Genomic DNA, 113762 nt, shown 5'->3' with positions numbered 1-113762 from the left:
ACCTACAGCAGCGACTTCGCCTGGCGCCTGCTGCTGCCCTCGGTCTACCCGACGCTCGAGTACTGCGTGCAGTACGACGAGACCGACTTCGACTTCGTCAGCCGCCTGCTCGAAGAGGCCGGCATCTACTACTTCTTCGAGCACACGTCGACGACGCACACCATGGTGCTGACCGACTCCATGGCCAAGCACCGCAGCAAGGCCAGCACCTCGCCCATCCAGTGGTCGCACGGCCTGAAGCAGGACCAGGCCATCATGGAGTGGCGCAAGCAGGAGGAGGTGCGCTCTGTGAAGGCCACCGTGCGCGACTACGACTACCTGGCCAGCGCCACGCAGATCGAGCAGGACCACTCGGCCCTGCCACTGTCGGCCACCGCCAAGCTCGGCGACGCCGAGATCTATGAGTTCCCGGCACGCGCCGTGCTGAACCAGAAGAACCCCGAGTCCGCGCCGGCCACCTCGGCCGCCACGCAGGTGGCCAAGGTGCGCCTGGAAGAGGCCCAGGCCCTGCAGACCGTCTACACCGGCACCACCAACTGCAACGACGTCGCCGTCGGCACGACCTTCCTGCTCTCCAAGGCCGCCTCGCTGCTGGAGAACATCAACTACCTCATCGTCGGCATCAACTTCTCCGCGGAGTTCGCCGACCACGAGGCCATCGAGGACATCAAGTCCATCAAGCGCCGCCGCGACGGCTTCCTCGCGCAGATCTCGTGCATCAGCATGAGCGGCAACCCCTTCCGCCCGGACCGCCGCACGCCGCGCCCCGTCATGCACGGGCCGCAGACGGCCCTCGTCGTCGGCGCCTCGGGCAACGAGGTCGAGGTCGACAAGCATGGCCGCGTGAAGGTGCAGTTCCCCTGGGACCGCGAGGGCGCCAACGACGCTGCCAGCTCCTGCTGGGTGCGCGTGGCCCAGCCCTGGGCCGGCAAGGGCATGGGCATGTGGATGATCCCGCGCATCGGTCACGAGGTCGTCGTCAGCTTCGTCGGCGGCGACCCCGACCGGCCGCTGATCACGGGCTCGGTGCACAACGACGTCAACCTGCCCGCCTACGAGCTGCCCAAGCTTTCGCACGTCAGCGGCTGGCGCACCCATTCCACCAAGGAGGGCGCGGCCGACATGTACAGCGAGCTGCGCTTCGCCGACGAGAAGACCAAGGAATACGTCTGGCTGCAGTCGCAGCGCAACTTCTACCGCCACGTCAAGGAAGACGCCTTCGACTTCGTCGAGAAGAACGAGACCAAGAAGGTCAAGCTCACGCGCAAGGAAGTGGTGGGCGAGAACTGGTACGTCAACGTCGGCAAGGACGTCATGCAGGACCTCGGCAAGGACCTGCACACCAAGGTTGCCGGCGACATCTTCACGACCGGCGCCGCCACCTACCAGCTCAAGCTGGAGAAGGACTTCAACTCCAAGGTCGGCGCCGACTACGGCCTGGACGTCACCGGCAAGACGGCCATCAAGTCTACCGGCGCCGTGGCCGTCAAGACCGATGCCGACATCAGCCTGAAGGCCACCGGCAAGATCGCCAGCGAGGCGACCGGCAAGGTGTCGCTGAAGTCCGTGGCCGACGTGGTCATGGAGGGCATGAACATCAAGGCCAAGGGCCAGACCGAGATCGTGCTCGAGGCCACGGCCGGCATCAAGATCGTCTGCGGCGCCTCCGTCATCACGCTGGGGCCGGCGGGCGTCACCATCGACGGTCCGCTCGTCAAGGTCAATTGCGGCGGCGGTGGCGGCTCGGCCGGCAGCGCCGAGTCGGCCGCCGACGCGGCGCCCACGGCACCGGCCGACGCCAAGGACCAGGCCGACCTCAAGCCCGACCAGGCCACCGACTACGAGAAGCTGTTCGCCGACCCGGCCGCGGAAGGCGGTGGTTCTTGACCGCTGCCCCGGGCTCGCGCATCAAGGCGGCCCTCTGGTCGTTCGAAGGCGCTCGCGTGCATGCGGTCATCGACGGCGCCGTCGTCGGCGGCCTGCCCGAGAAACTGCAGTCGGCGGAATGCGCCGGCTGGGACTGCCTGCAACGCGGCGCCCTGGCGCCCGAGGCCGCGCAGCGCGCCGCCTACATCGTCGAATTGCAGCGCGAAAGCCCCTTCACCGATTGGCTGCTCGGCGAGGTCAGCACCGGCTTCGACGCCTGGGGCGTGCTGACGACCTCGCGCCAGCCGCTGCTGGCCATGCGCGAGCACAGCCGCGACCTCGCCGAGGTGCGCACCCCCGAGGGCAGACGCCGTCCCTGGCGCTGGTGGGACGCCGAGTTGCTCGAGACGCTGCTGCCCAGCCTCGGGCCGTCCCAGCTCGACCGGGTCTTCGCGCACGGCCAGCAGATCGTCTGCCCCGGCAAGACGCGCTGGACCTGGTGGCAGCGCCTGGACGGCGTCATCGACCGCCAGGAACGGGCCCCGGACGCCTGACATGCTGCAACTGACCCCAGAACAGGTCGACAAGATCGCTCGCCTGCAGGCCCGGCGCGACGCCGGCGCCCTCGTGCAATTGCTGGGCGAAGCCTGGCCCGACGTCGCCGGGCAGCTGCAGGCGCGCTGGCCGGCCTTCGTCGAGGCCGCCGTCGAGCGGGCCTTGCAGCAAGGCCTCACGCAGGTGGCCGACCAGGCGCGCTATGCCTCGCTGTGCTGCCTGTGGGGCGCGAGCTTCGAGGACAAGCCGCGCTTCGAATGGGCCGCGGCCATCTGCGCCGAGCCGGGCCTGAGCCCTGCCGTGCGGCTGCACCAGCTCAACCACCGCTCGCGCGAAACGCTGGTGCGCCGTGCGGCCCGCGCCGACCCCACCCAGCAGACCCACGCGACCATCACGCCGGTCGGCTTCGACAAGGCCCTGGCCGCCGTCGAGGCCGGGCTCAGCCGCATCACGATGGGCCGCACCATCTACCTCGACCAGGCGCCGGAGCCCCGCCCCAAGGCTTGCGATCTGGAAGGCATCACCTTCGCCGTTGCCGAGCCTAAGCCCTTGCAGGCCTACCAGCCGCAGGAGTCGGCCTGGCCGCGCGTCGACCTGGCACCGTGGGCGCCAGCGCCCGAGACGCTGGCCGTGCCGCCGCAAGAGCCGCGCCTGCTGCCCGTGCTCAGCCGTGCCGTCGGCGCCGGCGCGAGCGCACGGCTGCAGCTGGCGGTGGCCACCCAGGCCGCCTGCGACGCCCACCATCCCGAGGTGCTGCATGTCAGCGGCAACGGCCGCCTGAGCTGGCGCGGCCCCGACACGGCCAAGCTGAGCCTGACGCTGCACGCCCCGCCCAGCCCGCCGCCGGACGCCCGGCTGGGCCCCGCCGGCATCGGCTTCGGTGAACCGCCAGACCAGCAGACCGTGCGCATTGCCAGTTGCGGCATCCGCGATGCCGGTGCGCCGCTGGGCTCGCTGGAACTCGGTCTGCAGGTGCATGCCGCGACGCAGCGCCTGGTCGAGATCAGGCACGGCGCCCTGCCGGCGCAGGTCTGGCCCGCCGAAGGCGAGTCGCCGGCCCCCTCCACGGCCAGCACCGCCTGCCGCCTGGAGGCCGACGGCCAGGCCGAACCTGCCCCGGCCTGGCTCAAGGCCTGGCAGAACCTGCAACCGTTGACGCGTACCGGGCTGGAAAAGCTGTTCAGCGCCTGGGCCCGCCAGATGGCCGGCACCAGCGGCCGCCTGCAGGCCGAACTGACCCCCCTGGTGGGTCAGGCCGGCATCACCTGGGGCTGGCAGCACGAGGCCGACGGCGCCATTGCGCTGCGGCTGCAGGGCAGCATCGATTTCGCGGCCCTGATGCTGGATCTGCGGCTGAGTGGCGAACTCGATTGGGCCGGCAGCCGCACCCGCATCAGCCTGCAGGCCCAGGGCCGCAGCGAATGGCGCATGACACTGGACCAGCGCGGCAGCACGGCCGCCGAGGGCCAGGGCCTGGCCGACGCCAGGTGCAGCTGGCGTCACCCTTTCGTGACCAGCGTGGAGGCCATCGCCACCGGCGAGCCGGCCCTGCTGTCGGCAGCCCCGGTGCCCGAAGCGCTGCGCGGCGCCGTCGTCGGCGAATGCGGCCTGCGCCCGCGCCCCGATGGACGCGGCCAGCAGTGGTTCTACCGCCTGGCCGTCGAAGCGGTCAGTGTCTGCCTGTTGAAACGGGACCCGGTCGGCGGCACGCAGCGCCAGCAGCGCGAGCTCATCCCCGCTCTGACCCTCATCGACTGGACTGCCGGATGATGGACCGCCTGATGTGCCTCCATCTCCAGACCAGCGGCGAGCCCGTCGAGGCCCACGTCAACGGCGTGCCCGTGCTGGCCCTGCCGGCCGGTGCGGGCAGCCAGTCCGTCGCCGTGCACGAATACCTGCAGAACGGCAGCAACCGCATCACCCTCGTCGTCGCGCCACCGCCCGTCACCCAGGCCGTCGCCACGCCCGACGCGCCGGCCCAGCCGCGCATGGCGGCTCGAGCGGCCCAGGCGCGGGCCCGCCTCGTGCTGCTGCGCCAGGGCAAGAGCCTGGCCGACGAAACCGTGCGCGTGCTCGCCGAGGTCGCCTGGTCTGTCGAGGAGGGCATGGCTTTCGAGGCGCCGACGGAGCAGCACCAGGACCTGGAGCTGCCGCTCGGCTTCCCGCGCTGGCGCTGGCTGGACGCGCCCGTCCTCAACCCCGGTCCCCAGGACCGCCAGACCATGCTGGCCGCCCTGCAGCGCATCGCCTTCGACCTGTCGCGCGGCAATCCCGACAGCTGGCTGGCGGCCTGCCGGCTCAAGCTCGAGGAACTGGACCAGGCCTACCAGCAGCCCCCCGGCCACGGCGCGGCCGCCCTGCGCGAGCAGGTGCAGCAGCTCTGGCAGGCGGGCGTGCTCGAGACCCTGAAGCCGCCCACCGCCGAGACCCTGCTGCTGCGCATGGTGGCGGGTGGCCGACTGCTGGAATGCCTCAACCCCATGGGAGCCCCCCTCCTCTCCAGCCAGAATGACGACGTGATGCCCGGCAACATTGCCTGGCCCCTGCGACTGACGCTGATCGAAGGCAAGGTCTATGTGCTCAGATAGGCCCATGCAGCAACACCCGTCGTGCAGGGGTCGCCGCCAGAGCGAGCCGCACTGAGAATCGCCTCATGATCCGTCTCAATGTCACCACCTTCAACGGCCTGCCCGTGAGCCAGCCGCTGTCCGCCCAGTTCGATGAACTCGGCGGCGACATCGGCCGCGCGGACACCAACCAGCTGGTGCTGCCCGACCCCGAACGCACCATCTCGCGCGTGCACGCCCGCGTGCTGTTCCGCGCCAGCAGCGGCTACGGCATCGTCGACCAGGGCAGCAATGCCATCAGCGTCAACGGCATCCAGCTCGGCAAGGGCCGCGAGGCCGCCATCAAGCCGGGCGACCAGATCCAGATCGGCGGCTATGTCCTCGTCGTCGAGGCCGGCAGCGCCGGCGGCGCGGCGGCCGATCCCTTCGCCGACTTCTTCGGCATGGCGCCGGCCACGGCCCTGACCCAGCCCAGCATCCGCCGCGACCTGGCGGCCGCCGACCCGCTCGGCCTGTTCGGCGGCACCGTGCCACCCCCGCCGCCGGCCGCACGCACGGTGGCGCCGCCGGCCTATGCGCCGCCGCCGCCCGCCCCCGCCATGGGTGGCATCCCCGCCGACTGGGATCCCTTCGCCCCGGCGGCGCCGGCCCGGCAGGCCGCGGCCCCGCAGCCGTCCGCCGGCGCGCGCGCCCTCGGCCTGGACCTGGGCGCCGGCGCGCCGACACCGCTGATTCCCGACCTGCCGGCTGCCGGCAACCGCGGCGGTGCCGCCGGTGATTCGCTGGACGCCCTCTTCGGCCTCGGCGCCCCGACACCGGCCAGCAACAACCCGCTGGCCCAGTCCCTGCTCGGCGAAGCCGTGGCCCAGCCCAATATGGCCGGCCATGCCGACCCCCTGCAGGCCCTGGGCATGCTGCCCGCCGCGGCCGGCCAGGCCCTGCCGGACACCAGTTCGGAGCTGAACCGGCCCTTCATTCCGCCCAATTCGTCGATGGCTGCACCGCCCCCGGTGGCCACGCCGCCGTCGTCCCGTTCGTCGGCCCAGCATCCACGACCCTCGGCCGCCTCCATGGCCGCGCTGAATGCCCTCGATCCGTCGGGCACGCTGTCGGGCGCCGTCGTGTCCTGGAACGACAGTGCCGGCGAGGGCCGCACCATCATCCGCGCGGGCAAGAAGGCCGAAGCGCCGCCCCAGACCACCATCGCGGCGCCGGTCGCTGCTGCGCCGGCCCCCTCGATGCCGCCGCCACCGGCCCCGGTCGCGCCGGTAGCCGCTCCAGTGGCCAGCGCCGCCATGCCGGCCGACCAGGCCGCCCTGCTGGCCGCCTTCCGTGAGGGCCTGGGAATTCCCAACCTGCCGGCCGGTGGCCTGACGCCCGAGTTCATGCGGCTGCTGGGCCAGCTCATCCACGAATCGGCCCGCGGCACGGTGGATCTGCTCGTCGCCCGCGCCGCGCTGAAGCGCGAGGTGCGCGCCGAAGCGACCATGATCGTCGCCAAGGAGAACAACCCGCTGAAATTCTCGCCGACGGCCGAGGTCGCCCTCGGCCATCTGCTGGGACCGTCGGTGCGCGGCTTCGTCGAGCCGCAGCGCGCCATGCGCGACGCCTTCGACGACCTGCGTGCCCACCAGCTGGCCTTCCTGGCCGGCATGCGCGCGGCCCTGGAAGGCCTGCTGCAGCGCTTCGACCCCGCCCAGCTGGAATCGCGGTTGACGCAGAAGTCGGTGCTGTCCAGCCTGCTGCCGGCGGCGCGCAAGGCCCAGCTCTGGTCGGTCTTCCAGCAGGAATACCAGCAGATCGCCGGCGAACTGTCGGATGATTTCCACCAGGTCTTCGGTCGCGAATTCCTGCGTGCCTATGAAGCGCAGCTTGACGCGCTTCAACAACAGCAATGAAGCCCCTCGTCCAAGAAATACTTGGCCGGTCCCCCGCGGGGACGGCGATGCTTGCCGGATTGACCGGCAAGCACATCGCCATGACGGGCCGGCTCGGGAGCGGCCCAGCGCCCGGCCCGCGAAACGCGGCGGCCAATAGACAGATCAGCTGAAGGAGAGTTGTGCAAATCGAGCTCGCATTGATGTCGGAGCAAGGCGGCCGCGACTACAACGAGGACGCCTGCGGCCACTGGCATTCCGAGCGCTATCTCTGCTGCGTGCTGGCCGACGGCGCCGGCGGCCATGGCGGTGGCGACATTGCGTCCAAGCTGGCCGTCAGCCATGTGCTGCAGGGCTATGCCAACCTGCCCGCCCACCATCCCCAGGCACTGGAAGCCCTGCTGGTGGACACCAACCGCGAGCTGCTGGCCCAGCGCGCCGCCAACCCGCAGCTGCGCAATATGCATTCCACGGTGGTGGTGCTGTCCATCGACCTGCAGGAGCGCCATGCGCTGTGGGGCCACTGCGGCGACTCGCGCTTCTACGCCTTCCGCGACGGCGTGCTGGCCCAGCGCACCCGCGACCACAGCCTGGTGCAGTCCCTCATCGACGGCGGCCTGCTCGACGAGGCCGGCGCCCGTGTCCACCCCAAGCGCAGCGAGCTCTATTCGGCCCTCGGCACCCAGGGCGAGGACCTGCACATCAGCGTGTCCCAGCAGCCCTGGCCGCTGACCGGCCGCGAGGCCCTGATGCTGTGCACCGACGGCCTGTGGGAATGGATGACCGACGACGAGATCGCCGCCGCGCTGTCCTTCGCCCCGGACCCTCAGGCCTGGCTGGACGACCTGGGCCAGCGCGTGCGCCTGGCGGCCGCCGACAAGCCCAACCACGACAACTTCACCGCCCTGGCCCTCTGGCTCAAGAATGACTAGCCCCTCGCCCAGCCTCGCCCCGCTGAACGCGGGCGCGCCCGGTCGGTCCCCCGAGGGGACGGCGATGCCCGCGGCTTCGAGCCGCGAGCACATCGCCAGCGCGGGCCGGCTAGGGAGCGGCCCGGCGCTCGCCCCGCAATACAGCGGCCCCGTCATCTAAGGAGAAGCGTCATGCCTCAACATGTCTGCAACGGCGCCCTGCTCGCCTGCACTTTCGGCGCCGCACCGAGCGCGATGGTGGTGCTGCCCAAGAACAAGATGATGAGCAGCAACATGCCCGCGGCCAACATCATGGACAACGTGCCCATGGTCAACATCATGCCGTTCGCGATGTGCAGCAGCCCGGCCAACCCGACCGTGGCCGCCGCCACGGCGGCCGCCCTCGGCGTGCTGACGCCCATGCCCTGCGTGCCCGTCATCCCCGGCCCCTGGGTGCCCGGTGCGCCCACCGTGATGCTGGGCAACATGCCGGTGCTGAACAACACCTCCAAGCTGATGTGTGCCTATGCCGGCGTGATCAGCGTGAACATGCCCGGGCAGATGACCGAGATGACGCCCTGAGCAGGCGCCGGGCGGCGAGGCGCACTGCGCCTCCCGCCAACCGCAGGTCAGATGTGGCTCTCGGCCTTCTTCGCGAGAGCGTCGATCTTGAGCTGATAGGCACGCGACTGCTTCATCTCGTCCTTGAAGGCCTGCACCAGGGCCGCGTAGACCTTGGCGTCGGCCGGTGCCTTCATCACGGGCTCCTGCTTCTCGAGATCGGCGAGGTCGCGGATCAGGTCCTTGAGCCGCTTCTCCAGCAGGTCGGTCATGCCGTTCATGGAATTGATCGACGTCCGCAGCACCGCCTTGGCCTTGGCGAACTCGGCCAGGTCGGTGGTGCCGGTGTCGACGATGTCCTTGAGGGCCTTTTCGGCCGTCGAGTTCTTGTCGAGATCCTTCTTCGCGTTGGTCAGGATGTCCTTGCTGGTCGGCATGTTCCGCTCCTTGGCGAGGTTGACACGGGTCTACTTGCGCCCGATCTCCACCCGGCGGTTTTCGTCGGCGTTGGGCTTGGCGGGGTTCTTCAGGTCCTTGGAGCCCACGCCTTCAACGACCAGCAGGGCCGGATCGGCGCCCTTGGCGACGAGGTAGTTGCGCACCGACTCGGCACGCTTGATGGACAGGGCCTGGTTGGCCGCCGGCGTGCCCGAGGCATCGGCGTGGCCGATGACGCGCACCTGGCGGTCACTGTTCTTCTTGGTCTTGAGCACGTCGGCGAAGACGTCCAGCTGCTTTTTCAGCATCGTGGGCAGCTCGGCCGAGCCGACCTTGAAGGAGGTGGCGGGCAGCGAATACCGGATGGCGGGCTTGAAGCCCATGCACTTGAAGCCCGAAGCCTCCAGTTCCTTGCACTTGTCGTCAGGGAACAGGCCCTCGTTGATGGCATCGGCCGTGGGCACGGTCTTGCCCAGGTCGACGGCCTCGGCCGCGGAGGCGGCGGGCGGCGGAATCTCGGGCGTCTGGGCGGCCACGGAGGCACTCAGGGTGAGACCGCACAAGGAAAGAACCAGGAGGGGGCGAAACTTCTTCATGACGGGTACTCGGTCGGCTGGCGGGATTGAGCCGCAGACTGTGTGACCGTTGACGCCGATTGGTTCCCGCCGGAGCCGGGAACCAAGCGCCGCCGCCAGTCACTCAGTGCCTGATCGCAGGCCGCCGTGGCTGCTTCCTCCTGTTTTCTCTTGCTCCATCAAGGCGATCCCATCCATGACCTGGCGTGACCGAGTGATCTGGACGGAGGGCATGTTCCTCCAGCCGCAGCACTTCCAGCAGCACGACCGCCACTGGGAACACCAGTGGCGCCAACGCCTGCAACAGGCCGTGGCCTATGCCTGGGGCTTCACGGCCCTGAGCCTGGACGACGCCTCCCTGACCCTGGGCAAGGTCGGCCTGGCCTCGGCGCAAGGCCTGATGCCCGACGGCACGGCCTTCTCCGCCCCCGGCGGCGACGCCACGCCGGCGGCCCTGGACATCCCCGCCGACGCCCGCAACGAGATCGTCGTGCTGGCCGTGACCCTGCAGCGCCCCGGCGTCGTCGAGACCGACGCTGAAGCAGCCGCCGGCGCCATGGGCCCGCGCTTCTCGACGGCCGAGGTCAATGTCGGCGACAGCAATTCCCAGCTCGACCGCGACGCCGCCCTGCAGATCGGCCGGCTCAACCTGCGGCTGATGCTGCAGCGCGACGCCGGCGAGGGCTATGCCACCCTGGGCGTGGCCCGCGTCGTCGAGCGCCGCGCCGACAACCGCGTCGTGCTCGACGCGAGCTATGTGCCACCGCTGCTGCACGCCCCGGCCCACCCGGTGCTGGACGGCTATGTGCGCGAACTCTGCGGCCTGCTGAACCAGCGCGGCGAGGCCCTGGCCGCCCGCCTGGCCGCCCCGGGTCGCGGTGGCGTCGGCGAGATCTCCGACTTCCTGCTGCTGGAAGCCGTCAACCGCAACCAGGCCCTGTTCAACCACCTGCGCGTGGTGTCGGTGCTGCACCCGGAGCGGCTCTACAGCGACTGCCTGAGCCTGGCCGGCGACCTCGCCACCTTCCGCGACAGCCGCCGCCCCGGCCAGTACGCCGACTATCTGCACGACGACCTGGCGGCCACCTTCCGCCCCGTCATCGACGACCTGCGCCAGTCCCTGTCCATGGTGATGGAGCAGACGGCCATCCCCATCGAACTGCAGGACCGGGCCTACGGCGTGCGCGTGGCCCTCATCCCGGACGTTGGCCTGCAGCGCACCGCCACTTTCGTGCTGGCGGTGTCGGCCCAGCTGCCCGGCGACGCGCTGCGCGCCCGCTTTCCCACCCAGGTCAAGATCGGCCCGGTCGAGCGCATTCGCGACCTCGTCAACCTGCAGCTGCCCGGCGTCACGCTGCGCCCGCTGCCGGTGGCGCCGCGCCAGATCCCGTATCACGCGGGCCACAACTACTTCGAGCTCGAGACCCGCGGCAACGAGCTGTGGAAGCAGCTCGAGACCTCGGGCGGCCTGGCCATGCACATCGCCGGCGAATTCCCCGGCCTCGAGCTCGAGTTCTGGGCCATCCGCGCCTGACACTTTTCCTGATCGGTCCGCCTCATGAGCGATCCCAACAACGACGATCCCTTTGCCGCCTTCGGGCAGGACCGCACCGTCATCAAGCCCAGCGCGGGCCGGCCGGTCACGGGCCTGCAACAACCGCAGCAGGCGCCGGCCCGGCCGGCTTCGCCTCAGGGTCAGCCGCCCGCCGGCGTGCCCGCCGGACCCATGGGCAAGGAAGCCCCGATGGCGCTGGAGGCGCTGACGACGGCCAGCATGAACCCGCTGGTGGCCGCCGCCATGCCGCTGCTGTCGGCCGCGCCGCGCGTGCGCCACAGCGCCCAGCATCCCAACCCCGCTGGCCTGAAGGAAGCCCTGGCGGAAGGCATCCGCGGCTTCGAGGCCAAGGCGCGTGCCGAGGGCCTGCCCAACGAGCAGGTCATCGCCGGCCGCTACATCCTGTGCACCCTGCTCGACGAGTCCGCCGCCAGCACCCCCTGGGGCGGCTCCGGCGCCTGGGCCGCGCAGAGCCTCTTGGTGCAGTTCCACAACGAGTCCTGGGGCGGCGAGAAGGTCTTCGCGCTGATGGCCAAGCTGGCCGAGAACGTGCCGGCCAACCGCAACCTGCTGGAACTGCTCTACGTCTGCCTGGCCTTCGGCTTCGAGGGCCGCTACCGCGTCATCGACAACGGTCGTGCCCAGCTCGACGGCGTGCGGGCCCGCCTCGCCCAGATGCTGCGTCAGGGCAGCAGCCCCGACCCGGCGCTGTCGCCGCGCTGGCAGGGCGCTGAAGGCCGCGAGGCCGGCCTGCGCCACAAGTTGCCGGTCTGGGCGATCGCCGCCGCCACCGCCCTCGTGCTGCTGCTGGTCTATATCGGCCTGCGCTTCAGCATCAATGGTGCCTCCGACGACGTCTTCGCCACGCTGCGCGGCTATGACGTGAAGACCGCCGCCGTCGCCGCACCGGCGCCGCCACCGGCCGCGCCGCGCCTGGCCGGCCTGCTGGACAACGACATCAAGGCCGGCCTCATCCAGGTCAACGATCTGGCGGACCGCTCCGTCGTCATCATCAAGGGCGATGGCCTGTTCGGCCCCGGCAGCGCCGAGGTGTCGTCGGAGCTGCGGCCGCTGGTGCTGCGCATCGGCGAGGCCCTGCAGCGCATGAAGGGCCAGGTGCAGATCACCGGCCATACCGACAACCAGCCCATCCGCTCCCTGCGCTTCCCGTCCAACTGGCATCTGTCGCAGGCCCGCGCCGAGGCCTTCCGCAACCTGCTGGCCGAACGCGTCGAGATCGCCCGCCTGCGCGCCGAGGGCCGCGCCGATGCCGAAGCCGTGGCCGACAACGCCACCCCCGCCGGCCGCGCGAAGAACCGCCGTGTCGAAGTCACGCTGATGGTGCAGGACGGTCGCTGATCATGAAGAAAGTTCTCTCCTTCCTGTTCCATCCGCTGACCCTCGGGATCTTCTTCCTGGGCGTCCTCTCCGCCCTGGTCTGGTGGGTCGGCCCGCTGATCGCCTTCGGCGAACACCGGCCGCTGGACACCAGCCTGTCGCGCTGGATCGTCCTCGCCATCGTCTGGCTGCTGGGCGGCCTGCGCCTGGTGTGGTCGCAGATGCGCCGCCGCCGCATCAACGCCGCTCTGGTCAAGGGCATGGGCGGTGGCCCGTCGGCCGCCGCCAAGGAAGAAGGCGCGCTGCAGGAGCGCTTCGCCCAGGCCATCGATTTGCTGAAGAAAGCCCCGGGCGCCAAGAAGGGCCTGTTCGGCGGCAGCAATTCGCTCTACGAGCTGCCCTGGTATGTCTTCGTCGGCGCGCCGGGCTCGGGCAAGACGACGGCGCTGCTGAACGCCGGCCTGAACTTCCCGCTGACCGAGAAGCTCGGCCAGGCGAGCGTCCGCGGCGTGGGTGGCACGCGCAACTGCGAATGGTGGTTCAGCGACGAGGCCGTCCTCATCGACACCGCCGGCCGCTACGCCACGCAGGACTCCGACAAGGACACCGACGCGGCGGCCTGGGACACCTTCCTCGGCCTGCTGCGCAAGGCGCGCCCGCGCCGCCCCATCAACGGCGTGCTGCTGACCGTCAGCGTGCAGGACCTGCTGGCCCTGCCGCCCGACCAGCGCAAGGAACAGGCCTCGCGCGTGCGCGGCCGCATGCAGGAGCTGCAGCAGCGCCTGGGCGTCAAGGTGCCGGTCTATGTGATGGTCACCAAGTGCGACCTGCTGGCCGGCTTCAACGAGACCTTCGGCCCCATGGGCAAGGAAGACCGCGACCAGGTCTTCGGCTTCACCTTCCCGCTGGCGACGCAGCCGGGCGAGGAGATCATGACCAACTTCGGCGGCGAATTCGCATCGCTGGAGAAGCGCCTGCGCGAGCGCCTCATCGAGCGCATGGAGGCCGAGAGCGACACCCTCAAGCGCGCCACCATCTTCGCCTTCCCGCAGCAGTTCGGTGGCCTCAAGGGGTTGCTCGGCGGCTACCTTGAAACGGTGTTCGGCGGTGGCGGCGCGCTGGACGAGGCCCCCCGCCTGCGCGGCGTCTACTTCACCAGCGGCACGCAGGAAGGCACGCCCATCGACCGCGTGCTCGGGGCGCTCGCCCGCACCTTCGGCGTCGAGCGCCGCCTCACGCCGCCGGCCGCGGCCAAGGGCAAGAGCTATTTCCTGAACCATCTGCTGCGCAAGGTCATCTTCGTCGAGCAGGGCCTGGTGGGGCAGAACGCGCAGGTCGAGCGCCGCAGCGCGCGTCTGCGCCTGGTGGGCCTGGCAACCGTCGCCCTCCTCACGCTGACCCTGGCCGTCGGATGGGGCTTCAGCTACTTCGGCAACAAGCGCTATATCGCCGATATCGAAGCCAAGCTGCCGGCCCTGAAGGACACCGTCGCGGCCCTGCCGCCCACCAGCGGCAGCGACCCCTCGGCCCTGCCCGAGGCACTCGCCGCCATCCGCGATGCGGCCCAGCCGCCCGGCTTCGCGCTGGACAGCCCACCGCTGTCCCTGGGCTTCGGCCTCTTCCAGGGCGACAAGCTCGACGCCGGCGCCCAGGTCTCCTACCACCGCCTGCTGCAGCGTGCCCTCGCGCCGCGTGTCGCGGCCCGGCTGGAAGAGCGCCTGCGCACCGCCAACCGCGACAACCTCGAGTTCGCCTACGAGTCGCTGAAGGCCTACTTGATGCTCTACACGCCCGAGCATCTGGACGCGCCGGGCCTGCAGGCCTGGGTGGGCCTGGACTGGGACGCCAACCTCGAAGGCAGCCTCGGCGCCGAGAAGGTGGCCCTGCTGAAGAACCACCTCGACGCCCTGCTGTCGCGCGGCGCCTTCGAAGTGGCCCAGCCCATGGACAAGACCCTGGTGGCCAGCGTGCGCGAGATGCTGGGCGCCTACCCGCTCGAGTACCGCATCTTCAGCCGCCTGCGCCGCGCCCAGATCGACGGCGACCTGCCGCCCTTCACGGTGGCGGCCGCGGCCGGCCCGCAGAGTCCCAACGTGTTCGTGCGTGCCAGCGGCGCGTCGCTGACGCAGGGCATCCCGGGCATGTTCACCAAGGACGGCTACAAGAAGGCCTTCCAGACCTCGGTGGACAAGACCGCCAAGCAGCTCGCCGAAGAGGAGGCCTGGGTGCTGGGCACCAATGCCGCCACGGCCAAGCGCCAGGCCGAGGACAAGACCCTCGTCAATCGCGTGCGCCGCCTCTACCTCGAGGAGTACGTCAAGGTCTGGGACAACTACCTCGCCGACGTGCGCCTGGTGAAGCTCAACGGCCTGGACCGCGGCATCGCGGTGTCGCGCCTGCTGTCGGCGGTGGACTCGCCGCTGGCGGCCTTCCTGCGCGCCGCGTCCCGGGAGACGACGCTGATCGATCCGGTCACGAACGACAACAGCGTCGGCAAGGAACTGAACAAGCGCGCCGACGACGCCATCTTCGCCAAGGGGGGCGAGCTGGCCAAGCTCGCGGGCAACCAGGCCAAGGCGCCGGCCGCCATCTCGTCGGACGGCCCGCTGGAGAAGATCGTCGACGACCACTTCGCCGCGCTGCGCCGCCTCGTGACCGGCACGCCGCCGCCGCTGGACGACGTGATGAAGATGTTCAACGAGGTCTATGTGCAGCTCAGTGCCGTGCAGGAAGCCTTGAAGAGCAAGTCGCCGCCGCCCGCGGGCGGTGGCGGCGGCAAGCTCAAGGCCGCTGCCGGTCAGCAGCCCGAGCCGCTGCGCGGTGCGCTGGAGACGCTGGCCGAAGCGGCCGACAACCAGAGCCGCCTCGTCGAGCGCCAGAGCCTGACCGGCGAACTGCAGCCCGTCAGCGAGTTCTGCTCGCGCGCCATCGCCGGCCGCTACCCCGTTGCGCAAGGCTCCAAGGTCGACGTGCTGCCCGAGGACTTCGGCCAGTTCTTCGCCCCCGGCGGCATGATGGACGACTTCTTCACGCGCAAGCTCGCTCCCCTGGTCGACGTCGGCACCAGCCCCTGGAGCTTCCGGCCCACCGGCGACGGCAGCAAGCCGGTGTCGCCGGCCGCCCTGGCCGACTTCCAGCGCGCCGCCCGCGTGCGCGAGGTCTTCTTCCGCGGCGGCGGCAAAGCCCCGGCCTTCCGCGTCGACGTGCGCGTGCTGGAGCTGGCAGACGGCCTGAAGGAACTCAACCTCGACATCGACGGCCAGGTCACCAAGTTCACGGCCGGCAGCAACCAGGCCGTCAGCCTGCAATGGCCGGGCGCCCGCCTGTCCTCGCAGATCAAGCTCAGCGCCCTGCCCGGCGGCGGCGCCCCCGTCACCTTCGACGGTCCCTGGGCGCTGTTCCGCCTCTTCGACCGCTTCGAGGTGCAGGGTTCGCCGCAGCAGCCCGAGCGCTTCATCGTCGTCATGAACCTGGACGGCCACCGCGCCCGCCTGGAAGTGACGGCCAGCAGCGTCTTCAACCCCTTCCGCCTGCGCGAGCTGCAGCAGTTCCGCTGCCCGGGGGCGCTGTGACCGGCGTTCCCGGCTGGTATGGGAAGTTGCCCGCACTGGGCGACTTCGCCTCGCGGCGGCTGACGCCCGAGTGGATCGCGCAATGGGATGGCTGGCTGGCTGCCGGCCTGCACCAGCTGCGCGAGGCCGCGCCCGAGACCTGGCTGAACGACTACCTCGCCAGCCCGGCCTGGCGCTTCGCCCTGCTGCCGGGCTCCCTGCCCGATGGTTCAGGCGAGGGCCTGCGCGTCGGCGTCATGATCCCCTCGGTCGACCGCGTCGGCCGCTACTTCCCCCTCGTCGTCATCAGCCCGCCGCTGCCGCGCCCGCGCGATGGCGCCCAGGTCGCCGCGCTGTGGCAGTGGGCCGGCCAGCTCGAGGAGATCGCCGTCAACGCCCTGCATGAGGACTGGACGGCCGAGGCCCTGGACGCGGCACTGGCCGATGCCCTGCCGCCAACCGCCGCGGCCGACAACGCGCTGCCGCCCGCACTGGCCAACCTGCTCAGCCAGGCCGCCTGGGATGGCTTGCAAGGCTGCAGCTTGTGGCTGCAGACCGGCGCCGGTCCGAGCGTGCACTCCGCCCTGCCCCGAGGCGCTGCTTTCGCCGCCCTCTTCAAACCGAACTGAGAACGCCATGAGCGACTGGACCCCCAACTACGGCGAGCTCGATGCCGCCGCTCCCGCCTGGGCCGCCAAGCGGCCGGTGCGCATCGCCCTGCTCGGCGACTTCGGTGCCGGCGCCGCGTCCGGCCGGCTCGACACCGGCGGCGACCTCGCGCGCCACAAGCCCAAGTCGGTCGAGTTCGATTCGCTGGAAGACTGGCTGGGCCAGCAGGACCTGACGCTGACCCTGCCCATCGGCAGCAAGCGCGGCGGCGTCAAGGTACCGCTGGCCGACCTGGAGTCCTTCCACCCCGACACCCTTTTCCGCGAGCTCGACCTGTTCAGGAAGCTCAACGACCTGCGCAAGCGCCTCAACAACACCGCCACCTTCGAGAAGGCCGCCGGCGAAGTCGCCAAGCTGGCCGGCGTGAAGCGCAAGGCCTCGCGCGCCGGCCGCGGCGTGCGTGCCCGCGGCGCGGCGCCGGCCGCGGGCGCCCGGCTCGACGACTTCGCCCGCCTGACCGGCCGCGCCAGCGTGCAGGCCGAAGGCGGCATCGACGCGCTGCTGCGCGACGTCATCGGCCCCTTCGTCGTGCCGTCGGCCAAGCCCGAGAAGGCCGGCCTGCTGAACACCCTGGACGCGGCGATTGCCGACGGCATGCGCGCCATGCTGCACCAGGCCGATTTCCAGGCCACCGAGTCGCTGTGGCGCGGCGTGGACTTCCTGCTGCGCCGCCTGGAGACCGGGCCCATGCTGCAGGTGCATCTCATCGACTGCAGCGCCGAGGAGTTCGCCGCCGATCTCAGCAGCGGCGACGACCTGACGGACACGGGCCTGTACAAGCTCCTCGTCGAGCAGCCCGGCCAGGCCAAGGACGGCGGCTACACCTATGTCGCCGGCCTCTACGACTTCGAGGCCACGCCGCCGCACACCGAACTGCTGGGCCGCATGGCCAAGATCGCCCACGCCGCCGGCGCCAGTTTCTTCACCGCCATGGCGGTGGACGACCTGAGCAACCCCAAGAAGCCGCCCCACCCGCTGGTGGCCGAGGCCTTCGACGCGCTGAAGGCCCTGCCCGAGGCGAAGCGGCTCAGCCTGCTTGGTCCGCGCTTCCTGCTGCGCCACCCCTATGGCAAGCGCAGCGATCCGATCTCGTCCTTCTCCTTCGAAGAGTTCACGATGGCCGACGGCCTCGCCGGCATGCTCTGGGGCCACCCGGCCCTGCTGGCGCTGACGGCCCTCGCCGGTCAGGGCGGCACGCCGACCATCAGCGACCTGCCCTTCCACTTCTTCGTCGATGCCGATGGCGACAGTACGGCCCTGCCCTGCACCGAACGCTTCATGTCGACCACCGCCGTCTCGGCCCTGAGTGGCTGGGGCATCGCTGCCCTGGTCGCACACAAGGGCGAACCGAGCGTGCGCCTGTCGGGCCTCGGCGGCATCGCCGCTGCGGGCGCCGCCTCCAAGGCAGGCGCGCGGGCCGGCATCGAGATGAGCGTCAAGTCCAAGCTGCCCGAAGCCGCCGCCAAGCCGACGCGCGCGGCGCCTGCGGCGAAGTCCGCCAGCACCGACGACGACCTGCTCTCCACGCTCGACGTCGACAGCGGCGGCGACGACGGCGCGGGGGGCAGTGCGGGCGGCGACGACCTCGACGCGCTGCTGGCCAGCCTGGGCGGCAGCGATGACGACAGCAGCGGCGACACCCCCGCATCCGGGGGCGACGATGTCGCTGCCGACGCCGCGGCGGCGTCTGATGAGGACATGGACTTCGATCTCGATGCGCTGCTGAAGTCGCTCGACTGATCCAGGCCTGCCACCACCATCATCACTTCATCACAAGGAACCAGCGATGACCGACTTCACCAAGGAATGGGGCGACGTGTTCAACAAGGCCGAGGCCATCTTCTCGCGCGACATCGCCGCGACCAAGAAGACCAATCGACCCATCGGGGAACTGCTGAGCGAGGAGCTCGAGCCGATCCGCAAGCCCACGCCATGGTTGAGCGCGCTGATTGCCATCGACAAGATCTCGCTGAATGCCGGCAACGACCGGGAGATCGCGGCACTGCCGGCCAATATCAAGCTCTACAAGGTGGCCCTGGCCAAGGCGAGCGACGAGGCCAAGAAGCTGGACAAGGTGCTGGCCGCCAGCCAGAAGCTGCAGCCGTCGATGAAGGACAAGAACGGCCTGATGGTGCCGACGCCCATCAAGACCTTCCTGCCGGACAGCTACCGCCAGCTCAAGCTGGTGCGGACGGAGATGAACGCCATCGTCGCCCGTGCCGAAAACGGACTCAAGGGCGCCCTCAACCAGGCCGAGATGGCCAAGATCGACGAAGCCAAGGAGAAGGCGAAGGCCAAGGCCGCCGATGACGAGGGGCGCAAGGCCGCCACGGAAGAGGCCAACATGAAGAAGCTGGTGCTGCAGTTGAGCGCCAGCTTCAAGAGCAGCATGGCCAAGGGCGCCGCCGTCATCCAGCGCATCAAGGCCAGCCCCGACGTGGCGACCTACAACACCGAGATGAATGCCGGCGGCCGCGACATCTCGCAGAACCTCGTCAACATCGACAAGCTGAAGAAGAACTCCGCGACCAAGGACAACGCCATGGTCAAGAAGCTGCCCGCTCCGGGCCGCCTGGCCACCGACATCACGCCCTTCGCCAACGGTGCCAAGCGCAGCCTGAGCCCGCCGGCCGGCCCGGTGGAGGTCAAGGAGCACCTGGTGGAGTTCACCAAGCTCTACAAGGACATCGCCAAGGAATACGCCGACCTGCTGTCCGGCAAGCTCGGCTGAACAGGCTCGCCCCGGTCTGCCAGATCACGTACGCCAACTGAAGGATTGCCGACATGGACGCATTGCTCACCGAAGCCAACTGGAAGGCCAAGGGCCTGCCGCTGCGCAGCCTCAAGGAAAAGGTCTCCACCACCAAGACGGGCATTTCCGAGGCTTTGCGCGCGCTGGCCCTGGCCGACAAGGCCCTGCTCGCCGAGGTGCTGAATGCCTCACTCGCCAAGAAGATGGACCTGGCGCTGAAGGCTGCCGAAGCCGCGCTGAAGAAGCTCAAGGCCGAGGACAAGAAGCTGCAGAAGCTGCGCGACGACATGGTCAAGGCCATCGCCGACCACCGCCGCAGCCACAACGACATGCTGGGCAAGATCACCCGCGGCACCATCGGCGGCCTCCCGGGCGGCCTCAAGATGCTGCAGAAGCAGGCCACCAAGGAGTTCTCCACGGAGAACCAGCAGTTCATGGCAAGCGCCATGAAGGTGGCGGGCGACGCCGAGAAGATCATGGCCTACATGAAGACCATCGACGTGGGCTCGCTCAACATCTCCAACGCCAACCGCTGGAAGGCGCTGGAGGCCGAGCATGCCGAGTGGGAAAAGCAGGTCAAGCTCGCCATGAAGACGTCGCTGACCGATATCGCGAAGAACCAGGAAGACACCATCGGCCGCCTGCGCAACGAGTGCCTGCTGTGAGCCCGATGCCGGCGGCGGCGGCCGCCGGCTACTTCCTGACGTTGTCCAGGTCCGGTGGCGGCGTGTAGCCCAGGTCGCGGGCGCGCGCCTCGTACTGCGAGGCCAGCAGGGGCTGGCCGGTGCTGCGGAAATGCACGGCCAGCTCGTAGCTGGCGATGCCGTTGCCCAGCGCGACGGCGAACTGCATCCAGCCCTCGTAGCGCGACTGCGCCGACGAGGCGCCATAGCCCCCGGCGCCACTCTGGCCGCGGAAGCGCCAGCCCATGCGCGCCGCCGCATCCTTGTCGCCGCGACCACAACGCAGCAGGTCCTGGCGCTGGTCGACCGACATGTCGGCATTGAAGGCGAAGGCCGAGCGATACAGGCGCACGTCGTTGCGCTGCAAGGCTTTGATGGCGCTGCGCGCGCCGTCGCGGGCCACCTGCACGCCGGGCGCGAAGGGGCTCTCGGGCCGTGCCTTCAGGAAGGCCTCGGCCACCTGCAGCACCTCGGCCGGCCAGGCCAGTTGCTCCAGCTTCTTCAGCTCGGCCTCCTCGTCGATGTCGGGCACCGTGGGCGCCGCGGCACCGGCACGCTTGGGCTCGACGGTCAGGCGCACCCGGGTGTGGTCGGCAATGAAGGGGTCCTGGGCCAGTTGGCGGATGGCGGCGACCGGATGGTTGAGCATGGTCTCGCGCACATCGCTGCGCACCAGCTGCATCAGTTCGGGAAAGGTGGTCTGGTCCGACACGCTGTTCATCAGCTTGACCAGGGACCCCGTGTAGAAGGTGTTCTGCGTCTCGACGGCAGGCGCGATGGCCGGCTTGCCGGCGCCGGTGGAGAAGGTGATGAGGCAGCCCGGCGGCGCCTCGACCTGGTTGAGCCCGACCACCTCGCCGGCGCGCAGGCCGGTGCGGCAGGCATCGACGACGGCGATGACCATGCCTTCGCGCCGCGGCGGCAGGCGGCGCACGACGTCGCCGAGCAATTGCATGCTGCTGTTCTGCAGCAGCTCGCCCTTGGCCGAAGGATTGAGTCCCGCCGGCAGCAGCAGGTTGGACGCATCCACCTGCACGCCATGGCCGCTGAAGTAGAAGAACACCGTCGCATCGGCCGGGCTGGCAGCCGCCTCGGCGATGAAGGCTTCCAGCGCGCGGCGCGCGGCGGGCAGGTCCAGGTCCAGCGCCGACGTGACCTTGAAGCCGCGCCTCTCCAGCACCGCCTCCAGGTCGCGCAGGTTCTTCGGGATGGGCGGCAGGTCGAAGGGCTGGGGATAGTTGCGGTTGCCCAGCAGCAGGGCCAGACGGATCTCGGTGCTGGGCAGCGGCGAATCGGTGGCGGCGCGCGCCACCGGCCGCACGGTCAGGCCGGCACCCAGCAGCGAACCCCACAGGAAGCGGCGACGGGCGAGATGGGAAGGGGGGACGGACAAGGCGCTCATGGATTCGCAGGCTTGCAACCCAGCACCGGCTGGGCCGCGGGATCGCACAGCTCGGGCGGCTTCGCGCCTTCGCTGCCCTGGGTGGACGGCCGGCCGGGGCCGACCTCGGCGATGACGCCGGAACGCAGGCGCACGGTCACGTTCTCGGTGCGCACGGTCTCCTGGAAGCGGGCACGGCGGGCGTCCTCGGCGTCGCCGTTGATGGAGGACAGGGCTCCGGAGGCCGCCGGCGTCAGCGGCAGGACTCCGTTATAGACCACCGGGATCTCCGTTGCCTGACTGGCCCCATCGTGGAAGAAGCGATAGGTGGGCCCGCCGCTGGCCGGCTGGCTGCCGACCTTGGGGCCGACCAGCACCACGGCCGTCGAGCCCTGCGCGCCGGCCTTGGGCAGCACCGACACATAGCCGGCATTCGGGCCGGTGCTGCGGTTGCCGGTCTCGGTGCTGCCGACCTGGATCTGGATGGGCTGGCCGTTGACGGAGCCGAAGCTGCCGGGCGTGCCGAAGGCGCCGGGCGCCAGCTCCAGCACCATGCCGGGGGCCGACAGCGCCTTGCCCAGCACGATCTCGTCGAAGGGCATGCGCGCGACCAGCTTGGCGTCACCGGCGGTGGCGAGCTGGTCGGCGCGAATGTAGACCAGGTCGGCCTCGATGCCGCTGCCGCCCACCATGACCTGCTGGCCGGACACACGCACTTCGGACTGCACCGCCTGCCCCCCCTTGGCATTCGGCGACCAGGCGGTGTTGAAGGCCGCACCGCTGAGCACGGACAGCTGGCCCTTGAAGCTGTTGGCGTCCTGGGCCAGCCGCACCGAGCCGCCGCCGCTGGCTTGCACGTCGAGCCTGGCGCCTTCGGCCAGCGTGATGGCACCGGCGCTGCCCTGCAGCACGGTGGCCTCGGCGAGGGCCAGGGGCTGGCCCACGACCGGCACCTGGGCCGTGCCCTGCAGCACGGTCTTGGCATCGTCGGGTGTGGCCTTGGCCACCAGGGCCAGGCTGCCGCCCGTGAGCTGCATCTTGCCGTTCAGGGCCAGGCGATCGGCCTCGATGCGCCCGCCGTTGGACAGCGTCACGTCGCCCAGCTGCAGGCCCTCCTTGACCGTCACCAGGGCCTGGCCGCCGGCGAGGCCCAGCGGAGCGGACCCGAACTGGTTGTTGCTGCGACTTGCGTCGATCTGCGTGCCGCTCAGCGTCTGGCCGGCGGCGTTGGTGAGGGTCAGGCTGCCGGTGTAGACCTGCTCGGCGCGCGTCGTCAGGTTGCCGGCCAGCTTGACGCTGCCGGCGGCCTGCAGCGCGGCGATGGTCTCGTTGCCGCCGAGCTGCAGCTGGGCGCCGGCAGCGACCTGCACGGCGCTGGCGTCGGACAGGCGCTCGGCTGCCGTCGTGATCAGGGTTCCGCCCTGCACCTGGGTGGCGCCGCTGTAGCTGCTGGCGCCATTGTTCAGCGTCACCTGGCCCTGGGTGATGACGAGGCCGCCGTGGCCGCTGATGGCCTGGTCCAGCGTCAGCGCATCGCTGCGCGACAGGCGCAGCACGCCCTGGTTCTGGATCTCGCCCGAGCCCAGGGCGCCATTGCCGCTCAACTGAACGGTACCGGCCTCGATGACGGTGGGCCCGCTGTTGGTGTGCGCGACCGTCAGCGTCAGCGTGCCGGCACCCTGCTTGACGAGGCCGCCGCTGCCGCTGACCGTGCCGTCGAAGCGGCTGTCGCTGCCGTCTGCGCCGGCGGCCAGGCTGGCCCCGTTCAGCACCAGGGCGCCGTTGCCGTTCAGCGAGGCGACGGCCTGCCGTGCATTCGCCTGGACCTGGCCGGGCGCCTCGATGACGAGGGCAGTGGCGCCGGCCAGGGCTTGGGCCCCGTCCAGCACCAGCAGGCCGCCGTCGACGCGGGTGCTGCCGGTGTAGACGTTGGCGCCTCCGAGCGTCAACGTGCCGCCGCCGGTCTTGGTGAGGCTGCCGCCGCCGGCCATGACGCCGTCGAAGCGGCCGCTGCGGCCACTGGCACCGACGGTCAGGGTGTTGGCGTTGAGCTGCACCTGGCCGGCACCGGTCAGCGCACCGAGGTCGATGTCGGTCAGCAGCTCCAGCGTCGCGCCGCCGGCCACGTCGACGCCGGCCGACGTCGGCACGACCGGCCCCGTCGCCGCGCCGGCCGCCAACGGGCGCACGCCGCCGCCTTGCAATTGCAGCGTGCCGGCGCCGACCTGGAGGTCGCCGGCCAGCGTGTTGTGGCCCGCCAGCGTGAAGACACCCGCGCCCAGCTTGGCCAGGCCGCCGCTGCCGGTGATGTTGCCGTCCCAGCGCGTGCTGCTGCCATTGCTGCCGACGCTGAGCAGCGGGGCCTGCACGTCCACCGTGCCGGTGCCCGCCAGCGAACCGAGGCGGATGCTCTGCCTCAGCGTCAAGGTCGCGCCGCTGTCCACGGTCACGGCGCTGATGTCGTTCAGCGCGCCGGCGCTGGCGAGGGCAAGTTCGCCGCCCGCCACCCGCGTCGCGCCGGTGTACGTGGCGCTGCCGCTGAGCGTGAGGCGGCCGCTGCCCAGCTTGGTCAGCCCACCGCTGCCGTCGAGGCTGCCGCTGAAGTCGGTGTCCTTGCCGTCCAGGCCCGTGCCCAGCGTGAAGCTGCCCAGGTCGACGTGGCCGGCACCGCTGAGCGAGCCGGCGTTCTGGTCCAGGCCCAGGCTCAGCACGGCACCCGCCGCCAGTTGCACGGTGCTGGTGGATGGCAGGGCGCCGGCGCCGGTCGCACGCAGCGTGCCGGCGCTGATGTCGGTGACGCCGCTGTAGCGGTTGCTGCCCGACAGGGTCAGCGTGCCGCCGCCCGCCAGCGAGAGGCCGAAGCCCGCATCCGCGTCGCTGATGGCGCCGCTGATCGTCAATCCGCCGGCGCCCGGCACGAAGCGGGTGTCGGCCTGCAGGGTCACGGGGCCGGACAGCCCGCCGCGGCCCGAACTGTTCAGCACGCGGCCGCCCTTGGCCACCAGCTCGGCGCTCATGACGGCGCCGTCGCGCAGGTCCAGCTGGCCCGCGGCCTCCAGTTGCACCGCGCCGCTGCCGGCCTGGGCATCCGGCCCCTGCAGCACGACGGTACCGGTTTCGATGCGCGTGCCGCCACTGTAGGTCTGCGCCGTCGTCATCGTCAGGCTGCCGCCGCCCTTCATGACCAGCTCGCCCGAGCCCGACAACGGGCCCACCAGGCTGATGGCCCCCGCGCCGCCCAGTTCCAGCCGCGTCGAGACGCTGCTGGCATTGAGGCTGTAGTCGCCCTGGCTGGACAGGCTGGCGATGCCGGCACTGCCGACCGTGAAGCTGGGCAGGCTGTTGTCGGACCGGGTCAGCGTGACGGTGCCGTTGCCGGCCTTGAGGGTCGTGAGACCGGCGACCGTCAGCGCGCCGCTTTGCGTGATGGCGGCACCGGTCGCGGAGGTGTCGGCCGACAGGTTGCCGTAGCCACCGCCGCCGAGATCCAGGGACCCTGCCGAGATGATCTCGAGCTGGGTTGCATTGCCACTGACCTTGAGGCCATCGTGACGGCTGGCATCGCCGTCGCGCAGCTGCACCCGGCCGAAGCTGCCACCGGCCTGGGTCTGCAGCTCGACGCGGTTGAAGTCGTTGGCCGCGCCCTTGCTGGCCATGTCGACCGGAACGGCCGTGCCGCCATTGGCGACCAGGGTCATCAGGCCGCTGACCTCCAGCGGCCCGGTCAGCAGGATGCCCTTGGCTGCGCCGGCCGTCAGCGTGGTGCTGTGGCCGCCGCCCAGGGTCAGCAAGCCGCCGCTGTTCAGCGTCAGCGTCTTCACGTCGCCGCTGAAGCTGAGGTCCAGGGCGCTGCTGATGTTGGCGCTGTTGAAGCTGCCACCGTTGATGCCGCGCATGGTGATGCCGCCCAGCAGCTGGTTGCCCGACTGGTCCAGCACCAGGGTCGCGGTGCCACCGTCGGCCACGAAGTTGGCCACGCCCTTGACCGTCAGCGGCGCGGATTGACCGATCTTGCTGCCGCGCGTCGTGGCCGTGAGATCGCCATTGACGCTGCCGCCGCCCAGGTCGAGGTCACCGCCGGCGCTGACCTGCAGGGTCTGGGCCGTGAAGCTGCCCAGGTGCAGAGCGCCGCTGCCGTTCAGCGTCACGCCGCCCCCGCTCAGGCTGACCGCGCCGGCAAAGGCGTTGCTGCCTTCCGGCAGATCGATGTTGCCGGCGCCGGCACTCAGCGTGGACAGGCCGGACACCGACAGGCCGCCCGACACCTGGCTGATGCCGGCGCCACTGGCATTGAGGTCGCCACCCACGGCACCCGTGCCCAGGCGCAGCGCGCCGGAGCTGGAGGCCGTCAGCCCGGCCACATGGAGGTTGCCGAGGTTCAGCGCGCCGTTCGCCGTGATGACGGTGCCGCCGCCGCGCAGGTCCACGCTGCCGGTGAACGCATTGCTCGACTGGTTCAACGTGATGCCGGCACTGCCGGCATCCAGGCTGGTGCCGCCCGTCACCGACAGCGCGCCGGACTGGCCGATGGCAGCGCTGCTGGTCGCCGTCAGCACGCCGCCGACATGCCCGCTGCCCAGGTCCAGCGAGCCGGTCACATTCAAGGTCAGGCCGGCGGTGGACAGCGTGCCCAGGCGCAGGCTGGCGGCATTCGTGATCGCGCTGGCACCGCCACTCAGGTTGACGGTGCCGTTGAAATGGTTGGCCTCCGTCATCGTGATGACGGTGCTGGCCTGCAGCGTGGCGTTGCCGGCCACGGTGAGGCCGCCGCTGGTCTGCGTGATGGACCCGCCCAGGGCCCGTGCCGTCAGCGCCCCGCTGAGGCTCCCGTGGCCGAGCTGGATGCTGCCGTTGCTGGTGGCGTCCAGGCTGTTGAAGCTCAGCGTGTCGAAGTGCAGGTCGGGCTGGTTGTAGATGGTCACCGCATTGCCGACCAGGCTCAGCGCGCCATTGAACTGGTTGCCCGAATTCGACAGCGTGATGTTGCCGGTGCCCGAATTGAAGCTGGCCGTGCCGCTCACATGCAGGGCCGCGGTCTGGGTGATGGCGGCATTGCCGCTGTTGGCGACGAGATTGCCGCTCACATGGCCCTGGCCCAGGTTCACCAGGCCGGAACCGGTCACGGTCAGGTTGCCGGTCGTCAGCTGCCCCAGCATCAGGTCCACCGCGGTGTTGAGCTGGGTGGCGCCGCCCTTCAGCGTGACCAGGCCGCTCAGATGATTGTTGCTGTCGGTCAGCGTGATGGCCGCATTGCCCGCATCGACATCGAGGGCGCCGGTCAGGCTCAGCGCCGAACTCTGCGTGACGGCGCCACCGGACTTCAGCACCAGCGAGCGGATGCCGACGCTGCCCAGGGCGATCGCGCTGTTGCCGGAGAGGTGCACGTCGCGACCCGTCAGTCCGACGGCGCCCGTCCAGCTGTTGCCCCCGTCGTCCAGCGTGATGTCGGCCGTGCCGGCATGGATGCTGGCGTTGCCGGCCACGACCAGGCCGCCATTGGCCTGGCCGATGGCGGCGTTGCCGCTGCTGGCATTCAGGTCTCCGGCGATGCTGCCATGGCCCAGGTTGATGACGCCCGCGCTGATGACCGTCAGATTGCCGGTGTCCACGGCACCCAGCGTCAGCGACCCCGAGGTCTTCAGCTGCGTGTCGCCGCCCTTGAGGGTGACCGTGCCGCCCAGCCCATTGCCGTTGTTGGCCAGGGTGATGGCGGCGTTGCCGGCATCCACGTCCAGACCGCTGGCCACGCCCAGCGTCGCCCCCGCGGCCTGGCTGATGACGCCCGTGCTCTTCAGCGTCAACGAGCTGCCGCTGACATTGCCGAGCGTGATCGGGCCCGACCCCTTCAGCACCAGGCTGCTGCCCGTCAGCGAGACGGCGCCACCCCAGCTGTTGTTCACCTGGTCCAGCGCAATGCTGGCGCCGCCGGCGTTGAAGCTCGCCGCATTCGTCACGCTCAACGGCCCGCCGGTTTGCGTGATGGGGCCGGTGCTGCCGGCATTCAGCAGGCCGACGATGCTGCCGGTGCCCAGCTGCAGCGCGCCCTGGTTGCGGATCACCGTGTCGCCGCCCGTCAGGGAGACGGCGCCGTTGAACTGGTTGGCCGTCGAGCTCAGCGTGATGGCCTGGCCGCCGGACGAATTGAAGCTGCTCGTCCCCGCCACGCTGAGGCCGCCGGCCACCTGGTTGATCGTGCCGACGGCATCGACGCTGAGGTTGCCGCTGGCCGCGATGTCATGGCCCAGCGTGGCCGTGGTCCCCTTGAGCTTGACGTCGCCCCCCTTGAGCGTGCCGAAGGTGCTGAACACGTTGCCGCTGGACAGCGTCAGCGCTGCCGTGCCGGTGTCGATGTCGCCCGTCCCGACCGGCAGGATGAGGTTGGCACCCGCGACGAGCTGCAGGCCCATGTTGGCCGCCTGGGTCAGCGCGAAGAGATTGAGATTGCCGGCACTGGCGAGCGAGACGGCACCGCTGGTGACGGTGATGGGGCCCAGCAGGCTGTTGTTGATCAGGTCCAGCGTGACGTCGGCGCTGCCGGCGTTCAGCGTCGCGGCGCCGGTCACGCTCAGGGCGGCGGTCTGGGTGATGGCAGCGTTGTTGCTGAACGCGTTCAGCGCGCCGTTGATGCTGCCCTGGCCGAGGTTGAGGGCGCCGTGCGACGTGATGGTCACGTCGCCCGTGGTGTTCAGCACGCCCAGCGTCAGCGCGCCGCTGTCCGTCACGGTCGTGGCGGCGCCGGTCAGGCTGACGGCGCCGTTGAAATGATTGGTCGGCTGGTTCAGGCTGATGGTCGAGCCGGGCGCGGAGACCGTCGTCGCGCCCGTCACCAACAGGCTGCCGCCGGTCTGGTTGATGTTGCCGCCGGCCGTCGTCAGCGTCAGCGTGCCCGTGGCCGTGATGTTCTGGCTGAGGACGAGACCGGTCTGGGCCTGCAGCGAGATGTTCTTGCCGGCCAGCACCCCGCCCATGCTGAAGCTGCCGCCCAGGCTGGCCAGCGTCAGATTGGCCGAACCGGTGTTGATGCTGGCGGCCGGGCCGAGGATGAGGTTGGCACCGGCGCTCAGCGTCAGGTCGCTGTTGGACGGCTGGGTCAGGGTGAGGATCTGCAGATCGCTGCTGGACTGCACGTTCAGCGACTTGCCCACCAGGTTCAGGCCATGCCAGATGTTGCCGGTGTTGCCCAGCGCGATGTTGGCGCTGGTGGTGGCGTTCAGGTTGGCGACGCCGGCGACCGACAGCGCGCCCGTCTGCTTGATGTCGCCGCCATGCGTGCTCACGTCCAGCACGCCGCCGACGCTGCCACCCCCGAAGCTCAGATCGCCGCCGGCCGTGCTGACCGTCAGATTGCCGGTCGCCAGCGTGCCCAGCGTCAGCGTGGAGGCCGCGCTGAGGGTGCTGGTGAGCCGGGTCGCGCCGCCGGTCAGCGTGACGGTGCCCTGCCAGTCGTTGTCGGTGTCGTTGAGCGTGATGCCCGCCGCGCCGGCATTGAGGCTGGCATTGCCCGTCACGACGAGGCCGCCGTTGACCTGATTGATGAGCCCGCCCCCCGTGGCGGCCGTCAACGTGCCGTTGAGGGTGCCGGTGCCCAGGGTCAGCGTGCCGCCGGAGGTCGTCGCGCTCAAGCCGCCGCTGCTGAAGTTGCCCAGCGCGATGCTGCCGGAGCCCGCATTCAGCGTGCTCAGGCCGCTCACCGACAGGTTGCCGGCGGCCTGCGAGATGTCACCGCCGCTGCTGCCGGCGGACAGCGTGCCCGTGACCGAGCCCCGCCCGAGGGTGATGGCCCCGCCACCGGTGCCGAGGGCGAGGTTGCCGGTCGTCGCCACGCTGTTCAGCGTCAACGCGTTCGCGCCGGTGTTGAGCAGTTGCACGTTGCGGCCGCTCAGGGTGACCGTGCCGTGCAGATCGTTGGCCTGGTCCAGGGTGATGTCACCCGCGCCCGCGCTGAAGCTGGACGTGGAGGTCACTGTCAGGCCGCCGGCCGCCTGGCCGATCGCACCACCGCTGGTCGCGGCCGTCAGCGTGCCGGTGACGGTGCCCGTGCCCAGGGTCAAGGCGCCGCCATTCGTCGTCGCGCTGAAGTTGCCGCTGTTGAAGCTGCCCAGCGTGATGGCACCGTTGCCGGCATCCAGCGTGACACTGCCGTTGACCGACAGCGTGCCGGTCTGGGTGATGGCGCCACCACCGGTGCTGGCGATCAGCGCGCCATTGATGTTGCTCGTGCCCAGCTTGAGCACGCTGGCCGCCGTCAGGTTGCTGGCGATCTGCGTGGCGCGCCCCGTCAAGGTGACCGTGCCCTCCAGATCGTTGGCCTGGAGCAGCGTGATCGTGCCGGCGCCGGCGTTGAAATTGGCGCCGCCGGTCACCGTCAGGCCGCCCACGGCCTGCGTGATCGGCGTGCCGCCACTGTCGACGCCGAGGTTGCCGGTGATGACGCCGTTGCCCAGCGTGACGCCGCCGCCCGTGGCCGTGATGCTCAGGCCGTGGCTGTTGAAGCTGCCGAGCGTGACGCCGCTGTTGCCCGCCGTCAGCGTGGCCAGCCCACCGATGTTCAGGGCCCCGGCCTGGCCGATGGCGCCGGCGCCGCCGGTGCTGGCCGTCAGGCTGCCGTTGATGCTGCCGGATCCCAGCACGATGCCGCCCGTCGTCGCGCTGATATTGACGTTGCCGCCGCCGCTGAAGCTGCCCAGGCTGACGCCGCCGCTGCCCGCCGCCAGCGTGACCGAGCCGTTCGCCGTCAGGTTGCCACCCAGCGTGATGGCGCCGCTGCCGTTGGTGAGGGCGGTCAATGTCGGCAGCGTGGCGTTGCCGAGGACGATGTCCCCGCCGCCGGCGTCCAGCGTCACGCCCGTGGTGGCCGACAGGCTGACGAGCTGGTGGATGTCGCCACCCGTCGTCGACGCGTCGAACAGGCCGGTGACGTCGACGGCTCCCAGCTTCAAGGTGGTGCTGTTGATGCGCGTCGCGCCGCCGGTCAGCGTGACGGTGTCCTGGAAATCGTTGTTCTGGCTCAGCGTGATGGCGCCACCACCGACACCGGCGTGGAAGCTGGCGTTGCCGGTAACGGTCAGCGCTCCCGTCTGGTTGATCGCCGCACCGCTGCTGCTGACGCTCAGATTGCCCGACGTGAGACCGCCGCCCAGGCTGACGGCGCCATTGCTCGTCGTGATGCTGAGGCCGTGGCTGTTCAGCGTGCCCAGCGTGATCGCGGCGCTGCCGGTCGTCAGCGTGGCGTTGCCGCCCACCGTGAGGGCCCCGCCCTGAGCGATGGCGCCGCCGGTCGCGACGCTGAGCGCGCCCGCCACGTTGCCGCTGGGCAGGGTCACGGCACCACTGCCGCCGTTGATGGTCAGCGCACTGCTGGTGAGCGCGCCCAGGCTGATGGCGCCATTGCCCGTCACACTGAGGCTGCCGCCGCCGGTGTTGATGCTGCCGGTGCTGACGCTGCCGGCGGCGTTCAGCACGACGTCGAGAGCGCCGGGACCGGCGGCTATGCTGCCGCCGGTGAAGCTGATATTGCCCTGCGCAATCAGCTGCAGCGTGGCTGAGCCGGTAGGCACGATGGCAGTCTGGACGTCGATGTTGCCGGCGCCATTGTTGGAACCGGACGAGGTGGTCTGGATGGTCACCACCGTGTTGCCGGTCAGCGCGTTCTGCAACGCCCCCACATTGACCACGGCGCTGTCGTTGGTGGTGCTGAAATTGGGCGCCGCGTTCACGTTCGCGCTGTTGCCGGCGCTGATCACCACGTCATTGGGGTCGAGCAGCCACTGGCCCGGCCGGCCCTGCGGTGCGCTGGCGTCGACCTTGCCGAGCAGGTTGAGCCGCTGGCGGCCCGAGGTCTCGACCGTGCCGCCATCGCCGCCCAGCCGCCCGCCGCGCGCATAGATGCTGCCGAACATGTCCGTGCGCCCGTCGGCCCAGACGGAGACGCGGCCGCCATCCCCCTGGTCCGTGGCGTCGGCGCGCAACACGGCGCCGGCGCCTATCCAGGTCTGCTCGGCGTTGTGCACGGTGCCCAGGCCGTGCAGGCCGCCGCCCACCTGCAGGCTGCCGCCGCCCAGACGCCCCGAGGCGTCCAACCGCGCGCCATCCAGCAGCGCCAGCTTCTGACCCAGCACGGTGATGCTGCCACCGGTCTCACCGCTGGCGTCCACGCTGCCGTTGACGCTGGTGATGCCGGCCGTGCCGCCGTCGATGACGACGCGCCCACCCTGCTGGCTGAAGCCCCGGGCCTGCACGATGCCATCCATGTTCAGCACCTGACCGGCCGCACCGGCGCGGGCCTGGGCACGGGCCTCGACGCTGCCGTCGGCCTGCACGCGGCCGCTGAGCTTCAGCGAGACATCACGGTTGTCGTCGTTGCGCAGGTTGAAGAGGACGAGGCCATCACCTTCGACGTCCACCTGCACGGTGGAGGCCGCAGCCAGACCGACCCGTCTTGCCGCGATGCTGCCGCTGGCGTTGAGCTGGGGCGCCACCAGCACCACGGTGCCGCCAGGCGCGTTGATGCTGCCGTCGGCCTGCAGCGCGCCCGCGCCGGGTCCGGCGGAGAAGCGGTAGTTGCCCGCGAGGAAGGAGGTGTCGGACAGGTCCAGCGTGGAGGCCACCAGGCTGCCCGCATTCACCTGCGAGCCGCGGCCGAAGACGATGCCGCGCGGGTTGACGAGGAAGACCCGGCCGTTGGCCTGCATCTGCCCGAGGATCAGCGAAGGGTCGCCACCGACGACGCGGTTCAGCAGCATCGAATTGACGCCGGGCTGCTGGATGCGCAACGTCTCGTTGGCGCCGATCGAGAAGCTCTGCCAGTTGATGATGGCCTTGTCGCTGCTCTGCTGGATCAGGCCCGGGTTGACGCTGACCTGGCCATTCACGACCTGCGCGCCTTGCGGCAGCCCCTGGGCGACGGGGTAGGCGAGCGCCAGGCTCAGGGCCAGGCCCAGGGGCCGCATGCGGGACAGCGAGAAGGCGCGCATGGTTCAGTAGCTCCAGGAGCCCTGCGCATAAAAGCGCAGCTTGTGCGTCTCGGTCTCGCCGACGGCATGACCATGCGTGGGCGTGGCCAGGCTCATGCGCAAGGAGTAGTCGCTGCCCCGTGCCCAGACCAGGGACAGGCCCGCGCCGCCGAGGCGGGTGTGGTTGATGTAGCCGGGCTCGCGCAGCACGAGATTGGGATCGTGGCGGTACTGGATGAGAGCGCCGTCGTAGAAGGCCGCCAGCACCAGCTCGCTGGCCCAGCGGCCGAACAGGTTGGCCGGCGGCAGCCAGCGCAGCTCCAGGCTGCCGACGACGCCGTTGTCGCCCGTACCCTCGCCAGGCCCGAAGGCGCGCACGCCATTCGGGCCGCCGGCGCGGAACTGCTCGGTCGAGTCCAGGTTGGACAGGGCCCATTGCCCACGCATCGTGAAATAGGCCAGCAGCCGGTTGCTGAGCACGTTCTGCAGCCGCGAGGCCGCGAAGCTCAGCTTGCGGAAATTGGCCGCGTCATCGCTGCCGCTGGGCGTGCCGGCCGGGAAGTTCAGGCGGCCCTGAGCCAGGTTGAACTCGAAGGTGTTGACGCTGCCGGTCAGCAAGCTGTCGCGGAAGTCGCCGCTGACCCCGATGCTGGCGTCGTCCACGCGCTTCTTCGTCGACAGGGCTGCGACGTTGTCGACATACCGCTTGGCATCGACGGCACCCAGGGCGAAGAGATTGAGGTTGCGCGAACGCACCCAGGGGTAGAGGGCAAAGAGGTTGAGCGTCGTGCCGGTGCCGTCCAGGCCGAGGGGGAATTCCTTCTTGTCCAGCTGGTAGCGCACTGCCGACAGCGAGGCGCCGGCCTTGAAGCCGTCGGCACCGATGGGGCTGGTGTAGCCCAGCAGCGCGAACAGCAGGCCGCCGCCGGTGGTGGCCAGCACCGAGCCCGACAGGCCGTCGCCGCGGCCCAGCGGGCTGGCCATGATGACCTGGGCCCCGAGGCGCTGGCCACCGATGACCTTGGAGCCGTTCAGGTCGCCGTCGATGCTGCCGCTGTAGCGCGCCTCGGCGCGGGGCGTGAATTCGAGGATGGCCGTGCCGGGCGTCGAGCCGGCCTTGACCTCGGCACGCGTGACGATGCCACGCAGGTCGTTGATGAGGAAGACCGTGCGCTCGACGGCTTCCACCGTCAGCACGTCGCCCGGCTTCAGGCGCGCCAGATAGGCCTCGACGACCTCGCGCTGGACCGGCAGCCCCTCGCTCCAGTTCAGCACGACGCGGTCCAGCCGGCCCTCCAGCACCCCAATGCGCACCGTCTTGCCGTCGAAGGCCTGCTCGGGGATGTAGGCATAGCCGAGGTAGTAGCCCAGATCGCGCTGCAGGAAGCGGGTCACCTCGTTGGCGGCATTGACCAGGTCCTCGAAGCTGCGCTCCTTGCCGACGAAGGCCGCCGTCAGCCGCGGCAGGGCTTCGCGCAGGGCCGCGGGTGCGTCGGGCGCGAGGCTGTACGCAGTGACATCGATCTTCAGCTCGTCGTCCGGCTTGCCCAGCTCGCGGGCCACGGCGGGGCGTTCCGGCGGCAGCTCGGCGTTGCGAACCGGCTCCACGGGGCGGGCCAGCTCGGCGGGCGTCGGCACCACCGTCGGCGTGCCGGCGGCCCAGGCCGACGCGCAGGCGAGCAGCGCAGCCAGGAAGCTGAGCTGGGGCAGGACGCGACGGAAGCGGGGGGCAAGCAGCACGGGCGAGATCCGGAACAAGGCAAGGCGAACGGCGGCGCAAGGTCTGGCCGCCCCACGAAGCTCAAGTCCGGGTCGCGGCCTGCCATCGACCTGGCGGTCGCACCCGTGGTGAGTCACGAGGGCGGCGTTTGAGTTCCGCGCCCGTCCCGCAAATGAGCGGAGGCCCCTGGCGCAATGACGTAGGCTGGCGGCTGTGGGATCTCCACGGCTACCGGATCCGCCATGCCGAACTGGTTGGGAGCCGGCCTTGCGGCCGCCCTTCTCCTGCTGACGTCCACCCTCAGCCGCGCCGGCGAGCCGCTGCGGGTGGCGACCTACAACCTGCGCCTGAACCTGGCCAGCGACGCGCCCAACGACTGGCCCCATCGCCGCGCCCACGTCAAGGCGCTGATCCAGTACCACGACTGGGACCTGTTCGGCACCCAGGAGGCCCTGCCTGAGCAGGTGGCCGACCTGGAGCAACTGCCCGGCTATGTGCGGGTGGGCGTTGGCCGCGACGACGGCGCCGGCCGCGGCGAGCACGCCGCCGTCTTCATCCGGACCGCAAGGCTGGAACTGCTGCGCCAGGGAACCTTCTGGCTCAGCGAGACGGCGGAGCGCCCCTCCAAGGGCTGGGACGCCCGCTGCTGCAACCGCATCGTGACCTGGGTGGAACTGCGCGACCGCCAGGCGCCCCAGGCTGGCAGCTTCTACCTGTTCAACACCCATTTCGACCATGAAGGCGTGATCGCCCGGCGGGAATCGGCCCGGCTGCTGATCAGCCGCTGGAAGGCCCTGGCCGGCGACGCGCCGACGCTGGTGATCGGCGACTTCAACGCCGCGCCCGGCAGCGAGCCGGTGCAGTTGCTGCGCGCCGCGCTGCTCGACGCCCGCGACACCAGCCGCACCCCGCCCTATGGTCCGGACGGCACCTTCCAGGGCTTTCGCATCGATGCGCCGCTGCCGGCCCAGGAACGCATCGACCACATCTTCCACACGCCAGGCATCGAGGTGCTGAAGTGGGCTGCGCTGACCGATTCCTACCAGGGCCGCTTCCCGTCGGATCACCTGCCGGTGCAGGCCGTCGTGCGCCTGCCCTGAGCTTGAAGGATCGGGCACACGGCCTGCCCTGCATCGGCGATGGCTGACCGGCAAGACCTCATCCAGCGTCGCCCCGAGGGCCTGTACTGCCCGCCGGGGGACTTCTTCATCGACCCCTGGCGACCGGTGGCCCGGGCCGTCATCACCCACGCCCACGCCGACCATTGCCGCGAAGGGCATGGCGCCTACCTGGCCCACCGGGATGCCGAGGGGCTGATGCGGCTGCGGGTGGGCGCCGACATGCCCTTCCAAGGGCTGGCCTATGGCGAGACGCTGCGCCTGGGCGACGTGACGATCAGCCTGCATCCGGCCGGCCATGTGCTGGGATCGGCCCAGGTGAGGGTCGAGCACCGCGGCGAGGTCTGGGGGGTGTCGGGCGACTATTTCGTCAGCGGCGCCGGCGACACCAACACCACCTGCGCGCCTTTCGAACCGGTGCGCTGCGATGTCTTCGTCACCGAGGCCACCTTCGCCCTGCCCATCTACCGCTGGGCGCCGCAGACCGAGGTGCTGGCCGAGATGCGCGCCTGGTGGACCGACTGCGCCGCCCAGGGCAAGCAGGCCCTGCTGATGGGCTACAGCCAGGGCAAGGCCCAGCGGTTGCTGGCCGGGCTGGCCACCGGCGACGCGCCGGGGCCGGTGCTGGTGCACACAGCGGTGGCGCGGCTGAACGAAGCCTATCGCGCGGCCGGCGTCGCCCTGCCAGAAGTTGAAACCGTGACACCAGAGACGAACTTCAAGTCGTTGCAGGGCGCCCTCGTCATCGCGCCCCCGGCCGTGCAGGACAGCCGCTGGGCCAAGGCCCTGGGCCCCCACAGCGACGCCTTCGCCAGCGGCTGGATGCGGCTGCGCGGCGCACGCCGGCGCCGCAGCGTGGACCGCGGCTTCGTCTTCAGCGACCATGCGGACTGGCCGGGCCTGCTGTCGGCCATCCGCGCCACCGAGGCCCAGCGCGTCATCGTCACGCATGGTGACGAAGGCGCCCTGGTGCGCTATCTCACCGAACTGGGCCTGCAGGCCGAGGCCTTCGCGACCGAGTTTGGCGACGAGGGCGAGACATGAAGCGCTTCGTGGCGCTGTATCTCGCCCTGGATGCCAGCACCTCGACGCTGGCCAAGGTGGCGGCGCTCAAGCGCTATCTGGGCGAGGCGCCGCCGCGAGACGCGGCCTGGGCGGTCTATCTGCTGGCCGGCGGCACGCCGCGCCGCGCGGTGCCGACCCGCGAGCTGCGGTCGCTGGCCTGCGAGGCGGCCGGCCTGCCGGAGTGGCTGTTCGAAGCCGGCTACGCCGCCACCGGCGACCTGGCCGAGGCCATCGCCTATGTTCTGCCCGACCCCGAGGACAAGCTGGACGAGCCGCTCAGCGAGTGGATGGAAGGCCGCATCCTGCCGCTGCGCCAACTGGACATGGCCGGCCGCCGCGAAGGCGTGCTGGCGGCCTGGCGCGGGCTGTCGGCGGACGAACGCTTCATGTTCGTCAAGCTGGTGGGCGGGGGCTTTCGCGTCGGCGTCAGCAAGCTGCTGGTGCAGCGGGCGCTGGCCGAATGGTCAGGGCGTGACGCGACCGGCATAGCGCAACGCATGATGGGCTACACCCACATCGACACGCCGCCCACCGAGGCCCGCTTCCTGGCGCTGCTGGTAGAAGACGCGAGTGGCGTGCGGGGCGGCCAGCCCTATCCCTTCTTCCTTGCCCACCCCCTGCCCGGCGAGCCCGCCGCCCTGGGCGAGCGCAGCGACTGGCTGGCGGAATGGAAGTACGACGGCATCCGCGCCCAGGTGGTGAAGCGCGAGGGCCAGGTGTGGATCTGGTCGCGCGGCGAGGAACTGGTGACGGAGCGCTTCCCCGAGGTGGTGCTGGAGGCCAGTACCTGGCCGGACGGAACGGTGGTCGATGGAGAGCTGCTGGCATGGCGACATGGCGAGGCTGAGCCGGCGCCCTTCGCCTTGCTGCAAAAGCGCATCGCCCGCACCAAGCTGTCCAAGGCCATCCTGGCCGAGGCGCCAGTGCGGCTGCTGGCCTACGACCTGCTGGAGAGCGAAGGCGTGGACCGCCGCAACGAGCCCCTGCATAGGCGCCGCGCGCGGCTGGAGCAGTTGGGCATTGCGACCTCGCCCCTCGTCGACGCCATGGATTGGACCGACCTCGCGCTCGCACGCGAAGGCTCGCGCGTGCGGCGTGTCGAGGGGCTGATGCTGAAGCACCGCGAGTCGGTCTACGGCATCGGCCGCACCGTGGGCGGATGGTGGAAATGGAAGGTCGCGCCGCTCAGCGTCGATGCCGTGCTCGTCTACGCCCAGGCCGGCCACGGCCGCCGCGCCAATCTCTACACCGACTACAGCTTCGCCGTCTGGAACCGCGCGCCGCGCGATGCGGCCGAGGCCGAAGCCGCGCTGGACAAGACGGGCGGGGAGTTGATGCTGGTGCCTTTCGCCAAGGCCTATTCGGGCCTGACCGATGAGGAGATCAAGCGCGTGGACCGCGAGATCCGCAAGACGACGGTCGAGAAGTTCGGGCCGGTACGGCGCGTACGGCCGAGCATGGTCTTCGAGCTGGGTTTCGAAGGCATCCAGGCCAGCACGCGGCACAAAAGCGGCATCGCGGTGCGCTTCCCGCGCATGCTGCGCATCCGCGACGACAAGCCGCTGCACGAAGCGGATACGCTGGACAGCTTGCGGGCGCTGATGGAGATCGCTGCGAATGCCGGTGAAGTCGCCGAAGACGAATGACTGGCTGGCCTCGCGCGGCTGGAAGGCCTTCGCCTTTCAGCGCGAGGTCTGGCGCGCGATGGCCCAGGGCCACTCCGGTCTGCTGCATGCCACCACGGGCGCGGGCAAGACCCTGGCCGTCTGGCTGGGCGCGCTGCAGGCCTTGGGCGACACCGAAGCGCCGTTGACGGTGCTGTGGGTGACGCCGATGCGGGCCCTCAGCCACGACACGCTGCTGGCCCTGCAGGACGCCGCGTCGGCCTTGGCGCCCGACTGGACGCTGGCCGCCCGCACCGGCGACACCTCGACCAGCGAGCGCGCCTCCCAGCAGCGCCGCTGGCCCACGGCCCTGGTGACGACGCCCGAGTCACTGAGCCTGATGTTGTCGCGCGCCGATGCGCCGGACGTGCTGAGGCGCGTGCGCCTGGTCGTCGTCGACGAATGGCATGAGTTGCTGGGCAGCAAGCGCGGCGTGCAGCTGCAGCTCGCGCTCGCCAGGCTCAGGCGCTGGAATCCGGCGCTGATGACCTGGGGGCTGTCGGCCACGCTGGCCAATCTCGACGAGGCGCGCGACGTGCTGGCGCCGGATGCGATGCTGGTGCGCGGGGCCCAGGACAAGAAGATAGTCATCGACACGCTGCTGCCCAAGCGCATCGAGCGCTTCGCCTGGGGCGGGCATATGGGCCTGACCATGCTGCCGGGCGTTGTCGAGCTGATCGACAAGGCCGACAGCAGCCTGGTCTTTACCAACACCCGCTCGCAGAGCGAACGCTGGTTCCAGGCGCTGCTGGATGCGCGGCCCGACTGGGCCGGCGCCATCGCCCTGCACCACGGCTCCATCGACGCGGAGCTGCGCCGCTGGGTGGAGGCGGCCATGAAGGCCGGGCAGCTGAAGGCCGTGGTCTGCACGGCGAGCCTCGACCTGGGCGTGGACTTTCTGCCGGTGGAGCAGGTGCTGCAGATCGGCTCGGCCAAGGGCGTGGCCCGCCTGCTGCAGCGCGCCGGCCGCAGCGGCCACGCACCGGGGCGGCGCTCGCGCGTGACGCTGGTGCCGACGCACAGCCTGGAGATCGTCGAGGCTTCGGCCCTGCGCGCCGCCGTGCAGGCCGGCCGCATCGAGCCGCGGCATGCACCCGTCGCCCCGCTGGACGTGCTGGTGCAGCACCTGGTCACCGTGGCTTTGGGTGGCGGCTTCCGGCCCGAGGAACTGCTGGCCGAAGTGCGCACCGCGCCGTCCTATCGAAGTCTGACCGACGAGGCCTGGTCCTGGGCCCTTGCCTTTGTACGCCATGGCGGCGACAGCTTGCGCGCCTACCCCGACTTCCAGCGCGTCGTGCCCGACGAGGAAGGCGTCTGGCGCGTGCCGGACGCACGGCTGGCGCGGCGCCACCGCAGCAATATCGGCACCATCGTGTCGGACGCGATGATGAACGTGCAGTTCCTGACCGGTGGACGCATCGCCAGCGTGGAGGAGAGCTTCATCGCGCGGCTCAAGCCGGGCGACACCTTCCTGCTCGGCGGCCGCGCGCTGGAGCTGGTGCGCACCGAAGGCCTGACCGCCTATGTGCGCGTAGGCAAGCCGGGCCGTGCCCTGCTGCCGCGCTGGAACGGCGGGCAGTTCCCGATCTCGGACACGCTGGCCGAGGCGATGCTGGAGCGCTTCGACGAGGCGGCACAGGGCCGCTATGCCGACAAGGAGATGCGCTTTGTCGCGCCGCTGCTGAAGCTGCAGGCCGAGTGGTCCGCCCTGCCCGGCCCGCAGCGCCTGCTGGCCGAGGTGCAGACGTCGGCGGATGGCCACCACCTCTTCCTCTATCCCTTTGCCGGCCGCACCGTGCACCTGGGACTGGCCTGGCTGCTGGCCTGGCGCGTGGGGCGAGATACGCCGGCCACCTTCACCGTTGCCGTCAACGAGTACGGCATGGAGCTGCTCAGCGCCACCGATGTCGACTGGGCCGCGCGGCTGCCGACGCTGCTCGCCAGCGTGGACCGCGACACGCTGAGGCAGGAGGTGCTGGCCAGCATCAACGCCAGCGAGCTGGCGCGTCGACGCTTCCGGCAGATCGCGCGCATCTCGGGATTGATCTTCCAGAGCCATCCGGGCGAGGTGCGCAGTCAGCGCCAGCTGCAGGCTTCGTCGTCGCTCTACTTCGACGTGTTTCGCCAGCACGACCCGGGCAACCGGCTGCTGCGCCAGGCCGAGGAGGAACTGCTGTCGGCCGAGCTGGACGAGGACGCGCTGGCGCGCACGCTGGATCGGTTGGCCTCGCTGCCGCTGGATCTGCAGCGCCCCACACGCACGTCGCCACTGGCATTCCCGCTGCTGGTGGAAATGCTGCGGGAAAGGGTGTCGACGGAGTCGCTGGCGCAGCGGCTGTCGCGCATGCTGGCCGAGCTGGAGGAGGCGGCCGAAGGACAGGCACCCGAGGACGTGGGCGAGCGGCTGGCCTTTGGGCGGGAGAGCGACAAGAAGACCGCCAGGCGCGGCGGCGGATCGCGGCGGAGGCGGCGATGAGCCTGGGCATCGAGGCGGCCGGCGAGACGTTGCAGCTGCTGCCGGATGGCGCCGTGTGGTGGCCGGCGGAGCGCACGCTGTTCGCGGCCGATCTGCATCTGGGCAAGGGCGCAGCCTTTCGCGCCCAAGGCCAGCCCGTGCCCGCCGGCAGCAGCGCGCGGACGCTGGCTCGACTGGAGGCGACGTTCATTTCACGCGGCGCCGAACGGCTCGTGGTGTTGGGCGACTTCTGGCATGGCGCTGAAGGGTTGACGCCGCGACTGCTGGAGGCCGTCGATGACTTCGCACGACGTGTGCCAACCGTGCTGGTGCTGGGCAACCACGACCGCCGCATTCATCCGCCGGGCTTGCCGCTGCAGGTGATCAGCGCGACCTTGTCGTTAGGTGTACTGACCGCGGCCCACGAGCCGCCACCGCCCGGCTCACCCGGCTTCACGCTGGCAGGTCATCTGCATCCCGCCGTCTCTCTCGGCAGCCGCGCCGGCGACCGACTGCGCCGCCCCTGCTTTGTCCACTATCCGCACGCCCTGGTGCTGCCAGCCTTCGGCGGGCTCACCGGGGCGCTGACGCTGAAACGCTCGGAGCTGGCGCGCGATGGCGCCCACGTGGCCGTGCTGGGTGAAGATGACCTGCACTGGCTGCCCTGGGGCGGCTAGATCTTGTGCTGGGGCGGTCCCTGAGGTGCTTCGCGGGTCGTGCCATCGGCCTCGCGCGCCGGCGCCTTGGCCTGCTTGGTCAGCGTCTGCCCTTGCGTCGCCTTGCTGGTCGCGAACTCGCTGGCGGTGTGCTTGACCGGGCCCGACTGGGCGTTGTGACTGCGACCGAGATGGGGCTTGCTCATGGTGCAGCCTCACTCACTGCCAGTTGAAGCCGTAATGGCCGTAGACGCCGCGCCCGTACTCCTCGGTATAGGTCGGCGCCTGGCCGCTGGCATAACGCGGCGCGTCGGTCAGCAGATCGCGGTTGATGTTGACGACATAGCCGTCCTTGCTGGTGTCGTACTTCAGCATGTCCCAGGGCAGCGGATAGCGGTCCGTGCCGATACCGAGGAAGCCGCCGAACTCCAGCGCGGCGTAGCGCACATGACCGGTGCGCTTGTCGATGACGAGGTCGTCGATGGTGCCGAGCTTGTCGCCGGCGAGGTCGTAGACCGCGGTGCCTTCGACCTTGGAGGAGGAGATGGTGGGATGGAGGCTCATGGCGGGCTCCTGCAGTTGAAGCGATCGCTTCACTGTGCGCGCGCCACCGGACGTGTGTCGTCAGGCCGGGCGCGAGCCGCGCGTAGGAGGGGGCCGACGATGCCAACAGCCATGAAAAAAGCCCGCGCGAGGCGGGCTTTGCAGTTCAGCGAAAGCTGAGCTTATTCGGCGGCTTCGCCAGCGGTTTCGCCTTCCGGACGATCCACCAGTTCGACGAAGGCCATGGGGGCGTTGTCGCCGACGCGGAAGCCCATCTTCAGGATGCGGGTGTAGCCGCCCGGACGAGCCGCGAAGCGCGGGCCCAGCACGTTGAAGAGCTTGGTGACGATGTCGCGGTCGCGCAGGCGGTCGAAAGCCAGGCGGCGGTTGGCCAGCGTGGGTTCCTTGGCGAGCGTGATCAGGGGCTCAACGACGCGGCGCAGTTCCTTGGCCTTGGGGACCGTGGTCTTGATGGCTTCGTGCTCGAGCAGCGAAACGCACATATTGCGCAGCATGGCAGCGCGGTGAGCGCTGGTGCGGTTGAGTTTGCGGAGGCCGTTACGGTGACGCATGGTGCTTTTCCTTTCACTTCATTAATGCCGCCAGCCGGATCAGGTACTGGCGGGTGCACCGGGTGGCGTTGGTCAACGCGCCACCCACTTAGAAATTAACGCTTGTCCAGACCTTGCGGCGGCCAGTTTTCCAGGCGGGCGCCCAGAGTCAGACCGCGCGAAGCCAGCACTTCCTTGATTTCGTTGAGCGACTTGCGACCCAGATTCGGGGTCTTCAGCAGCTCGGTCTCGGTGCGCTGGATCAGGTCGCCGATGTAGTAGATGTTTTCGGCCTTCAGGCAGTTGGCCGAACGCACCGTCAGCTCGAGCTCGTCGACCGGGCGCAGCAGGATCGGATCGAAGCTGCTGGAGCGCTGGGCCGGCTGGTCGAAGGCGTCGACCAGGTCGGTGCCTTGCAGCTGGGCGAAGACGGCCAGTTGCTCAACCAGGATCTTGGCCGAAGCACGGATCGCTTCCTCGGGCGAGATGGCGCCGTTGGTTTCGATTTCCATGACCAGCTTGTCCAGGTCGGTACGCTGCTCGACGCGGGCGTTTTCGACGGCGTAGCTGACGCGCTTGACGGGCGAGAACGAGGCGTCGAGGACGATGCGGCCGATGCTCTTGGTCGGCTCGTCGCCGAAGCGGCGCATCGTGCCGGGCACATAGCCACGGCCCTTCTCGACCTTGATCTGCATGTCGAGCTTGCCGCCTTGCGACAGGTGGGCAATGACGTGCTCGGGGTTGATGATCTCGACGTCGTGCGGGGTCTGGATGTCGGCCGCGGTGACGGGGCCTTCGCCTTCCTTGCGAAGGACCAGGGTCACTTCTTCACGGTTGTGCAGGCGGAAGACGACGCCCTTGAGGTTCAGCATGATGTGAACCACGTCCTCTTGCACGCCGTCGATGGCCGAGTACTCGTGCAGCACGCCGGCAATCGTCACTTCCGTCGGCGCATAACCCACCATCGACGAGAGCAGCACACGGCGCAGGGCATTGCCCAGGGTGTGACCGTAGCCGCGTTCGAACGGCTCCAGCGTGACCTTGGCGCGATGACCGCCCAGGGGCTCCACGTTGATGGACTTGGGTTTGAGCAAGTTGGTTTGCATGAGGTCTTTCTTTCAATACCCTCGGTTCGTTACACCGATAAGGCTGAGGACCAGCCGGGCAGAGCCTTCGAAGGGCTGTAATGCCCGGACGAGGAAACGCCGACCGCGCCCTTGCGAGCGTGGTCGGCGGGGGAAAACATTAACGCGAGTACAACTCGACGATCAGCGATTCGTTGATCTCGGCGCCGAACTCATCGCGGTCCGGGGCCTTCTTGAACACGCCTTCGAGCTTGGTGCCGTCGACGGCCACCCAGGCCGGCAGGCCGATGGAGTCGGCCAGCTTGAACGACTCGGTGACGCGCAGCTGCTTCTTGGCCTTGTCGCGCACGGCGACGGTGTCACCGGCCTTGACCAGGTAGGAGGCGATGTTGACGACTTCGCCATTGACCGTCACACCCTTGTGCGAAACCAGCTGACGGGCTTCTGCGCGGGTGGAGCCGAAGCCCATGCGGTAGACGACGTTGTCCAGACGCGATTCCAGCAGTTGCAGCAGGTTCACGCCGGTCGAGCCCTTGCGGCGCTCGGCTTCGGCGAAGTAGCGGCGGAACTGGCGCTCCAGCACGCCGTACATGCGCTTGACCTTCTGCTTTTCGCGCAGTTGCAGACCGAAGTCGCTGGTGCGCTGGCCAGAAGTGCGGCCGTGCTGACCGGGCTTGCTGTCGAACTTGACCTTGTCGCTGATGGCGCGGCGGGCGCTCTTCAGGTAGAGGTCGGTGCCTTCACGGCGGGAAAGTTTGCCCTTGGGGCCGAGGTAGCGTGCCACTTTGAGTGTCCTTGTTCAATCTGACGCCAGGCCTCGTGGAGAGGTTTTCTGACGCGAGTCCAGCCGGTGTTTTTATGGGCTTGGACGGTGGGCTTATGAGTGCGCCTTCGAAATGAAGCCGACTCAAGACTGAAGCCGGCGCGGCACAAAGTGCCCGCCGGCTCCGGGAAAACGCGCGATTATCGCACCGTCATCCGAATCTTCAATATCCCTGTCACCGAAAGGTGAATAGGCTTAGATACGGCGACGCTTCTGCGGACGGCAGCCGTTGTGCGGCACGGGCGTCACGTCAGAGATGGAGTTGATGCGGATGCCGAGAGCAGCCAGAGCACGCACCGACGACTCGCGACCTGGGCCCGGGCCCTTGATCTTGACGTCGAGGTTCTTGATGCCCTGCTCTTGAGCGGCACGGCCAGCCACTTCAGCCGCCACCTGGGCTGCGAAGGGCGTCGACTTGCGCGAGCCCTTGAAGCCTTGGCCACCCGACGAAGCCCAGGACAGGGCGCCGCCTTGACGGTCGGTGATGGTGATGATGGTGTTGTTGAACGAGGCGTGGACGTGCGCGATGCCGTCAGCAACGTTCTTGCGGACCTTCTTGCGAACGCGCTGAGCCGCCGAATTGTTGGGAGCCTTTGCCATATTGACCTTCTTTCAGTTCGGGCAGCTTACTTCTTGCCGGTCGCAGCCGACTTGCGCGGACCCTTGCGGGTGCGGGCATTCGTACGGGTGCGCTGACCGCGCATCGGCAGGCCACGGCGATGACGGAAGCCGCGGTAGCAACCGAGGTCCATCAGACGCTTGATGTTGATGGACTGCTCACGGCGCAGGTCACCCTCGATGGTCAGCTTGTTGACTTCGTCGCGGATCTTTTCGAGATCGCCGTCAGTCAGGTCCTTGACCTTCTTTTCGAACGGAATGCCGCAGTTCGTGCAGATCTTCTGAGCGGTCGTACGGCCAATGCCGTAGATCGAGGTCAGGCCGATCTCAGTGTGCTTTTGCGGCGGAATGTTGATACCAGCAATACGTGCCATGGTGGTCCTCTAGTCCTGTCGTGCGGCCAATTAGCCCTGGCGCTGCTTGTGGCGCGGGTCGGTGCAGATCACACGCACCACGCCCTTGCGGCGGATGATCTTGCAATTGCGGCACATCTGCTTCACGGATGCCGAAACTTTCATGGTCTGCTCCTTGGCCTAACTCTTTTTGCGCTCTTGACGCGTCCGGGGGTTCAAACAGCTCACTTCGCCCGGAACACGATGCGAGCACGACTCAAATCGTAGGGTGTCAGTTCAACGGTCACTTTGTCGCCAGGCAGGATGCGGATGTAGTGCATCCGCATCTTGCCGGAGATGTGACCGAGCACGACATGCCCGTTCTCCAACTTCACACGAAACGTAGCGTTGGGGAGGTTCTCCAGAATCTCGCCCTGCATTTGAATGACGTCGTCTTTCGCCATGCCGTACGTTCAGGTGTGGGTTGTTGAAATCAATCTTGGTTAACCGTCAGCTCCCAGCCCGTCAGGACTTGAAGCTGGCCTTCTTCAGCAGTGATTCGTACTGCTGACTCATGATGTAACTCTGCACCTGGGCCCAGAAGTCCATCGTCACGACGACGATGATCAACAGGGAGGTGCCACCGAAGTAGAACGGAACGTTGTACTTCAGCGTCAGGAACTCGGGCAACAGGCAGACCAGGGTGATGTACACCGCACCGGCCAGCGTCAGTCGCGAGAGGATCTTGTCGATGTGCTTGGCGGTCTGCTCACCCGGACGAATACCCGGGATGAAGGCGCCGCTCTTCTTCAGGTTGTCAGCAGTCTCGCGGCTGTTGAACACCAGGGCCGTGTAGAAGAAGCAGAAGAACACGATCGCGGCCGAGTACAGCAGCACATAGATCGGCTGTCCCGGGCTGATCATGCCAGCCAGATCCTTCAACCAGCGCAGGCCGTCGCCCGTCGCGAACCAGCTCACCACCGTCGTCGGCAGCAGGATGATGGACGACGCGAAGATCGGCGGGATCACGCCCGACATGTTCAGCTTCAGCGGCAGGTGCGACGACTGGCCGCCGTAGACCTTGTTGCCGACCTGGCGCTTCGCATAGTTCACGAGGATCTTGCGTTGGCCACGTTCGACGAAGACCACGGCATAGGTCACCAGCACGACCAGCGAGATGACGACCAGCGCAGAGCCATAACCCATCGCACCGGTACGCACCAGCTCGAACAGGCCGCCAATCGCACCCGGCAGACCCGCGGCGATACCGCCGAAGATCAGGATCGAGATGCCATTGCCCAGACCGCGCTCGGTGATCTGCTCACCCAGCCACATCAGGAACATCGTGCCGGCCACCAGGCTGGAAACCGCCGTCAGACGGAAGCCGAAACCCGGGTTCAGCACGAGGCCGGCAGAGCCTTCCAGCGCCAGCGCGATCGACAGGCTCTGAAACAGAGCCAGACCCAGCGTCGCATAACGCGTGTACTGGGTGATCTTGCGACGTCCGGATTCGCCTTCCTTCTTCAGTTGCTCCAGCGTCGGCACGACGTAGGTCATCAGCTGCAGAACGATGGACGCCGAGATGTAAGGCGTGATGCCCAACGCGAACACGGTGAAGCGCGACAGCGCGCCGCCCGAGAACATGTTGAACAGGCTCAGGATGCCACCGGCCTGACCCTTGAAGAATTGGGCCAGCTGGTTCGGATCGATACCGGGCACGGGGATATGCGCCCCGATGCGGTAGACGACCAGAGCCAGCAGCAGGAACACAAGCCGGCGACGCAGGTCACCGAACTTGCCGCTCTTGGCCAGCTGATTCGCGTTGGTAGCCACGCTGGATCAGTTCCTGTTCGCTGAATTAAGCGACCGAGCCGCCGGCCGCCTCGATGGCCGCCTTGGCGCCCTTCGTGGCGTTCACGCCCTTCAGCGTGACCTTGCGCTCGATGGCGCCGGACAGGATCAGCTTGACCGACTTGGCCAGCTGGGGCACCAGGCCGACAGCCTTCAGCGTCGACACGTCGATCTCTTCGCCGGCCAGACCTTGCAGGTCCGACAGCGTGATCTCGGCGTTGTACTTCAGCGTCAGCGACTTGAAGCCACGCTTGGGCAGGCGACGCTGCAGCGGCATCTGGCCGCCTTCGAAGCCGACCTTGTGGTAACCACCAGCGCGGGACTTCTGGCCCTTGTGGCCGCGACCTGCGGTCTTGCCCAGGCCCGAGCCGATGCCACGGCCGACACGGCGCTTGGCATGCTTGGAGCCCTCTGCGGGCTTGATCGTGTTGAGTTCCATCGTCTTGTCCTTTGCGTGCGGTGCTTAGAGCACTTGCACCAGATAGGCGATCTTGTTGATCATGCCGCGCACTGCGGGCGTGTCTTCCAGGGTGCTTTGGCTGTTCAGCCGACGCAGACCCAGGCCGACCACGGTGGCGCGGTGCGAGGCGCGGCAGCCGATGGGGCTACGCACCAGCTTGACCGTCACGGTTTTCTTGTCAGACATGTTGTGCTCCGCGATCAGTTGAAGATTTCTTCAACCGTCTTGCCGCGCTTGGCAGCGACAGAGGCCGGCGTCGTCGAACGCTTCAGGGCGTCCAGCGTGGCGCGGACCATGTTGTACGGGTTGGTCGAACCGTGGCTCTTGGTCACGATGTCGGTCACGCCCATCACTTCGAAGACAGCGCGCATCGGGCCGCCGGCGATGACGCCGGTACCGGCGGGAGCCGGAGCCATGATGACGTGAGCAGCACCGTGCTCGCCAACCACGTTGTGGTGGATGGTGCCGTTCTTCAGGCTGACCTTGACCATGTTGCGGCGGGCCGATTCCATGGCCTTCTGCACGGCGACCGGCACTTCCTTGGCCTTGCCCTTGCCCATGCCGATGCGGCCATCGCCATCACCGACCACGGTCAGAGCGGCGAAGGACAGCGTACGGCCACCCTTCACAACCTTGGTCACGCGGTTCACCGCGATCATCTTTTCCTTCAGGCCGTCGTCGTTGCCTTCAGCCTGAGCGCCACGGGGTTGAAACTTTGCCATTTCTTATTCCTTGATGCGTCAGAACTGCAGGCCGGCTTCGCGGGCTGCTTCGGCCAGGGCTTTGACACGGCCGTGATAGGCGAAGCCCGAGCGGTCGAAAGCGACCTTCTCGACGCCGGCGGCCTTGGCCTTCTCGGCGATCAGCTTGCCCACCAGCGTGGCGGCAGCGACGTTGCCGCCGTTGCTGTTCAGCTGTTCGCGGACCGACTTCTCGGCCGTGGAGGCTGCAGCCAGCACCTTGGCGCCATCTTCCGAGACGACTTGGGCGTAGATGTGCAGGTTGGAGCGGAACACCGTCAGACGGGCCACGCGCTGGATCGCAATGCGAGCGCGGGTCTGGCGCGAACGACGCAGGCGTTGTTCTTTCTTGGTCATCATGGCGCTGCTCCTTACTTCTTCTTGGTCTCTTTGATGGTGACCTTCTCATCCGAATAACGGATGCCCTTGCCCTTGTAGGGCTCGGGGGGACGGAAGGCACGCACCTCAGCGGCGATCTGGCCGACGACCTGGCGGTCAGCACCCTTGATGACGATTTCCGTCTGGGTGGGGCACTCGACCTTGATGCCGGCCGGCATGTCCTTCACCACGGGGTGAGAGAAACCGATCTGCAGGTTGAGCTTCTGACCCTGGGCCTGGGCGCGAAAACCCACGCCGACCAGGTTCAGCTTCTTCTCGAAGCCCTTACTGACGCCGTTGACCATGTTGGCCACCAGGGCGCGCATCGTGCCGCTCATCGCATCGGCTTCGGCCGATTCGTTGGCGGGCACGAAGCTCAGCTTGCCGGCTTCGTTCTTGACGGTGACGAGCTTGTTCGCCGGACGCACCAGCGTGCCGAGCGAGCCCTTGACGCTGATCGACTCAGCAGCGACGGTCACATCCACGCCTTGCGGGAGGTTGACCGGCATTTTTCCAACGCGGGACATTGTTCCTACTCCTTCGCTTAGGCGACGTAGCAGAGGACCTCGCCGCCGATACCGGCAGCGCGGGCCTTGCGGTCCGTCATGACGCCTTGCGGGGTCGTCACAATCGCCACGCCCAGGCCATTCATGACCTGAGGAATGTCGTGGCGGCCCTTGTAGATGCGCAGGCCGGGGCGGCTGACACGCTCGATGCGCTCGATGACCGGACGGCCAGCGTAGTACTTCAGCGAGATTTCCAGCTCCGGGCGGGCGGCTTCGCCACGCACGGCGAAGTCATCGATATAGCCTTCGTCCTTCAGGACCTTGGCAATCGCCACCTTCAGCTTGGACGACGGCATCACAACGTTCGTCTTTTCGACGATCTGCGCGTTGCGGATGCGGGTCAGCATATCGGCGATGGGATCACTCATGCTCATTTGCGATTACTCCTATCAGCCGATTACCAGCTGGCCTTGACGACACCAGGGATGTCGCCCTTGAAGGCCAGTTCACGAATCTTGTTACGGGCCAGGCCGAACTTGCGGAAGGTGCCGCGCGGGCGACCCGTCAGCTCGCAGCGGTTGCGCAGGCGAGTGGGGTAGGCATTGCGGGGCAGCTTTTGCAGCTCGAGGCGAGCGGCATAGCGCTCGTCATCGGACTTCTTGCTGTCGTCGATGATGGCCTTGAGTTCAGCGTACTTCTTGGCGAACTTGGCGACCAGCGCCTCGCGCTTCAGCTCACGTTGTTTGATCGAGAGTTTTGCCACGGGGCACCTCAGTTCTTGAACGGAAACTTGAACGCAGCCAGCAGAGCCTTGGCTTCGTCGTCCGTCTTGGCAGTCGTCGTGATGCTGATGTTCAGACCACGCAGAGCATCCACCTTGTCGTACTCGATTTCGGGGAAGATGATCTGTTCTTTGACGCCGATGTTGTAGTTGCCACGGCCGTCGAACGAGCGACCGGAGATACCCCGGAAGTCGCGAACGCGCGGCAGGGCGATCGTCACGAAGCGGTCCAGGAATTCATACATCTGGACGCCACGCAGGGTGACCATCGCGCCGATGGGCACGGCGTCACGGATCTTGAAGCCGGCGATAGCCTTCTTCGACTTCGTGACGACGGGCTTCTGGCCGGCGATCTTGGTCAGGTCGCCCACGGCGTGGTCCATGACCTTCTTGTCGGCGACAGCCTCGCTCACGCCCATGTTGAGCGTGATCTTGGTGATGCGGGGCACCTCCATGACCGACTTGTAGCCGAACTTCTCGACCAGGCCGGGCACGATTTTTTCGCGGTAATGCGTTTGAAGACGAGCCATGAGGGACCTCTTAAGCCTTGATCTCTTCGCCGGTCGACTTGAACACGCGCACCCGCTTGCCGTCGACGAGCTTGACGCCCACGCGATCGGCCTTGCCGGAAGCGGCGTTGAAGATCGCCACGTTGGATTGATGGATGGGCATGGTCTTGTCGACGACGCCGCCGGTGGTGCCCTTCATGGGGTTGGGCTTGACGTGCTTCTTGACGACATTGATGCCGTCAACGACCACGTGGTCGACGTCGGTGCGGGCAGACACGGTGCCGCGCTTACCCTTGTCGCGGCCGGTCAACACGATGACCTGGTCGCCGGTACGAATCTTGTTCATGGCTTACCTCAGACAGTGGGGGCTCAGAGCACCTCGGGCGCCAGCGACACGATCTTCATGAAGCGCTCGGTACGCAGTTCACGCGTGACCGGGCCGAAGATGCGGGTGCCGATCGGCTCCAGCTTGGCATTGAGCAGCACGGCGGCATTGCCGTCGAACTTGACGAGCGAGCCGTCCTGGCGGCGCACGCCCTTGGCCGTACGCACGACCACGGCGCTGTAGACCTCGCCCTTCTTCACGCGACCACGCGGGGCAGCTTCTTTGATGCTGACCTTGATGATGTCGCCGATGTGCGCATAGCGGCGCTTGGAGCCGCCCAGCACCTTGATGCACTGAACGGACTTGGCGCCAGTGTTGTCCGCGACATCAAGCCGCGATTGCATTTGGATCATGTCTGTCCCCAACTTGCCCCGAGTTGCAGCTGAGCTGCGCGTCGGTCAGTCTTGGGCCCGTAAGTCAAACAGCTCGCGGCATTGCGCCACTTGCTGCCCAACGGTTGAGGGCGGATCCGAAGCCAGCATGGGCTCTTGCGTAGCAAGTGCACTGGCGTTCGGCGAAGCTGCGCATTATGCAGTGAGAACCCTTGGGCCGTCAATGCCTGTCGCAGAAGTTTTTGCTGGGGCCGGTTTGCGAGCCCCAGCGGTCGTCAGATCAGCCGGCCTTGGCCTGGCTCAGCATCGTGCCGGCGTCGCTGACCTCGAACTTGCCGGGACCTTCGACGTTCAACGTCTTGACCACGCCGTCCTTGACCAGCATGGAGTAACGCTGCGAGCGCAGGCCCATGCCCTTGGCGGTCAGGTCCAGCGTCAGGCCGGTGGCCTGCGCGAAGGCGGCGCTGCCGTCAGCCATCATGCGCACCTTGCCAGCCGTTTTCTGGTCACGGCCCCAGGCGCCCATGACGAAGGCGTCGTTGACCGAGACGCACCAGATCTCGTCGACACCGGCGGCCTTCAGGGCCTCGGCGGACTCGACATAGCCAGGCACATGCTTGGCCGAGCAGGTCGGCGTGTAGGCACCGGGCAGGCCAAAGATGGCGACGGTCTTGCCGGCCGCGGCCTTCTCGATATCGAAGCTGTTGGGGCCGAGGGTGCAGCCCTCGCCTTCCACTTCGATGAATTCCTGCAGATTGCCCGCGGGCAGCTTGTCGCCAACCTTGATCATGGTGTCTCTCCTGATGGGGTGTTCTTCAAACAAAAAACCGGCGCGCCAGTTGCCCAGCGTGCCGGTTGTGCAGCGGTCATGCGACCGGTGTCTTCTTAGACGATCTCGGCCTTCTCGACCAGGCGGGTCACGACCCAGCTCTTGGTCTTGGAGATCGGACGGCCTTCGCTGATCTCGACGACGTCGCCCATCTTGTACTCGCCCTTTTCGTCGTGGGCGTGGTACTTGCGGGAACGGGCCACGATCTTGCCGTAGAGCTCGTGCTTGGCGCGACGCTCGACCAGGACGGTGACCGTCTTGGCGCGCTTGTCGCTGACCACGCGGCCCACCAGGGTGCGCGTGTTCTTGGCTTGGACTTGGGCCTCAGTCATTTCGTGGCCTCCTTCTTCTTTTGTGCCAGGACGGTCTTGGCACGCGCGATGTCGCGGCGGGTCTTGCCCAGCTGGCTGTGGTTGGTCAGCTGCTGGGTAGCCTTTTGCATGCGCAGGCCGAAGTGGGCCTTCAGCAGATCGGTCACTTCCTTTTCGAGGGCAGCGACGTCCTTGGTGCGGAGTTCAGTTGCTTTCATGGTGTCTTCCTCAGGTACCGACCTGGCGGGCCACGAAGGTGCAACGCAGCGGCAGCTTGGCAGCAGCCAGCGTGAACGCCTCACGGGCCAGCTCTTCCGGCACGCCGTTGACCTCGTAGATCACCTTGCCGGGCTGGATTTCAGCGACGTAGTACTCGGGGTTGCCCTTGCCGTTACCCATCCGGACTTCGGCGGGCTTTTGCGAGATGGGCTTGTCCGGGAACACGCGGATGAAGATCCGGCCGCCGCGCTTGATGTGGCGCGAGATCGCGCGGCGAGCCGCTTCGATCTGGCGGGCCGTCAGACGGCCGCGCTCGGTGGCCTTGAGGCCGAAATCACCGAAAGACACCGCGGCGCCACGGGTCGCAACACCAGTGTTGCGGCCCTTCTGCTCCTTGCGGTATTTACGACGAGCGGGTTGCAGCATGCTTATTCTCCTTTGGCCTCACCGCCGGCTGCGGGGACCTTGCGGACCACGCGCTTGGCAGCGGGCTTGGCTGCGTCACCCGTGGGGGCGGCGGCAGCGGGCTGATCTGCTCCGTCACGCGGGCCACGATCGCCACCCGGGCGGCCACGGCCACCGGGAGCGCCCGGACGGGCGTTACGGCGCGGGCGACGATCGTCTTCGGCGCCTGCGGGGGTGTTGATGACCGGAGCCTCGCCATTGGCGAGACGGTCACCGCGGTAGACCCAGACCTTGACGCCGATGACGCCATAGGTGGTCTTGGCTTCGGAGAAGCCGTAGTCGATGTCGGCCTTCAGGGTGTGCAGGGGCACACGACCTTCGCGATACCACTCGGTACGAGCGATTTCGATGCCGTTCAGACGACCAGCGCTCATGATCTTGATGCCCTGGGCACCCAGACGCATGGCGTTCTGCATCGCGCGCTTCATGGCGCGGCGGAACATGATGCGCTTTTCGAGCTGCTGGGTGATCGAGTCGGCGATCAGCTGGGCATCGACTTCAGGCTTGCGCACTTCTTCGATGTTGACGGCGACGGGCACGCCCAGACGCTTGGTCAGCTCAGCCTTCAGCGCCTCGATGTCTTCGCCCTTCTTGCCGATCACGACGCCCGGACGAGCCGAGAAGATCGTGATGCGGGCGTTCTTGGCGGGACGCTCGATCAGGATGCGCGAAACAGCGGCGTTCTTGAGCTTGACCTTCAGGTAGTCACGAACTTGCAGATCTTCGGCCAGCATCGTGGCGAAGTTCTGGTTGTTCGCGTACCAGCGCGAAGCCCAGTTGCGGGTGACAGGAAGGCGGAAGCCAACCGGATGGATTTTCTGTCCCATAGTCTTCTTGCGCCTTAGTTGCCGACGGCCACGAAGATGTGGCAGGTGGGCTTGCTGATGCGGTTGCCGCGGCCCTTGGCGCGAGCCGAGAAGCGCTTCAACGTGGCACCCTGTTCGACGTAGATCGAGGTGACCTTGAGTTCATCAATGTCAGCGCCGTCGTTGTGCTCGGCGTTGGCGATGGCGCTCTCCAGCGCCTTCTTGATGATCAGGGCCGCCTTCTTCTGGGTGAATTCCAGGATGTTCAGCGCTTGGTCCACCTTCTTGCCGCGGATCAGGTCAGCCACGAGGCGACCCTTGTCACACGAGAGGCGGACGCCACGAACGATTGCTTTGGTTTCCATCGTTGACATCCTTACTTCTTCCCGGCCTTCTTGTCGGCCGGGTGGCCCTTGAAGGTGCGGGTCAGTGCGAATTCACCCAGCTTGTGGCCGACCATCTGGTCAGACACATAGACCGGCACGTGCTGCTTGCCGTTGTGCACGGCGATCGTCAGACCGATGAACTCGGGCAGGATCGTCGAGCGGCGCGACCAGGTCTTGATGGGCTTCTTGTCTTTGATGGCAACAGCCTTGTCGACCTTGGCCATCAGATGGTGGTCAACGAAGGGGCCCTTCTTCAGCGAACGAGTCATGGCCTAGCCCTTACTTCTTGCGACGCGAGACGATGAACGTCTGCGTGCGCTTGTTGTTGCGAGTGCGGTAGCCCTTCGTCAGGGTGTTCCACGGCGACACAGGGACCTGGCCCTCGCCGGTGCGGCCTTCGCCACCACCGTGCGGGTGATCCACCGGGTTCATGGCGACGCCACGAACGGTCGGGCGGACGCCCTTCCAGCGGATCGCGCCAGCCTTGCCGTATTGACGCAGGCTGTGCTCTTCGTTGCTCACTTCACCGATGGTGGCGCGGCAGTCGATGTGCACGCGGCGGACTTCGCCGGAGCGCAGACGGATCTGTGCGTAGACGCCTTCACGAGCCATCAGGACAGCGGAGGTGCCGGCCGAACGGATCATCTGGGCACCCTTGCCAGGCTGCAGCTCGATGCAATGGATGGTCGAGCCCACCGGGATGTTGCGGATCGGCAGCGTGTTGCCAGCCTTGATCGGCGCTTCCGAGCCGCTCAGGATGGTTGCGCCCACTTCCAGACCGCGCGGGGCGATCACGTAGCGGCGCTCGCCGTCGGCGTAGCACACCAGCGCAATGTGGGCGGTGCGGTTCGGGTCGTACTCGATGGTCTCGACCTTGGCCGGAATGCCGTCCTTGTTGCGCTTGAAGTCGACCACGCGGTAGTGGTGCTTGTGACCACCGCCCTTGTGGCGAATCGTGATGTGACCGTTGTTGTTACGGCCCGAATTCTGGATCTGGGGCTCGAGCAGGGCTGCATGGGGCGCGCCCTTGTGCAGGTGCTTGTGCACCACCTTGACGACGCCACGGCGGCCGGGCGAAGTCGGCTTGACTTTGACGATGGCCATTTACGCGGCCTCCCCGGAGAAATTGAGCTCTTGACCGGCCTTGAGGGCCACATAGGCCTTCTTGACGTGGTCGCGGCGGCCGGCACGGCCACCAAAGCGCTTCGTCTTGCCCTTGACCTGGACGACGTTGACCGACTCGACCTCGACCTTGAACATCAGTTCAACAGCGGCCTTGATCTCGGGCTTGGTGGCGTCGCGCAGGACCTTGAACAGGACCTGGTTGTGCTTCTCGGCAACTTGCGTGGCCTTTTCGGACACGATGGGCGCGAGCAGCACGGAGGCCAGACGGCCTTCGGAATACTTGGGGGCGCTCATGCCAGCATCTCCTTGAGTTGCTCGACCGCGGCCTTGGTCACAAGCACCTTCTTGTAGAAGACCAGTGACAGGGGATCGGCGTAGCGCGGCTCGACGACCAGCACATTGGCCAGGTTGCGCGAAGCCAGCAGCAGGTTGTCATCGACGATGTCGGAGATGACCATCACCGAGTCCAGGCCCATGGCCTTGAACTTGGCGGCCAGCAGCTTGGTCTTGGGGGCTTCGACCGAGATCGAGTCCACCACGGCCAGACGACCTTCACGGGCCAGCTGCGACAGGATCGCAGCCATGCCGGCGCGGTACATCTTCTTGTTCAGCTTGTGCGAGAAGTTCTCGTCAGGCAGGTTCGGGAAGATGCGACCGCCCCCGCGCCACAGCGGCGACGAGGTCATACCGGCGCGAGCGCGGCCGGTGCCCTTCTGGCGGAAAGGCTTCTTGGTCGAGTGATGGACCTGTTCACGGTCCTTCTGGGCGCGGGTGCCTTGACGGGCGTTGGCCTGGAAGGCCACGACCACCTGGTGCACCAGGGCTTCGTTGTAGTCGCGAGCGAAGACGGTGTCAGGCGCGTCCACCTTGCTGGTGGCCTGACCCTGCTCGTTCAGGAGCTCGAGCTGCATCAGTTGGCTCCCTTCTTGACTTTGACCTTGACGGCCGGGCGAACGACGATATGGCCGTTCTTGGAACCCGGGACCGCACCGCGGACCAGCAGCAGTTGACGAGCTTCGTCAACGCGCACGATGTCCAGGTTCTGGGTGGTGACGGTTTCGTCGCCCATGTGGCCGGTCATCTTCTTGCCCGGGAACACACGGCCCGGGTCTTGCGCCATCGAGATCGAGCCCGGCACGTTGTGCGAACGGCTGTTACCGTGCGACGCGCGCTGCGAGCTGAAGTTGTGGCGCTTGATGGTGCCTGCGAAGCCCTTGCCGATGGACGTGCCCTGCACGTCGACCAGCTGGCCGGCGGCGAACAACGTCACCGGAACGGTCGCGCCAGCCTTGTACTGGGCAGCGACGTCGGCTTCGACGCGGAATTCCTTGAGGATTTCACCGGCTTCGACACCCGCCTTGGCGAGGTGGCCGGCTTCGGGCTTGGTGACGCGCGAAGCTTTGCGCGTACCGAACGCCACTTGGATGGCGCTGTAGCCGTCGGTCTCTTGGGTCTTGACCTGGGTCACGCGGTTGTTGGACACGTCCAGCACCGTCACGGGAATGGCATCGCCATCGTCCGTGAAGATGCGCATCATGCCCACCTTGCGGCCCAGCAAACCGAGACGGTTGCTCAGACTCATGTTTTTCTCCAGCCCCCTCGGCTCGCGCCTTGGAAGCTATTGCGAACACCCGACATCGATTGGCCGGGCTGACCTTGCGACAGACCTCGAAACAAACCCGAGAACTGACGCGCGAACCCCGAGCAGGCAGGAGCCGACCCGGGAAAGCTGGCGAGTATAGCCTGCGGGATAGCCCTGATGCAAGCGTTAGGCCTCATACAGCCCAAAAGACAAGACCCCGGCCTGTCGAGACAGGGCCGGGGCCTTGGGTTCTCAAGCCCGAAGGCTCGGGATTTACTGCAGCTTGATTTCGACGTCGACGCCGGCGGGCAGGTCGAGCTTCATCAGAGCGTCGACCGTCTTGTCGGTCGGGTCGACGATGTCCATCAGGCGCTGATGGGTGCGGATCTCGAACTGGTCGCGGCTGGTCTTGTTGACGTGGGGCGAACGCAGGATGTCGAAACGCTCCATGCGCGTCGGCAGGGGCACGGGACCCTTGACGATGGCGCCGGTGCGCTTGGCGGTCTCGACGATTTCGAGAGCCGATTGGTCGATCAGCTTGTAGTCAAACGCCTTCAGGCGGATGCGGATCTTTTGCTTTTGCATGACGGTTCCTTAAAGAGCAGGTGGTGAGCGCCGAACGGAGTCCGCCCGGCGCACGTCACGCAGAAGTTAGGCCAGGATCGTGGCAACCACGCCGGAGCCGACGGTACGGCCACCTTCACGGATGGCGAAGCGCAGGCCGGTTTCCATGGCGATCGGAGCGATCAGCTTCACGGTGATGCCGACGTTGTCGCCGGGCATGACCATTTCCTTGTCCTTCGGCAGCTCCACGGCACCGGTCACGTCCGTCGTGCGGAAGTAGAACTGGGGACGGTAGTTGTTGAAGAACGGGGTGTGGCGGCCGCCCTCTTCCTTGCTCAGAACGTAGATCTCAGCGGTGAAGTGGGTGTGGGGCTTGATCGTGCCGGGCTTGGCCAGAACTTGGCCGCGCTCGACGTCTTCACGCTTGGTGCCGCGCAGCAGGATGCCGACGTTGTCGCCTGCTTGACCTTGGTCCAGCAGCTTGCGGAACATTTCGACGCCCGTGACCGTGGTCTTCTGGACTTCGCGGATGCCCACGATTTCGATTTCTTCGCCGACCTTGATGATGCCGCGCTCGACGCGACCGGTCACGACGGTGCCGCGGCCAGAGATCGAGAACACGTCTTCCACCGGCAGCAGGAAGGCGCCGTCAACGGCACGGTCCGGCTGGGGGATGTAGGTGTCCAGGGCGTCAGCCAGGCGCATGATGGCTTGCTCGCCCAGGTCGCCCGTGTCGCCTTCCAGCGCCAGCTTGGCCGAACCCTTGATGATGGGGGTGTCGTCGCCGGGGAAGTCGTACTTGGACAGGAGCTCGCGCACTTCCATTTCGACCAGCTCGAGCAGCTCGGCGTCGTCGACCATGTCGCACTTGTTCAGGAAGACGATGATGTACTTCACGCCGACCTGACGGGCCAGCAGGATGTGCTCGCGCGTCTGGGGCATCGGGCCGTCAGCGGCCGAGCACACCAGGATGGCGCCGTCCATCTGGGCGGCACCGGTGATCATGTTCTTGACGTAGTCGGCGTGGCCGGGGCAGTCAACGTGCGCGTAGTGGCGATTGGCCGTCTCGTACTCGACGTGGGCGGTGTTGATCGTGATGCCGCGGGCCTTTTCTTCGGGAGCCGCGTCGATCTGGTCGTAGGCCTTGGCCTCGCCGCCGAACTTCTTGGACAGCACGGTCGCGATCGCTGCCGTCAGCGTCGTCTTGCCGTGGTCGACGTGACCGATCGTGCCCACGTTCACGTGCGGCTTGGTCCGTTCAAACTTGCCTTTTGCCATTTCAATTCTCCAAAAAGAGCATCTCGCCAGTCTGTTGGTTTAGCGTTTCCGCAGAGCCCGTGTTTCCCGCCGACTGGCGAAGCGGGCGGGCCGCTGCGAAGACGATTCAGTTCAGGAGTCGATCAGGCCGACTTGCCGCGCGCCGTGATGATGGCGTCGGCCACGTTCTTCGGAGCTTCGCTGTAGTGCTTGAACTCCATCGTGTACGTGGCACGGCCTTGCGACATCGAGCGCAGGGTCGTGGAGTAGCCGAACATTTCCGACAGCGGAACTTCGGCCTTGATGACCTTGCCGCCACCGACCATGTCGTCCATGCCCTGCACCATGCCGCGACGGCTGGACAGGTCGCCCATCACGTTGCCGGCGTAGTCTTCAGGCGTCTCGACTTCCACGGCCATCATCGGCTCGAGGATGACGGGGCTGGCGCGGCGGCAGGCTTCCTTGAAACCCATCGAGGCGGCCATCTTGAACGCGTTTTCGTTCGAGTCCACGTCGTGGTACGAACCGAAGGTCAGCGTGGCCTTGACGTCGACGACCGGGAAGCCGGCCAGCACGCCGTTCGGCAGGCTGTCGATGATGCCCTTCTCGACCGCGGGGATGTATTCGCGAGGAACCACACCGCCCTTGATGGCGTCAACGAACTCGAAACCCTTGCCCGGCTCTTGCGGCTCCAGCGTGATCACGACGTGACCGTACTGGCCCTTACCACCCGACTGGCGAACGAACTTGCCTTCGACGTCGGTGGCGGTCTTGCGGATGGTTTCGCGGTAGGCCACTTGCGGCTTGCCGACGTTGGCTTCCACGCCGAACTCGCGCTTCATGCGGTCGACGATGATTTCCAGGTGGAGTTCGCCCATGCCGGAAATGATGGTCTGGCCCGACTCTTCATCGGTGCGCAGACGGAAGGACGGGTCTTCCTTGGCCAGACGGCCCAGAGCGATACCCATCTTTTCCTGGTCAGCCTTGGTCTTGGGCTCGACGGCCTGCGAGATCACGGGCTCGGGGAAGACCATCTTTTCCAGCGTGATGATGGCTTCGGGGTCGCACAGGGTTTCGCCCGTGGTGACGTCCTTCAGGCCCACGCAGGCGGCGATGTCGCCAGCCAGAATTTCCGAGATTTCTTCACGCTGGTTGGCGTGCATCTGCAGGATCCGGCCGATACGTTCCTTCTTGCCGCGGATCGGGTTGTAGACGCTGGCGCCCGACTGCAGAACGCCGGAATAGACGCGCACGAAGGTCAGCTGGCCAACGTAGGGGTCGGTCATCAGCTTGAAGGCCAGGGCGGCGAACTTCTCGCTGTCGTCGGCCTTGCGGACGACCGGCTGGTCGTCTTCGTCGGTGCCCGGCACCGGCGGCACGTCGATGGGCGACGGCATGAAGTCGATGACGCCGTCCAGCATGCGCTGCACGCCCTTGTTCTTGAAGGCGGTGCCGCAGAACATCGGCTGGATTTCAGCGGCGATGGTGCGCTTGCGGATGGCCGTGACGACTTCTTCTTCCGTCAGGTCACCCGACTCCAGATACTTGTTCATCAGCTCTTCGCTGGACTCAGCGGCGGCTTCGATGAGGTTTTCACGCCATTTGACAGCGTCGGCCTGCAGGTCGGCCGGGATGTCTTCGTAGCTGAACTTCATGCCTTGCGAGGCCTCGTCCCAGATGATCGCCTTCATCTTGATGAGGTCGATCACGCCGGTGAAGTTTTCTTCAGCGCCGATGGGAATGACGACGGGCACGGGGTTGGCCTTGAGGCGCAGCTTCATCTGGTCGTAGACCTTGAAGAAGTTCGCGCCGGTGCGGTCCATCTTGTTGACGAACGCGAGGCGGGGCACCTTGTACTTGTTGGCCTGACGCCAGACGGTTTCCGACTGGGGCTGCACGCCACCCACGGCGCAATAGACCATGCAGGCGCCGTCCAGGACGCGCATGGAGCGCTCGACTTCAATCGTGAAGTCGACGTGTCCGGGGGTGTCGATGATGTTGATGCGGTGCTCGGGGCGAGCCAGATCCATGCCCTTCCAGAAGCAGGTCGTGGCAGCGGACGTGATCGTGATGCCACGCTCTTGCTCTTGCTCCATCCAGTCCATCGTGGCGGCGCCATCGTGCACTTCACCGATCTTGTGGTTCACACCGGTGTAGTAAAGGATGCGCTCGGTCGTGGTGGTCTTGCCGGCATCGATGTGCGCGGAGATACCGATGTTGCGGTAGCGCTCGATGGGGGTTTTGCGGGCCATGGTTTGCTCCAGAAGGCATGAGCCGCCAGCGGGTTGGTAGAAACCCGAGGCGGCTGAAAGACAGTGAGTTTAGAAGCGGAAGTGCGAGAAAGCCTTGTTGGCTTCTGCCATGCGGTGAACTTCGTCGCGCTTCTTCATCGCGCCGCCACGGCCTTCAGCGGCCTCCAGCAGTTCATTGGCCAGGCGTTGAGCCATCGACTTCTCACCGCGCTTGCGAGCGGATTCCTTCAGCCAGCGCATGGCGAGGGCCATCCGGCGGACGGGGCGAACTTCCACGGGAACTTGGTAGTTCGCACCGCCGACACGGCGGGACTTCACTTCAACCATGGGCTTCACGTTGTTCAGGGCGACCATGAACACTTCCAGCGGATCCTTGCCGATCTTCTTTTCGACCTGGTCGAGGGCACCGTAGATGATGCGCTCAGCGACGGCCTTCTTGCCCGATTCCATGATGACGTTCATGAACTTGGACAGATCGACGGAACCGAACTTGGGGTCCGGGAGGATCTCGCGCTTGGGTACTTCGCGACGACGTGGCATGGCACTCTTCCTTTTGCTTCAGTTGGAGACGACCTTCTGGCCTGACTCCGCTGGACAACCACCGACATCTGGGGTCATCCACTTACTCGGTCACTGAGATATTTCAGTGCCGCAACAACGTTGGGTCAGCTGTATAGCTGGGCCCGAACAGACGATTTACTTCTTGGGACGCTTCGCGCCGTACTTGGAACGCGATTGCTTGCGATCCTTGACGCCCTGCAGGTCGAGGGAGCCGCGGACGATGTGGTAACGCACACCGGGCAGGTCCTTCACACGGCCGCCGCGCACGAGCACGACGCTGTGTTCTTGCAGATTGTGGCCTTCGCCGCCGATGTACGAGATGACCTCGAAACCATTGGTCAGGCGCACCTTGGCGACCTTACGCAGAGCCGAGTTCGGCTTCTTGGGCGTGGTGGTGTAGACGCGGGTGCAGACACCGCGGCGCTGCGGGCAGTTCTGCATCGCAGGCGACTTGGACTTGGTGACCTCGGCCTCTCGACCGTGGCGCACCAGTTGATTGATGGTTGGCATTACGACTTGTTCCCGTTTGAAGTCAGTGAACCCCGCAGTTTTGAGCGCGCACGGATGCAGCACCCAAAAGGCGGAGAGCCGGCGATTGTAGACCGGTGAGGAAATCGGCACAAGGGTCTGCCCGAATGCACCGGCTTGCCCGCTAAGCTGCCGGCATGGACGCCCCTGCCCTGCCCGTCGACCCACCTGCCACGCCCAGCGGCAGTGAGCCACCGGCCATCGTCATCGACACCCAGGTCGTCATGGACTGGCTGGTGTTCCGCGATGCACGCGTGCAGGCGCTGACGGCGGCCGTCACTTCGGGCGCCCTGCGCTGGCTGGTCGCCCCCTCGATGCGCGACGAGATCCGCCATGTGCTGGGCCGCGGGATCGCGGCGAGCTACGCACCTGACCTGGCTTTTATCGAGGCCCAGTTCGACGCCCATGCGCTGGCCGTGGCAGCCGCGGAACCGCAGCCGCTGGCCGGCCGCCTGGTCTGCCGCGACCCGGATGACCAGAAGTTCATCGACCTGGCGCTGGCAAGCCAGGCCCGCTGGTTGATTTCGCGCGACAAGGCCGTCCTGGCACTGGCCAAGCGAGCCAAGCTTCGCGGCCTGCTCATCCTCAAGCCCGAAGGCTGGACCCAGGAATGAAAAAGCCGCCCGCAGCCTGAACCGGGGCGGCTTCGGAGGGCAGAGCCCTCGACGGCTTATTCGGCCGAGTGGTCGCCAGCGTCGACGCCAGCCATCTGGGCGGCAGCCAGCTCTTCGGCCTCCTGCAGCGCGATGGCGCGGCGCTCGGCGTCGTCCATGGCTTCCTTGGCACGGCGTGCTTCGTGGAAGGCCATGCCGGTACCGGCGGGGATCAGGCGGCCGACGATGACGTTTTCCTTCAGGCCACGCAGCTCGTCGCGCTTGCCCATGATGGCAGCCTCGGTGAGGACGCGCGTCGTTTCCTGGAAGGAAGCGGCGGAGATGAAGGAGTCGGTCGACAGCGAGGCCTTGGTGATACCCAGCAGCACGTCGGCGTGGGTGGCCGTCGTCTTGCCTTCCTTGCGCATGCGGTCGTTGGTGTCCAGCAGCTCCGAACGTTCGACCTGCTCGTTCAGGATGTAGTGCGTATCGCCCGGGTTGGTGATGACCACGCGACGCAGCATCTGGCGAACGATCACCTCGATGTGCTTGTCGTTGATCTTCACGCCCTGGAGGCGGTACACGTCCTGGACTTCATCGACGATGTAGCGCGCCAGCTCCTCGATGCCCAGAAGGCGCAGGATGTCCTGCGGGTCTGCGGCGCCGTCGACGATCAGCTCGCCACGGTTGACCACCTGGCCTTCGTGCACCAGGATGTTCTTTTCCTTGGGCACCAGTTCCTCGTGGGCCTTGCCGTCCGGATCGGTGATCTGCAGGCGGATCTTGCCCTTGGTCTCCTTGCCGAACGACACCGTGCCGGTCTGCTCGGCCAGCACGCCGACGTCCTTGGGCGAACGGGCTTCGAAGAGCTCGGCCACACGCGGCAGACCGCCGGTAATGTCGCGGGTCTTCTGGCCTTCGACCGGGATACGGGCGAGCACTTCACCAGGCAGCAGTTCCTGGCCGTCGCGGATCTGGATCAGCGAGCCGACCTGGAAGCCGATGGCCACCGAGTGGTCGGTACCAGGGATCTTGACCTCGTGGCCGCCGGCGTCCAGCAGCTTGACCTGCGGACGGATGACCTTGGCGGCGCCGCGGCGCTTCGGGTCGATGACGACCAGGGTCGACAGACCGGTCACTTCGTCCACCTGCTTGGCGACGGTCACGCCTTCCTCGACATTCTCGAACTTCGCCTGGCCGGCGAATTCCGTGATGATCGGGCGGGTCAGCGGGTCCCAGTTGGCGAGCACCACGCCGGCCTTGATGGTCTGGCTGGGCTTGATGTTCAGGATCGCGCCGTAAGGCACCTTGTGACGCTCGCGCTCGCGGCCGTGCGGGTCGGCAATGATGATCTCGCCGGAGCGGGAAATCACGACCAGCTCGCCCTTGCCGTTGGTGACGTAGCGCATCGTGGCGTTGAAGCCGATGATGCCGTCCGACTTGGCTTCCACGCTCGAGGCGACGGCAGCGCGCGAAGCGGCACCGCCGATGTGGAAGGTACGCATCGTCAGCTGCGTGCCGGGTTCACCGATGGACTGCGCGGCAATGACGCCGACAGCTTCACCGGTGTTGACCAGGCCGCCGCGGCCAAGGTCGCGGCCGTAGCACTTGGCGCACAGGCCGAAGCGGGTGCCGCAGGTCAGCGGCGTGCGGACCTTGATCTCGTCGACGCCGGCTTGTTCCAGCACGTCGAGGGTGTCTTCGTCCAGCATCTTGCCGGCGCCGAGCAGCGAGGCTTGCGTCTCGGGGTGCACGACGTCGATGGCGGTGACGCGGCCGAGGACGCGGTCGCGCAGCGATTCGATGACTTCACCGCCTTCGACCAGGGCGCGCATCGCCATGCCGTTGTCGGTGCCGCAATCTTCTTCGATGACGACCAGATCCTGGGTCACGTCGACCAGACGACGCGTCAGGTAGCCGGAGTTCGCGGTCTTCAGCGCCGTGTCCGCCAGGCCCTTACGAGCACCGTGGGTGGAGATGAAGTACTGCAGAACGTTCAGGCCTTCACGGAAGTTCGCCGTGATGGGTGTCTCGATGATGGAGCCGTCCGGCTTGGCCATCAGGCCGCGCATGCCGGCCAGCTGGCGGATCTGGGCCGCGCTACCGCGCGCGCCCGAGTCGGCCATCATGTAGATCGAGTTGAACGACTCTTGATCGACGGTCTTGCCGTGGCGATCGGTCGTCTTCTCGACCTTCAGGTGGTCCATCATCTTCTTGCCGATTTCGTCACCGGCCTTGCCCCAGATGTCCACGACCTTGTTGTAGCGCTCGCCGGCCGTCACGAGACCCGAGACGTACTGCTGCTCGATCTCCTTGACTTCCTTCTCGGCGCGCTCGATCAGGGTGTGCTTCTGAGCGGGCACCAGCATGTCGTCGATGGCGATCGAGATGCCGGCGCGCGTGGCGAGCTTGAAGCCGCTTTGCAGCAGCTTGTCGGCCAGCACGACGGTTTCCTTCAGGCCGCACTTGCGGAAGCTCGTGTTGATGAGACGCGAGATTTCCTTCTTCTTCAGCGCCTTGTTGATGTTCGAGAACGGCAGGCCCTTGGGCAGGATCTCGGACAGCAGGGCACGGCCAACGGTGGTGTCCACGAGCTTGGTCTCGGGCACGAATTCGCCCGTTTCCTTGTCCTTGGTCCACTCGGTCAGGCGAACGCTGATCTTGGCGGTGATTTCCACGGCGCCGTTTTCCAGCGCGCGGATGATCTCGGGGATGTCCGAGAAGATCAGGCCTTCGCCCTTGCCGTTGGTGCGCTCGCGGGTGGCGTAGTACAGGCCCAGCACCACGTCTTGCGACGGGACGATGGACGGTTCGCCGGAGGCCGGGAACAGCACGTTGTTGGACGCCAGCATCAGGGTGCGGGCTTCCATCTGCGCTTCGATCGACAGCGGCACGTGGACGGCCATCTGGTCACCGTCGAAGTCGGCGTTGAAGGCCGAGCAGACGAGGGGGTGCAGCTGGATGGCCTTGCCTTCGATCAGCACGGGCTCGAAAGCCTGGATGCCGAGGCGGTGCAGCGTCGGGGCGCGGTTCAGCAGGACCGGGTGTTCCTTGATGACTTCTTCAAGGATGTCCCAGACCACCGGCGTGCCGGATTCGACTTCCTTCTTGGCAGCCTTGATCGTCGTCGCGATGCCCATGGCTTCGAGACGGCTGAAGATGAAGGGCTTGAAGAGCTCCAGGGCCATCAGCTTGGGCAGGCCGCACTGGTGCAGCTTGAGCGTCGGGCCCACCACGATGACCGAACGGCCCGAGTAGTCGACGCGCTTGCCCAGCAGGTTCTGACGGAAGCGACCGCTCTTGCCCTTGATCATGTCGGCCAGCGACTTGAGGGCACGCTTGTTCGCGCCGGTCATCGCCTTGCCGCGGCGGCCGTTGTCCAGCAGCGAGTCGACGGCTTCCTGCAGCATGCGCTTTTCGTTGCGCACGATGATTTCAGGGGCCTTCAGCTCGAGCAGACGGGCCAGGCGGTTGTTGCGGTTGATGACGCGACGGTAGAGGTCGTTCAGGTCGGAGGTCGCGAAGCGGCCGCCGTCCAGCGGCACCAGCGGACGCAGGTCCGGCGGCAGCACGGGCAGCACGTCCAGCACCATCCAGTTCGGCTTGATGCCGGACTTCTTGAAGGCCTCCATGACCTTCAAGCGCTTGGAGTTCTTCTTGACCTTGAGCTCGGAGCCGGTCATGTCGTTGCGCAGGCGATCGATCTCGATGTCGAGATCCATCTCCTCCAGCAGCTTCTTGATGCCCTCGGCGCCCATCAGCGCGATGAACTCGTCACCGTACTCGATGCGCTTGGCGTCGTAGTCGTCCTCGCTCATGATCGAGAACTTCTTCAGCGGCGTCATGCCGCTGTCGACGACCACATAGGCTTCGAAGTACAGCACGCGTTCGATGTCGCGCAGCGTCATGTCGAGCACCAGGCCCAGACGCGACGGCAGCGACTTCAGGAACCAGATGTGGGCGCAGGGCGCGGCCAGGTCGATGTGACCCATGCGCTCGCGACGCACCTTGGTCTGCGTGACTTCAACGCCGCACTTCTCGCAGATGACGCCGCGGTGCTTCAGGCGCTTGTACTTGCCGCACAGGCACTCGTAGTCCTTGATCGGGCCAAAGATCTTGGCGCAGAACAGGCCGTCGCGTTCCGGCTTGAAGGTGCGGTAGTTGATGGTCTCGGGCTTCTTCACCTCGCCGAACGACCAGCTGCGGATCTTCTCCGGGGAAGCCAGGCCGATCTTGATGGCATCGAAATGCTCATCGGGGGTGAATTGCTTGAAAAGGTCGAGTAGTCCCTTCATGCATCTGCTCCTTAATTGCGTTCCAGTTCAATGTCGATGCCCAAGGAGCGGATTTCCTTGACCAGCACATTGAACGATTCGGGCATGCCCGCTTCGATGGCGTGTTCGCCCTTGACGATGCTTTCGTAGACCTTGGTGCGGCCGTTCACGTCGTCGGACTTGACAGTCAGCATTTCCTGCAGGATGTACGAGGCGCCATAGGCTTCCAGCGCCCAGACTTCCATTTCGCCGAAACGCTGGCCGCCGAACTGGGCCTTGCCGCCCAGCGGTTGCTGCGTGACCAGCGAGTACGGGCCGGTCGAACGGGCGTGCATCTTGTCGTCCACCAAGTGGTGCAGCTTCAGCACGTGCATGTAGCCGACGGTGACCGGGCGCTCGAACTGCTCGCCGGTGCGGCCGTCGCACAGCCAGGCCTGGGTGCGCGTCTCGGTCAGGCCCTTCTTGGCGGCGATGTCGTCCGGGTAGGCCAGCTTGAGCATGCCGCGGATTTCTTCTTCCTTGGCACCGTCGAAGACCGGCGTCGCGAAGGGCACGCCCTTGGCGAGGTTCTCGGCCATCTCCAGCACTTCGGTGTCGGACAGGTCGTCGATGTTCTCGGTCTTGCCGCCGCTCTGGTTGTAGAGCTGGTCGAACAGCTTGCGCAGTTCAGCCACCTTGGAGTGCTGCTGCAGCATGTCGCCGATGCGCTGGCCGATGCCCTTGCCGGCCCAGCCCAGATGCACTTCCAGCACCTGGCCCACGTTCATCCGCGACGGGACGCCCAGCGGGTTCAGCACGATGTCGGCGGGCGTGCCGTCGGCCATGTAGGGCATGTCTTCGATCGGGGTGACCTTGGACACGACACCCTTGTTGCCGTGACGGCCGGCCATCTTGTCGCCAGGCTGCAGGCGACGCTTGACGGCCAGGTAGACCTTGACCATCTTCAGCACGCCGGCGGGCAGCTCGTCGCCCTGCGTCAGCTTCTTGCGCTTTTCTTCGAAAGCCAGGTCGAAGCTGTGGCGGGTCTGGTCGAGCGCGTTCTTGATCGACTCGAGCTGGTTGGCGATCTCTTCCTCGGCCGGACGGATGTCGAACCAGTGGAACTTCTCGACCGAGGCCAGGTAGTCCTTGTCGATCTTGGTGCCCTTGGCGATCTTCTGCGGGCCACCATTGGCGATCTTGCCGTTCAGCAGCTTCTCGATACGGTCGAAGGCGTCGCTCTCGACGATGCGCAGCTGGTCGTTCAGGTCCAGGCGGTAGCGCTTCAGCTCGTCGTCGATGATCTGCTGGGCGCGCTTGTCGCGCTGGATGCCTTCGCGGGTGAAGACCTGCACGTCGATAACGGTGCCGCTGGTGCCTTGGTCGACGCGCAGCGACGTGTCCTTCACGTCGGAAGCCTTCTCGCCGAAGATGGCGCGCAGCAGCTTCTCTTCCGGCGTCAACGTGGTTTCGCCCTTGGGCGTGACCTTGCCGACCAGCACGTCGCCCGGATTCACTTCCGCACCGATGTAGACGATGCCCGACTCGTCCAGACGGCCGAGTTGTTGCTCCGACAGGTTCGGGATGTCGCGAGTGATTTCCTCGGCGCCCAGCTTGGTGTCACGCGCGTTGACCACCAGTTCCTCGATGTGGATCGAGGTGTAGCGGTCTTCGGCGATGACGCGTTCGCTGATCAGGATCGAGTCTTCGAAGTTGTAGCCGTTCCAGGGCATGAACGCGACCAGCATGTTCTGGCCCAGGGCCAGTTCACCGATGTCGGTGGAAGCGCCGTCGGCAATGATGTCCTCGGCCGCCACCTTGTCGCCACGGCGCACGATGGGGCGCTGGTGGATGTTGGTGTTCTGGTTGGAACGCTGGTACTTGATCAGGTTGTAGATGTCGACACCGACCTCACCGGCCACGGTCTCGTCATCGTTGACGCGGATCACGATGCGGTTGGTGTCGACATAGTCGACCACGCCGCCGCGGCGAGCCGCGACCACCGTGCCCGAGTCCTTCGCGGCGACGCGCTCGACGCCCGTACCCACGAAAGCCTTCTCGGGACGCAGCACTGGCACGGCCTGACGCTGCATGTTGGCGCCCATCAGTGCGCGGTTCGCGTCGTCGTGCTCGAGGAAGGGCACGAGCGAAGCAGCGACCGACACGATCTGCGTCGGCGCCACGTCCATGTACTGGATGCGCTCGGGGCTGGTCAGCACCGATTCGCCGTTTTCACGGGCGGACACCAGTTCGTCGGTGAGTTGGCCGCCGGCGTTCAGCGTCGCATTCGCTTGGGCGATGACGTACTTGCCTTCCTCGATGGCGGACAGGTAGTCGATCTGGTCGGTGACGTGGCCGTCGACGACGCGGCGGTACGGCGTTTCCAGGAAGCCGTACTCGTTGAGCTGCGCGTACAGCGCCAGCGAGTTGATCAGGCCGATGTTCGGGCCTTCCGGCGTTTCGATCGGGCAGACGCGGCCGTAGTGGGTCGGGTGCACGTCGCGGACTTCGAAGCCGGCGCGCTCGCGGGTCAGACCGCCCGGGCCCAGGGCGGAAACACGACGCTTGTGCGTGATTTCCGACAGCGGGTTGGTCTGGTCCATGAACTGCGACAGCTGCGACGCACCGAAGAACTCCTTCAGCGCCGCGGAGATCGGCTTGGAGTTGATCAGGTCGTGCGGCATCAGGGCTTCGGTCTCGGCCTGGCCCAGACGTTCCTTGACGGCCTTCTCGATGCGGGCGAGGCCCGAGCGGTACTGGTTTTCGGCCAGTTCGCCCACGCAACGCACGCGGCGGTTGCCCAGGTGGTCGATGTCGTCCACTTCGCCGCGGCCATTGCGCAGCTCGACGAGGATCTTGACGACGTCAAGGATGTCCTCGTTGGACAGGTTCATGTTGCCTTCGGGCGTGTCACGGCCGACACGCGCGTTGAACTTCATGCGGCCGACACGGCTCAGGTCGTAGGTGTCGGTGCTGTAGAACAGGCGGTTGAACAGGGCCTCGACGGCGTCTTCCGTCGGCGGCTCGCCGGGGCGCATCATGCGGTAGATGGCGACGCGGGCGGCCAGCTGGGTCTCGGTTTCATCCGAGGCCAGGGTCTGGCTGATGTAGGCGCCTTCGTCCAGCTCGTTGGTGAAGAGGCACTGGATGTCCTTGACGCCAGCCTGGCGCAGCTTCTTCAGCAGCGCGTCGGTCAGTTCGTCATTGGCCTTGGCGATGATCTCGCCGGTGTCGGCGTCGATCATGTTCTTGGCCAGCACGCGGCCGACCAGGAAGTCTTCCGGCACCGAGATGTGCTGCGTGCCGGACTGCTCCAGCTGGCGCACGTGACGAGCGGTGATGCGCTTGTCCTTCTCGACGATGACGGCACCGCTCTTGTCGACGATGTCGAAGCGGGCGACTTCACCCTTCAGGCGGTCGGCGACGAATTCAAGCTGCGCGCCAACGTCCATCAGGCGGAAGTTGTCGAACACGAAGAAGTGGGCCAGGATCTGCTCGGGGTTCAGGCCGATGGCCTTGAGCAGGATGGTGACCGGCATCTTGCGGCGGCGGTCGACGCGGAAGTACAGGATGTCCTTCGGGTCGAACTCGAAGTCCAGCCAGGAGCCACGGTAGGGAATGATGCGGGCGCTGAACAGCAGCTTGCCCGACGAATGCGTCTTGCCCTTGTCGTGCTCGAAGAACACGCCCGGCGAACGGTGCAGCTGCGACACGATGACGCGCTCGGTACCGTTGACGATGAAGGAACCGTAGTCGGTCATCAGGGGCACTTCGCCCATGTAGACCTCTTGTTCCTTGATTTCCTTGACCGTCTTCGCCTGGGGCGACTCACGGTCATAGATGATCATCTGCAGGCGCGCACGCACCGCGGCTGCGTAGGTCAACCCCCGCTGTTGGCACTCACGGGTGTCGAACGGCGGCTTGGCGATGTTGAACTCGAGGAACTTCATCTCGACGAAACCGTTGTGCGAAACAATCGGGAACGCCGAAAGGAAAGCCGCCTGCAGGCCTTCGGGCTTGCGTTTGGCGGGAGCCACGTCCTTCTGCAGGAAGGCAACGTAGCTGTCCTTCTGCATCGTGAGCAGATAGGGGACGTTGAGAACGCTCTCGCGCTTGCCGAAGCTCTTGCGGATCCGCTTGCGCTCGGTATAGCTGTAGGGGGTTGCTTGCGCCATAAACACTCCGTGTCGAGCCCACCCCTGGCCGTGGGGCGAGCCGCGTCGGCGACTGGCTGGCTCACTCACCCAGAACGGGCGGCTGCCTAGCTTGGTGGTTGGCCACTACCAACCGCTGGCGGACAACCCCGGCATTGCACCGGAGTCCGACCAAACTGGTTCTCTGCAGTCGGATCAGAGAACACGTGAAAGAACCGCGCATCATACCGCGCGCGGTTCTTTCAGCTGTTCTCTACGGGGACAAACCCGTAAAGACGAAAAAGGGGAAGCCTGACGGCAACCCCTTTTTCTAGCCAGCGAGGTCGGAGCTGCTGCGCAGGTCCATCCCCAAAGCTGACTGGAGGGGACGGAGCCGCTACGCGGGTCCATCCCCATACCATCACTTCATCTCGGCCTTGGCGCCAGCTTCGACCAGCTTCTTGACAGCGGCTTCGGCGTCGGCCTTGGAGATGCCTTCCTTGACGTTCTTCGGAGCGCCGTCGACCAGGTCCTTGGCTTCCTTCAGGCCCAGGCCCGTGATTTCGCGGACGGCCTTGATGACGCCGACCTTCTGAGCGCCGGCGTCGGTCAGGACGACGTTGAACTCGGTCTTCTCTTCAGCAGCAGCAGCGGCACCGCCGCCAGCGCCACCGGCGGCCGGAGCAGCCATCGAAGCGGCGGACACGCCGAACTTCTCTTCAATTGCCTTGACCAGGTCGTTCAGTTCCAGAACGGACATGCTGTCCAGGGCGGTCAGGAAAGCGTCTTTATCGAATGCCATGATTAATTCCTAAAAAACAGATGGGTTGCGTGTGAACGCGTTGTTCGTCGATCAGGCTGCGGCCGGGGCTTCGGCGGGGGCTTCAGCAGCCACAGCACCTTCACCACGCTTTGCAGCCAGGGCAGCCAGCACGGCCGCGGTGCGTTGCACCGGCGACAGCAGCAGGCCGGCGATCTGCGACAGCAGGACTTCCTTGGACGGGACGGAGGCCAGAGCCTTCACGCCATTGACGTCCAGAGCCTTGCCACCGTAGGCACCACCCTTGATGACGAGCTTGTCGTTGGTCTTGGCAAAGTCAGCGATGACTTTGGCAGCCGCGACAGCGTCTTCCGAAAAGCCGTAGATCAGCGGGCCGACCATGCTCTCCGTAGCAGCTTCGAACGGGGTGCCAGCGACGGCGCGACGGGCCAGGGTGTTCTTCAGCACATGAAGATAGACACCCTTGGAACGTGCGTCGACGCGCAGCTTGTTCAAGGCTTCCACGGTGAGGCCACGGTACTCGGCCAACGCCAACGTCTGCGACTTCGCTGCTTGCGCTGCGACGTCGGAGACAACGGCTGCCTTCTCGTTGCGATTGAGACTCAAGGTCTACTCCTCACATTTGCTCCCTCGGCCTTGCGGCTTCGAGAGCGCCAGGGATTCAGCGACCATCTGTCAGGAAAAATCCTGTCAGCGGGACCGCCATCTGCGCTGGTTCTCGGTCTTGCGACGTCGATTTAAGGGGTCTCCACCAGCGGTCTTGGATGACGCGCTGCCCGGTTGCCCGGACAGCGCCCCACCAATCTTTGTTGCCCGGAGCCAGACTCGCTCCGCGCAGATTCAGTGCCCGGGCCACGGGGACCCGGTGTGCAATCAAGCGGCGTTGGCTTGAGCGTTGATCGAAGCGATTTCGACGCGGGCGCCGACGCCCATCGTCGAGGACACGGCGACCTTGCGCAGGTAGATGCCCTTGCTCGAAGCCGGCTTGGCCTTGTTCAGGGCCTCGATCAGCGCGCGCAGGTTGCCTTCCAGCTTGTCGGTGTCGAACGAACGACGGCCGAGGGTGCCGTGGATGATGCCGGCCTTGTCGACGCGGAACTGGACCTGGCCAGCCTTGGCGTTCTTGACGGCGGTCGCGACGTCCGGGGTCACGGTGCCGACCTTGGGGTTGGGCATCAGGCCGCGCGGGCCCAGGATCTGACCCAGGGTACCGACGACACGCATCGTGTCGGGGGAGGCGATGACCACGTCGAAGGGCATGTCGCCCGCCTTGACGCGCTCAGCCAGGTCTTCCATGCCAACGACGTCGGCACCAGCGGCGCGGGCTTCTTCAGCCTTGGCACCTTGAGCGAACACGGCGACGCGCTTGGTCTTGCCGGTGCCGTTGGGCAGCACGACGGCGCCACGCACGACCTGGTCCGACTTCTTGGCATCGATGCCGAGTTGAACGGCGACGTCGATGGACTCATCGAACTTGGCGGTGGCCAGGCTCTTGACCAGGTCCAGGGCTTCGGTCAGGCCGTACAGCTTGGTCGATTCGACCTTGCCAGCCAGCGCCTTTTGCTTCTTGGTGAGCTTGGCCATGTCAGACCCCTTCCACGATGATGCCCATCGAGCGGGCAGAGCCGGCGATGGTGCGGACGCCGGCGTCAACGTCGGCAGCCGTCAGGTCCTTGGACTTGATCTTGACAATCTCTTCCAGCTGGGCGCGGGTCAGCTTGCCGACCTTGTCCAGGTGGGGGCGCTGCGAGCCCTTCTCGATCTTCGCGGCCTTCTTCAGCAGCACGGTCGCCGGGGGCGACTTGATGATGAAGGTGAAGCTCTTGTCTGCAAACGCGGTGATGACCACCGGCAGCTTCATGCCGGGCTCGAAGCCGCCAGCCGAAGTCTGGGCGTTGAACGCCTTGCAGAATTCCATGATGTTCAGGCCACGCTGACCCAGCGCGGGACCCACCGGGGGCGAGGGGTTAGCCTTGCCGGCCGGAATTTGCAGCTTGATGAAGCCGACAATCTTCTTTGCCATGTTTAACTCTCCAATCCAGCGCCCGGGCGGCAAAGCCTGGACACCTGAGTGCTAGCGCATCGGACTCGGACTAGATCTCAGATCCAGGTCCTTACCTTTGCTCCTCTTGTCCGCCTCTCGTTGCAGACTGATCACGGGCCGACATCAGGGTCGCCGGCCGAACCCAGGATTCTAGCGCGTCAGACTTTTTCGACCTGCGCGAAGTCCAATTCGACCGGCGTGGCGCGACCGAAGATCGTGACCGACACACGGACCTTGGACTTGTCGTAATTGACTTCCTCGACCGAGCCGTTGAAGTCGGTGAAGGGGCCTTCCTTGACGCGAACGACCTCGCCGACCGTCCACTCGACCTTGGGCCGGGGCTTCTCGACGCCTTCCTGCATCTGGTTGACGATCTTCATGACCTCGGCTTCCGAGATCGGGGCCGGGCGGTTCTTGGCGCCGCCGACGAAGCCCGTCACCTTGGACGTGTGCTTCACCAGGTGCCAGGACTCGTCGTCCATGAACATCTCGACCAGCACATAGCCGGGGAAGAAGCGGCGCTCGGTGACCGCCTTCTTGCCGTTCTTCAGCTCGACAACTTCTTCGGTCGGCACGAGGATGCGGCCGAACTTGTCCTGCATGCCGGCGCGGTCGATGCGCTCACGCAGATTGCGCTCGACAGCCTTCTCCATACCCGAATAGGCATGGACGACGTACCAGCGCTTCGGCGGGCCGACGGGGGCTTCGGTCGTGACGACTTGTTCTTCAGACATCAGAATTCCTTGCGATCAGCGCTTCCAGCCCAGGATCAGGTCGTACAGCACCCATTCCAACGTCTTGTCGGTCAGCCACAGGAACAGCGCCATGACGACGACGAAGGCGAACACATAGCCCGTCATCTGCGTCGCTTCCTTGCGGGTCGGCCAGACCACCTTCTTGACTTCGCGCACGGAGTCGCGGCCATAGGCGATCAGCGCCTTGCCATGCTCGGACGTGAAGAAGGCGGCCACGCCGGCAGCCAGCAGCACGACCAGCGAGGCCCACTGCACCAGCGCGCCCTGCTTGGACAGCCCGTAATACGCCGCCAGCGCGCCGACCAGCAGCAGCACCGCAACAGCCAACTTGGCCTTGTCGGCGCCGGTGGTCACGGTCTCGACTTGGGGAGAATTCGCCATCACTTCACTTTCACGTGCCGCGTTCAACGCGGCGATTCAGACGCTGCGACAGCCGTAGCCATCAGCAGCAAGGCCCGCCGAGATCTCTCTCGCGGGCCGATGCTTGTTTAGCCAGGAAACCAACCGCCGTGATCAGTGGCGGGTGGCAGGGGCAGAGGGTCTCGAACCCCCAACCTTCGGTTTTGGAGACCGACGCTCTGCCAATTGAGCTATGCCCCTGTGGCCTAAAACTTGTTTACGCGAGGATCGTGGCAACCACGCCGGAGCCGACGGTACGGCCACCTTCACGGATGGCGAAGCGCAGGCCGGTTTCCATGGCGATCGGAGCGATCAGCTTCACGGTGATGCCGACGTTGTCGCCGGGCATGACCATTTCCTTGTCCTTCGGCAGCTCCACGGCACCGGTCACGTCCGTCGTGCGGAAGTAGAACTGGGGACGGTAGTTGTTGAAGAACGGGGTGTGGCGGCCGCCCTCTTCCTTGCTCAGAACGTAGATCTCAGCGGTGAAGTGGGTGTGGGGCTTGATCGTGCCGGGCTTGGCCAGAACTTGGCCGCGCTCGACGTCTTCACGCTTGGTGCCGCGCAGCAGGATGCCGACGTTGTCGCCTGCTTGACCTTGGTCCAGCAGCTTGCGGAACATTTCGACGCCCGTGACCGTGGTCTTCTGGACTTCGCGGATGCCCACGATTTCGATTTCTTCGCCGACCTTGATGATGCCGCGCTCGACGCGACCGGTCACGACGGTGCCGCGGCCAGAGATCGAGAACACGTCTTCCACCGGCAGCAGGAAGGCGCCGTCAACGGCACGGTCCGGCTGGGGGATGTAGGTGTCCAGGGCGTCAGCCAGGCGCATGATGGCTTGCTCGCCCAGGTCGCCCGTGTCGCCTTCCAGCGCCAGCTTGGCCGAACCCTTGATGATGGGGGTGTCGTCGCCGGGGAAGTCGTACTTGGACAGGAGCTCGCGCACTTCCATTTCGACCAGCTCGAGCAGCTCGGCGTCGTCGACCATGTCGCACTTGTTCAGGAAGACGATGATGTACTTCACGCCGACCTGACGGGCCAGCAGGATGTGCTCGCGCGTCTGGGGCATCGGGCCGTCAGCGGCCGAGCACACCAGGATGGCGCCGTCCATCTGGGCGGCACCGGTGATCATGTTCTTGACGTAGTCGGCGTGGCCGGGGCAGTCAACGTGCGCGTAGTGGCGATTGGCCGTCTCGTACTCGACGTGGGCGGTGTTGATCGTGATGCCGCGGGCCTTTTCTTCGGGAGCCGCGTCGATCTGGTCGTAGGCCTTGGCCTCGCCGCCGAACTTCTTGGACAGCACGGTCGCGATTGCCGCGGTCAGCGTGGTCTTGCCGTGGTCAACGTGACCGATCGTGCCCACGTTCACGTGCGGCTTGGTCCGTTCAAACTTGCCTTTTGCCATCTTGCGCTCCTGAGGCGAACCCGTTGAGACGAGTAGAAGAAAAAGAGAAATTGGTGGTGCCCATGACGCGGATCGAACGCGTGACCTCTCCCTTACCAAGGGAGTGCTCTACCACTGAGCCACATGGGCATCGGCACGGGTTTGACGCCAGATGAACTGACCGGCAAACCGGTGTCGACGCTTTGCCGACCAAGCCCCACTCGATGGAGCGGGAAACGGGAATCGAACCCGTGTCATTAGCTTGGAAGGCTAAGGTTCTACCATTGAACTACTCCCGCCCTGGGAGCTCTTGACCTCTGCACAACCCGCTAAAGCGCGCATGCTTTGGTGGAGGAGGCTGGATTCGAACCAGCGTACGCTATGCGGGCAGATTTACAGTCTGCTGCCTTTAACCACTCGGCCACCCCTCCTGAGGCAAGCCCGCAACTATAGCACAGGGCAAAGGGGGCGCAACAGAGCCTCGCCAAGAAGAACAAAAAGAGGCCGCGCGGGCGGTGCGCCGACACCCGCTCGGGCATCTCGCGGCAGCACCCACCCCAGCACGCCGCCTTGTCGCTTGGCCTCGCTCAAGCCAAGTGCACCGAGCCACGAATCCGCGGCCACGACGGCGGCAGCAAAGGCGCCGCAAGTCGCCTCGACGCGGCCACGCGGAGGGCGACGACCAATTCAGGACCAGATTCAGGCCAATCCACTACCAGCCGCGCCTCGGCCGGCCACCCGTTTCGCGCCGCGCGCAAGCGCTTCGTCGCCGACGCGCAACAGTTCTCAACTTGGATTGATACCAATGAGATACCAATAAACGTCCGCAAATCACGCCTCCAAGGGGCGCACACCCCATGGCCAGGGGCTTCAGGCAGCCACACTCGGGAAACTCCTCAGTAAAGACTGGTAGCAAAGTGGCGTTATCAATCGTTACAGTGGCATGGCACTGGTTGGACACGCTTTTGAGGGCAATCCAAGCGCCAACCGGACCGAAGGTGGTATGCACCGCACCCGAAGCAGTCACCGCCGCCCCAATTCATTGGCCACAACGAGGAACAGTACATGAAGGTCAAGCAGACCCCCATCTCGCAGGCGGTGTTCATCGCCCTGCTCGGCGCCAGCGGCGCCGCCATGGCGCAGCAGGCTGCTGCACCTCAGCAACTGGACACGGTCACCGTCACCGGCATCCGTGCCTCGCAAGAGAAGTCGCTGAGCGTCAAGCGCAATGCCGACGCCCACATCGACGTCATCTCTGCCGAAGACATCGGCAAGATGCCTGACAAGAACGTGGCCGACTCGCTGGCCCGCGTGCCCGGCGTCACCATCCTGAACAGCCCGGCCGGTGGCTCGGGCGGCTTCGACGAACGCGACCGCGTCGGCATTCGCGGCACCAACCCCAGCCTGACCCAGACGCTGCTGGATGGCCACGGCATCGCCAACGGCGACTGGTTCGTGCTGGACCAGACCGGCGCCGGCGTCGGCCGCAGCGTCAGCTACTCGCTGCTGCCCTCCGAACTCGTGAGCCGCGTCGAAGTGCGCAAGAGCTCCGAAGCTTCCCTGGTGGAAGGCGGCACGGCCGGCTCGGTGAACATCATCACCCGCAAGCCCCTGGACTTCTCCAAGGCCCTGACTTTCGAAGCTGGCGTCGGTGCGGTCTATGCCAGCCTGCCCAAGAAAACCGATCCGCAGCTCAGCGCGCTGCTGAATTTCAAGAACGACGCCAAAACCTTCGGCGTGCTCGTGCAGGCCTTCTCCGAGAAGCGCAGCCTGCGCCGCGACGGCGTCGAAACGCTGGGCTTCATCAACAAGCTGGACAGCACCAACGCCCCGGCCCTGGTCGCCGCCCACCCCGAACTGAGCGGCGTCTACACGCCCGACCTGATCGGTGCTGCCTACTTCACACAGGAGCGTGAGCGCAAGGGCGGCCTGGTGCGCGCCGAGCTCAAGCCCACCAAGGACGTCGATCTCGTCCTCACGGGCTTCTCGTCCAAGATGGACGCGGACAACTACAACCGCAACTACCTGATGGCCCCCCGCGCTGGCCTGATCAACAGCGCCACCATCTCCGACTACGCGATCGCGACCGACAACAACGGCAACAAGACCCTGACGAAGGCCACCTTCAACTGGGCGACGCCTTCGACGGCCGGCTACTACGACATGATCTCGCGCAAGGCCGCCGCGGAGAGCAACTTCCTCGGCCTGGAAGGCTCCTTCCGCGTCAACGACGCCCTGTCGCTGTCGATGAACGCCGGCACATCCAAGGGCAAGGGCCAGACCCTCAGCCAGGACGTCGTCGAACCGCACATCGCCACGACGCGTGCCAGCTACCAGCTCAACGGCAACGACACGGCACCCTCCTTCAGCTTCAGCAACCCCTCTGTCGGCTTTGACTGGATCTTCGGCTCCGAGCACGTCATCGTGCACGACAAGGAAAGCTGGGCCCAGGTGGACGGCGAGTACACGCTGGATGCCGGCGTCCTGAAGAGCCTGAAGTTCGGCGTGCGCAGTGCCGAGCACAAGCGCTACACCGACGCCACGCTGAACCAGGGCCCGGGCTGCGCGACCGGAACGCCCTATCGCGTCGGCCCCTGGGACTGGAGCAAGCCCAGCGCCTGCGCCGACGCCAGCGGCAACGATGCTCCCCAGCTGTCGCCCTACACCCTGCCCGCCTTCAGCCAGTCCTATCCGGGCAACTTCGGCAGCGGTCTGGGTAGCGGCTTCCCGACGGGCATGAGCTATATCTCCGCCGAAGCGCTGGCCGAGTACAACTCCCGCGTCACCAACCGCGACCCGATCGCCCGTCGCTCGCCCTTCGACGGCGGCGAGTACAGCGTGAAGGAAACCAGCACGGCGGCCTATGCGCAGGCCAACCTGGAAGGCAGCAACTGGAGTGGCAACGTCGGCCTGCGCGTGGTTCGCACCAAGCAGACCTCGGGCGCCTTCCGCAACAGCCTGCCCGGCGACACGGTGGATGTGGCCTCGGCGTTCGGCAACTTCACGGCGACCTCGTCCGACGTCAGGTACACCGACCTGCTGCCCAGCGCCAGCGTGCGCATCGACCTGACCAAGGACATCGTGGCCCGCCTAGCCGCCAGCCGCACGCTGACCCGCGCCGACTACACGGCCCTGTCGGCGTTCACATCGCTCAGCACGACCGGCATGTTCCTGGACAACAACGCCGTCGGCGGCGGCACGGCCGGCAATGCGGCCCTGAAGCCGATCCGCTCGAACAACGTCGATGCCAACGTCGAGTGGTATTTCGCGCCGCGTTCCTTCGTGTCCGCAGGTGCCTTCTACATGCAGATGGGCACCTACATCACGAACGGCACCTTCACCGGCACCTACCCGGTGCTGCTGGGCAACACCAACCAGCAGGGTGGCGTCCAGCAACTCGTGAACCGCCAGTTCGTCATCACCGGCCTGACCAACAAGAAGGCCTCGGTCAAGGGCCTGGAGTTCGCGGGCGAAATGCCCCTCGCCGGCAACTTCGGCGTCAGCGCGAACTACACCTACGCCGATGGTTCGGACTCGAGCGGCCACGTGCTGCGCGGCAACACGAAGAACTCGTTCACCCTGGGCGGCTTCTTCGAGAACGACCACTTCTCGGCCCGCGTGAACTACAGCTTCACCGACGACATCTTCATCGGCCAGGACCGCGGCACGGACTACTTCCAGAAGGGCACGGGCGTGCTGTCCGCTTCGCTGGGCTACAAGATCAACGACAGCTTCTCGCTGAGCCTGGACGGCCAGAACCTGAATGACCCGAAGCTGAAGTACTACGCCTCGGACATCCAGCCGCGCGCCATCTACAAGAACGGCCGCCAGTTCTACCTGACCGCCCGCGTCAAGTTCTGATCCTGAGACCCGGCACTGCTGGAACCCTCGGGTTCCGGCGGAGGCCCCAGGTGAACACAATCGAAGGGGAGCGTGGAGATCACGCTCCCCTTTTTCATAGCCCACTCCCATGCGCGACACCGCCACCCTGATCGACCAGTACATCGCCGCGCGTCCCCTCGGCGGCAGCACGGATGCGCCGCCACCCGTGAAGCACATCTGCGTCGTCGGCGGCGGCTCGGCGGGCTGGATGACGGCGCTGATGCTGGCCACCACCGCCTACGGCCCGCGCCTCAAGGTCACGGTGCTGGAGAGCCCCCTGGTCGGCACCATCGGCGTCGGCGAAGGCTCGACGCCCTGGCTGCGCCGCTTCTTCGAGATCCTCGGCATCGAGGAGTCCGAGTGGATGCCGGCCTGCAATGCCACCTACAAGAGCGGTATCACCTTCGACGGCTGGTCGACCAAACCGGGCTTCGAGCGCTACTTCCATCCCTTCGTGTCGATGCTGGACAACATGACCATGCATCCCTTCGTGGACAACGTCCATGCGCGGCTCGAAGGCGCAGACGTCGACGCCCACCCGGATCGCTTCTTCGTCTCCGCCGCGCTGGCGCGCCAGGCCCGTGGCCCGCGCGCCAAGGCCAATTTCCCTTTCGACGTCTGGTACGGCTATCACTTCGACGCCACCCTGCTCGGCCAGTTCCTGGGCCGCAAGGCCAAGGAGCGCGGCGTGCAGCATCTGGAGCGCCACGTCACCCAGGTGCAGCTCGACGAGAGCGGTGACATCGGCGGCCTGCTGCTCGACGACGGCGAAACCCTGTCGGCAGACTTCTTCGTCGACTGCAGCGGCTTTGCCTCGCTCATGATCGGCAAGGCCCTGCAGACGCCCTTCATCGGCTTTGGCGAGAACCTCTTCAACGATGCAGCCGTGGCCATGCCGACGCCGCTGGACGGGCCCATCGAGTCGCAGACCGTGTCCACCGCACTGCGCCACGGCTGGGCCTGGAAGATCCCGCTGACGCAGCGCCAGGGCAACGGCTATGTCTACAGCAGCGCCCACTGCTCGGCCGACGACGCCGAGACCGAGTTGCGCCGCCACCTGGGGCTGCTCGACTCGGACATTCCCGCCCGCCACCTGAAGATGCGCGTCGGGCGCATGGCCAAGATCTGGAACCGCAACTGCGTGGCCGTGGGCCTGTCCCAGGGCTTCATCGAGCCGCTGGAAGCCACCGCCCTGCTGTTCGTGCAGGTCACGGCCTCCATGCTGGTGGAGGTGCTGGAGAAGGGCGACCTCGGTCCCGCCTCGCAAGAGCAGTTCAACGAAGCCATGCGCAAGCGCTTCGACAACACCCGCGACTACATCGTCGCCCACTACAAGACCAACTCGCGCACCGACACCGACTACTGGCGCCAGAACGCCGAGAACATGCATCTGTCGGACGCGCTGCAGGGCGTGTTGATGACGTGGATGTCACGCAAACCCCTCGTGGCGGCCCTCAAGACGGGCCGCATCGGCGGCGGCTATCCCACCGTGTCCTGGTACGCGCTGCTGGCCGGCATGGGCATCTTTCCGGATGCCGCGGACCTGCAGCCGCCGACCGCCCAGCAGGCCCGCCACAACCTGGCCGCGGTGGACGACTTCATTGCCCGCAGCGTCGGCAACTTCCCGGATCACCGCGAGCTGCTGGCCGACATCCCGCCCGGCCTCGGTGACAAGGCCATGCAGATCTACACCTGGTGATCAGCCCCCCAGCCGGCCCTTGATGTCCTTGCGCAGGACGGCATCGGCCGCGGCGTCGATGTTGCCGAACAAATGGCGCTGCGCTTCGGGGATGTGCGCCAGACCTTCGCCCCTTGCGCCGAACACATAGTGGTCGAAGAGGGCGCGCCAGCCCTCGCGCTCACCGTCGGGCAGATGGCGCAGGGCCAGCATGGCCAGGCGCATGGCGGCCAGATGCAGGTCGTCCGGCCGCTGCGGCGCCGCCAGCGGCCGCCACCAGTAGTTGACGAGGATGTTCAGGTGGGGCGCCAGCGCCTCGACCTGGTGGAACCACAGCGGCGGCATGTAGATGGCGTCCCCCGGCTCCAGTTCGGCCACCAGGGCCTGCTGCAGCGCCTCGGCGACCAAGGGGAATTGCGCCGGGTCGGCACGGTGCAGATCGGGCACGACCGACATCGGCGCCGGGGTCGGCGCGTAGTCGGGCGGGCCGAGATAGAGCAGCGGCGCGCATTGCGGCGGCAGCAGCGTGAAGCGCCGCCGCCCGGCGGCCACGCAGGCGATGTTGTGGGAGTCGTCGAAATGCGCCGGCACGGTCGCGCGGTTGCCTATCCAGATGCGCGGCGCTACTGAACCATCGAGCAGCGGCAGCCCATTGGCCTTCTCCAGGCCCGGCAGGGCCTCGGACACCAGCGCGCTTTGCGCCGCCAGCGCCGGCGGATCCGGGAAATGGCTGTAGCGCCAGAGCTGCTCGAACAGGGCCGCATAGGGACGCTTGTCGAGCATGAAGTTGAAGCCGTCCAGGCCCGGCTTGTAGGCGAAGGCGCGCGTGGGCTCGGGGCGCGCCAGCACGGCGTCCACGGCCTCGCCCTTGTCGAAGCCCATCAGGTATTGCAGGCAGGGCTCCAGGCCCGCCCTGCCCTGCGCCACCAGCGGCCAGTGTTTGACGACGCCACGCATCACCACAGGCTCGTAGGTCGCGATCACTTCGCGCTCGAAGCGCTCGCGCGTGATGCCTTCCACTTCCTTCATCGGCTGCATGGACATCCGTTCAGCGTCGCCGCGCCAGCACGCCGTGCCAGGCCTCGGGGATATGGCCGGCGGGCTCCTGCTCGCGCTGCACCACATAGTGTTCGAACATGGCCGCCCAGGCATCGCGCTGCGCGGGTGGCAGTGCGTTCAGCACCTGGATGGCCTGGACCAGGGCCGCCGCCGGCGCCGGCAACTGCGCGTTGCCCGCGACCGGCCACCAGTAGTTGATCAGCAGATTGACCTTCTCCAGCGCCTCCACCTGATGGAACCACAGCGGCGGGATGTAGAGGGCGTCGCCCGGCTCCAGCTCGGCCACCAGGGCCGACGCCAGGGCCTCACGGTAACGCGGGTAGCGCTCGAGATCCGGCGGCTGGGGATGCACGACCGAGATGGGCGCGCCGGACGGCGTGTGCTCCAGCGGGCCGATGTAGAGGTTGCCCACCTGCTGCGGCGCGAACAGCGTGAAGCGCCTGCGCCCGGCCGCCACGCAGGCGAGGTTGTAGGGGTGGTCGTGATGCACGGGCACCGTCAGCGCATTGCCCAGCCAGAAGTTGGGAACGACGCCCGGCAGAGCCAGCAGCGGGTTCTCGTCGAGGAAGCCGGGGATGACGTCGCTGACCTTGGCGCATTGGGCGGCAATGGACGGCGCGCCCTCCACCGACAGGAAGGCGGCCAGGTGGGACATGAACTCGGCCAGGCCCATGCGCGCCTTGACGAAGCCGAAGTCGGTCAGGCTGTCGTTGTAGCCCATGACGCCGCGGGACGCGGCACGCGTCTTGGTGGCCATCACCTCGACGCCGCGGTCGAAGCGGCCCAGGTAGTCGCAGATGTCCAGGGCGCCGGCCCGGCCGGCCTGCACCGCCGCCCAGTGGCCAACCAGCCCCTTCAGAAGCACGGGCTCGGCGCGCTGCTCCAGGTGTTCCTTGAGTTGCGGCTCGTCGGCCGCCGGCCAGGTGTCAACCGGCTTCATGTCGCTGCAGAGTCGCCGCTCATCGGGAGGCCAAGGCATGGGGTTTCGGGACCTCCATTGTCCTGGCTCCCCGCCCCGGCACGGCCTCCGGCAAACCCTGCAAGCCGACGAGTCCACTTGACTACCAGTGCGAAATTGCTCAGCTCAACCAGCCTGAATACGCAAGTCAATCCGTCTCCGAGGAACAACAGGATTCCAGGCACCAGTCCGATACCAGTTGGCCTTCGCTCCAAGACTGCCTGAGAGACGGATGCGCTTCTTTTCATAGGACGCTCCATAAGCCACCCGGGAAACTACTTGGATTGAATTGGTAGCAAAGTGGCGTTATCGATCGATATAGTGGCCTTGCACTGGTTGCACGCATGAAGAACTAAACAGGGGCGGCAACCGGACTCAAGGTGGTATGCACGGCCCCAGGCAACCACCTGCCCATCCGAACCAATGGCCACTACGAGGATCAGTTCAATGAAGGTCAAACCGACCCCCATCGCGGCAGCCGCCGCCCTGACATTGCTCAGCATGTCGTTCGCCGCCCAGGCACAGGAAGCCGCCGCGCCGGCCCGGCTCGATCAGGTGGTCGTCACCGGCATCCGCGCCTCGCTGCAGACCGCCGCCACGATCAAGAAGAACGCCAGCGCCGTGGTCGACGCCGTGTCGGCCGAGGACGTGGGCAAGCTGCCCGACTCCGACGTCGGCCAGGCCCTGGGCCGCATCCCCGGCGTGTCCGTCGGCCGCGCCTTCGGTCAGGGCGCCTCGGTCTCCATCCGCGGCTCCGACCCGCAGATGACCTACACGACGCTGAACGGCCAGACCGTTGCGTCCACCGGCTGGTACGACCAGCTCGACATCGACCGCTCCTTCAACTACTCCCTGCTGCCCTCCGAGCTGATCGGCGGCATGGAGGTCTACAAGTCCCAGCAGGCCGACCTGACCGAAGGCGGCATCGGCGGCACCGTCATCGTCAAGACCCGCAAGCCCCTGGACATGCCGGCCAACAGCGGCTTCGTCAGCGTCAAGTACGGCAAGGGCACCATCAGCGATGCCGAGAAGGAAGTCTCGGGCCTGTACAGCTGGAAGAACGAGGCCAAGACCTTCGGCGTGCTGGCCGCCGCGGCTCATTCCGACGGCGCCTACATCCGCCGCGGCATCGAGGCCGACAACCGCTGGTCGGCAGACGTGGCGCCCACCGCCTTCGTGCAGGACCGCAAGCGAGATGCCGTCAATCTGACGCTGCAGGCCAAGCCGGCCCAGGGCCTGGACCTCGGCCTGAACCTGCTCAAGCTCAAGCTCGTGGGCGACAACAGCAACAGCAGCGACTACATCTTCCAGGACCCCAATTGCGACAAGCGCAACACCGACGTGAAGTCGGCCTGGAACCCCACCGGCATGTGCGTGCACAGCACGACGACGGCCGCCAAGCCGCTGGACACGCAGTTCTTCCAGGTCTGGGCCCGCGCCGCGCAGATGACGTCGGACAGCGCCACCTTCGACGGCCACTACAAGCTTGACGGCGCCAAGTTCGATTTCGTCGCCGGCGCCACCAAGGCCAAGGGCGGCACCACGTTGACGGCCAACTACCAGACCGGCAACTGGGACGCCGGCTTTGCCCTGCCCAAGTGGCAAGGCACCATCGACGCCACCGGCCACCAGATCGCCGTCAACCCGACGAGCAACCAGTCCTTCGGCGTCGCCAACATGCCCTCGGCCCTCGGCCCGCAGACCTGGGCGACTTCGCAAGGCCCGAACAAGGACCAGGAAAAATACGCCCAGTTCGATGCCACCATCGACCTGAACTGGGGCGCCATCAACAGTTTCAAGACCGGCGTGCGTTTTGCCGACCACACCTTCGAGAAGCGCGCCTACCGCCCCGTCTGGGCCGCCACCATTGCCAACACGCCCACGAGCAGCCTGTTCGACGGCACCGTGGACCTGGCCAAGGGCTGGACCATCCCGCGCCCCAACATCGACGCCATGGTGGCCGGCACGCTGAAGAACATCAACGGCTGGAACGAAGACCGCTCGGCCTACAGCGAGCTCAACGAGAAGAACCAGGCCCTGTACGGCATGTTCGACTTCGAGGCCGGCAACCTGCGCGGCAACTTCGGCCTGCGCTACATCTCCACCGACGTGAAGAGCACCGGCTACAAGTTCGACGGCACGCCGCTGGCCGCGGGCGACTACGCCGGCAACGAGAACTGGGGCAAGACCTACGACGTCAAGAAGTCCAAGTACAACGACGTGCTGCCCAGCGTCAACCTGGCCTTCGATCTGCGCAAGGACCTGGTGCTGCGCGCCGCCGCGTCGCAAGCCATCACCCGCCCGAACTTCGCCAACATGTTCGGCGTGACGGTGTCCGGCTACAACGACGACCGCATCGGCAACGAGACCTGGACGGTCGGCAGTGTCGAGCTCAAGCCGATGAAGTCAGCCCAAGTCGACCTGAGCCTGGAGTACTACTACGGCAAGGGCAATGTGCTGTCGGCGACCTTCTTCAACAAGGACATCTCGAACTTCATCACGGCCAACGTGCTGCAGAACCAGAAGATCGGCCTGGTCGATCCCAAGTCGGGCGTGGACAACTGGACGGTGCAGAACTTCGTCAACGCCGGTGGCGGCCGCCTGCGCGGCATCGAGCTGCAGGCCAACCATGCCTTCAACAACGGCCTGGGCGTGGTTGCCAACTACACCTTCACCGAAGGCACGGCACCCAAGGAAAGCTTCGCCGACCAGCTGGGCCTGTTCACCCAGTCGTCCAAGCACAACGTGAACCTGGTGGGCTACTACGAGACGGCCGACTACTCCGCCCGCCTGGCCTACAACTGGCGCTCGAAGTACATCATCCGCGAGAACGCCTACTGGTACGGCAACCGCATGCACGCCAACACCGGCACGCTGGACGCGAGCTTCGGCTGGAACATCAACAAGTGGCTGAAGCTCAGCTTCGACGCCGTGAACCTGACCAAGCAGGACGACGTGCAGTACGGCGTCATGTCGACGAGCCTGCCGGCCGACGCGTTGCACAAGGATCCGCTGAAGGCCGGCTACCCCGCCTGGTCCTTCACGGGCGAGACGACCTACAAGATCGGTCTGACGGCCAAGTTCTGACCCGCGACCTTTTGTCTCCTTTCCAGCCCGGCATCCGCCGGGCTTTTTTTGAGCGGTGCAAAGCAAAACGCGCGGCCAGGCCGCGCGTTCAACGAAGCCAGCGAGCCTAGAAGTCGTAGAAGGAATTCAGCGTCAACCGTCCCGTGCGCGGGTCCGCGTTGATGCTGAGCTGCGGGTTCACAACGGCCGAGTGCAGCAGGCTGCCGCGGTAGACGACGAGGCGATTGAAGCGGGCCGGCATCATGCCCAGGAACTCGAAGCCCGCATCCGAATCGTCGAAGTAGCGCTGGGCCGGCGGGTGGGCGTTCAACTCGTCGTAGTAGACGTCCAGAAAGTGTTCGCAGTTCTCGGCCGTCACCTGCTGCAGGCCCGTCGCCTTGTGGCGATAGAAGCCCGTGCCTCCATGCTCCTCATTGCATAGATAGAGCAGCACGGCCATGTGGTGGGGCGTGCTGGCATCGAAATGCGGCGTGCGCTGCAAGGGGCCGAGTTCACCGGGCGGCATCGTCGTCAGCGAGAAGGCGCATTCGGCCTTGCGCAGCTCCAGCACCTCGGGCACGCCGAAGTTCTGGCGGATCAACGGCTCCATCAGCGCCGTGAGGGTGGCCGAGTAGTCGGCCGGCGCGACGGCGCGGATGCCGGGATAGCCCTTGCGATCGGCCACGCCGGGGTAAGGTGCGAAGCTGCTGCGGCTGGCGATCTCGACCAGGGCCTGCGGGTCTTCGAGGAAGTTGTCGATGAAGACGATCTGGTGCTCGCCAACCCGCACGGACTGGATGTCCGGCGGCATGCGGATGGCAAAGGCGTCGCTCATGCCCGTGTGTAAGCCGCGCGCAGGCCCATCAGCCAGTCGCGGTGGCCGGGCAGACCGCGGATGGCCTGTTCGGCCGCGCGAGTCACATGCTCGAATTGCTCCAGGCTCACGCGCCGCTCCAGATCCGAGATCGGCAACGGCCGCGTCGCGAAGCGCATGCCGTACAGGACATAGAGATGGTTGTCGACGTCGAAGAGGTCGAAGCGGCTGGTGAAGTCGTTCTTCTGCGGATGGCGGATGGCCCAGCGGCCCAGGCGTTCGCGCAGCATGTCGGACAGATGGGCGTCGTGGCGGTTCTCCAGCCAGAAGGCCGAATCGCTGCGGTCCGACAGGTGGTAGTGCAGCTGCACGAAGTCGATGACACGCTCCCAGGTGTAGGTCACGGCCTCGTTATAGCCGCGACGCAGGGCCTGGGCGTCATCGCGCATGCGCGGGAAGTTGCGCGACAGCAGGCTGGCGGAGAAGTCCGTCACCAGGATGGAGGTGGCCTCCAGCGGCTCGACAAAGCCCTGCGACAGGCCGAGAGCCACGCAGTTCTGGAACCAGAACTGCTGGCGGTAGCCGATCTTCATCGGGATCTTGCGCGGCGACAGCGTGTCGGGGCTGACGCCGAGATGGCGCGCATAGCACTCGATGGCGCGACTCTCGCTCATGTGGGCGCTGGCGTAGACGAAGCCGGTGCCGCGGCGGTGCGTGACGGGAATGTCCCAGATCCAGCCGGCCTCGTGGGCGACGGCCAGCGTGTAGGGCGGGATCTCGTCGGCCGGGTCGGTCGGCACCTGCTGCACCAGGGCCGTGTCGGTCAGGATCTGGTGCGACTTGTCGATGAAGGGCACTTTGAGCACGCGCTGGGTCAGCAGCGAAGCGAAGCCGCTGGAGTCGACATAGAAGTCGAAGGGCAGGACCTCGCCCGAGGCCATGCGCAGCGCGGCGATGGAGCCATCCTCCGCGCGCTCGGCGTCGACGACCGTGGCGACGAGGTATTGCACACGGAAGCGCTTCTTCGCGTTCTCGGCCAGCAGGACCGCGAACTTGTGGGCGTTGACGTGATAGGCGTACTCGACGTCGCCCACGTAGGGCGGCGACGAGATCTGCTTGGGGCTGCGCTGCGCCTCGGCGACGCGGCTGCTGATGGACACGTCCGAATAGGCGCGCTGCGGCTGCTCCAGCCAGGTCGGCGTGATGTCCAGGCCTTCCGGGAAGGGCGAGGCGAAGGGGTGGTAGTAGAAGTGATCGGCGCCATGCGTGGCCGCATCCAGCCAGCCCTCGAACTTGATGCCGTTCTTGAAGGTGGTGTCGCAGGCGACGATGAGGTCAGCCTCGGAGATGCCGAACTTGCGCAGCGAGGTCTTGATGGCCGGCACCGTGCCCTCGCCGACACCGATGATGGGCACGTCGGCCGATTCGATGACGGTGATCTCGACCTCGGGATCGGCGCACAGCTCATAGCCCAGGTGGTTGGCCGCCAGCCAGCCCGCCGTGCCGCCACCGATGATCGCGATGCGTCGCGTCTTCATCGCTAGACCTTCCAGTAGAGGCGCCGCTTGTCCAGGACCCAGACGATGCAGGCCCAGATCGCAACGAAGGCGATGGCGAAGGCCAGCGACTGGCCATAGGGTCCGACCGCCGGTCCCAGCGGGCCGAATACCGTGCGGTACAGCGGCTCCATCCAGCCGAAGCCGGCCAGCAGCACCGTGCACATCCAGGCCCCGGCATAGGCACCGATGGCGTTCAGTCCGAAGGCCCGGCCCCAGGGGCGATGGCCCATACGATCGATCCACTGATGCCCGGCAGCCAGTGCCACCGCGGCCAGGCCGCCGGTCCACAGCACGAAGGACGGCGTCCACAGCTGCTTGTTCCAGGGCAGCCAGCGCGACCACCACCAGCCCACCAGGGCCGCCGCGATGCCGGTCAGCAGCAGGCCACGCGTCTGCTCGCGCCGCAGCAGGCCGCCGCAAAGCAGGCCGAAGACGGTGGTGGCCAGCGCCCCCAGTGTGGACAGCAGGCCCTCGGGGTCGAAGGCGATGCCGGTCGCTGCATCCCATTCGTAGGCGAATCGACCGAGCACGGCGGTGTCGATGCGCTGGTTCAGGCTGCCCACCTTCTCGAGCGTGGGGCTGCCGAACAGCAGCAGGCCGCCGTAGCCGATCAGCAGGGCGAGCAGCAGCGTCCACTGCCCGCGCGCGCGCAGATGCAGGGCGACGACGCCGGCGACCGCAAAGCAGATGCCGATGCGTTGCAACACACCAAGCACGCGGAACTCGGGCTTGTGCATCAGCCACCACGCCAGGGCATGCAGCGCCAGGCCCAGGCCGAAGATGCGCAGGCCGCGCCAAAGCACCGCGGCACGTGCCGGGACTGGGTCGGCGCCGGCATCCACCCGCGGGCCGAGGGCCAGCGCCGCGGATACGCCGACAATGAAGAGGAAGAAGGGGAAGATCAGGTCGGTCGGCGTGAAGCCATGCCAGTCGGCATGCTCCAGCGGCCAATAGACCGCCCCCCAGTCACCCGGGTTGTTGACCAGCAGCATGGCCGCCACGGCCAGGCCGCGCAGCGCGTCGACCGACGCGATGCGACGGCTCATGGCTGCATGGCGCCCAGGATCTCGCCGTTGTCCTGGCTCAACTCCCAGGCGAAGACGCCAGCCAGGCCCTGCTTCTTCGCAAACGCCACCTTGGCGCGCACGGCACGCGGGTCGTCATAGCCGACGAACTTGCCGTCGCCCACCATGGCCCAGGACTGGGTGCGCTTGTCGAAGTGGGCCTTCATGCCCGTCAGCGAGTCGATGTCCTTGAAGGGCACCGAACCGTCTTCGTTGGGCCAGGGCTTGGCGTAGCTGCCATCGGCCTTCACGCCCTCGAAGCCGCGGCCGTACATCGCGATGCCGGCCACCATCTTGGCGGGCGGCACGCCGTGGGCCATGAGGTCATGCACCGCCGCTTCCAGGCTGGTGTCGTCGCTCGGCTTGGCGCTGCGCAGGGCCGTGTGGTTGGCGGCCTTGCGAGTCCACGGGCCCGCGAAGTCGTAGGTCATCATGAAGACGAGGTCCAATGACTTCGCTGCGCGGCCCATCGGCATGCGATGCAGCTGCTCGCGGCTGGTGTTGATGGCCACGGTCAACGCGTAATGCTTGCCGGTCTCCTTGCCCAGGCCGTCCAGGCCCGTGCGCAGATCTTGCAGCAGTTGCACGAAATACTCGCCGTCGGACTTGCTGCCGAGCTGCACGCCGTTGGACGCGCCGTTGTTGCCGGGGTGCTCCCAGTCGATGTCCAGGCCGTCGAAGACCGGATGCGCGCGCAGCCAGTCGATCGAGTGCTTGACGAAGACCTTGCGGCCTTCGGTCGTGGCGGCCAGATGGAAAAAGGGATCCGAGCCGCCCCAGCCGCCCACGGAAGCCAGCACCTGCACCTTGGGATCGCGCGCCTTCAGGCGCTGGAAGGCGGCGGAGAAGGTGGCCTGGTCGTCATGCGGCGCGATGCTGAAGTTGGGCTTGCCAGTGCAGGCCACGGCTTCCTTGGCGCGCTGGCCTTCACCGCAGATCAGCAGGAAGGCGTACAGCAGATGCGTGACGCGCCCCGGCTGCAGTTGCTCGACGACGTCGACGCCGCGCTCGGCCAGGATGTAGGTGCCGACGACCGGTTTCGTCTGCGCCTGCGCCAGCAAACCGGACGAGGACAGGGCCAGCACCAGGGCGGCGATCAGAAGCTTCTTCATAGATTGCATTCGCTGGTCAGGCCGGCGTCCGGCACGGTGTCGCGGTGGGACACGCCCTGTTTGCGCAGTTGGGCGACACGGGCCTGCATGGCGCTGTGGCTCAGCGTCTTGCCGGCCTCGTGCAGCACCCAGTCGACTTCGAACTCGTAGTCGCGCAGCGCACCGACGACAGCGCCTTCGGACAACCAGTGGTTGAAGCTGATGGCCATCGGCTTGCTCGGCACGTTGCGGCCGGTGTGTTCGCCGATCAGCCGGCCATTGACGTAGTGGCGGGTGCGGGTGGCCTCGACCTGAACGGTCAGCAGCTGCCAGCCGTCGAAGCTGCCCTGCAGGATGGAGGCCTGGTTGAAGGACTCCCAGGGGTCGATGCGCACCGTGTGCCAGCTGACGCCGTAGAGCCGCGTCTCCTTCTCGCCCCAGCCGCCATGCGGCAGGTATTCGAAGTCGACCTCGCTGAAGTCGGGGTCGTAATCGTGCTTGAGCGGACCGGCCAGGAAGAAGCTCTGGATGACGGGATCGCGTGAGCCCGCGGTATCGCGGAAGCGCACGCGCGCCGTCGTCGTGCCGACCAGGAATTTGCGCGGCGCGCAGAGCTGGGCCAGCGTGGTGTTCGCGGGCGTGCCGTCGGTCGACATCTTCAGCTTGAGCAGACCGCCGTCCAGCGACAGCTGGCTGGCCTTGAAGCTGGCGCCCGCCAAGCCGGGATGGCCCGTGCCTTCACGCAGCACCCAGCCGCTGCTGCGCAGCGCATCGAGGCTGGGTTGCGAGAAGTCGTCGAAGAACTCGCCGCCGGCCGCAAACGCAGGCACAGCAGCCAGCAGCAACAGCGCGACCGCCTTCACGCCGGCACCGCCTCGCCAGTCGCGGCCTTTCGCGGCATGGGCACCCACAGCAGCAGCAGCAGGGCCGGCAGGCCGCAGGCGATGGTCCAGGCGAAGAAGTGCTGGTAGCCGACGGCCACCTGGATATCGCCGCTGATGGACTTGGCGAAGATGAAGCCCAACTGCATGACGCCCGAGCCCAGCGCGTAATGGGCCGTCTGGAAGCGGCCGGGCGCCACGGCCTGCATGATGTAGAGGATCATGCCGACGAAGCCGAAGCCATAACCGAACATCTCCACGCCGACCGCGGCGCCGATGTGCAGCATGTCCTGGGGCAGCACGCTGGCCAGGTAGTAGAAGGTCGCGTTGGGCACGCCCATGGCGATGACGAGCAGGGGCATGGCGCGCTTCAGGCTCAGCGCGCTGGTCAGATAGCCGCCCAGCACCGAGCCGACGAGGAAGGCCCCAGTGCCCACCCAACCGTAGACGTCGGCCACCTGGCTGGTCGTCAGGCCCAGGCCGCCCTTGTCGCGGGCCTCGAGCAGGAAGAGCGGGCCGATGGTCTGCACCTGGCCTTCGGCGAGGCGGAACATGACGATGAAGAGCACGGCGCGCCAGATGCCCGGCTTCTTGAAGAAGTCGGCGATGACCTCCTTCAGCATGGCGGCCACGCCCGAGGCCGTCAGCTCGCTGTGCTCGGTGCTCAGCGTGCCGGGCAGGAAGCGGGCGTTGTAGGTCGCCAGCACGGCCACCAGGCCGCACAGCAGCAGGAAGACGAAGGACCAGGCGTTGAACACGCCGACCTGGCCTTCCAGATAGCCCGCCAGCTTCAGGATGACGCCGGTGATGAAGAAACGCGCGCCGTTGAAGAAGGCGCCCTGCCAGCCGGCATAAGTGGCCTGGCGCTTGTTGTCCAACGACGCCATGTAGAGGCCGTCGCAGGCGATGTCATGCGTGGCCGAGGCATAGGCGATCAGGAACAGCACGACGATGGCCGCGCCGAACCAGTTCGACAGATGCAGGGCCAGGGCCATGAAACCCAGGCCCGCGGCGCCGACGTACTGCATCGCCACGACGATGAGCTTCTTGCTGCGCGCCAGCTCCAGGAAGGGGCTCCACAGCGGCTTGAAGGCCCAGGCCAGGCCCAGCACGGCCGTCCAGCGTGCGATCTGGTCATTGGCCACGCCGAGGTTCTTGAACATCAGCCCGGCGATCAGCATGACGACGAAGAACTGCATGCCCTGCACGAAGTACAGGGACGGGATCCACCTCATGGGCGTCTTGGGTTCCATCACTGCAGTCCTTGCGGCGCGCGGCCGGTGGCTTGAGCACGGCCTTCCAGCCAGGCCTTGAGCCCCGCCAGCGCGCCGGGCGAGAAGCCCCAGCTCAGCACCGTCGGGCCGGCCACATCCAGGGCCTGGTAGGGGTTCCACAGCGAGAGGTGCAGGTCGGGCTGCCACTCCGAAGCCGCCAGCCCGTAGCGGGCACGACGGGTGGACACCAGCACATTGACGCGGCCATCCTTGGGCACGCGCGCCCAGTCGAGCTGGGCGATGTCGTCCACCATCTGCACCTGGGCATCGGTGAAGGACTCGAACAGCGCGACGGCCTGGCGGCCGGTGGGGCCGGCTTCCGACACCATGTCGGTGGGCACATCGCCCTGCACGATGACGCGAATCGGGGCGGAGAGCTGGGGCGGCCTGGCGCCGCGCAAGGCGGTCAGGCCGGCGGCCCAGGCCTCGGCCATCAGCGCGTGGTCGGCGGCACGGGCGGCGCTGTCGTCCACGGCACGGGCCGGGTAGGCGGCGGCCAGGCGATCAAGACGGCGGTTGGCCGTCTCGCCCTGCCCGGCCGTCAAGCGGCCGCTGGCGAAGGCGTCGCGCAGCGCATTGATGGCGACGAGCTGCTCGGCCTTGGAGCCCTGGGCCAGCACCATGTCGGCGCCGGCCTCGATGGCCATGACGGCGGACTTGGCATAGCCGAAGCGCTCGGCCACGGCCTTCATCATCAGTGCGTCGGTGATGACAACGCCGTCATAGCCCCAGTCCTGGCGCAGGATGCCGCCGATCAGCTGCGGCGACAGCGTGGCCGGCCGGTCGGGGTCGATCTGCGGATAGACGATGTGGGCCGTCATCATGGCCGGCGCCTGACTGGCCAGGGCCTTGAAGGGGGCCAGCTCCAGTGCGTTCAGCTCGGCGCGCGTCTTGTCGACGGTGGGCAGGGCGTGGTGGGAGTCGACATGGGTGTCGCCATGGCCGGGGAAGTGCTTGACGCAGCAGGCCACGCCTTCCTTCAGCGAGCCGCGCATCCAGGCGGCGGCCAGGCGGCTGACCTCGACCGGGTCGTTGGAGAAGCTGCGCTCGCCGATGACGGGGTTGGCCGGGTTGTTGTTGACGTCCAGCACCGGCGCGAAGTTCCAGTTGATGCCCAGCGACTTCAGGCCGCGCGCCACCGCGGCACCCACCGCCTCGGCACGGTCCGCGTCGCCGCTGGCCCCCAGGGCCATGGCCGAAGGCGGCTGCGGCAGGAAGGTCACGCGGACGACGGCGCCACCCTCCTGGTCGATGCCGATCAACGCCTCGGGTCCCAGCACCTCGATGAGGTCGCGCATCAGCGTTTTCACTTCGACCTCGCTGCCGATGTTCTTGCGGAACAGGCAGACCGAGCGGATCTTCTGCTCGCGCAGGAAGGCGGCCGTGTCGGCGTCGAGCGAGGGGCCGGGAATGTCGACCATCACGAGACGGCCGGGATCAAAGGTGCTCATGATCAATGCGTCTTCGTGACTTTGGCGAGGTTGGGCGGGACGTCCGGGTCGAAGCCGCGCGCACGCGCCAGGGCTTCGACCATGGGATAGAAGCTCTGCACGAGGGCGATGGGGTCCAGGTCCTCGTTGCCCGTCGTGACCAGCGGCAGCTCGGCGCCCGGCGTGCCGATGGGGGCGGCCAGCAGCACACGGCCACCGCGGCTGCGCATTTCCTCGGCGATGGCCAGCAGGCCGGCCTGGGCCGGGCCGCGCGGCGCGAAGATCAGCAGCGGGTAGCCGTCGCGCACGAGCGCCATCGGGCCATGCTTGACCTCGGCGCCCGAGAAGGCCTCGGCCTGGATGCCGCAGGTTTCCTTCAGCTTGAGCGCCGCTTCCATCGCGACAGCCAGGCCCGTGCCGCGGCCGAGCACGAAGAGGCGTTCCTCGTTCTGCAGCACCGGCAGCGCGGCGCTCCAGTCGAGCTTGGATGCCTGCTCCAGCGCGATGGGCAGCACGTTCAGCGCGGCGCGCAGCGCGTCGTCCTGCTGCCAGGCGGCCACGACGCGAGCACCAGCCACCAGCTGGGCGATATAGCTCTTGGTCGCGGCCACGCTCTTCTCGGGACCCGCGTGCAGCTCGAACACATGCTCGGCCGCCGCGGCGAGCGGCGAGCTGCTGGCGTTGACGAAGGCCACGGTGCGGGCACCGCCTTCACGGAAGAACTTCGTCGGTGCGATCAGGTCGGGGCTCTGGCCCGACTGCGAGAAGGCCAGGGACAGCAGGCCCTGGCAGTGGATGCGGCTCTGGTAGAGCGTGATCAGCGACATCGGCAGCGAAGTGACCAACCGGCCCAGCCGCGCCATGACCAGATAGGCCAGATAGTGGGCGGCATGGTCGCTGCTACCGCGAGCGATGGTCAGCACACTGCTGGGCGGCTGCTCCTGCAGGGCCTGGCCCAGGCGGGCATAGCTCAGCGGGTCTGCGGCCAGTTGGCGGGCCACCACGTCCGGCGCACTCAGCGCCTCTTCAAGCATCAGCGACGACATCGATCTCTTCACCTTCAACAAACACGCGCTGCAGGTTCAGCGCTTCATCCATGACGACCACGTCGGCCCAGGCGCCGGCGGCGAGACGCCCGCGGTCGGCCAGGCCCAGGTATTCGGCCGCGGCGGTCGACACGCGACGCGACGCATCCAGCAGGTCCAGACCCAGCACCTGCACGAGATTGCGCAGGGCCTGGTCCATGGTCAGGGCGCTGCCGGCCAGCGTGCCGTCGGCCAGGCGCACACCGCCCAGGCACTTCTGCACCGTGTATTCGCCGAGGCGGTATTCGCCATCGGGCATGCCGGCGGCGGCGGTCGAGTCGGTCACGCAGAACAGGCCCGGAATGCTGCGCAGCGCGACGCGGATGGCGCCGGGGTGCACATGCATGAGGTCGGGAATCAGCTCGGCATGTTCGCCATGGGCGAGGGCCGCGCCGACCATGCCGGGCTCGCGGTGGTGCAGACCCGTCATGGCGTTGAAGAGATGGGTGAAGCCGGCCGCGCCGGCCTGGATGGCGGCCACGCCGTCGTCATAGCCACCGGAGCTGTGGCCGATCTGCACGCGGATGCCGGCATCGCGCAGCGGGCCGATGAGGGCCAGGTGGCCGGTCATCTCGGGTGCGATGGTCAGCACCTTGATGGGCGCGAACTCGTTCAGCCGCTGCACTTCTTCCAGTGTGGCCGGGATGGCGTGGGCGGGTTGGGCACCGAGCTTGTCGGGGCTGATGTAGGGGCCTTCGAGATGCACGCCCAGCACGCGCGCCGACTGGCGGCTGCGCTCGCGGCAGACGGGGCCGAGGGCCTTCAGCGCGGCCTCGATTTCGCCGACCGGTGCCGTCATCGTCGTGGCCAAAAAGGCCGTGGTGCCGTGGCGCGCATGACGACGCGCGATCGTCGCGATGGCGTCGCCGCCCTCCATGGTGTCGCGGCCACCGCCGCCATGCACATGGGTGTCAACGAAGCCGGGCAGCAGGATGGGCCGGCCGCCCTCGCCGGCGCGCGAGACGTCGACGGGGGTGCCGCTGACGGCCGCGATGCGACCGTGCTCAATGTCCAGGTGGCCGTGGATCACGCCCAGGGGCGTGACGATGTCGCCTTCAAGCCGCATCAGTCCCGCCTCATTTCGGCGACGAAGTCGTAGTAGTCGCTGCGGCAATAGGAATGCGTCAGCTCGACCGCCTGGCCCGAGGACAGATAGCCAACCCGCGTGATGAAGAGGACGGCGGCACCTAACGGCACCTCCAGCAGACCGGCGAGCTTGGCGTCCGCGTTCAGCGCGCGGATGTGCTGCAGGGCGCGTACCGGGGCGCGGTCGCCGAGGTGGGTGTAAAGCGAAGCCTCGACCTTTTGCGGGTCGGGCAGCACGGTCTGCGGCAGCACCGAGACCTCGTAGGCCATGACGACCGAGTCGGCCAGGCGCAGGCGCTCCAGGCGCGCCACGCGCTCGCCGCTCTTCAGCTCCAGCGACAGCTGCTCGTCGGGCGCCGCCGGCGTGAAGCCGCGCAGCAGCCAGCGCGAGCTGGGCACGAAGCCACGCTGATGCAGCTCTTCCGAGAAGCTGGTCAGGCGGGTCAGCGGCTGCTCCAGCTTGGGCGCGATGTAGTTGCCCGAGCCGCGCTTGCGGATGATGAGCCCCTGCTCGACGAGACGGTCGATGGCCTTGCGCGCGGTGACGCGCGACAGCTCCAGCTGCTCGGCCAGCACGCGTTCGCTGGGCAGGGCCTCGTCGGCGTGGAAGACGCCGTCGCGGATGGCCATGGCCAGGCTCTGTGCCAGCTGCATGTACAGGGGCGACGCCGCATTCGGGTCGGGCTTGAAATCAAAGACTGCGCTCATGCGTGGTTCGTTTCTTGTTGTTGAATCAGCCAGAGTGCGCCGGCCACCGGCTCGCCCTGGGGTTCGACACGGCGAGACTGCAAGGCCGGGCTGAGGCGCGGCGCGAGGCGCAGCGCGATGCTGCCGGCCAGGGCCAGCGGCAGGGTGGGATGAAGGGCCGCCGCCAGGGCATCCAGCGCCCGCGCGGCTTCGGCCAGCAGCGCGCCGGCTGCCGGATCGTTTTCATCCTGATCGAAGACGAGGCGTGCCAGGCTGGCATAGCCGCCCTGCCCCGCCTGCGCGCAGAAGCCCAGCATGTCCTCGCGCGTCGCGCCGGTCTGTCGCCACACGGCCTGCACCAGCGGGCCCGCGGGAACACGACTGTCGTAGGCCGCCTGCGCCAGCTTCATGGCCTGCTGGCCCAGCCAGGCGCCGCTGCCCTCGTCACCGATCTGCCAGCCCCAGCCGCCCACCATGCGGCGGCCGCCGTCGGGCATCAAGGCCTCGGCGACCGAACCGGTGCCGGAGATCAACAGCGCGCCGGGTTGGCCGCCGTGGGCCCCCAACAGAGCGACGAGTCCGTCGGTCACGACGGAGAAGCGCGCAACGTCAGGAGCAGCGGCCACGAAGTCGCGCAATTGCGCCGGCACGCCGGTACCCGACAGGCCCATGCCGATAGCGCAATCCCGCAAGGCCAAACCGGGGACGTCAGCACGGCTGATGGCCTCTCCAATATGCTTCCAGGCCTGCTCGGTGCCCTGGTTGAGGGCCGAAGCACCGGCCTCACCACGTCCGACGATGCGGCCCTCGGCATCCGCGACGACGGCGCGCGTGCTGGTCCCGCCCCCATCAATGCCGACCCACCAGCGCGCGGGTCGACCGGAGTCGCGGGAAGTCAGCAGGGAGGGATCGAGAGCAGGCGGCATGGTCGACGGGATTCAGTCGATACCACTCTAATACCAACGACGGGGTGCGTCAATTGGTTTTAAACTGGTCTACGGCCACTCAATCAGGCTAAGGATCAGCCCGCATCAGAGTGCGTCCAGGCCTCGGAATCGACAAGAATACCAGTGAGAAACCAACCCGATAGCACTGCCGTGTTCACTTTGCACCCCGCCGCCAGCCAGGCCCTGGCCGATTTGCTGGGCCGTATCGCCCACGTCGCCCACCGCCATCCTGCGGTGGCGGACCGGCTGCTCGAAGCGCTCAGCGTAAACGCTTTCACGAGCGGCGACACCGCTGTCGGCGTCGACGCCCTCTATGCGCGCTTCGGTTTGCTGGAGCCGCGCGGCCGCGCACTCGAATTGCTGCCGGCCCTGGAGCAGGCCGGCGCGCTGGCAGCCGCAGGCCACTTCCCGGTGCAGGCGGCGCGCGTCTGCGAGGCGCTCGGCCGCATTGCCTACCAGCAGGGCGAATATCAACTCGCCAGCGAACAATGGTCACGGGCCCTGGACCTGTCCGAAGTCAGCGCCCATCTGCAGACCGGCGTCGCCGCCCGCATCGGCCTGGGCCAGATCCATTACGCCCAGGCGGATTGGGCCCGCGGCCTGCGCCAGATGCGCGATGCCGGCGAACAACTGGCCGGTACCGACGACAGCTATCTGGCCGCCAAGCTGGCGCTGAATATCGGCGTCGGCAGTTTCGAGACGGACGACCTGCCCGCGGCCGAACGCCATTTCAGCCACGGCCTGGCGGCGGCACGGCGTGGCGGCCATCGCGTCTTCGAAGCCGAGGCTCATTGGCATCTGGCCCGTGCTGCGCTGGCCCGCCAACGCATGGACTGGGCGGTCGCCGACTGCCGACTCGCACTGGACATCGCGGCCCGCCAGGGCTACTCCTGGCTGGAGGCCGCAGCCAGCCGCACCTGGACCGAGATCGCCCTGGCCCGCGGCGACAACGCCGCCGCCGTACGTTCGACCCGCCACGGCCTGTCCCTGGCCCAGCGCATCCAGGCCCGCGCCCAGGCCCGCCAGGCCCATCTCCAGCTGGCCGAGCTGCTGCAGGCCGAGGGCGACGCGCCGGGCGCGCTGGACCACCTCTGGCAACACCTGGCCCTGCAGTCCGAGATCGAGCGCCTGAGCCTGCCGGCCCGAGCCACGCTGGCGGCACCACCCGCCGACGAGGGTGGCGCACCGTTGACGCCCGAGGAACTGCTGCTGCACCTGTGTGGCCAGCGCCAGCGCCTGGCCGCAGCGCCGCCGCCCGAGGCGCTGGCCGAGCTGAAGACCGCGAGCATGCGCATCCTCGGCCTGGCCAACGTGATTCGCTGGCCGCTGGGCGGCAGTGGACTGAGCACCGATGAACAACCCCGTTATGTCGACCTGCTGACCCGGCACGGTGCGCCGCTCGCCTTGCCGGATGCGGCCCTTCACCCCTGCCACGCGGAGCTGGCCGGGCTGGCGGGTGCCGCTGAGGCGCGCATCGAGGTGCCTCTGTACGACGGCGCCCAACTCGCCGGCGCGCTGTGGCTGGTGGACGCACGCGCCACTCGCGCCTGGACAAGGCAGGAGCTGCTGATCGCCAGCCAACTGGCCCTGCTGTTCGAAGCGGTGGGCAGGGGCTGAGCGTCGCGTGGTGCCGTTGAGCACCTCAGAGTTGACGATGTCAAACGCCGAGGCGGGCGAGACAGTGCGGCACCGAGTCCGGAAGCCACACCATGCATCAGCCCCTGCCGCGCCGCCACGCTTGCCTGCTGTCACTGCTGCTCGCGCTCGCTTGTTGCGCCTGCGCTGAGGCGCAAGGCAAGCAATGCGGCGAGTTCGGCGAGCCGGCGCGTTTCTCCGCCTTCCACGACAACTATCTGTTGTGGAACCAGATGAGCAACAACGGTTGGACGACACGCGATGAGCGCGCCCTGCGCGGACAGGTGTCGGTGAAGTACTCGATCGCCAATTGCCCGCAGCGGCGCGAGAAGGACTCCCGCGTGCTTGAAGCCAAAGTGGACGAAGGCGACGCGGTCTTGGCGGCGCGCAATGTCTGGGAGCGGCTGGCCGGCATTGAACTCTTCGTGTCGTACACCAACCGCTTTGACTTCTACCTCGGCTCCCGCGACTCGGGCCCCGTCATCAACCGCGTCAGCAATCCTGGCCTGCACCTGCGACTGCCGCCCGGCTTCTTCAGCGGCAACCCAGGCAACCACCGCGACACCTGGCAGCTCAGCTTCGAGCACATGTCCGATGGCCAGGTCGTCGAGCCGGTCACCCATGCTGACGATCGGCTGCGCGCCCAGCGCGCCTACGAGCGTGGCGACCACCGCTTCTTCGACACCATCAGCCGAGGCATGAACTACGTCGCCGCGCAAGGTGAGTGGGTGTGGGTGCCGTCCGGGGACGAAAAAGACCCGAAGGCCACCAAGATCGACCTGCGGGCCAAGATCAAGGCCTATGTGGGCCACAGCGACTCTGACATCACCTGGGGCCCCCTGGCCGGCCAGGGGCTGAAGTTCGCGGACTATGAGCGCGTCAAGGTTCGCGCCGGGCTGTTCGTGCATCCGCTGGGGCGCTTCGAGCTGACCACGCAGTTCGGCGACAGCGGCCTCAAGCACGCCTCGCACACGCTGGGGTGGCAGAAAAACATCCATTTCGAGACGCTGAACTTCGAGCTGCCGCTCTTCGTGCAGCTGCATCGCGGCCCGATGAACACCTTGTCGAACTACACCCAGCGCCAGGACTCCGTCGGCATCGGCCTGCGGGTCGCCTACTGATCGCGCGGCTGCAGCATGCCGGCCTCCCGACGCGGCGCGTCGCGCACCAGCTCGCTGATCTGCCGCGTCTCGGGCATCAGCGCCCAGTAGCGCACCGGCATTTCCTTCTTCATGGCGGCGGGCTTCAGGCGCGCCGGGTTGAAGATGCTGCGGTAGTAGGTCAGCCACAGCGCTTCGCCGGCATCCTCGGGCGGCGCCTCTTCGCGACACGCCGGGCCGGCACCCGACAGCTGGCGGCCGTCCCAGTGCAGGCAGCCAAGCGGCGTCAGGATGGCCCAGGGGTGCTGGGCAAAGCGGCGCACGAAGAAGGGCGCCACGGCACGCAGCACGTGGTGGGCCGGTTCGAACCAGGCGACATGGCGGCGCCCGCCCAGCGCATGCTCGTCCGCCACTTCGCGGAAACGAACGAAGGCGTGCATCTTGTGGATCTCCCGGCCGACCTGGCGGGCCATGGCCTGCAGCCGACCGCGCTCGGGGTCAAGCACCTCGTGCCACAGCGCGGGTTCGCGTTGCAGGCGGCGCGCAAAGGCCAGCAGGTGGGCGTAGCGTGCGTCGTCGGCATGCATGGCGACACGGCGGCCCAGCTCCTCCCAGCCATCGGGCGGCATCCAGGCGCCAGCCATGGATTCGGTCGCGTCGCCAAACAGCGCGGCCTGGGCACCGACGTCGCGCGTCCAGCCGGCATCTCCACCCGCCAACAACGCCGGCAGCTGAGCCGCGAAGCCACGCCAGTCCGCGGGATGTCGCAGGGGCAGCCGCATCAGAAAAGCTCGACCTGCCGCAACACGGATACCGGGCTGGCGAACGCCTGGAGGTCAGCGCTCCGGGGCCGGTGATCGATGGCGACAACGAAGGGCAAGGCCTTGCGCGCGGCCGGCCCGAGTGCGAGCAGGTCGCCGCGCCGCAAGCGGCGGTGCATGCGGGCGGCCAGCAGCCTGTCGACCGAGCCCACGCCCAGGCCGGGCACGCGCAACAGGGCCTCGCGCGGCGCGCGGTCCACATCGAGAGGGAAGCGTTCCGGATGCGCCAGTGCCCAGGCCAGCTTGGGATCGTGGCGCAGCGACAGGAAGCCGGCCTCGGTGACGATCTCTTCCGCGCCGAAGCCGTAGAAGCGCATCAGCCAGTCGGCCTGGTAGAGACGGTGCTCGCGCAGCAACGGCGCGGCCTGTGGTGGCAATGCGGCGCTGGCACGCGGGATGGGGCTATAGGCCGAGTAGTAGACGCGCCGCAGGCCCTGCCCGCGATAGAGGCGGTGCGACAGCTGCAGCACGGCGCGGTCGTCCGAGGCGTCGGCACCGACGATGAGCTGGGTGCTCTGCCCGGCCGGCGCGAACGGCGGTGGCGCGATGGCCCTGGGCGCTGCGCCAGACAGTGTGCGCACCGCTTCGGCTTCACGCTTCGCCTCCCGAGCAGCCTGCAGGCGCAGATGGATGCGCGACATCGTCCGCTCGATGCCGTAGGCGTCCTTCTCTGGCGCCAAGGCCTTCAGGCTGGCAGCGCTGGGCAGTTCGACGTTGATAGACAGCCGGTCGGCGTAGCGGCCGGCGCGCTCGACCAGCTCCGGGCTGGCGTCGGGGATGGTCTTGAGATGGATATAGCCGCGGAAGTGCTCCTGCTCGCGCAGGCGCCGCGCCACCTCGATGACCTGCTCCATGGTGTAGTCGGGGCTGCGGACGATGCCGCTGGACAGGAACAGCCCTTCGATGACGTTGCGGCGGTAGAAGGACAGCGTCAACTGCACGACCTCGTCGATGGCAAAGCGGGCGCGGCGCGTGTCGCTGGACTTGCGGTTGACGCAGTAGAGGCAGTCGTACACGCACCAGTTCGTCAGCAACACCTTGAGCAGGGACACGCAACGGCCGTCGGGCGTGAAGGCGTGGCAGATGCCGTGGCCATTGGTGGAGCCGATGCCCCGGCCGTCGAGGGAGTCGCGCTTGTCACCACCGCTGCTGGCGCAGGAGGCGTCGTATTTGGCGGCGTCCGCCAGGATGGCGAGCTTGTCCTGAACTTCCATGGCCGATACTGTATATAAATACAGCTACGCCAGCGTGTCCAACGGTGTCTTTCATCGACGTTTCACGCCAGCCCGTCACAGTGCGGCGCCCGTGCCTGCAGCCATTTCCGACAGCCCTTCCGCCGACCTCGCCGCCACGGAGACGCCGCCCTGCCGGCGCGCCCGCCTCCCACGCGGCTTCGGCCTCGTCATCGGCGCCCAGTTCACCTCGGCCCTCGCCGACAACGCCCTGCTCATCGTGGCCATCGCCCTGCTGTCCCAGCAGGGCTTTGCGTTGTGGTGGGCGCCGTTGCTGAAGTTCGGCTTCATGGTCGCCTATGTTGTGTTCGCGCCCTGGGTGGGGCCGCTGGCCGACACCTTTGCCAAGGGCCGTGTGATGGCCGCGATGAACGTCGTGAAGATGCTGGGCCTGGCCCTGCTCGCCTTCGGCCTGCACCCCGTTGCCGCGCTGGCCGTCGTCGGCCTGGGCGCGGCAGCCTATGCGCCGGCCAAGTACGGCCTCATCACCGAGATGGCCGAGCCCGAGGCCCTCGTCGCCGCGAACAGCTGGATCGAGATCAGCGTCGTGTCGGCCGCCCTGCTCGGTGCCGTGCTCGGTGGCTGGCTCGTGAGCCCGATGTGGCTGGCCTCGGAGATGGCCAATTTCTGCGACGGCTGGGACCTGCCGCCTGACAAGCTGACCGGCTCGCTGGCCGCGCTGCTGCTGATCTATGCCCTGTCCAGCCTGCTGAATGCCGGCATCGCCGACAGCGGCCACCGGCAGCGCAGCGCAGCCCACGACCCGCTGACCTTGCTGCGCGAGTTCCGTGCCGCCAACCGCCAGCTGTGGCGCGACCGCGAGGGTGGACTGTCGCTGGCTGCGACGACGCTGTTCTGGGGCGTGGGCGCGACGCTGCAGTTCGCGGTGCTGCGCTGGGCCGGCGTGGCGCTCGAGCTGCCGCTGAGCCAGGCGGCCTATCTGCAGGCGGCGGTGGCCGTGGGCGTCATCGCGGGTGCCGCGGCGGCGGGGCGTTGGCTGGCACTGCACCAGGCGCGGCATGGGCTGTGGGCGGGCGTCGCGCTGGGCCTGCTGATGCCGGTGGTGGCACAGGTCAGCGACGTCGCCGTCGCCGCCGTCGTGCTGGCCCTCGTCGGCGCCGTGGGTGGGGCAATGGTGGTGCCGCTGAATGCGCTGCTGCAGCATCGCGGCGCCGTGCTGCTCAGCGCCGGCCGATCAATTGCCGTGCAGGGCTTCAACGAGAACCTGAGCGTGCTGGCAATGCTGGCCACCTATGCGGGCTGCGAGGCAGCCGGCGTGCCAATAGGCGTGACGCTCAGCGGGCTGGGCGTGCTGGTGGCGACGGCGATTGCGCTGTTGATCTGGATCGACAGTCGCCGCCCGGCTTGAGCGTCAAGCGACCGGCTGCAATCCCGGCAAGGCAAACGTCGGCTCGGCGCGCGCAATCGCGCCCTCCAGCACCGACTCGAAACGCGCCGTGATGTCGCCCCAGTCCAAGCGCCGCGCCGTGGCCCTGGCCTGCTCCGCCACCACGCGCCGCGCTGCTGGGTCGAAAGCGGCCACGCGGGTCGCGGCGATGAAGTCGGACTCCTTGCCCGCGCCGGCCAGCCAGCCGTTGACGCCGCTGCGGATCAACTCACCAGCTGCCGCGCTCTCGAAGGCAACGACGGCGCAGCCGCTGGCCATGGCCTCGGTCGTGACATTGCCGAAGGTCTCGGTCAGGCTGGCGAACAGGAACAGATCCAGGCCGGCGTAGTGTGCCGCCAGGTCGTCGCCGCTGCGCGAGCCGGCGAACACCGCCTCGGGTGCGCGGGCGGCCAGCTCGGCGCGCATGGGTCCGTCACCGACGAAGACGAGGCGCACGCGCGGCTGCACGGCCTTGATGGCTTCATACGCCGCGAGCACGACGCCGAGGTTCTTCTCGGGCGCCAGGCGGCCGACATAACCCATCACCAGATCGTCACGCCCCGCACCCCAGCTCTCACGCATCGCGGCGCTGCGGCGCGCGGGATCGAAGCGTTGAGCATCCACACCACGGCCCACCACCGACAGGCGCTCGAAGCCGCGCTCCGCCAGCAGCACGCGCATGGCTTCGGTGGGCACCATGGTCGCGTCACAGCGGTTATGGAATTTGCGCAGATAGCCCATGATGGGCTTGGACAGCAGGCCCAGGCGGTAGTGCTTGCCGTAGGCGTGGAAGTTGGTGCGGTAGTCCGACGTGACCGGCAGGGCCAGGTGCTGGGCCGCCTGCAGGGCCGACCAGCCCAGCGGCCCTTCGGTGGCGATATGCACGACGTCGGGGCGCTTCAAGGACCACAGCTTCACCAGGGCACGCTTGCTCGGCACGCCCATGCGCAGATTGGGATAGAGCGGCACCGGCAGGCCCTTGGTCAGCACCTCGTCGACGCCAGGCTTGCCGGTGGGCTGGGCGCCCATCTTGGCGGACTGGCGCGGGCGGATCAGCTGCACATCGTGGTTGCGGCGATTCAGGCCATCCACCACGCGGGCCATCGACATCGCGACGCCGTTGACCTCGGGGGGATAGGTCTCGGTCACCACCGCAAGCCGGCGTGAGTGACGCGGCGCGGGCAGGTCGTCAACCAGGATGTCGTCGGTGTCGTGTGCGGTCTTCATGCCGCGCATGGTCAGCAGTTCATGCGACAGAACGATGAACGCAGGACCGTCACGCCGATTTCACGCAAGCCCACCACCATGACGTCCGATTTCCACCCAAACGACGAGGACGGGACGTGAACGAGTTCTTCCAAACCCTGAAGACGCAGCGCTGGGACGACCATCGCTACTACCACCACAGCCGCATCAACCAGAGCCTGCACCTGATCAGCGCACTGAGCTTCCTGGTCTCCTACGCCCTGGTGTTCGTGAACCCGGCCTGGGCCGCCCTGCTGGCCTGGTGCGTGTCGATGACGACACGCCAGGCGGGTCACTTCTTCTTTGAGCCGCGCGGTTACGACCACGTCAACCAGGCCACCGACGAGTACAAGGAAGAGATCAAGATTGGCTACAACATCCGCCGCAAGATCGTGCTGATGGCGGTCTGGGTGGCCCTGCCGGCGGTGCTGTGGCTGTCGCCTTCGCTGGGCGGCCTGATCCAGCCGGCCGTGGGCCTGCGCGGCTTCTTCGAGGACGTCGGCATGGCCTGGTTCTGCCTGGGCGTGACGGGCCTGGTCTTCCGCGTCGTGCAGCTGTGGGTGACGCAGAACTTGATGCAGGGCCTGGCCTGGGGCTTCAAGATCATCACCGACCCCTTCCACGACGTGCTGCTGTACTGGAAGTCGCCCTTCTACCTGCTGCGCGGCCAGTTGATCGATCCGATGGATCACGTCGGCCAGCAAGCCCACTGATGGACGAGACCCTCACCCTGTCGGCGCTGGCCCTGGGCGTGCTCGCCCTGTTGCCGGCTGCCAAGCGGCGTATCGAGCTGTCGCGCGCCAAGCATCGCTCGCTGGCCGGCCATTCGCGCATGGCCAAACGGCTGGCGCGCTGGGTGCCAGGCTATGCCTATGACGAGGCGCAGTTCTTCACAGCCGATGGCGCGCCGGCCGACGTCGCCGCGCAGCGCAAGGCCGCGCTGCAACGGCTGGGCGCCGAGTTCGACAGCCGCTTCGCGAAGACGCTGGCGGCCACCGAGCGGGCGCGCGAGACCATCTCCGACCTGCGCTTCACCGGTCGCTACCGCGTGCCCTTCCAGTTCAGCCCCGTGCTGCGCGAGCATGTGAAGGTCGGCGCCTTCCTCCAGCACAGCGAGGGTGTGCAGGTCGAGGACCTGGACGGCAACCGCCTCTATGACCTGACCGGCTCCTACGGCGTCAACCTGCTGGGCTACGACGCCTACAAGGAATGCATTGACGAGGCCGTGGCCACGGCACGCGAGCTGGGGCCCGTGCTGGGCGCCTATCACCCCTGCGTGCTGGAAGTGCTGCAGCGCCTGAAGGCAGTGTCCGGGCAGGAGGAAGTGAGCTTCCATATGTCCGGCACGGAAGCCGTCATGCAGGCCGTCAGGCTGGCTCGCTATCACACCAGGAAGAAGCGGCTCGTGCGCTTCGCCGGCGCCTATCACGGCTGGTGGGAAGACGTGCAGCCTGGCCCGGGCAACCCACTGCCACCGCGCGAAACCTTCACGCTGCAGGACATGGCCGAGCGCTCGCTGAAGGTGCTGGCCACGCGGCGCGACATCGCCTGCGTGCTGGTCAACCCACTGCAGGCACTGCACCCGAACGCGAATGCGCCGGGCGACTCCGCGCTGATCGACGGCAGCCGCCGCGCCAGCTACGACCGCGAGGCCTACACGGCCTGGCTCAAGAAACTGCGCGAGGTCTGCACGGCGCGCGGCATCGTGTTGATCTTCGACGAGGTGTTTGTCGGCTTCCGTCTCGCGCCGGGTGGCGCCCAGCAGTATTTCGGCGTCAAGGCCGATCTGGTCACCTACGGCAAGACGCTGGGCGGCGGTCTGCCGGTCGGCGTCGTCTGCGGCAGCCGCGCATTGATGACACGCTACCGCGAGGACAAGCCTGCCGACATCTGCTTTGCGCGCGGCACCTTCAATGCCCACCCCTATGTGGTGGCGGCGATGGCGTCCTTCCTGAAACGCATCGAGCGGCCCGAGGTCAAGTCGCTGTACGACGGCCTGGACGAGCGCTGGAACTCGCGCTGCGAGCAGTTCAACGCCCGCCTGGCGGCGACCGGTGCGCCGGTGCGCATGGCCAATCTGTCGACGATCTGGACGGTGATGTACGACCAGCCCGGCCGCTACCACTGGATGCTGCAGTTCTATCTGCGCAAGCATGGCCTGGCGCTGAGCTGGGTGGGGACGGGTCGACTGATCTTCAGCCTGAACTATGGCGACGCCGAGTTCGCGGAGGTCATGGACCGCTTCGTCGCCGCCTGCGACGAGATGCGCGCCGACGGCTGGTGGTGGACGGCGCCGGAGCTTTCGGCCAAGGCCATCCGCCGCAGCGTGTTCCGCGAGATGCTGGCCCAGAAGTTCTGAACGACGGCGAATGAAAACTCAAGAAGCCTCGCGCCCGCTCGATGACGGCGCGAAAGATGCTCGTGGCTGGCTGGCGCGCCTGGGCGCCCAGGAAGACCTGAACTTCCTGCTCACCAACCGCATCCCGCGCATTGCCGCGACCCGGCTGATGGGGCGCATCGCGCGTATCGAAAGCCCGCTGTTCACGCGGCTGGCCATCAGTGTCTGGCGGCTGTTCACGCCGCTGGACCTCAGCGAAGCGAAGAAGCAGAGCTTCACATCCCTCAAGGACTGCTTCACACGCGAGCTGAAGGAAGGTGCCCGCGTCTTCGATGCACGACCCGAGATCTTCGCCAGCCCGAGCGACGCCATCGTCGGCGCGACGGGCCTCGTGCGGCGGGGTCAGGTCTACCAGGCCAAGGGCTTTCCGTATTCGACGGCCGAGCTGTTCGGCCCTTCGCAGGACGCCAGCGTCTTCGAGGGCGGCCGCTTCGTCACCCTGCGACTGACCTCGGTCATGTACCACCGCTTCCACGCGCCGGCCGACGGCACGGTGGAGCATGTGTCCTATCTGAGCGGCGACACCTGGAACGTGAATCCGGTGGCGCTCAAGCGCGTGGAGCGACTGTTCTGCCGCAACGAGCGCGCCGTCGTGCGCATGCGCTTGAGCGACGGCCGGCCCGTGGCCCTGGTGCCGGTGGCGGCCGTGCTGGTCGCCAGCATCCGCCTGCACTGGCTGAACGTGCTGCTGCACATCGGCCGCAAAGGCGCCAACGAGATGCCCTGCTCCGCGCCGCATGTGAAAGGCCAGGAGATGGGCTGGTTCGAGCATGGCTCGACCATCATCGTCTTCGTGCCTCCCGGCTTCGAGCTTGCGGACGGCATTGCGCCCGGTGCGCAGATCCGCGCCGGACAGGCCCTGCTGCGCCTCAGCTGAGGGTTTCGCTGGCGGCGGCCTTGGCCGCCGCGGGCAGGGGCAAAGCCACGGGTATGGAAGCCGGCGTGGCCGCCTTGGGCGCTGGCAGCATGCCCGGCAGGGCGGCCTCGTCGCCACGGTCGATGATCTCGAGCCGGCCATCATGGTGCTCCACCAGCGCGGTCAGGCTCTCGACCCAGTCGCCGTCATTGCAATACAGGATGCCGTCGATCTCGCGAATCTCGGCGTGGTGGATGTGACCGCAGACCACGCCATGCGCACCGCGCTTCCTGGCCTCGCGCGCCACGGCGTTCTCGAACTCGTTGATGTAGCTGACCGCGCGCTTGACCTTGTGCTTCAGATAGCGCGACAGGCTCCAGTACGGCAGGCCGCATTGGGCGCGGATGTGGTTGAACCAGCGATTGACCTTGAGCGTGAACTCGTAGGCCAGGTCGCCGGCGATGGCCAGCCAGCGCGCGCACTGGATGACGCCGTCGTAGAGGTCGCCATGCGTGATCCACAGCTTCTTGCCGTCGGCCGTCACATGCATGGCTTCCTCGACCACGTCGACGCCGCCGAAGTTGTGCATCAGGTATTTGCGCGCGAACTCGTCGTGGTTGCCGGGGATGAAGACCACCCGCGTGCCTTTGCGCGCCTTGCGGAGCAGCTTCTGCACGACGTCGTTGTGGGCCTGCGGCCAGTACCAACTGCGGCGCAACTGCCAGCCGTCGATGATGTCGCCCACGAGGTAGAGCGTCTCGCACTCGACGTCGCGCAGGAAGTCGAGCAGGGCCTTGGCCTGGCAGCCGGGCGTGCCCAGGTGCAGATCCGAGATCCAGACGGTGCGCACCGACAGCGTGGGCGTGTCGGCGGCGGCAGAGGTGTCTTGCGTCGTCGGCATGGCAGAGATGCTGCCCGCCGCTCATGACGCGAGCGTGAACGTCTGATCTAGGTCAAACCTTTGAAGGGGCCGCTGGCCAGCCAGCGCTCGATCTGTGCTTGGCGGTCATTCCCCCAGAAGGGTTCGCCATCAACAATGAAATGAGGCGCGCCGAACACCCCGGCGGCAACCGCGGCCTGGTTCTCGACCTTGAGGCGGTCCTTCCAGGCCGCGTCGGTCCAGGCCGCCTCCGCGGCATCCGCATCGATGCCGGACTCGTTCAGCAGGGTCTTGAGCGCCACGTTGTCGCTCAGCACGACACCGCGCGTGAAGTAGGCGCGCAGCCCGGCATGGGCCCAGGCGACTGCGTTCGCAGGATCATGGTCGTGCAGCCACCAGAACACCCGCGCCGCGTTCTGCGTCGCGATGGGGAAGGTCTCGGGCTGGCGATAGGGCAGGCCAGCAAAGCGGGCCGAACGCTCGAAGTCGCGCAGCGTGTAGTCACGCTTGATGGGATAGGAGACCGGTGACTTCAACTCGGCGGCCTGGAAGGTCACGCCCAGCAGGATGGCGCGCCATTGCACGCGCCGCCCATGGCGGGCCGCGACGGCCTCGATCCACTCGGAGGCGATGTAGGAATAGGGGGAAGAGAAGTCGAAATAGAACTGCACCGGCGGTCGCAGCAGGGCAGTGTTGTCGGCGAGAAAGCGGTCATCGATCATGCCGCGACCTTAGCCGCGCACGCTGCGCACCGCAGCGGTGCTTACGCCGAGTGCAAGCGGGCCGCAAGCAGCGGCGTGGCGGCTTCGATGGGGGCCAGCAGGAGCGGCCAGAGCTTGGCACCCAGGTCGCGGCGGAAGGGGCCGAAGTGCTCGATCTTGGTCACGCCGAGGTCGTCGGGCGAGACGGCATGACGCTGCACGCGAGCGGCACTGAATTGCGCAGCCAGGGCATCGACGGCAGGCGCCGGACCGAACAGGTGATCGTCGGTGATGCTCCATAAATGCGCCGTGCCTCGGAAGCGGTCGTAGCTGCGCTCGCGTGCGAGGCTGTCGTCGCCGAACAAGAAGCCCGGCATACGCCCCCAGCTCGCCCATTCGAGCGCAGCTGCGGCGGGCAAATCCTGGGCGCGCGGGCCCAGCATGCGTCCTGGCGCGTGGCCGAGCAGGCGCACGACGACCGGCAGCATCAGATGGAAGAACAACCAGGCCTGAAGGCGAGCGAAGCCCGACCAGTGGCCGAGATAGGCGACCTGGGCGGCGACGCCAAGCAGCGCGTCGACTTTCTCGTTGAAGCCTGGCACGAGGCCGACCGAATTGCCACCCAGAGAATGCCCCACCCACAACAGGCCGAGCTCGCGGCCCTGAGCAGCCTCTTCCTCGCGCCGGCGCCTGTCAGCCGCGTGCAGGGCGGCGCCCATGTCCACGCGGGCCCAGTCGCGCAGGCGCACGTCCTCGCCCGGCTGCAGGGCCTCGCGGGAAGCCGCGACGCCACGATAGTCGAAGCTCAGCACCGCATAGCCTCGGCGAGCCAGCCATTCGGCGAAGTGACGGTAGTAGCTTGCCGGCACTGCCGTTGCAGATCCGATCACTGCAACAGCGCGCACGCCGAACGCCACGGGTGGCTCGAACCACTGCGCCGCCAGCAGACGGCCGTCGTTGCAACGCAAGGCAGTGGGCTGCACCCGGGCCTCAAGATTGATACCGGAAGCGCCATCCTCCAGATCGAGCGGTGTCGTGATGGGGACGCTCGGGGGCAGGGCATCAGCGGGAGAAAGCGGCAGGCTGGACATCGGAACCTCGGGAACAAGCGCTTGCAGCAGCGTTGGACCCAGTCTAGATTGGCAACTTTTGAGCCGCTAGATCGCCAATCGTCCTCAGATCGTCAAGTAGATGTCAACAAATCCACCGGGTATAGGGCGCCGCCGTCAAACCGCCGCTGAAGAAGCGCTGGATGCGAACGCGCTGGAGCTCTTCGCCCGCATTGCCCAGGCGGGCAGCTTTGCCCAGGCTGCCCGGGACTTGGGGCTGACACGGGCAGCCATCAGCCGCCGCATCGCGGCCATCGAGAGCGCGGTAGGCCTCGCGCTGTTCGCCCGCAGCACGCGAAGCCTGGGACTGACCGAAGCCGGGCGGCGCCTGCATGCCCGCGCCCGCGCCGTCCGCGATGCCGCCGAGAGCGCGCGCCTGGCACTGCGCCATACCCGCGACCAGCTCGACGGCACCATCCGCATCAGCGCCACGGCGGGTTTTGGCCGGCACGTCCTTGCGCCGCTCCTCGCGCGCTTTCAGGAGCTGCATCCTGCGGTCCGCTACGAACTCTTCTTCACCGATCGCCGCGTCGACTTGCTGCGCGAGGGTCTGGACATCGCCTTTCGCATCACCAGCAAGCCGCCTGAGGCCTGGGTGGCGCAGCCAGTACTGGCCTTCAAGGTTCATGCCTACGGGAAGGGCACCGTACGCCTCCAGAGTCCACAGGAGCTGGCCGCCGTGCCGATGCTGCTGCTGGGTCAAAGCGATGAGCCCTACATCAGCCAATGGCAGCACGACGACGGCCGGCGCGACGAGGTATCTCTACAGGCTTCGGCTTGGGGTAGCGATCTCGACGGATTGATTGCCTTGGCGCAGCACGGCAACGGCGTTGTGCTCGCACCTGACTTCTGTGTGCAGCTGCCGGTCTCCTCGCGAACCGCGGATCGAAATGAAACGGAGTCAGATGCCGCGCCGCTGGGGGCGGGCACAGGGTTGGTCGACGTGCTTCCCGGCTGGCGGCTGATGGTCGGCATGGAGACCGTGCAAGCCCTGACGCTTCCCTTGCCCGCCGGCTCGGAGACGGCGCGTGTGCTGGTCCGTTTCGTGCGCGAAGCGCTTGGATCAGCCAAGCCTTGAGGCCGCCATGGCGGGGCACCGATACCTGATCGTGGCAATGCCTTCGGTGATTGTTGCGGACTGCATCGAGGCATTCCTCAGCCACCACGGCTTGGCCGGCAAGACGGGAGATGGCGAGGCAGGTCGTGCCAACTGGCATCAACCGCTGTCAGACCGGTATTGGCCTGGGCAGACGCGAGACCTGGAAAGCAAGCTGCAGCGCGCACTCGATGCACTGGTCGCCTACCCGGCGAAGCTGGCATTCCATTGCATCGTCGGCGACAACGAGCACTGCTGGAGCGAAGCCGATGGGACGAAAGACTTTCGCGCACTGCTGCTGGCAATCAAGAGGGCGTTGGCGACGCAAGGCCTGAACAGCCCGGCAAGCAATACACCGCACATTTCCCTCAGCTACTGGGACGCAGCTGCAGGGCTTGCCATCGACGTCGAAGCAATTGACTGGGTGATTGACCTCGTGTTCGCTGTCGAGGGCCGGAAGGAAGGTCGGAAGTATCGCTACAACGTGATTGCAAGCATTTCGCTGAGAGCTCCACCGCCCAAGGCCGAACAACAAGATTTGTTCTGATTGCCATTCGTGAACGGCATTTCGTGTCACAGCCATCGCGGGGAACTCGCGAAGTCGCGCCGCAAAAGCAAAACCCCCACCAGCTTTCACTGATGGGGGTTGGCTTTAATAATAGCCTGACGATGACCTACTTTCACACGGGAATCCGCACTATCATCGGC

General features: G+C 67.2%; 100 protein-coding genes and 4 tRNA genes (1 of these 104 running past the window's edge). 31 read left to right on the top strand and 73 right to left on the bottom strand.

Translation table 11 applies throughout. The annotated features are described in order from the left end of the window. The 7 genes from AC3WOE_RS26960 to AC3WOE_RS26930 all read left to right on the top strand — a co-directional run. Nucleotides 1–1887: the 3' portion of a type VI secretion system Vgr family protein gene (locus AC3WOE_RS26960; protein WP_492694945.1), read on the top strand. The gene continues 387 nt to the left of window position 1, outside the view; 1887 of the gene's 2274 nt are visible here — the last part of the coding sequence; the start codon falls outside the window, past its left edge; the stop codon is at nt 1885–1887. After that, nucleotides 1884–2420: a DUF4123 domain-containing protein gene (locus AC3WOE_RS26955; RefSeq protein ID WP_492694944.1), complete on the top strand. Its 537-nt coding sequence runs from the start codon at nt 1884–1886 to the stop codon at nt 2418–2420. The genes AC3WOE_RS26960 and AC3WOE_RS26955 overlap by 4 nt, the downstream gene beginning before the upstream one ends. 1 nt (nt 2421) lies before the next feature. Then, nucleotides 2422–4191: a hypothetical protein gene (locus tag AC3WOE_RS26950; RefSeq protein ID WP_492694942.1), complete on the top strand. Its 1770-nt coding sequence runs from the start codon at nt 2422–2424 to the stop codon at nt 4189–4191. A gap of 11 nt (nt 4192–4202) precedes the next feature. After that, complete coding sequence (locus AC3WOE_RS26945; RefSeq protein WP_492694940.1) at nt 4203–5009, top strand: hypothetical protein; 807 nt, start codon at nt 4203–4205, stop codon at nt 5007–5009. Nucleotides 5010–5074: 65 nt separating this feature from the next. After that, entirely contained in the window at nt 5075–6886 is a 1812-nt protein-coding gene (gene tagH, locus AC3WOE_RS26940; protein WP_492694938.1) for a type VI secretion system-associated FHA domain protein TagH, read from the top strand. A gap of 161 nt (nt 6887–7047) precedes the next feature. Then, nucleotides 7048–7797 carry a PP2C family protein-serine/threonine phosphatase gene (locus AC3WOE_RS26935; RefSeq protein ID WP_492694936.1) on the top strand — a complete coding sequence of 250 codons (750 nt, stop codon included), beginning with the start codon at nt 7048–7050 and terminating at the stop codon, nt 7795–7797. Between the two features lie 171 nt (nt 7798–7968). Continuing rightward, entirely contained in the window at nt 7969–8358 is a 390-nt protein-coding gene (locus AC3WOE_RS26930; protein WP_492694934.1) for a DUF4280 domain-containing protein, read from the top strand. Between the two features lie 47 nt (nt 8359–8405). Here the strand turns inward: AC3WOE_RS26930 and AC3WOE_RS26925 are convergent, their stop codons facing one another. Together AC3WOE_RS26925 and AC3WOE_RS26920 are read right to left on the bottom strand one after the other, a co-directional pair. Further along, nucleotides 8406–8774, bottom strand: a complete 369-nt coding sequence (locus AC3WOE_RS26925) for a hypothetical protein (RefSeq protein ID WP_492694932.1) — start codon at nt 8772–8774, stop codon at nt 8406–8408. A gap of 30 nt (nt 8775–8804) precedes the next feature. Further along, nucleotides 8805–9311, bottom strand: a complete 507-nt coding sequence (locus AC3WOE_RS26920) for an OmpA family protein (protein ID WP_492694930.1) — start codon at nt 9309–9311, stop codon at nt 8805–8807. A 235-nt stretch (nt 9312–9546) separates the two neighbouring features. On the opposite strand from AC3WOE_RS26920, the gene tssK reads away from it, so the two are divergent. Genes tssK through AC3WOE_RS26885 form a run of 7 tightly spaced genes read left to right on the top strand, consistent with a single transcriptional unit; the run spans nt 9547 to nt 19880 of the window. After that, entirely contained in the window at nt 9547–10884 is a 1338-nt protein-coding gene (gene tssK, locus AC3WOE_RS26915) for a type VI secretion system baseplate subunit TssK (protein ID WP_492694929.1), read from the top strand. A 24-nt stretch (nt 10885–10908) separates the two neighbouring features. Further along, the gene (locus AC3WOE_RS26910) at nt 10909–12264 is read left to right on the top strand and encodes a DotU family type VI secretion system protein (RefSeq protein WP_492694927.1); all 1356 of its coding nucleotides are present in this window, start codon (nt 10909–10911) and stop codon (nt 12262–12264) included. A gap of 2 nt (nt 12265–12266) precedes the next feature. After that, entirely contained in the window at nt 12267–15815 is a 3549-nt protein-coding gene (gene tssM, locus AC3WOE_RS26905; protein WP_492694925.1) for a type VI secretion system membrane subunit TssM, read from the top strand. Next, nucleotides 15812–16423 (top strand): type VI secretion system-associated protein TagF, encoded by a 612-nt coding sequence (gene tagF / locus AC3WOE_RS26900; protein WP_492694924.1) that lies wholly within the window; start codon nt 15812–15814, stop codon nt 16421–16423. Before tssM ends, tagF begins: the two co-directional genes overlap by 4 nt. A gap of 7 nt (nt 16424–16430) precedes the next feature. Beyond that, nucleotides 16431–18203 (top strand): type VI secretion system contractile sheath domain-containing protein, encoded by a 1773-nt coding sequence (locus AC3WOE_RS26895; RefSeq protein WP_492694922.1) that lies wholly within the window; start codon nt 16431–16433, stop codon nt 18201–18203. A gap of 46 nt (nt 18204–18249) precedes the next feature. Next, a complete protein-coding gene (locus AC3WOE_RS26890) occupies nt 18250–19194 on the top strand; it encodes a hypothetical protein (protein ID WP_492694920.1) in 945 nt (314 codons plus the stop codon). 53 nt (nt 19195–19247) lie between these two features. Next, the gene (locus AC3WOE_RS26885; protein WP_492694919.1) at nt 19248–19880 is read left to right on the top strand and encodes a hypothetical protein; all 633 of its coding nucleotides are present in this window, start codon (nt 19248–19250) and stop codon (nt 19878–19880) included. 28 nt (nt 19881–19908) lie between these two features. Here AC3WOE_RS26885 and AC3WOE_RS26880 read toward each other — a convergent pair whose 3' ends face one another. The 3 genes from AC3WOE_RS26880 to AC3WOE_RS26870 are packed head-to-tail and all read right to left on the bottom strand — an operon-like array spanning nt 19909 to nt 33971. Beyond that, nucleotides 19909–21300: a caspase family protein gene (locus AC3WOE_RS26880; protein ID WP_492694917.1), complete on the bottom strand. Its 1392-nt coding sequence runs from the start codon at nt 21298–21300 to the stop codon at nt 19909–19911. After that, nucleotides 21297–32252, bottom strand: a complete 10956-nt coding sequence (locus tag AC3WOE_RS26875; RefSeq protein ID WP_492694915.1) for a two-partner secretion domain-containing protein — start codon at nt 32250–32252, stop codon at nt 21297–21299. The genes AC3WOE_RS26880 and AC3WOE_RS26875 overlap by 4 nt, the downstream gene beginning before the upstream one ends. Before the next feature lie 3 nt (nt 32253–32255). Then, nucleotides 32256–33971 carry a ShlB/FhaC/HecB family hemolysin secretion/activation protein gene (locus tag AC3WOE_RS26870; RefSeq protein ID WP_492694913.1) on the bottom strand — a complete coding sequence of 572 codons (1716 nt, stop codon included), beginning with the start codon at nt 33969–33971 and terminating at the stop codon, nt 32256–32258. A gap of 222 nt (nt 33972–34193) precedes the next feature. Between AC3WOE_RS26870 and AC3WOE_RS26865 the strand changes: the two genes are divergently transcribed. The 5 genes from AC3WOE_RS26865 to pdeM are packed head-to-tail and all read left to right on the top strand — an operon-like array spanning nt 34194 to nt 40930. Continuing rightward, the gene (locus tag AC3WOE_RS26865; protein ID WP_492694911.1) at nt 34194–35051 is read left to right on the top strand and encodes an endonuclease/exonuclease/phosphatase family protein; all 858 of its coding nucleotides are present in this window, start codon (nt 34194–34196) and stop codon (nt 35049–35051) included. Between the two features lie 39 nt (nt 35052–35090). After that, nucleotides 35091–36113 (top strand): ligase-associated DNA damage response exonuclease, encoded by a 1023-nt coding sequence (locus tag AC3WOE_RS26860; protein WP_492694909.1) that lies wholly within the window; start codon nt 35091–35093, stop codon nt 36111–36113. After that, complete coding sequence (locus AC3WOE_RS26855; RefSeq protein WP_492694908.1) at nt 36110–37780, top strand: ATP-dependent DNA ligase; 1671 nt, start codon at nt 36110–36112, stop codon at nt 37778–37780. Before AC3WOE_RS26860 ends, AC3WOE_RS26855 begins: the two co-directional genes overlap by 4 nt. Then, nucleotides 37752–40274 carry a ligase-associated DNA damage response DEXH box helicase gene (locus tag AC3WOE_RS26850; RefSeq protein WP_492694906.1) on the top strand — a complete coding sequence of 841 codons (2523 nt, stop codon included), beginning with the start codon at nt 37752–37754 and terminating at the stop codon, nt 40272–40274. Before AC3WOE_RS26855 ends, AC3WOE_RS26850 begins: the two co-directional genes overlap by 29 nt. After that, on the top strand, nt 40271–40930 hold the full coding sequence (gene pdeM, locus AC3WOE_RS26845) for a ligase-associated DNA damage response endonuclease PdeM (RefSeq protein ID WP_492694904.1): 660 nt from the start codon (nt 40271–40273) through the stop codon (nt 40928–40930). Before AC3WOE_RS26850 ends, pdeM begins: the two co-directional genes overlap by 4 nt. Here the strand turns inward: pdeM and AC3WOE_RS26840 are convergent. The 36 genes from AC3WOE_RS26840 to rpsL all read right to left on the bottom strand — a co-directional run bounded on the left by AC3WOE_RS26840 (nt 40927) and on the right by rpsL (nt 61670). Next, nucleotides 40927–41115, bottom strand: coding sequence for a hypothetical protein (locus AC3WOE_RS26840; protein WP_492694902.1), 189 nt, complete (start codon nt 41113–41115; stop codon nt 40927–40929). The genes pdeM and AC3WOE_RS26840 overlap by 4 nt on opposite strands. A 13-nt stretch (nt 41116–41128) precedes the next feature. After that, nucleotides 41129–41473, bottom strand: coding sequence for a PRC-barrel domain-containing protein (locus tag AC3WOE_RS26835; protein ID WP_492694901.1), 345 nt, complete (start codon nt 41471–41473; stop codon nt 41129–41131). Between the two features lie 161 nt (nt 41474–41634). Next, entirely contained in the window at nt 41635–42024 is a 390-nt protein-coding gene (rplQ, locus tag AC3WOE_RS26830) for a 50S ribosomal protein L17 (RefSeq protein WP_439467381.1), read from the bottom strand. A gap of 95 nt (nt 42025–42119) precedes the next feature. Further along, complete coding sequence (locus AC3WOE_RS26825) at nt 42120–43109, bottom strand: DNA-directed RNA polymerase subunit alpha (protein WP_056194188.1); 990 nt, start codon at nt 43107–43109, stop codon at nt 42120–42122. Nucleotides 43110–43248: 139 nt separating this feature from the next. Then, a complete protein-coding gene (rpsD, locus tag AC3WOE_RS26820) occupies nt 43249–43872 on the bottom strand; it encodes a 30S ribosomal protein S4 (protein WP_492694899.1) in 624 nt (207 codons plus the stop codon). A 234-nt stretch (nt 43873–44106) separates the two neighbouring features. Then, complete coding sequence (gene rpsK, locus AC3WOE_RS26815; protein WP_056194196.1) at nt 44107–44511, bottom strand: 30S ribosomal protein S11; 405 nt, start codon at nt 44509–44511, stop codon at nt 44107–44109. Nucleotides 44512–44537: 26 nt separating this feature from the next. Beyond that, complete coding sequence (gene rpsM, locus AC3WOE_RS26810; RefSeq protein ID WP_310273014.1) at nt 44538–44903, bottom strand: 30S ribosomal protein S13; 366 nt, start codon at nt 44901–44903, stop codon at nt 44538–44540. Nucleotides 44904–44933: 30 nt separating this feature from the next. After that, nucleotides 44934–45047: a 50S ribosomal protein L36 gene (rpmJ, locus tag AC3WOE_RS26805; RefSeq protein WP_056194202.1), complete on the bottom strand. Its 114-nt coding sequence runs from the start codon at nt 45045–45047 to the stop codon at nt 44934–44936. Between the two features lie 59 nt (nt 45048–45106). Continuing rightward, entirely contained in the window at nt 45107–45325 is a 219-nt protein-coding gene (gene infA / locus AC3WOE_RS26800; protein WP_009855680.1) for a translation initiation factor IF-1, read from the bottom strand. Nucleotides 45326–45386: 61 nt separating this feature from the next. Then, nucleotides 45387–46694, bottom strand: a complete 1308-nt coding sequence (gene secY, locus AC3WOE_RS26795; protein ID WP_492694897.1) for a preprotein translocase subunit SecY — start codon at nt 46692–46694, stop codon at nt 45387–45389. A gap of 25 nt (nt 46695–46719) precedes the next feature. After that, the gene (rplO, locus tag AC3WOE_RS26790) at nt 46720–47151 is read right to left on the bottom strand and encodes a 50S ribosomal protein L15 (protein WP_492694895.1); all 432 of its coding nucleotides are present in this window, start codon (nt 47149–47151) and stop codon (nt 46720–46722) included. A 24-nt stretch (nt 47152–47175) separates the two neighbouring features. Continuing rightward, on the bottom strand, nt 47176–47358 hold the full coding sequence (gene rpmD, locus AC3WOE_RS26785; protein WP_056194210.1) for a 50S ribosomal protein L30: 183 nt from the start codon (nt 47356–47358) through the stop codon (nt 47176–47178). 14 nt (nt 47359–47372) lie between these two features. After that, nucleotides 47373–47894: a 30S ribosomal protein S5 gene (gene rpsE, locus AC3WOE_RS26780; RefSeq protein WP_056194212.1), complete on the bottom strand. Its 522-nt coding sequence runs from the start codon at nt 47892–47894 to the stop codon at nt 47373–47375. 18 nt (nt 47895–47912) lie between these two features. Further along, on the bottom strand, nt 47913–48272 hold the full coding sequence (rplR, locus tag AC3WOE_RS26775; protein WP_492694892.1) for a 50S ribosomal protein L18: 360 nt from the start codon (nt 48270–48272) through the stop codon (nt 47913–47915). Nucleotides 48273–48283: 11 nt separating this feature from the next. After that, entirely contained in the window at nt 48284–48817 is a 534-nt protein-coding gene (gene rplF / locus AC3WOE_RS26770) for a 50S ribosomal protein L6 (protein ID WP_119046643.1), read from the bottom strand. Nucleotides 48818–48834: 17 nt separating this feature from the next. After that, nucleotides 48835–49230 carry a 30S ribosomal protein S8 gene (gene rpsH, locus AC3WOE_RS26765; protein ID WP_119046642.1) on the bottom strand — a complete coding sequence of 132 codons (396 nt, stop codon included), beginning with the start codon at nt 49228–49230 and terminating at the stop codon, nt 48835–48837. Between the two features lie 23 nt (nt 49231–49253). Next, entirely contained in the window at nt 49254–49559 is a 306-nt protein-coding gene (rpsN, locus tag AC3WOE_RS26760; protein ID WP_492694889.1) for a 30S ribosomal protein S14, read from the bottom strand. 8 nt (nt 49560–49567) lie between these two features. Further along, the gene (gene rplE / locus AC3WOE_RS26755; RefSeq protein ID WP_056194227.1) at nt 49568–50107 is read right to left on the bottom strand and encodes a 50S ribosomal protein L5; all 540 of its coding nucleotides are present in this window, start codon (nt 50105–50107) and stop codon (nt 49568–49570) included. Between the two features lie 10 nt (nt 50108–50117). Continuing rightward, complete coding sequence (gene rplX / locus AC3WOE_RS26750) at nt 50118–50432, bottom strand: 50S ribosomal protein L24 (protein WP_056264780.1); 315 nt, start codon at nt 50430–50432, stop codon at nt 50118–50120. Between the two features lie 23 nt (nt 50433–50455). Next, on the bottom strand, nt 50456–50824 hold the full coding sequence (gene rplN, locus AC3WOE_RS26745; RefSeq protein WP_056194233.1) for a 50S ribosomal protein L14: 369 nt from the start codon (nt 50822–50824) through the stop codon (nt 50456–50458). 259 nt (nt 50825–51083) lie between these two features. Beyond that, complete coding sequence (locus tag AC3WOE_RS26740; RefSeq protein WP_492694886.1) at nt 51084–51593, bottom strand: peroxiredoxin; 510 nt, start codon at nt 51591–51593, stop codon at nt 51084–51086. A 95-nt stretch (nt 51594–51688) separates the two neighbouring features. Beyond that, the gene (gene rpsQ / locus AC3WOE_RS26735) at nt 51689–51964 is read right to left on the bottom strand and encodes a 30S ribosomal protein S17 (protein WP_056194239.1); all 276 of its coding nucleotides are present in this window, start codon (nt 51962–51964) and stop codon (nt 51689–51691) included. Then, complete coding sequence (gene rpmC, locus AC3WOE_RS26730) at nt 51961–52161, bottom strand: 50S ribosomal protein L29 (protein WP_056194241.1); 201 nt, start codon at nt 52159–52161, stop codon at nt 51961–51963. Before rpmC ends, rpsQ begins: the two co-directional genes overlap by 4 nt. A 10-nt stretch (nt 52162–52171) precedes the next feature. Further along, nucleotides 52172–52588: a 50S ribosomal protein L16 gene (gene rplP, locus AC3WOE_RS26725; protein WP_119046639.1), complete on the bottom strand. Its 417-nt coding sequence runs from the start codon at nt 52586–52588 to the stop codon at nt 52172–52174. A gap of 2 nt (nt 52589–52590) precedes the next feature. Then, on the bottom strand, nt 52591–53454 hold the full coding sequence (gene rpsC / locus AC3WOE_RS26720; protein ID WP_492694883.1) for a 30S ribosomal protein S3: 864 nt from the start codon (nt 53452–53454) through the stop codon (nt 52591–52593). 14 nt (nt 53455–53468) lie between these two features. Then, nucleotides 53469–53798: a 50S ribosomal protein L22 gene (gene rplV / locus AC3WOE_RS26715; RefSeq protein WP_057297242.1), complete on the bottom strand. Its 330-nt coding sequence runs from the start codon at nt 53796–53798 to the stop codon at nt 53469–53471. A gap of 11 nt (nt 53799–53809) precedes the next feature. Continuing rightward, the gene (gene rpsS / locus AC3WOE_RS26710) at nt 53810–54088 is read right to left on the bottom strand and encodes a 30S ribosomal protein S19 (RefSeq protein WP_056194250.1); all 279 of its coding nucleotides are present in this window, start codon (nt 54086–54088) and stop codon (nt 53810–53812) included. A gap of 10 nt (nt 54089–54098) precedes the next feature. Then, entirely contained in the window at nt 54099–54923 is an 825-nt protein-coding gene (gene rplB / locus AC3WOE_RS26705) for a 50S ribosomal protein L2 (protein ID WP_119046636.1), read from the bottom strand. Continuing rightward, the gene (rplW, locus tag AC3WOE_RS26700) at nt 54924–55238 is read right to left on the bottom strand and encodes a 50S ribosomal protein L23 (RefSeq protein WP_056194256.1); all 315 of its coding nucleotides are present in this window, start codon (nt 55236–55238) and stop codon (nt 54924–54926) included. Next, nucleotides 55235–55855, bottom strand: a complete 621-nt coding sequence (rplD, locus tag AC3WOE_RS26695) for a 50S ribosomal protein L4 (RefSeq protein ID WP_492694879.1) — start codon at nt 55853–55855, stop codon at nt 55235–55237. Before rplD ends, rplW begins: the two co-directional genes overlap by 4 nt. Beyond that, nucleotides 55855–56526, bottom strand: a complete 672-nt coding sequence (gene rplC, locus AC3WOE_RS26690) for a 50S ribosomal protein L3 (protein ID WP_310273060.1) — start codon at nt 56524–56526, stop codon at nt 55855–55857. The genes rplD and rplC overlap by 1 nt, the downstream gene beginning before the upstream one ends. Before the next feature lie 273 nt (nt 56527–56799). After that, nucleotides 56800–57111 (bottom strand): 30S ribosomal protein S10, encoded by a 312-nt coding sequence (gene rpsJ, locus AC3WOE_RS26685; RefSeq protein WP_056194266.1) that lies wholly within the window; start codon nt 57109–57111, stop codon nt 56800–56802. Nucleotides 57112–57177: 66 nt separating this feature from the next. Next, nucleotides 57178–58368: an elongation factor Tu gene (tuf, locus tag AC3WOE_RS26680; protein WP_025564238.1), complete on the bottom strand. Its 1191-nt coding sequence runs from the start codon at nt 58366–58368 to the stop codon at nt 57178–57180. A 122-nt stretch (nt 58369–58490) separates the two neighbouring features. Continuing rightward, a complete protein-coding gene (gene fusA, locus AC3WOE_RS26675; RefSeq protein ID WP_492694876.1) occupies nt 58491–60599 on the bottom strand; it encodes an elongation factor G in 2109 nt (702 codons plus the stop codon). 69 nt (nt 60600–60668) lie between these two features. Continuing rightward, nucleotides 60669–61139 (bottom strand): 30S ribosomal protein S7, encoded by a 471-nt coding sequence (gene rpsG / locus AC3WOE_RS26670; protein ID WP_119046632.1) that lies wholly within the window; start codon nt 61137–61139, stop codon nt 60669–60671. Nucleotides 61140–61295: 156 nt separating this feature from the next. Beyond that, a complete protein-coding gene (rpsL, locus tag AC3WOE_RS26665) occupies nt 61296–61670 on the bottom strand; it encodes a 30S ribosomal protein S12 (RefSeq protein WP_056194784.1) in 375 nt (124 codons plus the stop codon). Nucleotides 61671–61825: 155 nt separating this feature from the next. Here rpsL and AC3WOE_RS26660 point away from each other — a divergent pair, with 155 nt between their 5' ends. Further along, on the top strand, nt 61826–62302 hold the full coding sequence (locus tag AC3WOE_RS26660; RefSeq protein ID WP_492694874.1) for a putative toxin-antitoxin system toxin component, PIN family: 477 nt from the start codon (nt 61826–61828) through the stop codon (nt 62300–62302). Nucleotides 62303–62358: 56 nt separating this feature from the next. Here AC3WOE_RS26660 and rpoC read toward each other — a convergent pair whose 3' ends face one another. From rpoC to AC3WOE_RS26595, 13 genes are all read right to left on the bottom strand, one after another. Further along, nucleotides 62359–66576, bottom strand: a complete 4218-nt coding sequence (gene rpoC, locus AC3WOE_RS26655) for a DNA-directed RNA polymerase subunit beta' (protein ID WP_492694872.1) — start codon at nt 66574–66576, stop codon at nt 62359–62361. 11 nt (nt 66577–66587) lie between these two features. Then, nucleotides 66588–70709 (bottom strand): DNA-directed RNA polymerase subunit beta, encoded by a 4122-nt coding sequence (gene rpoB / locus AC3WOE_RS26650; RefSeq protein ID WP_492694870.1) that lies wholly within the window; start codon nt 70707–70709, stop codon nt 66588–66590. 379 nt (nt 70710–71088) lie between these two features. Continuing rightward, nucleotides 71089–71469: a 50S ribosomal protein L7/L12 gene (gene rplL, locus AC3WOE_RS26645; protein WP_310273307.1), complete on the bottom strand. Its 381-nt coding sequence runs from the start codon at nt 71467–71469 to the stop codon at nt 71089–71091. Nucleotides 71470–71520: 51 nt separating this feature from the next. Then, complete coding sequence (gene rplJ / locus AC3WOE_RS26640) at nt 71521–72054, bottom strand: 50S ribosomal protein L10 (protein WP_119046627.1); 534 nt, start codon at nt 72052–72054, stop codon at nt 71521–71523. A gap of 267 nt (nt 72055–72321) precedes the next feature. Beyond that, entirely contained in the window at nt 72322–73032 is a 711-nt protein-coding gene (gene rplA, locus AC3WOE_RS26635; protein ID WP_492694867.1) for a 50S ribosomal protein L1, read from the bottom strand. A 1-nt stretch (nt 73033) separates the two neighbouring features. Further along, nucleotides 73034–73471 carry a 50S ribosomal protein L11 gene (gene rplK / locus AC3WOE_RS26630; protein ID WP_310330063.1) on the bottom strand — a complete coding sequence of 146 codons (438 nt, stop codon included), beginning with the start codon at nt 73469–73471 and terminating at the stop codon, nt 73034–73036. Between the two features lie 179 nt (nt 73472–73650). Next, nucleotides 73651–74226: a transcription termination/antitermination protein NusG gene (nusG, locus tag AC3WOE_RS26625; RefSeq protein ID WP_119046625.1), complete on the bottom strand. Its 576-nt coding sequence runs from the start codon at nt 74224–74226 to the stop codon at nt 73651–73653. A 15-nt stretch (nt 74227–74241) separates the two neighbouring features. Continuing rightward, nucleotides 74242–74628 (bottom strand): preprotein translocase subunit SecE, encoded by a 387-nt coding sequence (gene secE, locus AC3WOE_RS26620; RefSeq protein WP_492694864.1) that lies wholly within the window; start codon nt 74626–74628, stop codon nt 74242–74244. A gap of 143 nt (nt 74629–74771) precedes the next feature. Further along, a tRNA-Trp gene (locus AC3WOE_RS26615) sits at nt 74772–74847 on the bottom strand. Nucleotides 74848–74863: 16 nt separating this feature from the next. Next, complete coding sequence (tuf, locus tag AC3WOE_RS26610) at nt 74864–76054, bottom strand: elongation factor Tu (RefSeq protein WP_025564238.1); 1191 nt, start codon at nt 76052–76054, stop codon at nt 74864–74866. Nucleotides 76055–76108: 54 nt separating this feature from the next. Beyond that, nucleotides 76109–76183 (bottom strand) — tRNA-Thr (locus tag AC3WOE_RS26605). Between the two features lie 75 nt (nt 76184–76258). Further along, nucleotides 76259–76332 (bottom strand) — tRNA-Gly (locus AC3WOE_RS26600). A 47-nt stretch (nt 76333–76379) separates the two neighbouring features. Next, nucleotides 76380–76464, bottom strand: a tRNA-Tyr gene (locus AC3WOE_RS26595). A gap of 634 nt (nt 76465–77098) precedes the next feature. Here AC3WOE_RS26595 and AC3WOE_RS26590 point away from each other — a divergent pair. Further along, nucleotides 77099–79894: a TonB-dependent receptor gene (locus tag AC3WOE_RS26590; RefSeq protein WP_492694862.1), complete on the top strand. Its 2796-nt coding sequence runs from the start codon at nt 77099–77101 to the stop codon at nt 79892–79894. 109 nt (nt 79895–80003) lie between these two features. Beyond that, complete coding sequence (locus AC3WOE_RS26585; protein ID WP_492694860.1) at nt 80004–81614, top strand: tryptophan halogenase family protein; 1611 nt, start codon at nt 80004–80006, stop codon at nt 81612–81614. Here the strand turns inward: AC3WOE_RS26585 and AC3WOE_RS26580 are convergent, their stop codons facing one another. Then, nucleotides 81615–82637, bottom strand: a complete 1023-nt coding sequence (locus tag AC3WOE_RS26580) for a cupin-like domain-containing protein (protein WP_492694858.1) — start codon at nt 82635–82637, stop codon at nt 81615–81617. It abuts the gene before it with no gap. A gap of 4 nt (nt 82638–82641) precedes the next feature. Then, nucleotides 82642–83592 carry a cupin-like domain-containing protein gene (locus AC3WOE_RS26575; protein ID WP_492694856.1) on the bottom strand — a complete coding sequence of 317 codons (951 nt, stop codon included), beginning with the start codon at nt 83590–83592 and terminating at the stop codon, nt 82642–82644. 465 nt (nt 83593–84057) lie between these two features. Here AC3WOE_RS26575 and AC3WOE_RS26570 point away from each other — a divergent pair, with 465 nt between their 5' ends. Continuing rightward, nucleotides 84058–86697 (top strand): TonB-dependent receptor, encoded by a 2640-nt coding sequence (locus AC3WOE_RS26570; RefSeq protein WP_492694854.1) that lies wholly within the window; start codon nt 84058–84060, stop codon nt 86695–86697. Between the two features lie 106 nt (nt 86698–86803). Here the strand turns inward: AC3WOE_RS26570 and AC3WOE_RS26565 are convergent, their stop codons facing one another. Genes AC3WOE_RS26565 through AC3WOE_RS26515 form a run of 11 tightly spaced genes read right to left on the bottom strand, consistent with a single transcriptional unit; the run spans nt 86804 to nt 98573 of the window. Then, nucleotides 86804–87511: a DUF6445 family protein gene (locus tag AC3WOE_RS26565; protein WP_492694852.1), complete on the bottom strand. Its 708-nt coding sequence runs from the start codon at nt 87509–87511 to the stop codon at nt 86804–86806. Continuing rightward, entirely contained in the window at nt 87508–89028 is a 1521-nt protein-coding gene (locus tag AC3WOE_RS26560; protein WP_492694850.1) for a tryptophan halogenase family protein, read from the bottom strand. The genes AC3WOE_RS26565 and AC3WOE_RS26560 overlap by 4 nt, the downstream gene beginning before the upstream one ends. A gap of 2 nt (nt 89029–89030) precedes the next feature. After that, entirely contained in the window at nt 89031–90095 is a 1065-nt protein-coding gene (locus tag AC3WOE_RS26555; RefSeq protein WP_492694848.1) for an acyltransferase family protein, read from the bottom strand. Further along, nucleotides 90092–91225 carry a glycoside hydrolase family 18 protein gene (locus tag AC3WOE_RS26550; protein WP_492694846.1) on the bottom strand — a complete coding sequence of 378 codons (1134 nt, stop codon included), beginning with the start codon at nt 91223–91225 and terminating at the stop codon, nt 90092–90094. Before AC3WOE_RS26550 ends, AC3WOE_RS26555 begins: the two co-directional genes overlap by 4 nt. Then, nucleotides 91222–92067: a glycoside hydrolase family 16 protein gene (locus tag AC3WOE_RS26545; protein WP_492694844.1), complete on the bottom strand. Its 846-nt coding sequence runs from the start codon at nt 92065–92067 to the stop codon at nt 91222–91224. Before AC3WOE_RS26545 ends, AC3WOE_RS26550 begins: the two co-directional genes overlap by 4 nt. Next, entirely contained in the window at nt 92064–93338 is a 1275-nt protein-coding gene (locus AC3WOE_RS26540) for an MFS transporter (RefSeq protein ID WP_492694842.1), read from the bottom strand. Before AC3WOE_RS26540 ends, AC3WOE_RS26545 begins: the two co-directional genes overlap by 4 nt. After that, a complete protein-coding gene (gene nagZ, locus AC3WOE_RS26535) occupies nt 93338–94810 on the bottom strand; it encodes a beta-N-acetylhexosaminidase (protein ID WP_492694840.1) in 1473 nt (490 codons plus the stop codon). Before nagZ ends, AC3WOE_RS26540 begins: the two co-directional genes overlap by 1 nt. A gap of 2 nt (nt 94811–94812) precedes the next feature. Further along, the gene (locus AC3WOE_RS26530; RefSeq protein WP_492694838.1) at nt 94813–95835 is read right to left on the bottom strand and encodes an SIS domain-containing protein; all 1023 of its coding nucleotides are present in this window, start codon (nt 95833–95835) and stop codon (nt 94813–94815) included. Next, the gene (nagA, locus tag AC3WOE_RS26525) at nt 95816–96940 is read right to left on the bottom strand and encodes an N-acetylglucosamine-6-phosphate deacetylase (RefSeq protein ID WP_492694836.1); all 1125 of its coding nucleotides are present in this window, start codon (nt 96938–96940) and stop codon (nt 95816–95818) included. Before nagA ends, AC3WOE_RS26530 begins: the two co-directional genes overlap by 20 nt. Next, a complete protein-coding gene (locus AC3WOE_RS26520; RefSeq protein ID WP_119046610.1) occupies nt 96940–97668 on the bottom strand; it encodes a GntR family transcriptional regulator in 729 nt (242 codons plus the stop codon). The genes nagA and AC3WOE_RS26520 overlap by 1 nt, the downstream gene beginning before the upstream one ends. Further along, the gene (locus AC3WOE_RS26515; protein WP_492694833.1) at nt 97665–98573 is read right to left on the bottom strand and encodes a glucosamine kinase nucleotide-binding domain-containing protein; all 909 of its coding nucleotides are present in this window, start codon (nt 98571–98573) and stop codon (nt 97665–97667) included. The genes AC3WOE_RS26520 and AC3WOE_RS26515 overlap by 4 nt, the downstream gene beginning before the upstream one ends. Nucleotides 98574–98744: 171 nt before the next feature. Between AC3WOE_RS26515 and AC3WOE_RS26510 the strand changes: the two genes are divergently transcribed. Continuing rightward, entirely contained in the window at nt 98745–100211 is a 1467-nt protein-coding gene (locus AC3WOE_RS26510) for a hypothetical protein (protein WP_492694831.1), read from the top strand. A gap of 92 nt (nt 100212–100303) precedes the next feature. Further along, nucleotides 100304–101350, top strand: coding sequence for a hypothetical protein (locus AC3WOE_RS26505; RefSeq protein WP_492694829.1), 1047 nt, complete (start codon nt 100304–100306; stop codon nt 101348–101350). Here AC3WOE_RS26505 and AC3WOE_RS26500 read toward each other — a convergent pair. Together AC3WOE_RS26500 and AC3WOE_RS26495 are read right to left on the bottom strand one after the other, a co-directional pair. After that, a complete protein-coding gene (locus AC3WOE_RS26500; RefSeq protein WP_492694827.1) occupies nt 101344–102111 on the bottom strand; it encodes a TIGR03915 family putative DNA repair protein in 768 nt (255 codons plus the stop codon). The genes AC3WOE_RS26505 and AC3WOE_RS26500 overlap by 7 nt on opposite strands. Continuing rightward, complete coding sequence (locus AC3WOE_RS26495) at nt 102111–103364, bottom strand: putative DNA modification/repair radical SAM protein (protein WP_492694824.1); 1254 nt, start codon at nt 103362–103364, stop codon at nt 102111–102113. Before AC3WOE_RS26495 ends, AC3WOE_RS26500 begins: the two co-directional genes overlap by 1 nt. 91 nt (nt 103365–103455) lie before the next feature. Between AC3WOE_RS26495 and lplT the strand changes: the two genes are divergently transcribed. After that, on the top strand, nt 103456–104751 hold the full coding sequence (gene lplT / locus AC3WOE_RS26490) for a lysophospholipid transporter LplT (RefSeq protein WP_492694822.1): 1296 nt from the start codon (nt 103456–103458) through the stop codon (nt 104749–104751). A gap of 3 nt (nt 104752–104754) precedes the next feature. On the opposite strand, the gene AC3WOE_RS26485 is transcribed toward lplT, so the two are convergent. Further along, entirely contained in the window at nt 104755–105996 is a 1242-nt protein-coding gene (locus AC3WOE_RS26485) for a glycosyltransferase family 4 protein (protein WP_492694820.1), read from the bottom strand. A 116-nt stretch (nt 105997–106112) separates the two neighbouring features. Between AC3WOE_RS26485 and AC3WOE_RS26480 the strand changes: the two genes are divergently transcribed. From AC3WOE_RS26480 to asd, 3 genes are read left to right on the top strand one after another with little or no spacing between them, the layout of a single operon-like run. Further along, the gene (locus AC3WOE_RS26480; RefSeq protein ID WP_492694818.1) at nt 106113–106727 is read left to right on the top strand and encodes an Mpo1-like protein; all 615 of its coding nucleotides are present in this window, start codon (nt 106113–106115) and stop codon (nt 106725–106727) included. Further along, nucleotides 106727–108373 (top strand): aminotransferase class III-fold pyridoxal phosphate-dependent enzyme, encoded by a 1647-nt coding sequence (locus tag AC3WOE_RS26475; protein WP_492694816.1) that lies wholly within the window; start codon nt 106727–106729, stop codon nt 108371–108373. The genes AC3WOE_RS26480 and AC3WOE_RS26475 overlap by 1 nt, the downstream gene beginning before the upstream one ends. A 10-nt stretch (nt 108374–108383) precedes the next feature. Beyond that, nucleotides 108384–109289, top strand: a complete 906-nt coding sequence (gene asd / locus AC3WOE_RS26470) for an archaetidylserine decarboxylase (RefSeq protein WP_492694814.1) — start codon at nt 108384–108386, stop codon at nt 109287–109289. Here asd and AC3WOE_RS26465 read toward each other — a convergent pair. The 3 genes from AC3WOE_RS26465 to AC3WOE_RS26455 are packed head-to-tail and all read right to left on the bottom strand — an operon-like array spanning nt 109282 to nt 111940. Then, nucleotides 109282–110169 carry a UDP-2,3-diacylglucosamine diphosphatase gene (locus AC3WOE_RS26465; protein ID WP_492694812.1) on the bottom strand — a complete coding sequence of 296 codons (888 nt, stop codon included), beginning with the start codon at nt 110167–110169 and terminating at the stop codon, nt 109282–109284. The genes asd and AC3WOE_RS26465 overlap by 8 nt on opposite strands. Before the next feature lie 47 nt (nt 110170–110216). After that, a complete protein-coding gene (locus AC3WOE_RS26460) occupies nt 110217–110870 on the bottom strand; it encodes a 2-hydroxychromene-2-carboxylate isomerase (protein WP_492694810.1) in 654 nt (217 codons plus the stop codon). A 41-nt stretch (nt 110871–110911) separates the two neighbouring features. After that, nucleotides 110912–111940: an alpha/beta hydrolase family protein gene (locus AC3WOE_RS26455; protein ID WP_492694808.1), complete on the bottom strand. Its 1029-nt coding sequence runs from the start codon at nt 111938–111940 to the stop codon at nt 110912–110914. A 100-nt stretch (nt 111941–112040) separates the two neighbouring features. Here AC3WOE_RS26455 and AC3WOE_RS26450 point away from each other — a divergent pair, with 100 nt between their 5' ends. Together AC3WOE_RS26450 and AC3WOE_RS26445 are read left to right on the top strand one after the other, a co-directional pair. Next, nucleotides 112041–113036 carry a LysR family transcriptional regulator gene (locus tag AC3WOE_RS26450; RefSeq protein ID WP_492694806.1) on the top strand — a complete coding sequence of 332 codons (996 nt, stop codon included), beginning with the start codon at nt 112041–112043 and terminating at the stop codon, nt 113034–113036. After that, nucleotides 113017–113601, top strand: coding sequence for a hypothetical protein (locus tag AC3WOE_RS26445; RefSeq protein ID WP_492694804.1), 585 nt, complete (start codon nt 113017–113019; stop codon nt 113599–113601). The genes AC3WOE_RS26450 and AC3WOE_RS26445 overlap by 20 nt, the downstream gene beginning before the upstream one ends. Nucleotides 113602–113762 lie beyond the last annotated feature (161 nt).

The organism is Roseateles sp. FW305-36, from assembly GCF_058787015.1.
This window is presented reverse-complemented; position numbering and strand designations above follow the sequence as displayed.

What these genes read in the sequence shown, in the direction of transcription:
- AC3WOE_RS26950 (WP_492694942.1), top strand. Translation starts at nt 2,422, where the DNA reads ATGCTGCAACTGACCCCAGAACAGGTCGACAAGATCGCTCGCCTGCAG.
- AC3WOE_RS26945 (WP_492694940.1), top strand. Translation starts at nt 4,203, where the DNA reads ATGTGCCTCCATCTCCAGACCAGCGGCGAGCCCGTCGAGGCCCACGTC.
- tagH (WP_492694938.1), top strand. Translation starts at nt 5,075, where the DNA reads ATGATCCGTCTCAATGTCACCACCTTCAACGGCCTGCCCGTGAGCCAG.
- AC3WOE_RS26930 (WP_492694934.1), top strand. Translation starts at nt 7,969, where the DNA reads ATGCCTCAACATGTCTGCAACGGCGCCCTGCTCGCCTGCACTTTCGGC.
- AC3WOE_RS26925 (WP_492694932.1), bottom strand. Translation starts at nt 8,774, where the DNA reads ATGCCGACCAGCAAGGACATCCTGACCAACGCGAAGAAGGATCTCGAC.
- tssK (WP_492694929.1), top strand. Translation starts at nt 9,547, where the DNA reads ATGACCTGGCGTGACCGAGTGATCTGGACGGAGGGCATGTTCCTCCAG.
- AC3WOE_RS26910 (WP_492694927.1), top strand. Translation starts at nt 10,909, where the DNA reads ATGAGCGATCCCAACAACGACGATCCCTTTGCCGCCTTCGGGCAGGAC.
- tssM (WP_492694925.1), top strand. Translation starts at nt 12,267, where the DNA reads ATGAAGAAAGTTCTCTCCTTCCTGTTCCATCCGCTGACCCTCGGGATC.
- AC3WOE_RS26895 (WP_492694922.1), top strand. Translation starts at nt 16,431, where the DNA reads ATGAGCGACTGGACCCCCAACTACGGCGAGCTCGATGCCGCCGCTCCC.
- AC3WOE_RS26890 (WP_492694920.1), top strand. Translation starts at nt 18,250, where the DNA reads ATGACCGACTTCACCAAGGAATGGGGCGACGTGTTCAACAAGGCCGAG.
- AC3WOE_RS26885 (WP_492694919.1), top strand. Translation starts at nt 19,248, where the DNA reads ATGGACGCATTGCTCACCGAAGCCAACTGGAAGGCCAAGGGCCTGCCG.
- AC3WOE_RS26880 (WP_492694917.1), bottom strand. Translation starts at nt 21,300, where the DNA reads ATGAGCGCCTTGTCCGTCCCCCCTTCCCATCTCGCCCGTCGCCGCTTC.
- AC3WOE_RS26875 (WP_492694915.1), bottom strand. Translation starts at nt 32,252, where the DNA reads ATGCGCGCCTTCTCGCTGTCCCGCATGCGGCCCCTGGGCCTGGCCCTG.
- AC3WOE_RS26865 (WP_492694911.1), top strand. Translation starts at nt 34,194, where the DNA reads ATGCCGAACTGGTTGGGAGCCGGCCTTGCGGCCGCCCTTCTCCTGCTG.
- AC3WOE_RS26860 (WP_492694909.1), top strand. Translation starts at nt 35,091, where the DNA reads ATGGCTGACCGGCAAGACCTCATCCAGCGTCGCCCCGAGGGCCTGTAC.
- AC3WOE_RS26855 (WP_492694908.1), top strand. Translation starts at nt 36,110, where the DNA reads ATGAAGCGCTTCGTGGCGCTGTATCTCGCCCTGGATGCCAGCACCTCG.
- AC3WOE_RS26850 (WP_492694906.1), top strand. Translation starts at nt 37,752, where the DNA reads ATGCCGGTGAAGTCGCCGAAGACGAATGACTGGCTGGCCTCGCGCGGC.
- pdeM (WP_492694904.1), top strand. Translation starts at nt 40,271, where the DNA reads ATGAGCCTGGGCATCGAGGCGGCCGGCGAGACGTTGCAGCTGCTGCCG.
- AC3WOE_RS26840 (WP_492694902.1), bottom strand. Translation starts at nt 41,115, where the DNA reads ATGAGCAAGCCCCATCTCGGTCGCAGTCACAACGCCCAGTCGGGCCCG.
- AC3WOE_RS26835 (WP_492694901.1), bottom strand. Translation starts at nt 41,473, where the DNA reads ATGAGCCTCCATCCCACCATCTCCTCCTCCAAGGTCGAAGGCACCGCG.
- rplQ (WP_439467381.1), bottom strand. Translation starts at nt 42,024, where the DNA reads ATGCGTCACCGTAACGGCCTCCGCAAACTCAACCGCACCAGCGCTCAC.
- AC3WOE_RS26825 (WP_056194188.1), bottom strand. Translation starts at nt 43,109, where the DNA reads ATGCAAACCAACTTGCTCAAACCCAAGTCCATCAACGTGGAGCCCCTG.
- rpsK (WP_056194196.1), bottom strand. Translation starts at nt 44,511, where the DNA reads ATGGCAAAGGCTCCCAACAATTCGGCGGCTCAGCGCGTTCGCAAGAAG.
- rpsM (WP_310273014.1), bottom strand. Translation starts at nt 44,903, where the DNA reads ATGGCACGTATTGCTGGTATCAACATTCCGCCGCAAAAGCACACTGAG.
- rpmJ (WP_056194202.1), bottom strand. Translation starts at nt 45,047, where the DNA reads ATGAAAGTTTCGGCATCCGTGAAGCAGATGTGCCGCAATTGCAAGATC.
- infA (WP_009855680.1), bottom strand. Translation starts at nt 45,325, where the DNA reads ATGGCGAAAGACGACGTCATTCAAATGCAGGGCGAGATTCTGGAGAAC.
- rplO (WP_492694895.1), bottom strand. Translation starts at nt 47,151, where the DNA reads ATGGAACTCAACACGATCAAGCCCGCAGAGGGCTCCAAGCATGCCAAG.
- rpmD (WP_056194210.1), bottom strand. Translation starts at nt 47,358, where the DNA reads ATGTCTGACAAGAAAACCGTGACGGTCAAGCTGGTGCGTAGCCCCATC.
- rpsE (WP_056194212.1), bottom strand. Translation starts at nt 47,894, where the DNA reads ATGGCAAAGTTTCAACCCCGTGGCGCTCAGGCTGAAGGCAACGACGAC.
- rplR (WP_492694892.1), bottom strand. Translation starts at nt 48,272, where the DNA reads ATGATGACCAAGAAAGAACAACGCCTGCGTCGTTCGCGCCAGACCCGC.
- rplF (WP_119046643.1), bottom strand. Translation starts at nt 48,817, where the DNA reads ATGTCCCGCGTTGGAAAAATGCCGGTCAACCTCCCGCAAGGCGTGGAT.
- rpsH (WP_119046642.1), bottom strand. Translation starts at nt 49,230, where the DNA reads ATGAGCATGAGTGATCCCATCGCCGATATGCTGACCCGCATCCGCAAC.
- rplE (WP_056194227.1), bottom strand. Translation starts at nt 50,107, where the DNA reads ATGGCTCGTCTTCAAACGCATTACCGCGAAAAAATCGTGCCCGGCCTG.
- rplX (WP_056264780.1), bottom strand. Translation starts at nt 50,432, where the DNA reads ATGAACAAGATTCGTACCGGCGACCAGGTCATCGTGTTGACCGGCCGC.
- rplN (WP_056194233.1), bottom strand. Translation starts at nt 50,824, where the DNA reads ATGATCCAAATGCAATCGCGGCTTGATGTCGCGGACAACACTGGCGCC.
- AC3WOE_RS26740 (WP_492694886.1), bottom strand. Translation starts at nt 51,593, where the DNA reads ATGATCAAGGTTGGCGACAAGCTGCCCGCGGGCAATCTGCAGGAATTC.
- rpsQ (WP_056194239.1), bottom strand. Translation starts at nt 51,964, where the DNA reads ATGACTGAGGCCCAAGTCCAAGCCAAGAACACGCGCACCCTGGTGGGC.
- rpmC (WP_056194241.1), bottom strand. Translation starts at nt 52,161, where the DNA reads ATGAAAGCAACTGAACTCCGCACCAAGGACGTCGCTGCCCTCGAAAAG.
- rplP (WP_119046639.1), bottom strand. Translation starts at nt 52,588, where the DNA reads ATGCTGCAACCCGCTCGTCGTAAATACCGCAAGGAGCAGAAGGGCCGC.
- rpsC (WP_492694883.1), bottom strand. Translation starts at nt 53,454, where the DNA reads ATGGGACAGAAAATCCATCCGGTTGGCTTCCGCCTTCCTGTCACCCGC.
- rplV (WP_057297242.1), bottom strand. Translation starts at nt 53,798, where the DNA reads ATGGAAACCAAAGCAATCGTTCGTGGCGTCCGCCTCTCGTGTGACAAG.
- rpsS (WP_056194250.1), bottom strand. Translation starts at nt 54,088, where the DNA reads ATGACTCGTTCGCTGAAGAAGGGCCCCTTCGTTGACCACCATCTGATG.
- rplB (WP_119046636.1), bottom strand. Translation starts at nt 54,923, where the DNA reads ATGGCCATCGTCAAAGTCAAGCCGACTTCGCCCGGCCGCCGTGGCGTC.
- rplW (WP_056194256.1), bottom strand. Translation starts at nt 55,238, where the DNA reads ATGAGCGCCCCCAAGTATTCCGAAGGCCGTCTGGCCTCCGTGCTGCTC.
- rplD (WP_492694879.1), bottom strand. Translation starts at nt 55,855, where the DNA reads ATGCAGCTCGAGCTCCTGAACGAGCAGGGTCAGGCCACCAGCAAGGTG.
- rplC (WP_310273060.1), bottom strand. Translation starts at nt 56,526, where the DNA reads ATGAGTCTGAGCAACCGTCTCGGTTTGCTGGGCCGCAAGGTGGGCATG.
- rpsJ (WP_056194266.1), bottom strand. Translation starts at nt 57,111, where the DNA reads ATGCAAAAGCAAAAGATCCGCATCCGCCTGAAGGCGTTTGACTACAAG.
- tuf (WP_025564238.1), bottom strand. Translation starts at nt 58,368, where the DNA reads ATGGCAAAAGGCAAGTTTGAACGGACCAAGCCGCACGTGAACGTGGGC.
- fusA (WP_492694876.1), bottom strand. Translation starts at nt 60,599, where the DNA reads ATGGCCCGCAAAACCCCCATCGAGCGCTACCGCAACATCGGTATCTCC.
- rpsG (WP_119046632.1), bottom strand. Translation starts at nt 61,139, where the DNA reads ATGCCACGTCGTCGCGAAGTACCCAAGCGCGAGATCCTCCCGGACCCC.
- rpsL (WP_056194784.1), bottom strand. Translation starts at nt 61,670, where the DNA reads ATGCCAACCATCAATCAACTGGTGCGCCACGGTCGAGAGGCCGAGGTC.
- AC3WOE_RS26660 (WP_492694874.1), top strand. Translation starts at nt 61,826, where the DNA reads ATGGACGCCCCTGCCCTGCCCGTCGACCCACCTGCCACGCCCAGCGGC.
- rpoC (WP_492694872.1), bottom strand. Translation starts at nt 66,576, where the DNA reads ATGAAGGGACTACTCGACCTTTTCAAGCAATTCACCCCCGATGAGCAT.
- rpoB (WP_492694870.1), bottom strand. Translation starts at nt 70,709, where the DNA reads ATGGCGCAAGCAACCCCCTACAGCTATACCGAGCGCAAGCGGATCCGC.
- rplL (WP_310273307.1), bottom strand. Translation starts at nt 71,469, where the DNA reads ATGGCATTCGATAAAGACGCTTTCCTGACCGCCCTGGACAGCATGTCC.
- rplA (WP_492694867.1), bottom strand. Translation starts at nt 73,032, where the DNA reads ATGGCCAAGCTCACCAAGAAGCAAAAGGCGCTGGCTGGCAAGGTCGAA.
- rplK (WP_310330063.1), bottom strand. Translation starts at nt 73,471, where the DNA reads ATGGCAAAGAAGATTGTCGGCTTCATCAAGCTGCAAATTCCGGCCGGC.
- nusG (WP_119046625.1), bottom strand. Translation starts at nt 74,226, where the DNA reads ATGTCTGAAGAACAAGTCGTCACGACCGAAGCCCCCGTCGGCCCGCCG.
- secE (WP_492694864.1), bottom strand. Translation starts at nt 74,628, where the DNA reads ATGGCGAATTCTCCCCAAGTCGAGACCGTGACCACCGGCGCCGACAAG.
- tuf (WP_025564238.1), bottom strand. Translation starts at nt 76,054, where the DNA reads ATGGCAAAAGGCAAGTTTGAACGGACCAAGCCGCACGTGAACGTGGGC.
- AC3WOE_RS26590 (WP_492694862.1), top strand. Translation starts at nt 77,099, where the DNA reads ATGAAGGTCAAGCAGACCCCCATCTCGCAGGCGGTGTTCATCGCCCTG.
- AC3WOE_RS26585 (WP_492694860.1), top strand. Translation starts at nt 80,004, where the DNA reads ATGCGCGACACCGCCACCCTGATCGACCAGTACATCGCCGCGCGTCCC.
- AC3WOE_RS26580 (WP_492694858.1), bottom strand. Translation starts at nt 82,637, where the DNA reads ATGTCCATGCAGCCGATGAAGGAAGTGGAAGGCATCACGCGCGAGCGC.
- AC3WOE_RS26575 (WP_492694856.1), bottom strand. Translation starts at nt 83,592, where the DNA reads ATGAAGCCGGTTGACACCTGGCCGGCGGCCGACGAGCCGCAACTCAAG.
- AC3WOE_RS26570 (WP_492694854.1), top strand. Translation starts at nt 84,058, where the DNA reads ATGAAGGTCAAACCGACCCCCATCGCGGCAGCCGCCGCCCTGACATTG.
- AC3WOE_RS26565 (WP_492694852.1), bottom strand. Translation starts at nt 87,511, where the DNA reads ATGAGCGACGCCTTTGCCATCCGCATGCCGCCGGACATCCAGTCCGTG.
- AC3WOE_RS26560 (WP_492694850.1), bottom strand. Translation starts at nt 89,028, where the DNA reads ATGAAGACGCGACGCATCGCGATCATCGGTGGCGGCACGGCGGGCTGG.
- AC3WOE_RS26555 (WP_492694848.1), bottom strand. Translation starts at nt 90,095, where the DNA reads ATGAGCCGTCGCATCGCGTCGGTCGACGCGCTGCGCGGCCTGGCCGTG.
- AC3WOE_RS26550 (WP_492694846.1), bottom strand. Translation starts at nt 91,225, where the DNA reads ATGAAGAAGCTTCTGATCGCCGCCCTGGTGCTGGCCCTGTCCTCGTCC.
- AC3WOE_RS26540 (WP_492694842.1), bottom strand. Translation starts at nt 93,338, where the DNA reads ATGGAACCCAAGACGCCCATGAGGTGGATCCCGTCCCTGTACTTCGTG.
- nagZ (WP_492694840.1), bottom strand. Translation starts at nt 94,810, where the DNA reads ATGAGCACCTTTGATCCCGGCCGTCTCGTGATGGTCGACATTCCCGGC.
- AC3WOE_RS26530 (WP_492694838.1), bottom strand. Translation starts at nt 95,835, where the DNA reads ATGTCGTCGCTGATGCTTGAAGAGGCGCTGAGTGCGCCGGACGTGGTG.
- nagA (WP_492694836.1), bottom strand. Translation starts at nt 96,940, where the DNA reads ATGCGGCTTGAAGGCGACATCGTCACGCCCCTGGGCGTGATCCACGGC.
- AC3WOE_RS26520 (WP_119046610.1), bottom strand. Translation starts at nt 97,668, where the DNA reads ATGAGCGCAGTCTTTGATTTCAAGCCCGACCCGAATGCGGCGTCGCCC.
- AC3WOE_RS26515 (WP_492694833.1), bottom strand. Translation starts at nt 98,573, where the DNA reads ATGCCGCCTGCTCTCGATCCCTCCCTGCTGACTTCCCGCGACTCCGGT.
- AC3WOE_RS26505 (WP_492694829.1), top strand. Translation starts at nt 100,304, where the DNA reads ATGCATCAGCCCCTGCCGCGCCGCCACGCTTGCCTGCTGTCACTGCTG.
- AC3WOE_RS26500 (WP_492694827.1), bottom strand. Translation starts at nt 102,111, where the DNA reads ATGCGGCTGCCCCTGCGACATCCCGCGGACTGGCGTGGCTTCGCGGCT.
- AC3WOE_RS26495 (WP_492694824.1), bottom strand. Translation starts at nt 103,364, where the DNA reads ATGGAAGTTCAGGACAAGCTCGCCATCCTGGCGGACGCCGCCAAATAC.
- AC3WOE_RS26485 (WP_492694820.1), bottom strand. Translation starts at nt 105,996, where the DNA reads ATGAAGACCGCACACGACACCGACGACATCCTGGTTGACGACCTGCCC.
- AC3WOE_RS26475 (WP_492694816.1), top strand. Translation starts at nt 106,727, where the DNA reads ATGGACGAGACCCTCACCCTGTCGGCGCTGGCCCTGGGCGTGCTCGCC.
- asd (WP_492694814.1), top strand. Translation starts at nt 108,384, where the DNA reads ATGAAAACTCAAGAAGCCTCGCGCCCGCTCGATGACGGCGCGAAAGAT.
- AC3WOE_RS26465 (WP_492694812.1), bottom strand. Translation starts at nt 110,169, where the DNA reads ATGCCGACGACGCAAGACACCTCTGCCGCCGCCGACACGCCCACGCTG.
- AC3WOE_RS26460 (WP_492694810.1), bottom strand. Translation starts at nt 110,870, where the DNA reads ATGATCGATGACCGCTTTCTCGCCGACAACACTGCCCTGCTGCGACCG.
- AC3WOE_RS26455 (WP_492694808.1), bottom strand. Translation starts at nt 111,940, where the DNA reads ATGTCCAGCCTGCCGCTTTCTCCCGCTGATGCCCTGCCCCCGAGCGTC.
- AC3WOE_RS26450 (WP_492694806.1), top strand. Translation starts at nt 112,041, where the DNA reads ATGTCAACAAATCCACCGGGTATAGGGCGCCGCCGTCAAACCGCCGCT.